This window comes from Cryptosporangium minutisporangium (assembly GCF_039536245.1).
Lineage (GTDB): Bacteria > Actinomycetota > Actinomycetes > Mycobacteriales > Cryptosporangiaceae > Cryptosporangium > Cryptosporangium minutisporangium.
Genome location: NZ_BAAAYN010000031.1, coordinates 1 through 89215 on the forward strand (window position 1 = coordinate 1; position 89215 = coordinate 89215).

The 89215-nt window shown below is 71.0% G+C and carries 83 protein-coding genes, 1 pseudogene and 1 riboswitch; of the genes and pseudogenes, 46 read left to right on the forward strand and 38 right to left on the reverse strand.

Going from position 1 to position 89215, the window contains the following annotated elements:
• The 4 genes from ABEB28_RS23905 to ABEB28_RS23920 form a co-directional block, all read left to right on the forward strand.
• A partial coding sequence (locus ABEB28_RS23905) for a LuxR C-terminal-related transcriptional regulator (RefSeq protein WP_345730564.1) occupies positions 1-123 on the forward strand: 123 nt, incomplete at its 5' end.
• Between the two features lie 196 nt (positions 124-319).
• Positions 320-805, forward strand: coding sequence for a hypothetical protein (locus ABEB28_RS23910; RefSeq protein ID WP_345730425.1), 486 nt, complete (start codon positions 320-322; stop codon positions 803-805).
• 49 nt (positions 806-854) lie between these two features.
• Positions 855-1274, forward strand: a complete 420-nt coding sequence (locus ABEB28_RS23915; RefSeq protein WP_345730426.1) for a BlaI/MecI/CopY family transcriptional regulator — start codon at positions 855-857, stop codon at positions 1272-1274.
• A complete protein-coding gene (locus tag ABEB28_RS23920) occupies positions 1271-2230 on the forward strand; it encodes a M56 family metallopeptidase (protein WP_345730427.1) in 960 nt (319 codons plus the stop codon). Before ABEB28_RS23915 ends, ABEB28_RS23920 begins: the two co-directional genes overlap by 4 nt.
• Before the next feature lie 12 nt (positions 2231-2242).
• Here the strand turns inward: ABEB28_RS23920 and ABEB28_RS23925 are convergent, their stop codons facing one another.
• Positions 2243-2659 carry a pyridoxamine 5'-phosphate oxidase family protein gene (locus ABEB28_RS23925; RefSeq protein ID WP_345730428.1) on the reverse strand — a complete coding sequence of 139 codons (417 nt, stop codon included), beginning with the start codon at positions 2657-2659 and terminating at the stop codon, positions 2243-2245.
• Between the two features lie 140 nt (positions 2660-2799).
• On the opposite strand from ABEB28_RS23925, the gene ABEB28_RS23930 reads away from it, so the two are divergent.
• Positions 2800-3387 carry an HD domain-containing protein gene (locus tag ABEB28_RS23930; RefSeq protein ID WP_345730429.1) on the forward strand — a complete coding sequence of 196 codons (588 nt, stop codon included), beginning with the start codon at positions 2800-2802 and terminating at the stop codon, positions 3385-3387.
• Here ABEB28_RS23930 and ABEB28_RS23935 read toward each other — a convergent pair.
• Positions 3381-4760: a type I glutamate--ammonia ligase gene (locus ABEB28_RS23935; protein WP_345730430.1), complete on the reverse strand. Its 1380-nt coding sequence runs from the start codon at positions 4758-4760 to the stop codon at positions 3381-3383. The genes ABEB28_RS23930 and ABEB28_RS23935 overlap by 7 nt on opposite strands.
• A 155-nt stretch (positions 4761-4915) precedes the next feature.
• On the opposite strand from ABEB28_RS23935, the gene ABEB28_RS23940 reads away from it, so the two are divergent.
• Complete coding sequence (locus ABEB28_RS23940) at positions 4916-5761, forward strand: siderophore-interacting protein (RefSeq protein WP_345730431.1); 846 nt, start codon at positions 4916-4918, stop codon at positions 5759-5761.
• Between the two features lie 124 nt (positions 5762-5885).
• Here ABEB28_RS23940 and ABEB28_RS23945 read toward each other — a convergent pair whose 3' ends face one another.
• Entirely contained in the window at positions 5886-6626 is a 741-nt protein-coding gene (locus tag ABEB28_RS23945; protein WP_345730432.1) for a CAP domain-containing protein, read from the reverse strand.
• A gap of 464 nt (positions 6627-7090) precedes the next feature.
• Positions 7091-8005, reverse strand: a complete 915-nt coding sequence (locus tag ABEB28_RS23950; protein WP_345730433.1) for a LysR family transcriptional regulator — start codon at positions 8003-8005, stop codon at positions 7091-7093.
• Between the two features lie 72 nt (positions 8006-8077).
• Here ABEB28_RS23950 and ABEB28_RS23955 point away from each other — a divergent pair, with 72 nt between their 5' ends.
• From ABEB28_RS23955 to ABEB28_RS23965, 3 genes are all read left to right on the forward strand, one after another.
• The gene (locus ABEB28_RS23955) at positions 8078-9013 is read left to right on the forward strand and encodes an EamA family transporter (RefSeq protein ID WP_345730434.1); all 936 of its coding nucleotides are present in this window, start codon (positions 8078-8080) and stop codon (positions 9011-9013) included.
• Between the two features lie 55 nt (positions 9014-9068).
• Positions 9069-10031 carry a fumarylacetoacetate hydrolase family protein gene (locus ABEB28_RS23960; RefSeq protein ID WP_345730435.1) on the forward strand — a complete coding sequence of 321 codons (963 nt, stop codon included), beginning with the start codon at positions 9069-9071 and terminating at the stop codon, positions 10029-10031.
• 345 nt (positions 10032-10376) lie between these two features.
• A complete protein-coding gene (locus tag ABEB28_RS23965; protein WP_345730436.1) occupies positions 10377-10961 on the forward strand; it encodes an HD domain-containing protein in 585 nt (194 codons plus the stop codon).
• Here ABEB28_RS23965 and ABEB28_RS23970 read toward each other — a convergent pair.
• A complete protein-coding gene (locus tag ABEB28_RS23970; protein WP_345730437.1) occupies positions 10939-11388 on the reverse strand; it encodes a PaaI family thioesterase in 450 nt (149 codons plus the stop codon). The two genes, ABEB28_RS23965 and ABEB28_RS23970, sit on opposite strands and share 23 nt — an antisense overlap.
• A gap of 107 nt (positions 11389-11495) precedes the next feature.
• Here ABEB28_RS23970 and ABEB28_RS23975 point away from each other — a divergent pair, with 107 nt between their 5' ends.
• Positions 11496-12659 (forward strand): molybdopterin molybdotransferase MoeA, encoded by a 1164-nt coding sequence (locus tag ABEB28_RS23975; protein ID WP_345730438.1) that lies wholly within the window; start codon positions 11496-11498, stop codon positions 12657-12659.
• A 166-nt stretch (positions 12660-12825) separates the two neighbouring features.
• On the opposite strand, the gene ABEB28_RS23980 is transcribed toward ABEB28_RS23975, so the two are convergent.
• Positions 12826-13779, reverse strand: coding sequence for a class I SAM-dependent methyltransferase (locus ABEB28_RS23980; protein ID WP_345730439.1), 954 nt, complete (start codon positions 13777-13779; stop codon positions 12826-12828).
• Positions 13780-13787: 8 nt separating this feature from the next.
• Positions 13788-14777, reverse strand: a complete 990-nt coding sequence (locus ABEB28_RS23985; RefSeq protein WP_345730440.1) for a helix-turn-helix domain-containing protein — start codon at positions 14775-14777, stop codon at positions 13788-13790.
• 70 nt (positions 14778-14847) lie between these two features.
• On the opposite strand from ABEB28_RS23985, the gene ABEB28_RS23990 reads away from it, so the two are divergent.
• Positions 14848-16128 (forward strand): APC family permease, encoded by a 1281-nt coding sequence (locus ABEB28_RS23990; protein ID WP_345730441.1) that lies wholly within the window; start codon positions 14848-14850, stop codon positions 16126-16128.
• Between the two features lie 106 nt (positions 16129-16234).
• Positions 16235-16903, forward strand: coding sequence for an SDR family NAD(P)-dependent oxidoreductase (locus ABEB28_RS23995; protein ID WP_345730442.1), 669 nt, complete (start codon positions 16235-16237; stop codon positions 16901-16903).
• Here the strand turns inward: ABEB28_RS23995 and ABEB28_RS24000 are convergent.
• Positions 16900-19194 carry a putative bifunctional diguanylate cyclase/phosphodiesterase gene (locus ABEB28_RS24000; protein ID WP_345730443.1) on the reverse strand — a complete coding sequence of 765 codons (2295 nt, stop codon included), beginning with the start codon at positions 19192-19194 and terminating at the stop codon, positions 16900-16902. The genes ABEB28_RS23995 and ABEB28_RS24000 overlap by 4 nt on opposite strands.
• A 345-nt stretch (positions 19195-19539) precedes the next feature.
• Positions 19540-20019, reverse strand: a complete 480-nt coding sequence (locus ABEB28_RS24005; RefSeq protein WP_345730444.1) for a MarR family winged helix-turn-helix transcriptional regulator — start codon at positions 20017-20019, stop codon at positions 19540-19542.
• Between the two features lie 68 nt (positions 20020-20087).
• On the opposite strand from ABEB28_RS24005, the gene ABEB28_RS24010 reads away from it, so the two are divergent.
• Positions 20088-20738, forward strand: coding sequence for a maleylpyruvate isomerase family mycothiol-dependent enzyme (locus ABEB28_RS24010; RefSeq protein WP_345730445.1), 651 nt, complete (start codon positions 20088-20090; stop codon positions 20736-20738).
• Here ABEB28_RS24010 and ABEB28_RS24015 read toward each other — a convergent pair.
• Genes ABEB28_RS24015 through ABEB28_RS24030 form a run of 4 tightly spaced genes read right to left on the reverse strand, consistent with a single transcriptional unit; the run spans position 20647 to position 24223 of the window.
• The gene (locus ABEB28_RS24015; RefSeq protein ID WP_345730446.1) at positions 20647-21264 is read right to left on the reverse strand and encodes a TetR/AcrR family transcriptional regulator; all 618 of its coding nucleotides are present in this window, start codon (positions 21262-21264) and stop codon (positions 20647-20649) included. The genes ABEB28_RS24010 and ABEB28_RS24015 overlap by 92 nt on opposite strands.
• Positions 21257-22066, reverse strand: a complete 810-nt coding sequence (locus ABEB28_RS24020; protein ID WP_345730447.1) for an alpha/beta fold hydrolase — start codon at positions 22064-22066, stop codon at positions 21257-21259. The genes ABEB28_RS24015 and ABEB28_RS24020 overlap by 8 nt, the downstream gene beginning before the upstream one ends.
• Positions 22067-22112: 46 nt before the next feature.
• Positions 22113-23033, reverse strand: a complete 921-nt coding sequence (locus ABEB28_RS24025; RefSeq protein WP_345730448.1) for an RNA polymerase sigma-70 factor — start codon at positions 23031-23033, stop codon at positions 22113-22115.
• A complete protein-coding gene (locus ABEB28_RS24030) occupies positions 23030-24223 on the reverse strand; it encodes an NAD(P)/FAD-dependent oxidoreductase (RefSeq protein WP_345730449.1) in 1194 nt (397 codons plus the stop codon). The genes ABEB28_RS24025 and ABEB28_RS24030 overlap by 4 nt, the downstream gene beginning before the upstream one ends.
• 242 nt (positions 24224-24465) lie before the next feature.
• Between ABEB28_RS24030 and ABEB28_RS24035 the strand changes: the two genes are divergently transcribed.
• Complete coding sequence (locus tag ABEB28_RS24035) at positions 24466-24807, forward strand: DUF1330 domain-containing protein (RefSeq protein ID WP_345730450.1); 342 nt, start codon at positions 24466-24468, stop codon at positions 24805-24807.
• Positions 24808-24882: 75 nt separating this feature from the next.
• On the opposite strand, the gene ABEB28_RS24040 is transcribed toward ABEB28_RS24035, so the two are convergent.
• Positions 24883-25413, reverse strand: coding sequence for a type II toxin-antitoxin system PemK/MazF family toxin (locus tag ABEB28_RS24040; RefSeq protein WP_376980743.1), 531 nt, complete (start codon positions 25411-25413; stop codon positions 24883-24885).
• 184 nt (positions 25414-25597) lie between these two features.
• Here ABEB28_RS24040 and ABEB28_RS24045 point away from each other — a divergent pair, with 184 nt between their 5' ends.
• From ABEB28_RS24045 to ABEB28_RS24065, 5 genes are all read left to right on the forward strand, one after another.
• Positions 25598-26608 carry a LacI family DNA-binding transcriptional regulator gene (locus ABEB28_RS24045; protein WP_345730452.1) on the forward strand — a complete coding sequence of 337 codons (1011 nt, stop codon included), beginning with the start codon at positions 25598-25600 and terminating at the stop codon, positions 26606-26608.
• A gap of 458 nt (positions 26609-27066) precedes the next feature.
• Positions 27067-28413 (forward strand): extracellular solute-binding protein, encoded by a 1347-nt coding sequence (locus ABEB28_RS24050; RefSeq protein ID WP_345730453.1) that lies wholly within the window; start codon positions 27067-27069, stop codon positions 28411-28413.
• Positions 28413-29384, forward strand: coding sequence for a carbohydrate ABC transporter permease (locus ABEB28_RS24055; RefSeq protein ID WP_345730454.1), 972 nt, complete (start codon positions 28413-28415; stop codon positions 29382-29384). The genes ABEB28_RS24050 and ABEB28_RS24055 overlap by 1 nt, the downstream gene beginning before the upstream one ends.
• Complete coding sequence (locus tag ABEB28_RS24060; RefSeq protein ID WP_345730455.1) at positions 29381-30250, forward strand: carbohydrate ABC transporter permease; 870 nt, start codon at positions 29381-29383, stop codon at positions 30248-30250. Before ABEB28_RS24055 ends, ABEB28_RS24060 begins: the two co-directional genes overlap by 4 nt.
• On the forward strand, positions 30247-31782 hold the full coding sequence (locus ABEB28_RS24065; protein WP_345730456.1) for a glycoside hydrolase family 13 protein: 1536 nt from the start codon (positions 30247-30249) through the stop codon (positions 31780-31782). Before ABEB28_RS24060 ends, ABEB28_RS24065 begins: the two co-directional genes overlap by 4 nt.
• 41 nt (positions 31783-31823) lie before the next feature.
• On the opposite strand, the gene ABEB28_RS24070 is transcribed toward ABEB28_RS24065, so the two are convergent.
• The gene (locus ABEB28_RS24070; protein ID WP_345730457.1) at positions 31824-33209 is read right to left on the reverse strand and encodes an MFS transporter; all 1386 of its coding nucleotides are present in this window, start codon (positions 33207-33209) and stop codon (positions 31824-31826) included.
• 49 nt (positions 33210-33258) lie between these two features.
• A complete protein-coding gene (locus ABEB28_RS24075) occupies positions 33259-34101 on the reverse strand; it encodes a helix-turn-helix transcriptional regulator (protein WP_345730458.1) in 843 nt (280 codons plus the stop codon).
• A 121-nt stretch (positions 34102-34222) separates the two neighbouring features.
• On the opposite strand from ABEB28_RS24075, the gene ABEB28_RS24080 reads away from it, so the two are divergent.
• Together ABEB28_RS24080 and ABEB28_RS24085 are read left to right on the forward strand one after the other, a co-directional pair.
• The gene (locus ABEB28_RS24080) at positions 34223-34792 is read left to right on the forward strand and encodes an MFS transporter (RefSeq protein WP_345730459.1); all 570 of its coding nucleotides are present in this window, start codon (positions 34223-34225) and stop codon (positions 34790-34792) included.
• Positions 34793-35339: 547 nt separating this feature from the next.
• Complete coding sequence (locus tag ABEB28_RS24085) at positions 35340-36107, forward strand: YcnI family copper-binding membrane protein (protein ID WP_345730460.1); 768 nt, start codon at positions 35340-35342, stop codon at positions 36105-36107.
• 55 nt (positions 36108-36162) lie between these two features.
• Here ABEB28_RS24085 and ABEB28_RS24090 read toward each other — a convergent pair whose 3' ends face one another.
• Both ABEB28_RS24090 and ABEB28_RS24095 read right to left on the reverse strand, forming a co-directional pair.
• Positions 36163-36597 carry a cupredoxin domain-containing protein gene (locus tag ABEB28_RS24090; RefSeq protein WP_345730461.1) on the reverse strand — a complete coding sequence of 145 codons (435 nt, stop codon included), beginning with the start codon at positions 36595-36597 and terminating at the stop codon, positions 36163-36165.
• Positions 36594-39038, reverse strand: coding sequence for a Dyp-type peroxidase (locus tag ABEB28_RS24095; RefSeq protein ID WP_345730462.1), 2445 nt, complete (start codon positions 39036-39038; stop codon positions 36594-36596). Before ABEB28_RS24095 ends, ABEB28_RS24090 begins: the two co-directional genes overlap by 4 nt.
• A 123-nt stretch (positions 39039-39161) precedes the next feature.
• Here ABEB28_RS24095 and cbiE point away from each other — a divergent pair, with 123 nt between their 5' ends.
• Both cbiE and cobM read left to right on the forward strand, forming a co-directional pair.
• A complete protein-coding gene (cbiE, locus tag ABEB28_RS24100; protein ID WP_345730463.1) occupies positions 39162-40388 on the forward strand; it encodes a precorrin-6y C5,15-methyltransferase (decarboxylating) subunit CbiE in 1227 nt (408 codons plus the stop codon).
• Complete coding sequence (gene cobM, locus ABEB28_RS24105) at positions 40385-41125, forward strand: precorrin-4 C(11)-methyltransferase (protein ID WP_345730464.1); 741 nt, start codon at positions 40385-40387, stop codon at positions 41123-41125. The genes cbiE and cobM overlap by 4 nt, the downstream gene beginning before the upstream one ends.
• A 175-nt stretch (positions 41126-41300) precedes the next feature.
• Here the strand turns inward: cobM and ABEB28_RS24110 are convergent, their stop codons facing one another.
• Positions 41301-42344 (reverse strand): cobalt-precorrin-5B (C(1))-methyltransferase, encoded by a 1044-nt coding sequence (locus ABEB28_RS24110; RefSeq protein ID WP_345730465.1) that lies wholly within the window; start codon positions 42342-42344, stop codon positions 41301-41303.
• Between the two features lie 32 nt (positions 42345-42376).
• Between ABEB28_RS24110 and ABEB28_RS24115 the strand changes: the two genes are divergently transcribed.
• Entirely contained in the window at positions 42377-43114 is a 738-nt protein-coding gene (locus tag ABEB28_RS24115) for a cobalt-precorrin-6A reductase (protein ID WP_345730466.1), read from the forward strand.
• A gap of 174 nt (positions 43115-43288) precedes the next feature.
• Entirely contained in the window at positions 43289-44101 is an 813-nt protein-coding gene (locus tag ABEB28_RS24120) for an endonuclease domain-containing protein (RefSeq protein ID WP_345730467.1), read from the forward strand.
• 47 nt (positions 44102-44148) lie between these two features.
• Here the strand turns inward: ABEB28_RS24120 and ABEB28_RS24125 are convergent, their stop codons facing one another.
• The 3 genes from ABEB28_RS24125 to ABEB28_RS24135 are packed head-to-tail and all read right to left on the reverse strand — an operon-like array spanning position 44149 to position 47446.
• Positions 44149-45651 carry a precorrin-2 C(20)-methyltransferase gene (locus ABEB28_RS24125; protein ID WP_345730468.1) on the reverse strand — a complete coding sequence of 501 codons (1503 nt, stop codon included), beginning with the start codon at positions 45649-45651 and terminating at the stop codon, positions 44149-44151.
• Positions 45651-46226: a precorrin-8X methylmutase gene (locus tag ABEB28_RS24130; protein WP_376980741.1), complete on the reverse strand. Its 576-nt coding sequence runs from the start codon at positions 46224-46226 to the stop codon at positions 45651-45653. Before ABEB28_RS24130 ends, ABEB28_RS24125 begins: the two co-directional genes overlap by 1 nt.
• A gap of 50 nt (positions 46227-46276) precedes the next feature.
• Positions 46277-47446: a precorrin-3B synthase gene (locus tag ABEB28_RS24135; protein ID WP_345730470.1), complete on the reverse strand. Its 1170-nt coding sequence runs from the start codon at positions 47444-47446 to the stop codon at positions 46277-46279.
• Between the two features lie 100 nt (positions 47447-47546).
• Positions 47547-47670, forward strand: a riboswitch (cobalamin riboswitch).
• A gap of 83 nt (positions 47671-47753) precedes the next feature.
• On the opposite strand from ABEB28_RS24135, the gene cobN reads away from it, so the two are divergent.
• Positions 47754-51431 carry a cobaltochelatase subunit CobN gene (gene cobN / locus ABEB28_RS24140; RefSeq protein ID WP_345730471.1) on the forward strand — a complete coding sequence of 1226 codons (3678 nt, stop codon included), beginning with the start codon at positions 47754-47756 and terminating at the stop codon, positions 51429-51431.
• A gap of 3 nt (positions 51432-51434) precedes the next feature.
• On the opposite strand, the gene ABEB28_RS24145 is transcribed toward cobN, so the two are convergent.
• On the reverse strand, positions 51435-51737 hold the full coding sequence (locus ABEB28_RS24145; protein WP_345730472.1) for a hypothetical protein: 303 nt from the start codon (positions 51735-51737) through the stop codon (positions 51435-51437).
• A 177-nt stretch (positions 51738-51914) separates the two neighbouring features.
• Between ABEB28_RS24145 and mtnK (ABEB28_RS24150) the strand changes: the two genes are divergently transcribed.
• From mtnK (ABEB28_RS24150) to mtnB, 4 genes are read left to right on the forward strand one after another with little or no spacing between them, the layout of a single operon-like run.
• A complete protein-coding gene (gene mtnK, locus ABEB28_RS24150) occupies positions 51915-53120 on the forward strand; it encodes an S-methyl-5-thioribose kinase (protein WP_345730473.1) in 1206 nt (401 codons plus the stop codon).
• On the forward strand, positions 53117-54163 hold the full coding sequence (locus ABEB28_RS24155) for a translation initiation factor eIF-2B alpha/beta/delta subunit family protein (protein ID WP_345730474.1): 1047 nt from the start codon (positions 53117-53119) through the stop codon (positions 54161-54163). The genes mtnK (ABEB28_RS24150) and ABEB28_RS24155 overlap by 4 nt, the downstream gene beginning before the upstream one ends.
• Positions 54160-54927 carry an acireductone synthase gene (gene mtnC / locus ABEB28_RS24160; protein ID WP_345730475.1) on the forward strand — a complete coding sequence of 256 codons (768 nt, stop codon included), beginning with the start codon at positions 54160-54162 and terminating at the stop codon, positions 54925-54927. The genes ABEB28_RS24155 and mtnC overlap by 4 nt, the downstream gene beginning before the upstream one ends.
• Positions 54924-55559 carry a methylthioribulose 1-phosphate dehydratase gene (mtnB, locus tag ABEB28_RS24165; RefSeq protein WP_345730476.1) on the forward strand — a complete coding sequence of 212 codons (636 nt, stop codon included), beginning with the start codon at positions 54924-54926 and terminating at the stop codon, positions 55557-55559. Before mtnC ends, mtnB begins: the two co-directional genes overlap by 4 nt.
• On the opposite strand, the pseudogene ABEB28_RS24170 reads toward mtnB, so the two are convergent.
• Positions 55540-56717, reverse strand: a pseudogene (locus ABEB28_RS24170) (MFS transporter). The gene mtnB and the pseudogene ABEB28_RS24170 sit on opposite strands and share 20 nt — an antisense overlap.
• Before the next feature lie 87 nt (positions 56718-56804).
• Between ABEB28_RS24170 and ABEB28_RS24175 the strand changes: the two are divergent.
• Positions 56805-57710 carry a LysR family transcriptional regulator gene (locus ABEB28_RS24175; protein WP_345730565.1) on the forward strand — a complete coding sequence of 302 codons (906 nt, stop codon included), beginning with the start codon at positions 56805-56807 and terminating at the stop codon, positions 57708-57710.
• Here the strand turns inward: ABEB28_RS24175 and ABEB28_RS24180 are convergent.
• The gene (locus ABEB28_RS24180; protein ID WP_345730477.1) at positions 57640-58527 is read right to left on the reverse strand and encodes a helix-turn-helix transcriptional regulator; all 888 of its coding nucleotides are present in this window, start codon (positions 58525-58527) and stop codon (positions 57640-57642) included. The genes ABEB28_RS24175 and ABEB28_RS24180 overlap by 71 nt on opposite strands.
• A gap of 101 nt (positions 58528-58628) precedes the next feature.
• On the opposite strand from ABEB28_RS24180, the gene ABEB28_RS24185 reads away from it, so the two are divergent.
• The 6 genes from ABEB28_RS24185 (at position 58629) to ABEB28_RS24210 (ending at position 66986) form a co-directional block, all read left to right on the forward strand.
• A complete protein-coding gene (locus tag ABEB28_RS24185; protein WP_345730478.1) occupies positions 58629-59372 on the forward strand; it encodes an SDR family oxidoreductase in 744 nt (247 codons plus the stop codon).
• Between the two features lie 106 nt (positions 59373-59478).
• Positions 59479-61827, forward strand: a complete 2349-nt coding sequence (locus ABEB28_RS24190) for a TIR domain-containing protein (protein WP_345730479.1) — start codon at positions 59479-59481, stop codon at positions 61825-61827.
• Positions 61828-61890: 63 nt separating this feature from the next.
• Positions 61891-63732, forward strand: coding sequence for an SCO2524 family protein (locus ABEB28_RS24195; protein ID WP_345730480.1), 1842 nt, complete (start codon positions 61891-61893; stop codon positions 63730-63732).
• A gap of 2 nt (positions 63733-63734) precedes the next feature.
• Positions 63735-64649, forward strand: coding sequence for an SCO2523 family variant P-loop protein (locus ABEB28_RS24200; protein ID WP_345730481.1), 915 nt, complete (start codon positions 63735-63737; stop codon positions 64647-64649).
• On the forward strand, positions 64646-65623 hold the full coding sequence (locus ABEB28_RS24205) for an SCO2522 family protein (RefSeq protein WP_345730482.1): 978 nt from the start codon (positions 64646-64648) through the stop codon (positions 65621-65623). Before ABEB28_RS24200 ends, ABEB28_RS24205 begins: the two co-directional genes overlap by 4 nt.
• Positions 65610-66986, forward strand: a complete 1377-nt coding sequence (locus ABEB28_RS24210; RefSeq protein ID WP_345730483.1) for an SCO2521 family protein — start codon at positions 65610-65612, stop codon at positions 66984-66986. Before ABEB28_RS24205 ends, ABEB28_RS24210 begins: the two co-directional genes overlap by 14 nt.
• On the opposite strand, the gene ABEB28_RS24215 is transcribed toward ABEB28_RS24210, so the two are convergent.
• From ABEB28_RS24215 to ABEB28_RS24245, 6 genes are all read right to left on the reverse strand, one after another.
• A complete protein-coding gene (locus ABEB28_RS24215; protein ID WP_345730484.1) occupies positions 66957-68819 on the reverse strand; it encodes an SCO2524 family protein in 1863 nt (620 codons plus the stop codon). The two genes, ABEB28_RS24210 and ABEB28_RS24215, sit on opposite strands and share 30 nt — an antisense overlap.
• 42 nt (positions 68820-68861) lie before the next feature.
• The gene (locus tag ABEB28_RS24220) at positions 68862-69239 is read right to left on the reverse strand and encodes a hypothetical protein (RefSeq protein ID WP_345730571.1); all 378 of its coding nucleotides are present in this window, start codon (positions 69237-69239) and stop codon (positions 68862-68864) included.
• A gap of 135 nt (positions 69240-69374) precedes the next feature.
• Complete coding sequence (gene mtnK, locus ABEB28_RS24230) at positions 69375-70583, reverse strand: S-methyl-5-thioribose kinase (protein WP_345730485.1); 1209 nt, start codon at positions 70581-70583, stop codon at positions 69375-69377.
• A 7-nt stretch (positions 70584-70590) separates the two neighbouring features.
• Positions 70591-71631, reverse strand: a complete 1041-nt coding sequence (locus ABEB28_RS24235) for an ABC transporter permease (protein WP_345730486.1) — start codon at positions 71629-71631, stop codon at positions 70591-70593.
• Positions 71628-73241, reverse strand: a complete 1614-nt coding sequence (locus ABEB28_RS24240; protein ID WP_345730487.1) for a sugar ABC transporter ATP-binding protein — start codon at positions 73239-73241, stop codon at positions 71628-71630. The genes ABEB28_RS24235 and ABEB28_RS24240 overlap by 4 nt, the downstream gene beginning before the upstream one ends.
• Positions 73242-73255: 14 nt before the next feature.
• Positions 73256-74374 (reverse strand): substrate-binding domain-containing protein, encoded by a 1119-nt coding sequence (locus tag ABEB28_RS24245; protein ID WP_345730488.1) that lies wholly within the window; start codon positions 74372-74374, stop codon positions 73256-73258.
• A gap of 97 nt (positions 74375-74471) precedes the next feature.
• On the opposite strand from ABEB28_RS24245, the gene ABEB28_RS24250 reads away from it, so the two are divergent.
• The gene (locus tag ABEB28_RS24250; protein ID WP_345730489.1) at positions 74472-75044 is read left to right on the forward strand and encodes a 1,2-dihydroxy-3-keto-5-methylthiopentene dioxygenase; all 573 of its coding nucleotides are present in this window, start codon (positions 74472-74474) and stop codon (positions 75042-75044) included.
• 128 nt (positions 75045-75172) lie between these two features.
• Here the strand turns inward: ABEB28_RS24250 and ABEB28_RS24255 are convergent, their stop codons facing one another.
• Together ABEB28_RS24255 and ABEB28_RS24260 are read right to left on the reverse strand one after the other, a co-directional pair.
• Positions 75173-76414, reverse strand: a complete 1242-nt coding sequence (locus ABEB28_RS24255; protein WP_345730490.1) for an acyl-CoA dehydrogenase family protein — start codon at positions 76412-76414, stop codon at positions 75173-75175.
• A gap of 28 nt (positions 76415-76442) precedes the next feature.
• The gene (locus tag ABEB28_RS24260) at positions 76443-77357 is read right to left on the reverse strand and encodes an NmrA family NAD(P)-binding protein (protein ID WP_345730491.1); all 915 of its coding nucleotides are present in this window, start codon (positions 77355-77357) and stop codon (positions 76443-76445) included.
• A gap of 108 nt (positions 77358-77465) precedes the next feature.
• Between ABEB28_RS24260 and ABEB28_RS24265 the strand changes: the two genes are divergently transcribed.
• On the forward strand, positions 77466-77951 hold the full coding sequence (locus ABEB28_RS24265) for a pyridoxamine 5'-phosphate oxidase family protein (RefSeq protein WP_345730492.1): 486 nt from the start codon (positions 77466-77468) through the stop codon (positions 77949-77951).
• 220 nt (positions 77952-78171) lie between these two features.
• Here ABEB28_RS24265 and ABEB28_RS24270 read toward each other — a convergent pair whose 3' ends face one another.
• The gene (locus ABEB28_RS24270) at positions 78172-78840 is read right to left on the reverse strand and encodes an NADPH-dependent F420 reductase (protein ID WP_345730493.1); all 669 of its coding nucleotides are present in this window, start codon (positions 78838-78840) and stop codon (positions 78172-78174) included.
• A gap of 120 nt (positions 78841-78960) precedes the next feature.
• Between ABEB28_RS24270 and iolC the strand changes: the two genes are divergently transcribed.
• Positions 78961-79953, forward strand: coding sequence for a 5-dehydro-2-deoxygluconokinase (gene iolC / locus ABEB28_RS24275; RefSeq protein ID WP_345730494.1), 993 nt, complete (start codon positions 78961-78963; stop codon positions 79951-79953).
• 10 nt (positions 79954-79963) lie between these two features.
• Here iolC and ABEB28_RS24280 read toward each other — a convergent pair whose 3' ends face one another.
• Positions 79964-80428 carry a hypothetical protein gene (locus tag ABEB28_RS24280; RefSeq protein ID WP_345730495.1) on the reverse strand — a complete coding sequence of 155 codons (465 nt, stop codon included), beginning with the start codon at positions 80426-80428 and terminating at the stop codon, positions 79964-79966.
• 102 nt (positions 80429-80530) lie between these two features.
• Between ABEB28_RS24280 and ABEB28_RS24285 the strand changes: the two genes are divergently transcribed.
• From ABEB28_RS24285 to ABEB28_RS24300, 4 genes are read left to right on the forward strand one after another with little or no spacing between them, the layout of a single operon-like run.
• The gene (locus tag ABEB28_RS24285) at positions 80531-80725 is read left to right on the forward strand and encodes a helix-hairpin-helix domain-containing protein (protein ID WP_345730496.1); all 195 of its coding nucleotides are present in this window, start codon (positions 80531-80533) and stop codon (positions 80723-80725) included.
• The gene (locus ABEB28_RS24290; protein ID WP_345730497.1) at positions 80722-81189 is read left to right on the forward strand and encodes an NUDIX hydrolase; all 468 of its coding nucleotides are present in this window, start codon (positions 80722-80724) and stop codon (positions 81187-81189) included. Before ABEB28_RS24285 ends, ABEB28_RS24290 begins: the two co-directional genes overlap by 4 nt.
• Before the next feature lie 20 nt (positions 81190-81209).
• A complete protein-coding gene (locus ABEB28_RS24295) occupies positions 81210-81980 on the forward strand; it encodes an SAM-dependent methyltransferase (RefSeq protein WP_345730498.1) in 771 nt (256 codons plus the stop codon).
• Positions 81981-82000: 20 nt separating this feature from the next.
• Positions 82001-83134, forward strand: a complete 1134-nt coding sequence (locus tag ABEB28_RS24300; protein WP_345730499.1) for a macro domain-containing protein — start codon at positions 82001-82003, stop codon at positions 83132-83134.
• A 272-nt stretch (positions 83135-83406) separates the two neighbouring features.
• Here ABEB28_RS24300 and ABEB28_RS24305 read toward each other — a convergent pair whose 3' ends face one another.
• From ABEB28_RS24305 to ABEB28_RS24315, 3 genes are all read right to left on the reverse strand, one after another.
• Complete coding sequence (locus ABEB28_RS24305) at positions 83407-84426, reverse strand: ABC transporter substrate-binding protein (protein ID WP_345730500.1); 1020 nt, start codon at positions 84424-84426, stop codon at positions 83407-83409.
• Between the two features lie 75 nt (positions 84427-84501).
• Entirely contained in the window at positions 84502-85707 is a 1206-nt protein-coding gene (locus ABEB28_RS24310) for an ABC transporter permease (RefSeq protein ID WP_345730501.1), read from the reverse strand.
• Positions 85704-86480: an ATP-binding cassette domain-containing protein gene (locus ABEB28_RS24315; protein ID WP_376980737.1), complete on the reverse strand. Its 777-nt coding sequence runs from the start codon at positions 86478-86480 to the stop codon at positions 85704-85706. Before ABEB28_RS24315 ends, ABEB28_RS24310 begins: the two co-directional genes overlap by 4 nt.
• A 78-nt stretch (positions 86481-86558) precedes the next feature.
• On the opposite strand from ABEB28_RS24315, the gene ABEB28_RS24320 reads away from it, so the two are divergent.
• Positions 86559-87614: a LacI family DNA-binding transcriptional regulator gene (locus tag ABEB28_RS24320; RefSeq protein WP_345730503.1), complete on the forward strand. Its 1056-nt coding sequence runs from the start codon at positions 86559-86561 to the stop codon at positions 87612-87614.
• Between the two features lie 57 nt (positions 87615-87671).
• Positions 87672-89054, forward strand: coding sequence for a ferredoxin reductase family protein (locus ABEB28_RS24325; RefSeq protein WP_345730504.1), 1383 nt, complete (start codon positions 87672-87674; stop codon positions 89052-89054).
• Positions 89055-89215 lie beyond the last annotated feature (161 nt).

An 89215-nucleotide genomic window follows, 5' to 3' on the forward strand; every position in this document is an offset into this window, starting at 1 on the left:
ATCGGCGAGGAGATGTTCCTGGCGGAGAAGACCGTGAAGAACTACGTCTCCAGCCTGCTGGCCAAGCTCGGCCTCGAGCGCCGCACCCAAGCCGCGATCCTCGCGACGAAGCTGCTCAGCTGACCCGAACCTCGGGTCGGCGCGCGGCGGGCGTTGACCACCGCGGCGGGCCGGGAGGGGAGTTTTTCGGCCGCCGCGGTGGGACCCGGTTCGGGTACCTCGGACACGTCTGCGCCCCGGCGTCGGTTCATCGTTTCTCTTAGTTACTACACAGCTTTGTAGTAATAATGGGAGGTAGTTGAACGCTAAAGGAGTTGCCATGGGTCCGACCGAGATCAACGGGCTGCCGGCCCACGTCTTGCTCGTCCACGTCGTCGTCATGCTCATCCCGATCACCGCGTTGCTACTGCTCGCCAGCGCGGTCTGGCCGACCGCCAGGCGGCGCATCGGCGTCGTTCTCCCGGTCGTCGCACTGATCTCGCTGATCAGCGTGCCGATGACCGCCAACGCCGGCGAGTGGCTCGCCGGTCAGATGGGTGGGGGCAGCCCGCTGGTGGGCAGGCATGCGAGCCTCGCCGACCAGCTCCTGCCCTGGACGGTCGGGCTGTTCCTGGTGTCGGTCGCGGTCTGGGCCGTGCACAGGTTCCTGCCGGCCGCACGCACCGGGAACAGCAAGACCGCGCTGACGGTGGGGCTCGCCGTGCTGTCGCTGGTCGTCGCGATCGGGTCGGTGATCACGGTTTACCGGGTCGGTGACTCAGGCGCCAAGGCCGCCTGGGACGGCGTGGTCAGCGCCGCACCCTGACCGGTACTTTCGCACCGAGTGCGCACAGCCGGCGGTGGGAGGTAATGCGGTGGAGGAGCAGCGCGGCCAAGGCCGTCGGTCGAGCGGGTCGCTGGAGCGAGCCGTGCTCGACGTCCTGGCCAACGCGTCGGCGCCGCTCACCGTCCCGGAGGTACGGGATGCTCTCCCCGGAGATCTGGCGTACACCACCGTGCAGACCGCGCTGGTACGCCTGCACGCCAAGGGTGTGTTAGCGCGGGAGCGGAACGGCCGGTCGTACGCGTACCGGCCGGTGGAGACTCCGGAGGCGATCCAGGTGGGTGCTGCGGCCCGCCGGATGCGGAAGATCCTCGACTCCGGTGGTGACCGGCGGGGCGTGCTCGCCCGCTTCGTCGCCGATCTCAGCCCACAGGACGAGGCCCTGCTCGCGGACCTGCTGGCCGCGACCGAGCCCGACGGAGTGCAGCCCGAGCGGGAGGGGAAGCGGTGAACTCCTGGCTACTGGCGGCCGTCCTGCCCTGGGGAGTGGGGGCGGTGGTCGGCCGTGTCGGGCCGCGCCTCGCCCGCCGCGTCCATCCGGCGACCGCGACCTGGTGCTTGACGCTCGTCGCGTTCGGCGTGGCGGCGGCCACCGCGATCGGTGCCGCAGCGGCGGCCGTCGCCCTGGTGCGCCCGGCCCTCTGGGACGCGTCGCTCCCGGCCGAGCTGGGGCTGCACACGCCCGGACGGGTGGCCACGGTCCTGCTGATCGGGTTGCCGGTGCTGGCAGCACTCGCAGCGGGGATCCCGGTCGCTTGGTCGGCGGTGAACGATTTGCTGGCAGCGAAGGCCAGCTGGCGGCGAGCGCGTCCGGTCGACGGCGTCCTGATCGTCGACGACCCCGATCCGGAGGCCTACGCGGTACCGGGCAGGCAAGGGCTCGTCGTTCTGCACACCGGTCTGCTGGCGGCGCTGGCGCCGGTGGAGCAGGAAGTCGTGCTCGCTCACGAGCGTTCCCACCTGGACCGGCGCCACTACGCGCACGTCCTGCTGGTCCGGGTGGCGACCTGGCTGAACCCGACGTTGCGGTCGCTGGCCGCGTCGATCGCCGAGCAGGTGGAGCGGTGGGCCGACGAGGACGCCGCGCGGGCGGTCGGTGATCGCACGGTCGCGGCACGCGCGATCGCGAAGGCCGCGCTGGCCAGGTCGGCGGTCCGGTCGGGACGGCGACCGGTCGCGCGTCGAGAGCCGGTGCTCCGGGCCACGGCGGGGGACGCGACGGCGCGCGCCACCGCGCTGATGTCGCCACCCCTGCCGGCCGGGCGTCCGCTGCTGGTGCTGGTCGCCGCGCTCGCGTTGGCGCTGCCGGTCCACTCGGGCTGGGGTGCGCACGCGGTGGAGAGCGCGTACCAGAAGGCGTGCGAACAGTTCTCGCAGACCGTCCACGGTGACGCTGCCCGGCGCTGACCCGGTCCCCGCTCACGCCAGGCGGCGGCCGGTGACCCGTTCGGCATCGATCCGCAGGAAGTGATCGCGGGCGTCGCTCATCCAGGACTCCAACGGCAGCGCCCGGATCCGGGCCCGTTCGTCCTCGTCGGTCACCTCGGTCACCCGTCCGACGACCGTGACGCTCCACCCCGTCCGGGCCGCCTCGTCGATGCGGTCGGCGTGGAACGCCAGCACGGTGCCGTGGGTCACCCGCGCCAGGGCGGAGCCGCTCGCCACCCGCAGCACGACGCTCGCGCCGTCCACGCGGAAGTTGACCGGCAGGATCTCCGGGAGCGCGCGGAAGCTGAACACGACCTGACCGACCGGCACGCTCGCCAGCAGCGCCAGGCATTCCTCGCGGTCGATCGCGGTGAGTGCCCGGTCCGGGCCGGTGCGGAGCGTATCCATGCGTGAATTGTGGTAGGCCACCGGCGCAGGTTCCCAGGGTCAGAAGTCCCGTATCTTCCCGGGCGAACGGAAGGTGAACGACAGGTGAGCACTGTCTTCGCGGTCAGGCATCTCTCGCCACACGGGGTAACAATTGCCGCATGACCCGAACGGCCTGCGCTTTCGGTGTGGACCATGCGGAAGAGCTGGCGCGCACCCTGCTTCCACCGTCCACGGAGCGCTGGCACCACACCGTCGGGGTCGCCGCCGGTGCGCTGCGGCTGGCCGACACCGTGTCGCCGTCCGACCGTGAGCTGCTCGTCGCGGCTGCCTGGCTGCACGACATCGGGTACGCCGAGGAAGTGCGCGACACCGGTTTCCACCCGCTCGACGGCGCCCGCTATCTCGACCGGTTGGGCTGGCCACACCGCCTGAGCAGCCTTGTCGCCCATCATTCGGGTGCGCGGTTCGTCGCCGAGGCCCGCGGCCTGGCGGCGCAGATGGCGGAGTACCCGGTCGAGGTCTCGCCGGTGTCGGACGCCCTGACCTACGCCGATCAGACGGTCGGGCCGTACGGGCGGTCGTTCACGGTGGAGCAGCGGATCGCGGAGGTGCTGCGTCGGCACGGCGCGGGCTCACCGCAGGCCCGCGCGCACCGGGCGCGCGCGCCCTATCTGCTCGGCGTCGCAAGCCGGGTCGAGCGGGCTCGATTCGCTACCGAGAGTGAGCAGCTGCCGCAGGCTCAGTAGAGCCAGCGGTGACCCTCGATCACGTCCTCGATCGAGCGGTCCTGCGCCCACAGCCAGTCGGACTTCCGCACCGCCCGGAATGCCCCGGCCAACTCCGGCCCGAGCACCTCGGCGATCCGGGTGTTCTCCTGCAGGGCGACCAATTGCTCGTCGGTGGTGATCGGGAGGCGCCGGACCTCCAGGCCGGAGCGTCGGTCCTCGGTCCAGCTCCCGACGTCTTCCTGGATCGGGTCGGGCAGCGCGAGCTTCTCGTCCATTCCGGACAGGCCCGCGCCGATCACCACGGCCAGCGCCAGGTACGGGTTGGCCGACGCGTCCGACGGCGACAGCTCGACGTTCGCGTGCGACGGGCCCAGCATCGTGGTGGACGGCAGGTAGCGCAGCGGCGCCTCGCGGTTGCCGACGCCCCAGAACGCGTACGCCCCGGCGAACGCGCTCGGCCGTAGCCGGGTCAGCGACGGGACGCTCGGCGCGGTGATCGCCGCGATGGCCGGCAAGTCCCGCAGCAGGCCGGCGAGGTAGCTCGCCCCCTCGGTGGACAGCCCGTGCGGCCCGTCGCCGCTCATCAGGTTTTCGTTGCGCCGCCAGACCGAGCTGTGCAGCCGCCAGACGTTGCCGATACCGGCGACGTCGACGACCGGCGCGAAGCTCGCACACAGGCCCTGTGACCGCGCGGCCGCGTGAATGGTCTGACGCGCCAGCATCTGCCGATCGGCGGCGCTGACCGGGTCGGTCGCGGTGATCGTCACCTTCAGCCGGGACGCCCCGTGCTCGGCGTGCAGCTGTCCCACCGGGATGCCGTCGGCGGCCAGGTCGCCGAGGAGTTGCGCAGCGAACTCGTCGACGTGGAGGAGGGCGGTCGGGCTGTAGGCAGGGCCGCGGTGAGCGGGTGACAGCTGGGCGTCCTTGCCGAGGTAGAACTCCAGCTCGTAGCCGGCGCGGATGGTCAGCCCGGCCTCCCTGGCCCGCTCCATCTGCCGCTCCAGGACCGATCGCTGATCGTAGGGGGTGGGCGTCCCGTCGGCGCCGAGTTGACGACCGGGCGCCCACGCGAACGCGGGCTGGCCCTTCAGCCGGACCAGTCGGTCGATGACCGGGACCAATCGGACCTCGCCGGACGGTGTGGACAGCCCTTCGTGGGCGAACGTCGTGCCGTCGTGCGAGTCGAGCACGGGGAAGAGTGACGTGATGCCGACGCCGTACGCGGCGGCGCTCGCCAGCTGGTCGATCGGCACGGTCTGCGAGCGCGGAATGCCGTTGTTGTCGGCCCAGACGGTCGTGACGCCGATGACGCCGGCGTTCGCCAGTTCTTCGGCAGCACGCGCCCAGAGCTCCTCCGGGGTCGAAATGGCCGGTGCAGTGCTGAGGGCCATGCTCACTCCTCGCGGGGTGTCGCCGCTAACGCCACAAAAAGGCGGTTACCGGACGAATCATGGCAGTCAAGCTAAGTGTGAGCAATGAGTTGGTGCCAGAGGCAACCTTTTGGGGGTTAGGCTGCCCTTAGTTGAAGCGAGAGAAGAGGATTCGGATGACCCAGCCCGGCCGGAAGCGTGTGGCCCGATCGGCGACGGTGCTGCGCACCGAGCAGCTCACCCCGCATCTGATCCGCGTTGTCCTCGGTGGCGACGGCTTGGCCGACTTCCCGGCGGGTGCGTTCACCGATCACTACGTGAAGCTGTTGTTCCTGCGGGACGACGTCGAGTACCCGGAGCCGTTCGACCTGGAGGTAGTCCGCGAGACGCTGCCGCGGGAGGGCTGGCCGCGGGTCCGCACCTACACCGTGCGCAGCTGGGACGCCGAGACCGGTGAGCTGACGATCGACTTCGTCTACCACGGGGACGAGGGCATCGCCGGGCCGTGGGCGGCAGCGGCGAAGCCGGGAGACATCCTCCGGTTCCAGGGCCCCGGTGGGGCGTACGCGCCGAGCGAGGAGGCCGACTGGCACCTCCTGGTCGGTGACGAGGCGGCGCTGCCGGCGATCGCGGCGTCGCTGGAGCGGGTGCCCGCCGGTAAGACCGCCCACGTGTTCGTGGAGGTGGCGGGGCCCGAGGAGGAACTCAAGCTCCCGACCGAGGCGGACGCGCGGATCACATGGGTCCACCGTGGCGACCGCGTCGTCGGCGAAGCCCTCGTGCAGGCCGTCCGGGACCTCGAGTTCCCGCCGGGGTCGGTGCACGCGTTCGTCCACGGGGAGGCGGCGTTCGTGAAGGAGCTGCGCAAGCTGCTCCGGGTCGAGCGCGAGATCCCACGCGAGCAGCTCTCGATCTCCGGGTACTGGCGCCTCGGCCGCGACGAGGACGGCTGGCAGTCCTCGAAGGGCGAGTGGAATGCCGCCGTCGAAGCCGAAGAGTCCACCTTGTTGGCGGCCCGCTGAGAACGACGCTGACAGACGAGCGCGAGGCCTTGAGTATGACCGAATACGCGGCGGCCTCGCGCTCGACTGCCGGCCCCGCCCTCAGCGGGCTCCACCGCCGTTGTAAGTGCAAAGCTGGCGGCGGTTACTTCTTGGCTAGGACGATCGCGGCGATCGGGACGTTGCGGGAGTCGCGGCGGAAGTCGGCGCCGAGGGACGTGTAGCCGCACTTCAACGGCGTTTTTGCCACGACGCGCACGGTGATCGGCAGGGCGTCGTCGGCGGCTGCGGGCGGCGGCGCCCCGAGCGTCGCGGCGTCCGTCGGCGTCTCCGCGCCGAGCACGATCGCCTGCACGACGGTCGAGCCGGTGAACCCCGCCGCCTTCGCCCGGGACTTCGGGTTGTCGCCGTCGGGACCGGTGACCGTGAGGTAGCCGGTCTCCACCATCGTGTCCATGTGCGCCCGTGCGGCAGCCACCAATCGCGGCTCGATCGCGACCGACTCGCAGCCCAGGTCGTCGAGCGACCGGTTGACCGTCGCGACCACGGCGCGGTTCACCTCGTCGACGGCCGTCGACGAGGACGGCGACGGCGCGCTGGACGTCCTCTCCGGAGCGGCGGTGCCGCCCGGAGCGGCTGGAGCCGGTGATCCTCCCGGCACCGCGCCGTTCGTCGGCAAGCCGGGCGAGCCGGTCGCCTGCGAGTGCAGTGGCGGGCTGTCCTGGCTGCTGTAGCGGTCGAGTTCGCTGGTGAGCAGCGCGCCGAGGACCAGCACCAGCGCGACGAAGCCGGACGCGATCGTGCCGAGGCCGCTGAACCGGCGTCGGGCTCCCGCATACAGGTCGGGCCGCGTGGATCGTGTCCTGGGAAAGGCCGGTTCGGACACCGCGCGCTCCTCTCTCACCGGACGAGGGCCGGCCGGATGGCGGTTTGCCGGAGGCGGGCGCCGACGCCCCGTTGCGCGACGCGGGATTCGAATTCATGCCATTGGTGAATGGGCAATTCTTTTCGTAGTCCGGATGAGTAAAACTGTGGGTGGGTGCGCACTGACGGTCGGCATTCCGTGTTTCGGACGGATCGGTGCACATCTTCGTTCGGCGGGGTATCCGGCCAGTTCAGGGCCGGTGCGGCGGTAAGGCTGGTGGTCACGCGCACTCCGGTGGATCGAGCCGATATGACGCGCCAACGCAAGGGCCCCGACGGCGTGCGTGTCGCGCTTGGAATCACGGGCCGCGACGTGACCGGGTTCACTGTTGAGTGGGATTCCCGGAAAATTGCGCGCTGAGTTCGTCGAACGAATACGCAATTAACGGATCGCGTCCGCACGAATGCGCGCCGCACCCGCGAGCCTCACCCGGGCGCCGGGGTCGTCCCGGCCGCGTGAGCGGCGCGCAGCGCTGCCCGGACCGCGGTGATCGCCGGATGGTGCCCGCTGCCCACCCGGGCCGCGGTGTAGATCTGCCGGTACACCCGCCCGCCGGGGAGGTCGCGAACCGCTACCGGCGGCGAGCTGCCCTGCCACACCAGATCGGGGAGCAGGGCGACCCCGTGACCGGTCTCCACCAGCCGGGCGTTGAGCAGCATGTCCGCCGACTCGTGCAGGATGTCCGGCTCGAACCCCGCCGCGCGGCAGAGCGTCGTCACCCAGCGGCGCGCGGGCTTCGTCGGCGGCTCGACGATCCACGGCTGGTCGGCCAGTTGCGCCAGATCGGTGATGTCCCGGTGCGCCAGCGCGGGCGGTAGCGCGAGCCGCAGCGGGTCCGGCCCGACCTCCTCCCGGTCGAGGCCGGTCAGTAAAGGTTGCGGCTGGCCGGGGAACTCCTCGGCCACGGCCAGGTCGTAGTCACGGGCCTGCAGTGCCGGCATCGACACGTCCGGGTCGACCTGGCTCAGCTCGACGCGGAGACCCGGATAAGCCCTGCGGACGTGATCGAGCATGGTCGGCATCAGGCTGAGTGCGACGGTCTGGAAACAGGCGACCCGGACCGTTCCGGTGACGTCGCTCAACGAGGCGGCGACCTCCGCCTCGGCCAGCTCCAGGCGTTCCAGTACGACCTCGGCGTGGCCGACCAGGATCTGCGCCTGGGCGGTGAGCCGGACGCCCCGCCCCACCTTCTCCAGCAGGGGCGTCCCCACTTCACGCTCCAGGACGGCCAGCTGCTGGGAGACCGCGGACGGGCTGTAGCGGAGTGCGGTGGCCGCTGCGGCGAGGCTGCCCCGGAGGTAGACCTCGCGCAATAGCCGGAGACGGTGCAGGTCAAGCATCAGTTCAGCTTACGATTATCGTCCAGAAAATTGAGCTTTTCTGAATCGGCTGGCCGAGGCAGGCTGGATGCCGTGCGTTTCGTTCCCTTCTTCGCGGTTCTGGGGTCAGTGACCTCCCTCCAACTCGGCGCGTCTCTGGCCAGCGTGCTGTTCCCGGTGATCGGGGCGGCCGGTGCATCGGCGCTGCGGCTGACGCTCTCGGCGCTGGTGCTGGTCGCGCTGACCAGACCTCGGGTCCGATCCTGGACGCGAGGCCAGTGGCGGTCGGTGGTGCTGCTCGGGATCGCGCTGGCCGGCATGAACGGGGCGTTCTACGAGGCGGTGAGCCGCATCCCGCTCGGTGCGGCGGTGACGCTGGAGTTCCTCGGGCCGCTGGCACTGGCGACCGTCCTGTCCCGGCGCCTCCGCGACCTGCTGTGGGTGGCGCTGGCGCTGACCGGGGTCGTCGTGCTCGGTATCGAGGGGTTCGAGCAGCCGCTCACGGTCGCCGGTGTGGCATGGGCACTGGTCGCGGCCGCGTTCTGGGCGGGGTACATCCTCGCGGGTGCCCGCGTGGCCTCCGCCGACGTGGGGATGAGCGGGCTGGCGGTGGCGAGCGTCGTCGCGGGGCTGTTGACGCTGCCCATCGGGATCGTGTCGGCGGGTACCGCGCTGTTGTCGTGGCCGGTGCTGGGCATCGCCGTGGGTATGGCCGTACTGGCCTCGGTGATCCCGTACTCGCTGGAGCTGTTCGCGCTGGGCCGGATGCCGAAGAAGTCGTTCAGCGTCCTGCTGGCGCTCGAACCCGCGGTGGCGGCGATGGCCGGTGCGGCACTGCTGGGGCAGGCCGTGGGAGTGGGAGCGGTCCTGGCGATCACGCTGGTGATCGTCGCCGCGGTGGGCGCGACGCTCACCTCTCCGCCGCGCGCGACGCCCGAGGAACCGGTGCTCCCGGAGTTCGCAGAGGTGACAACGGGTGACCGGCCGAAAGCGGTAACGGCACCGACTACTACGCTCCAACCTTGTTGACGTCCGTCGTCCCGGGCCGATGCCGTCCGGGGTGACTCTCTGCGAGGAGGGGACCGTGTCGTTCCCGACCCATGCCGGCGAGTTCGCACTCGGTACGTTCGCCCAGGTAGGAGGCCGCCCGTTCCCCGGCCTGGTCGCCCACGGGCGGGTGCGGGACGTCTCCGCGCTCGCTCCCACGACCCGCGACCTGCTCGCCGACTGGGACTCCGCGCTCACCGCGCTGCGCCGACTGGCCGCCGATCCCCGCGGGAACTGGCTGGGCGGCGACACGGTGCGCGTGTTGCCGCCGCTCGAGCCCGGCCAGATCCTGCAGAGCGGCGCGAACTATCGACAGCACGTGATCGACCTGGTCGCCGCGGAGCGGGAGTCGGTGCACGGCGCGTCTCCGGAGGAGGCGCGAGCGGACGCGGCCGCGATGATGGACGCCCGGGCGGAGAGCGGAACGCCGTACCTGTTCCTGGGCTCCACCCGCGCGATGTGCGGGGCGTACGACGACATCGTGCTGCCGCGGGAAGGCGAGCAGCACGACTGGGAGCTTGAGCTCGCGGCGGTGATCGGGAGGGCAGGCAAGCGGATCCCGAGGGCGGACGCGATGGATCACGTCGCCGGCTACACGATCTGCAACGACCTGACCACGCGAGACCGGCTCTACCGGCCGGACCTGAAGGCGATCGGCACGGACTGGTTCGTCGCGAAGAACGCGATGACTTTCCTGCCCACGGGTCCGTTCCTGGTACCGGCGGAGTTCGTCGGCGATCCGATGCAGCTGCAGATCATGTTGCGGCACAACGACGTCGTTCGGCAGGACGAGTCGACCAAGGACATGATCTTCGACGTCGCGCGGCTGATCGAGTACGCGTCGACCGTCACCGAGCTGCGGCCGGGCGATCTGCTGCTCACCGGCTCGCCGGCCGGCAACGGCGCGCACTGGGGAGTGTTCCTGCAGCCCGGCGACGTCCTGGAGTGCACGATCACCGGCCTCGGTGCGCAGCGCAACGTCTGCGTCGCCGAGGATTGAGCACGGAGATTTTCGCCGGTTGAGGGACGGAATGCACCCATCTTGGGTTGCATGATCGACCCTCTGCGACGGTGTACGACAGTAGCCATGGGGATGCACGCGTTTCTCGGCTGTCCGGACCCGCGATGCGACTACGCGGTCCGGTTTCATGCGCCCGACCTCCTGTCGCCACCGGAGTCGCTGGTCCGGGCGTGGGCCCGCCTGCTCCAGGACGAACACCCACTCCATCCGCGTGCGCTTCCCCGTCGCCGGAGCCAGACGGTGCCGGTCATACCCGCACCCTGAGCGTCCGCGGACGCGAATTACTCTGCCGAAGAGGTACTCGCGAGCGGGAGGTCCGGAGTGGTGACGACACGGTCAGATCTCGTCGCGGCCGCGCGCGAGCTCGCCGGTGAGCTGCTCGGGTTCGACTCCGAGCGGTGGCGCCACACCGCTGGTGTCGCGGAGCGGGCGGCCGAACTCGCCCCGGCGGTTCCCGCCGATGACCTGGAGTTACTGGTCGCCGGTGCGTGGCTGCACGACATCGGCTACGCGTCGACGCTGCGCGTCACCGGGTTCCACCCCCTGGACGGCGCCGACGGCCTCCGGGACCGAGGGTGGGAGCCCCGACTGTGCGCACTCGTCGCCCACCACTCCGGCGCGCGGTTCGTCGCGGAGGACCGCGGGTTGGGCGAGGAACTCCATCGGTACGCCGAGGAGCGGTCGGCGCTGGCCGACGCTCTCACCTACGCCGACCAGACCGTCGGCCCCGACGGCCGGCGGATGGCGTTCGAGGACCGGATCGTCGACATGCTCCGGCGGCACGGCCCCAACTCGCCGAACGCGCGGGTTCATCCCCGTCGCGGCCCGTACCTCGCCGCGATCGCCGGCCGCGTCCGCACCCGCCTCGCGGTGGACGGCGCACCGCCTACCGGCGAAGTACCCAGCTGAACGTCGCCCTGCTCACGACCGTGCCGTCCGCCGCGCGCGCCTCGGCCGTCGTCTCCAGGGCCAGCTTCCGGCCGTCGCCGTCCACCAGCGCGCGCAGCTTCGCCCGCTGTTCCACAGTCAACGACGACGTTCCGGTCAGGACGCCTCGGGCCGGCGCCAGGAAGTCCAGCGACACCGAGCGAGCGACAGTGGTCACCGTCGCCAGGTGGTCCTCGGTCAGGTGGCCGAGGACGGCGCCGAGCGCCGCGGCGTCGAGGAGGCCCAGCAGGGGGCCGGCCTGCACGGCGCCGTACGGGTTGCGGAGGCGTGCGTCGTCCGGCAGCTCGACCTCCGCGCCGTTCGGGTCGATCGTGCGTACTCGGAGACCGATCAGGGCGTTGGCCGGGACGTCTTCCAGGGCCTTCGCGGCCCACGCAAACGGCGTCACCAGCCCAGCTCAACACGCTCAGCGGGCCGCCGGGTGAACAGGGATGGACACCTCGATGCGCGTCTGGCCGCATGCTGTAGACACTGATCGATCGGGATGAGGTGGACGTGACGCACGCGGAGGCGCGCACGGTGACCGGATGGAGCGCGGCCCGCGCACTCGCGCGCACGCTCGCCGAGCCGGTCGACGTCGAGAGCGTGCCGCTCGCGCTCGCCGCCGGACGGGTACTCGCCGCGGACGTTCGTTCCCGTACCCGCGTGCCCGGCTTCGACACCGCGGCGATGGACGGGTACGCCGTGGCCGGTCCGGGGCCGTGGCGAGTGACCGGCCGGGTTCTCGCCGGAGCCGCGGCGCCGGGTGTCGTCGAGCCGGGAACCGCGGTCGAGATCGCGACCGGCGCGCCGGTGCCGGACGGCTCCGATGCGGTGGTGCCGTACGAGGACGTTCGCTGCGGTGAGGGCCTGGTGGAGGCGCCTCCTCCCCGGCGGATCCACATCCGTCGAGCCGGCGAGGATCTCCGGCCCGGGGACGTGCTCGCGACCGCCGGGCGGGACGTGACCTCGCCGCTGGTCGGGCTGCTCGCGCAGGGCGGTACCGACGTGGTTCCGGTCCGGCGCCGCCCGTCCGTTCGGCTGGTGGTCACCGGCGACGAGGTCGTGCAGGCCGGGCTGCCCGGCGCCGGTCAGGTGCGGGACGCGCTCGGGCCGCTCGTCATCGCGCTGGCGGAGCGGGCCGGAGCGTCCACTCCGGAGCTCGTCCCGGTGCCGGACGACCGGGACCGGCTACGCGCCACCCTGATCGCCGACGGAGCCGACGTCCTCGTCGTGACCGGCTCGTCGTCGGTCGGGCGCGCCGACCACCTGCACGCGGTGCTGGCCGACCTGGACGCGGTCCGGCACGTCGACGGGGTGGCTTGTCGGCCCGGCCATCCGCAGCTGCTGGCCCGGCTGCCGGACGGCCGCTGGGTGGTCGGGCTGCCCGGCAACCCGTTCGCGGGCCTGGTCGGCTGCGTCACGCTGCTGGCTCCGCTGCTGGATGGGCTGCTCGGCCGCGTCGAGCGGCCTCCGGTCCGGGTTCGGCTGGCCGGTGATGCCCAGCCGCCGGGGGCGGTGACCCGCCTGCTTCCGGTGCGGGTCACCGACGGTGCTGCCGTTCCGGTGGCGGACGCCGGACCGGCGCGGTTGCGGGCGGCAGCCGACGCCGACGGCGTGGCAGTGCTGGAGCCGGGCTGGCAGCCCGATTCCCCCGTCGAGGTACTGCACTTCCCGTGAGCCCGGGGGGCCACCTCCCGGCCGCGCCGCCCCACGGAGGCGAGTTTCGGGAAGGCCGCCGTTCCCGCGCCGCCCAGGGGCGGGTTTTCGGGAAGGCCACCGCTGGGCCGCTGCCCGGGGGCGGATTTTCGGGAAAATGACCGCGCCTGGCGCGCGGACGGGCGGCTCAGGTGCGGGTCGCGACGGCTAGGAAGCGCTCGGCGGCGTCCTCGTAGCGGTCGAGTCGCCAGCCGGTGTCCGCGGTGGACGCCCGCAACGGCGCCTCGGCGAGCGGCTCGTCCGGGCGCAGCGACCGGCCGTGGCGCGCGGCGAGCGCTGCCCGCCCGGTCGAGTGGAAGAGTACGAGCCGGCCTCCGGGACGGGTGATCCGTGCGAGTTCGCGGAGCCCGGCGTCCGGATCGGGCAGGTGCATGAGGAGTCCGGCGGCGAAGACGCCGTCGGCGGACGCATCCGCGAACGGGAGGCGGCAGGCGTCGGCCAGCACCAGCGACGCGTGCTCGGTGACGCTGCGGGCCCGGGCCTCGGCGAGCATCTCCGGCGTGAGGTCGAGACCCACGACGACGCCGTCCGGGCCGACCGCGGAGCGCAGAGAGGGCAGCGCACGTCCGGTACCGCACCCGACGTCGACCAGCAGCCCGCCCGGCCGAAACCCGGCTTCGGCGACCGCGACGGCGTACGCGGGCAGGTCGTCGCCGAATCGGCGGTCCCAGGTCGACGCCTTCGCCGCGAAGAACGCGCGCGACTCGGTCAGGTGCCAGCGATCGGACGTGGACAACCGGTCCGCGACCCGCCGGATCACCGGCCACGCCGGGTCACGCAGATCAACGACGATGTCGGCGTCCTCGGCGCGGTCGGCCCCGGGCGGCCCGCCGCGCAGCCGAACCACCACGTCCGCCGCTGCCAGGAGCCCCGCCCCGCCGGCCTCCACATCGGCCGACCCACCGACCAGCACGTCGGCCGCGCTCGTCACCGCCGCCAGCCGCTCGGCGAACACCTCGGCGCCGACGCCGCCGACGACCACGGTGGCCCCGGCGGGCACCACCTCGGACAGGCAGCGCAGCACCGCACTCCAGCGCTGCTGCTGAGTCTCGGTCAGCGCGGCCCACTCGGCATCGACCATGGGCACCATCATGCCGGTGTCCGGCGCACCTCCCGGCCGCCCCGGGCTCGGTAGCGGAACACGTGCCGGTAGGTCTGCGGCGACACCTCGACCAGGCGCTGGAAGTGGTGCCGGAAGTTCGCGGGCGTTCCGAATCCGGCCAGTCGGGCGATCCGCTCGACCGGTTCGTCGGTGGTCTCCAGCAGCTCCTGGGCCCGGCGGACCCGCTGCTCGACCAGCCACTGCAGCGGCGTGGCGCCGAGCGTCGTCCGGAAGCGCCTGGCGAACGTCGTCGGGCTCAGGTGGGCCTGCCGGGCCAGGTCGGCGACGGTGAGTGGCTGGTCGAGTCGCTCCTCGGCCCAGGCCAGCACCGGACCGAGGTCGTCGGGCTTGCGGGCGGCGATCGGCGTCGGGTGCTGGGCCTGGCTGCCCTGCCTGGGCGGCGGGACCACCATCCGTCGGGCCACCTCGGCGGCCACCGCCGATCCGTAATCACGCCGGACGATGTGCAGGCAGAGGTCGATGGCCGCGGCTGTGCCCGCACTGGTCAGCAGGTTGCCGTCGTCGACGTAGAGCACGGTCGGATCCACCTGGACCCGGGGGAACCGGTGCGCGAAGTCCAGCGCGTTCATCCAGTGGGCGGTCGCCCGGCGGCCGTCGAGGAGACCGGCGGCGGCGAGCACGTACGCACCGGCGCAGAACGACACGATCCGCTTCCCGTCCCGGTGCGCGCGGCGCAAGGCGTCCAGCAGCGGCTCCGGCGGAGCGAGCTGGGTCGTCCGGTGGACGCCCGGCACCAGCACGGTGTCGGCCGCCACCAGGTCGTCGAGGTCGTACTTGGTGTCGACGGACAGCCCGGCCGCCGTCCGCAGCGGTCCCGGCTCCGCGGCGCAGAGGCGCAGCTCGTACCAGGGGTCGACGAGATCACTGCGGTCCAGTCCGAAGACCTCGCACGCCACCGCAAGCTCGAAAACGGGCAGGGAGTCGGTCACCGCCACTGCTACGACGTGCGGGCCCATGGCAGAAATTTAGCGCAGTCCGCTGCTAATCGTCCTGGTCGCGATAACGGCATCCCCCGAGGGTTGCGGCATGACCGGAAAAGGCAGGCTCTCCCTCGCCCACGGCACCGCGCTGTACGTCGGCGCGGTCCTCGGCACCGGCGTCATCGCCCTGCCGGCGCTGGCGGCCGAGGTCTCCGGCCCGGCGTCGCTACTGGCCTGGCTGTTGCTCGTAGTTGCGTCGGCGCCGCTGGCCGCTGCGTTCGCCGCGCTCGGCGCGCGGTACCCGGACGCGGGTGGAGTCTCGACCTACGCCCGGCTGGCGTTCGGCGCGCGGGCCGCCACCATCGTCGGCTGGTGCTTCTACTTCGCGGTGCCGCCGGGCGCTTCGGCCGCGGCGCTGTTCGCCGGCGCCTACGTCGAGGCGGCGATCGGGGGCGGTACCACCACGATTGCGATCACCGCGGTGGTGATGATCGTGGGGATCGGCGGAACCAACGCGTTCGGGGTCCAGCTGTCCGGGCGCGTGCAGTTCGGCCTCTCCGTGCTGCTCGTGACGTTCCTGCTGGTCGCCGTCGTGCTGGCGATCCCGCACCTGGAGTCGGCGAACCTACGTCCGTTCGCGCCGCACGGCTGGACCGCGATCGGGCCGACCGCCGCGCTACTGGTCTGGAGCTTCGTCGGCTGGGAGGCGATCACCCACCTCACCGCGGAGTTCCGTCGACCGGCCCGCGACCTGCCCCGGGCCACCGCGGCGGCCGTCGTCATCGTCGGCGTGCTCTACCTCGCGGTCGCGTTCGCGGTGGTCGGCGTGCTCGGGCCGGCCGCCGGAGCGTCCACCGCACCGCTCGGCGAGGTGCTGGCCGCTGCGCTCGGCGGAAACGCCCGGGTGTTGGCGGCGGTCGCGGCGGTGCTCCTGACGTTCGGCGCGATCAACGCCTACTTCGCCGGTGCGGCGAAGCTCGGCGCCGCACTCGGGCGGGACGGGGCGCTGCCGCCCTGGATCGCGCAGGGCAGCCGCGCGGGTGAGGTCCCTCGGCGCAGCCTGGGCGTTTTGGTCGCCGGCGTCCTGGTGGCGCTCGCCGGAACCCTCGCCGCCGGAATCGGTCCCCGACCGCTGGTGCTGGTCACCACCGGACTGTTCGTCACGGTGTACGCGGTCGGCGTCGCGGCTGCCGTGAAGCTCCTGCCGACCGGCGGCCGCGCCTGGCTCACCGCGGTGGCCGCGCTCGGCATCGTCCTGGTGCTCACCGCGTTGACCGGCCGTTACCTGGCCTGGGCCGCCGTGGTCACGGCCGGTGCGCTGCTCTACGTCCGCCTACGCCCGAGTAACGAAGCGGAAGCCGAACCGGAGAAAGCACCGCAAACGTAGACCGGCAGGATTGCCGACGCGAAGGGTGCCCTCACTCGCCGAGACTTCCACCGGGCCGCCAGGGGCGGCCCGGTGGCTTGTTCGCCTGGCCGGAGGAGACGGGGAGATGACGACGGTCGGCGTCCGGGCGGTACTGGTGACCGGAGCCGGATCGCCGACCGGGAGAGCCGTGGTCGCCGCGCTGGCCGATCAGGGTCACCAGGTGTGCGCGGCCGACTCCGATTCGGACGTCGTCCAGGCGCTCGTCGACGGTGTCGGACCCGGTGTAGTGCTCGGTGTGGCCGGTAGCGGACGCGACCCCGATCACCAGGACGATGCCGTGGACTACGCGCTCGAGGCGTTCGAGCGTATCGACGGGCTGGTCAACGTCGTCTCGACCGACCGGCACGGGCCGATGGGGGTGCCGTCCGGCTGGATCTACCGAGTCCAGCTCGCGTGGATGGCCGAGCGGGGCGGCAGCATCACGAACGTCTACCCGGTCGACGGTACGAACCTGGACGCGATCGCCGCTCTGGTGAGCGTCTCGACCCGGGAGATCGCGATGCGCCTCGGTCCGCGGACCCGGGTGACCTCGGTGGTGGCGCCGATCGACGCGGAGGGGCCGGGTGCGCAGGTCCGGGGCTTGCGTGCGTTACCGACCCGGCGATCGTCCGAGCTGGCCGCTCTGGTGCTGCACCTGCTGTCCTCCGCGACGTCCGAGTTCACCGGACGGACGCTGGTCGCGCGGCCCAGCGGGGGGTGGAGTGCGGTGGACGGAGATCCAGTTTCGTTCTAGGCGGGCTGGTTCTGCGGGGCCAGCGTCGCGCTGATCACGTCGGCCGGCGCCGGCCTGCCGTAGTGGAAACCCTGTCCGAGGTCGCAGCCGAGCCGCTTCAGCACCGAGGCCTGCGCCGGGGTCTCGACGCCCTCCACGACCGTGCCCAGCCCCAGGCCACGAGCCAGCTCCACGATCGCCCGGACCAGCGCCACCTGCTGCGGGTCCTCGGTCTGCTCGCACGGCACGAACGCGCGGTCGATCTTGATCGCGTCGATCGGGAGCGTCCGCAGGTAGGCCAGCGACGAGAAGCCGGTACCGAAGTCGTCGATCGCCACCACGACGCCGGCCGCGCGCAGCTCGTTGAGGTGCGCGATCGCCCGGGTCCGCTGGGTACCGGCGCCGACCAGCACGCTCTCGGTGATCTCCAGGGAGAGGGCCGCTGCCGGCAGTCCGCTGTCGGTGAGCGCGCGCCGGACGACGCCGGCGAAGTCGGCCTCGCGCAGCTGGTGCACGGAGACGTTCACCGCCAGGCGCGTGCCGTGGTCACGGTGCCAGGGTGCGGCGTCCCGACAGGCCTGCCGCAGCACCCAGGTACCCAGCGCGACGATCAGCCCGCTGTCCTCGGCGACCGGGATGAACTGGTCCGGGCTGACCGAGCAGTCGTCGGTCTCCCAGCGGGCCAGCGCCTCGACCGTCACCCACCGGTCGTTCTCGAAGTCGACGACCGGCTGGTAATGCACCGAGAGCTGGTCGTGCTCCAGCGCGTCGCGCAGCCGGTCGACCATGCGAGCCTGAGCCAAATGTCTGGTCCGCAGCTGCGAGTCGTAGCAGACCAACTGGTCCCGACCGGCCGCCTTGGCGGCGTACAGCGCGAGGTCGGTGTCGCTGAGCACCCGAGCGGTACCGGTGTCGGTGTCCAGCGCGCGCAACCCGACGCTCGCGGCGGTGTAGAGCTGGTACGGGCCGACCTGGAACGGACGGCGGAGCGCGGCGAGGATCGCTTGCGCGCACCGCACGCTCTCCTGGTGACCGCTCTGCCGTAGCAGGACCGCGAACTCGTCACCGCCGAGCCGGGCCAGCGTGTGCGGCGCGGGCACGAGCCGCTGTACCCGCTCGCTGATCGCCACCAGCAACTCGTCGCCGACCTCGTGCCCGTACCGGTCGTTGACGTCCTTGAACCCGTCCAGGTCGAACAGCAGCAGGGTGCCCGGCTCACCGCTGACGAGCGCCTCGTCGACGCACTCGCCGAACAGCGTGCGGTTCGGGAGGTCGGTGAGCGGGTCATGGGTGGCCTGGTGGCTCAGAACCTTCCGGAGCGTGACCTGCTCGGTCAGCGCGACCTCGAGCGCCTCGGTGCGGGTGTCCAGCGCGGTGGCGCGCTGTTCGGCGACCCGCGCGTAGGCGGTCAGCCGGAAGACCAGGAGGACGGCGGTCACCGTGGTGGCGGCCAGCGGCACGGCGACGTCCAACGCGTTGATCTCGTAGCCGCGGTGCAGCTCGCGCAGCAGCGAGAGCGCGGTCGCGATCGGCCCGACGAGGATCAGCAGCACGTAACCACGGGCCATCACACCGCGGCTGGGCCGCTCGGCGGGTAGCGGGTCGAGGGCTGCCGAGGGGTGGAGTGCGGCGGTCGCGAGCAGGACGGTCGCGACCAGCCAGCCGTACATCGACGGTTTGACGCCCGCCGTCGCACCGTTGTCCATGCGGGCGGCCATCGCGATCGTGTCGCCGGCGAGCAGCGTGACCAGCGCGACGATCGTGAGCAGGCCGGACGGCGTCCGGGTGCCTGCGGTGAGCACTCGACGAGCGGTGGTGGTCACCATCAACAGCCCGAGCAGCGGCAACAGCGACGCGGTGACCGCGACGACGGCGTCGAGCTCGAACGCGTCCAGCACCGGGTCGATGACACCGGACCAGGTCAGGACGACGATCGTGCACGCGAGGATGCCGACCTCGGTCATGCTCGTGAGCTTCGTCCGGTGCCGCCCGTGCAGCGGCAGGATCCCGAGCGCGAGCGCGAGCAGCAGGTAGACCACCAGGTACATCCAGTCGATGACCAGGGTCGGCAGTCCGGGACCCAGATCGAGCAGGTTGTGGGCGCGCTGGACCAGCTTCGCCGCGGTCAGCAGCGACACCGCGCCGAGAACGATCATCCAGTTCAGACGGTGCGGCGGAGGGTTGAGCCGGATACCTGCGGCGAGGGCGACGAGCGTCCCGACTTCGACGAAAGTGCACGCTAGCGGCGCGATGTTCGAGGGGGCAGCGTTCAGCGCGACCACGGCGGCTGCGCCGCCGATCAACGACCACAACCACCAACGGGGCGACGCTCTTCCGCGCCGCCCCTTCGGTCTAGGAAGCGGAACGGAGCGCGAGCCGTGCTCCGGTAACTGGTCGATCGGGACGTCGTTCGGATCGGTTTCCTCCGCGCGCGCATCACCAGCGCGCGGCGCGTGCTTGCCCACGAGTGACGCCAAGACCAATCACACCCCCGGCAACGCCAGTGTCCGGTCGCCCCACCAGGTGACAACCATGGCATCACCGCGCTGTGTCCGCGCGCTGAATGCGAGCAGCGGTCACAATCAGGAGGCCGATATGGACAGACGGGTTGTTGTGGGTCGGCTGTGTGGCCCCTGTTAGGGGTCAGACGTGCCATCTCATCGGGTGGCGCGTGAGTGTCGTAGGCCGGTAAGGCCGTCGGAGGTGGCCGGGTCGCCGAGGATGCGGTCGAGGGCGGTGTGCAGGCCGTCGAGCGTGTCTCGGCCGAGGGTTTCCGCCAGGTACGTCTCGATCTCCGCGACCACCTCGAACGCAGTCTCCAGCGCCGTCCGGCCGGCCTCGGTGAACTGGATCAGCTTCGCGCGCCGGTCGGCCGGGTCGGGGAGGCGCTGGAGGTAGCCGAGCCGCTCCAAGCTGTCGACCAACTCGCCCATCGCCTGCGGCGTCATCTGCGCCTTCTCGGCCAGGCGGGTGAGTCGGATGCCGTCGAGGTCCATGTTGATCAGGACCGCCGCGTACGCCGGGCGAGTGCGGGGATCGAACTCGTGCATCGCGTCGTTGATGACCGCGGCCAGCCGAAGATACGCCTGGTAGAGCAGCGCGGTCGTATTGCGCCCGCTCGGCTCGGGGTTGTTCACGGCCCCACCGTACCCCTATCCTCAGGAAGCCTTATCTTCAGGCTTCCTTAGTGAATTCGAGGTGCGGCATGGAGCCGACCGAGGTGTGGCGGGCGATCGACGTCCAGCGCGACGAGTTGGCCGACCTGCTGGAGGCGCTGTCGCCCGACGAGTGGGAGCACCCGTCGCTCTGCCCGGGGTGGCGGGTGCGGGACGTAGCCGCCCACCTGACGATGGCGGCCAACGCGAGCGGGGCGGAGGTGCTCTGGGAGATCGTGCGAGCCCGTGGCGATTTCAACCGGATGATCCAGGACTCGGCCGTCCGGCGCGCCCGACGTCCGACCGCGGAGATCGTCGCGACCGTGCGCGCCACCGTCGGCTCCCGGCGGCTCGCACCGCGCACCACGGTCTACGAGCCGCTGCTCGACCTGCTCGTCCACCAGCAAGACATCGTCCGACCGCTGGGGCGGCGCCGGGACATGCCGCTCGCCGAGGCGCAGGCTGCGGCCACGCGGGTCTGGGAGATGGGGTTCCCGTTCGGCGCTCGGCACCGGTTGGCCGGTACCCGGCTGATCGCGACCGACGTGGACTGGACGGTCGGTGAGGGAGCGGAGGTCTGCGGTCCGATCGCCGCGCTCCTGCTGACGCTCAGCGGGCGGACGGTGGCGCTGTCGGAGCTGACCGGTCCGGGGCTGGATCGACTGCGGGCCACGAGCGGAACGCCGCGTCCAGCGCCGTGACCAGCTGGGCGAAAGAACGGTCGACGTCCTGCGGCATGCCGAAGCCGCCGCCGGTCTCCAGTGAGACGAAACCGTGCAGTGCGCTGCGGAGCGCGCGGGTCGCGTGGATTGCGTCCTCGCCGGTGAGGCCGTAACCGGCGAGGACGGCGACGATCGTGCCGACCGCGCGATCGCCGGCGCGCACGTGGGCGGGATCGTTCGGGTCGGGCACCCGCTGAGTCGCCGGGTAGCGGCCCGGGTGTTCACGGGCGTAGGCGCGGTAGGCGTCGGCCAGGGCGAGAACGGCGTCGGTACCCGAGCGCCCGACCGCAGCGGCGGCGAGCGCGCCCGCCAGTTCTTCGGTGGCGAGCGCGGACACCTGCTGGTGCAGCGCGTCCAGCCCTTTGACGTGTTTGTAGAGGCTGGGCAGCGCGACACCGAGGCGCTGTGCGACCAGAGCCAGCGTCAGCCGGTCGAGCCCCACCTCGTCGGCGAGCCGCGCGGCCTCGGCGACGACGATCGCCGGGGTCAGACCGGCTCTAGGCACCGGCGTGCGCCCGCTGGGCGAAGGCCTGGACCGCCGGAGCGACCTGGTCGGGGTACTCAGCCATCGGGTAGTGGCCGGCGTTCGGCACGACGATCAGCTCGCCGCCGAGCGCGTCGGCCACGAACCGGCCCTCCGCGGCCGCGTCCGCCCAGTCGCGGTCCTTCTCTCCCATGAGGACCAGCGTGGGGGTGTGCACCTCGGTCAGCCGCGCCTCGACCGGCGCGTGGCTGGTGCGTGTCGTGCGGACGAAGGACCGCCAGTGGCCGCCGCGGCGCATGCTCGCCGCGATCGAGGCCAGGTGCTGGTCGAGGTCGGCCGGCGGGTTCCCCGGGTAGAGCGACTTGTAATACGCCTTCCAGGCCGCCGGACCCCACGGCTTGACCAGCAAAACCTTCATCAGGACGCTCAGCACCGGGTTGATCTTCGGATCGCGGACGAACGCGCCGAGCAGAACCAGTCCGGCGACGGCGTCCGGCTCCTCGGCGGCGGCCCAGGTCGCGGCCGCGGCGCCCATCGAGTTACCGACGAGGAGCGCCGGCCCACCGCCGAGGTGCTCGACCAGCGCTAGGACGTCCGAGCCGGCGGCCACGTCGTCGTAGGCGGGGAAGTTGTCGTCGCTGTCGCCGTGGCCGCGGAGGTCGACAGTGGCCACCCGGAAGCCCGCGGCCGCCAAGCGCGGTGCGAGGAAACGGTAGGTGGAGCGCAGGTCTCCCATGCCGGGGACGCAGACCACCAGCGGGCCTTCCCCCTGCACGTCGTAGGCGATCCGGCCGGGGCCGCGGTCGAGGTAGCTAATCTCCATAGCTAGAAAGCTAAGGTCATTAGCTAACTCCGTCAAGGGCTAGGTTTCAGCGCGTTCCCACGTCGTGAGCGGCACCGTCGGCGATGGCGCGCAACTTGTCGGGGTTGGCGACGTTGTGGATCGTCGTGATGCGGCCGTCGGCGTCGATGCCGAAGGTGACGGTCGCGACCACCCGGCCCGCCCCGCGGAAGACCAGGCCGAGCCCGCCGTTGATCTCGACCAGTTCGACGCTCATGTCGGCCGGCTCGATGCCCTGGTAACTGACGCTCCCGATGGCTGCGAACCAGGTGGCGACCGTGGACGCGCCGACGACCGGCCGCATCGCCTGCCGCACCTTGCCGCCGCCGTCGGTCCACAGCGTGACGTCGGGGGAGAGCAGCTCCATCAGGCCGTTGAGGTCGCCACCGGTCGCGGCGGCGAAGAATCGCTCGGTGACCGCCCGCTGCTGGGCCTTGTCCGCACTGAAGCGCGGCCGTCGCGCCTGCACGTGCTCGCGAGCCCGGTGTGTCGCCTGCCGCACCGCGGCTTCGGAGCGTTCCACCGCCGCGGCGATCTCTGCGTAGCTGAATCCGAAGACCTCCTTCAGCACGAACACCGCACGCTCGAGCGGGCTCAGCGTCTCCAGCACCACCAACATCGCCATCGAGACGGACTCGGCGGCGGTCACGGAGTCGGCGGTGTCGCTGCTCGTCAGGATGGGTTCAGGGAGCCACGGGCCGACGTAGGTCTCGCGCTGGTACCGGGTGGAGCGCAGGCGTTCCAGGGCGACGTTCGAGACGATCCGCGTGAGGTAGGACTTCGGCTCGGCGACCTGCGCGCGATCTGCTGCCGACCATTTGATCCAGGCGTCCTGCACCGCGTCCTCGGCGTCAGCCGCGGTGCCGAGGATGCGGTACGCCACCGAGAACAGCAGATTGCGGTGCTGGTTGAACACCTGCTGGTCGGGTTCGGGCGAGGGCTTCGTCATCGAGCGACCTGGCGTCGGGTGAAGCGGCCACCGCGGGGCCAGAACGCGCCGGAGGTCGGCATCTTCTTCATGCGGCCGTAGGTCGGCCACGGGGAGGCTGTCACCGTTTCCTTGTACCTGGCCGCCAGCCGGCCGGTGAGACAGAGGCGCCGAGGGCTGTCGTCCGGGCGGGTGAACTGCACGACGGCGTCATGGCGGCCGAGGCTCACCGGCGTGTGGTAGTAGCCGAAGCGGAACGGCTTGGGCTGCTTGCCCTGCAGCGAACGGACGATCGACACCGCCGCGTGAACACCGGTCGGCATGCCGCTCTGGCACGTCCCGTGCAGTACGCCGTAGCGCTGCTGGATCGCGGCCGCGTCTCCCACGGCGTACACGTCGGGGTGCGACACCGACCGCAGCGTGGGGTCGGTGACGATGCGGCCCCGCTCGTCGACGGTGAATCCGGCGGCGGTCGCCAGCGGCGACACCCGCGTACCGCTGGTCCACAACACCGCGTCGACAGCGATGCTCTCGCCGCCCACCAGCTCGACCGCATCCGGCAGCACCTTCGTCACCTCGGCACCGCTGCGCACCTCGACGCCGAGCCGCAGCAGCGCGGACCGCACGTACGCCTTCGCCTTCGGATTCATGGCCGCGCCCGGTTCGCTCCGGCCCACCAGCACGACGTTCAGCTGCGGATACTGCTCGGCGAGCTCCGCCGCCGACTCGATGCCGGTCAGCCCGCTACCGGCGACCACGACCGTGCCGCTGCGGAGCTGCGCCAGCCGGCTGGCGAGCGATTCGGCGTCGCGGGCGCTGCTCAGCGTGTAGGCGTAGTCCTCGACCCCTGGCACGGACGCAGTGTCGGCGACGCTGCCCAGCCCGTACACCAGCGTGTCGTAGTGCAGGACCCGGTCGTCGTCGATCCGCACGGACTTCGCGTCGGCGTCCACCGCCGTCACCCAGCCGGGCACGAACCGCGCGCCGGTGCCCTCCAGCAACTGCGGAATGTTCAGGTCGGCGACGTGCTGCCCGGTCGCTGTCATCGGCAGCCGCAGCCGCTCCGTGAATCGCTCCTCGGCGTTCACCACTGTCACCGTGACGTCGGCGCGCTCCTTGACCCGAGCCGCCAGCTGTACCGCGGCGGCCAGGCCCGCGTAGCCCGCCCCCAGGACCAGGAGCCGATGTGCGGTCGTGCGCTGCTCGTTCATTGTTCTGCCTCTCGCTCTCTCCAGGCCGTTCCGACGCCCAGGAGATGGGAGCTGCGCGGCGGTCCGTGACATGGAGCCGGTGTGACCTGCGGCACAGACCTGCGACGGAACGTGCAGGCCATTACCCGGCGGGTAATCGACGCGCGGTGGCGGCGCGGCGAGGCTGGGCTCGTACCGGTCGTTCGGAGCCCACCGAGTGGCTGACAGGCGGACCGGTGCAGCTACGTCACCGAGGAGGACCGATGCCGGCTTACGCGTTAGCGCACCTTTACGAGCTCTCGAACCACCCGGACGTGTTCGAGTACATCGAGCGGATCCAGTCCACGTTGGATCCCCACGGCGGCCGGTTCGTCGTGCACGGCGTCATGCCGGAGGTGGCGGAGGGGGAGTGGCCGGGGACGGTCGTGATCATCGAGTTCCCGGATCTGGAGAAGGCGCGGGCCTGGTACCAGTCGCCCGCCTACCAGGAGATCCTGCCGATGCGGACCGATCACATCCCGGGTGCGGCGATCCTGGTCGACGGCGTCGGCCCGAACTACGACGCGTCCGCCACGGCAGCCCGTCTCCGCGCCGCCACAGCTTGACCCCGCTGATTTACGCCAAAACCGTTTCCACGGCGGCCGTGGAGGCGGATTCGACGAGAATCAGCGGCGCGGCGATCAGGCCCAGTGGTACTCGGCGCGAAGTTCGGCCGCCACGGCCTGGAAGCGGTCGCGGGGGAGCACCGCGCCCTCGCGCCGGATGCCGTCCTCGTCCACCTCGATGACCCGGTCGAGTCGGATCCAGCTCGGTCGGTTCTCCCGATCCCAAGCGCCCGCACCGAGCGGGAACCAGTGCCGCTGCCCGTCCCGGTCACTCTTCGAGGAGAGCATCAGCCCGAGCAGGCGTTTGCCCTGGCGTCCGACGACGAGGACCGGGCGGTCCTTGCCCTGGCTCGGGTCTTCCTCGTACGGCACCCAGGTCCACACGATCTCGCCCGGGTCGGCATCGCCGTCGAGGTTCGGCGCGTAGACGAGGTGCCGACCACTGGGCGCCGGTGATCCGCCGTTGACTCGGGCGGCGACCTCCGCGGGCGACGGTCCGCGTCGGGTGCCGGCGGACCGGCCGCGCCCCTTCGCGGACGGGTCGGACGCGTCGGCAGCGCCGGACGCCGAGCCTGCGCGGCGGCTCGGGCGGAGCTTGCTCAGCATTTTGGGGGTGCCGCGAACGGCCGAGCGCGCCAGGTCCTTGAAGCTTCGAGCCACGGGGGCACCCTAGTCGCCTCCGTGGCTTCCGTCCCGGGCGGTGTTCACTCCGCAGGGCGGACGTAAGTGGCAGTCGGGAATTTGCGTGATCACGCAAACCGATTACGCCAATCGGCTTACCATGACGCCCGTGACTCGACGGCTTGCGGAAGTGGCACAGAAGGTCGGCGTCAGCGAGGCGACGGTCAGCCGGGTCCTCAACGGACGTCCCGGGGTGTCGGACGCTACCCGGGAGGCCGTGCTCACCGCGCTCGACGTACTGGGGTACGAGCGGCCCACCCAGTTACGCGGGGAGCGCGGGCGGCTGGTCGGCCTCGTCCTGCCGGAGCTGCAGAACCCCATCTTTCCGGCGTTCGCCGAGGTGGTGGGAGACGCGCTCGCACAGAAGGGCTTCACCCCGGTGCTCTGTACCCGCACCGCGGGCGGCGTCTCCGAGGAGGAGTACGTCGACCTCCTGCTCGAACAGCACGTCTCCGGCGTGATGTTCGCCAGCGGCCTGTTCGCCCAGGCGGACGCCGAACACGCGCACTACGAGCGCCTCGCCGCCCGACGGCTGCCGGTCGTCCTGGTCAACGCGGGCATCGAGCGGTTGCGCTTTCCCCGCGTCTCCTGCGACGACGGAGTTGCGGTGGAGCAGGCACTCGGGCACCTGCGCTCGCTCGGGCACGAGCGGATCGGTCTGCTGCTCGGACCCGCCGACCACGTGCCGTCCCGGCGCAAGCTTTCCGAATTCCGGACGCTCGCCGAGGAGCTGGGGGTGTCGGCGCCGTCGGAGCACGTCGAGCACGCGATGTTCTCGATCGAGGGCGGGCAGGCTGCGGCGTCGAAGCTGATCGAGCGCGGGGTGACCGGAGTGATCTGCGCGAGCGACCTGTTGGCGCTCGGCGCGGTGCGGGCGGCACGGCGTCGGCGGCTCTCCGTGCCGGCGGATCTGTCCGTGGTCGGTTTCGACGACTCGGCGTTCATGAACTGCACGGATCCGCCGCTCACCACCGTCCGGCAGCCGATCGAGGCGATGGGGCGCGCGGCGGTCGAGCTGCTCGCCAGCCAGATCAAGGGCGTCACCGTCGCCGCCGACGAGCTCCTCTTCGAGCCGGAGCTGGTGGTGCGAGCCTCCACAGCCCGAGCCCCCCACTCCTGACCCCGCGGGTGGCGGTTTTTCGGGAAGACCACCTCACACGCAGGCTGCTGAGGTTGATTTTCGGGAAGACCACCTCACGGCCGCCCGCGAGAGGTTGATTTCGGGAAAGCCCCGCGCGTCGGGCGGTTGGTGAACGGCCTGTGCGGGCGCGCGCCGGGCGGCGGGTGAGCGACGTGGGCGGGCGCTTTCGTCGTGCGTCGCGCTGGGGGGACAGGCGCCGACGCAAGCCACGAAAAGTGTTGCGTGCCGAGCGTCGATAGTGGGCAGTGAACCCACCGCAACCACTGACTTGATTCAGGAATCCCGTGATCCAGTCGAGATTTTGCGAATCTCGATCCAGATATTGCGCAGCAATGTGAGCCGCCCCTATGGTCTGCGGCACGCGCTCTCCGTAACCACCCCGCACGCGGGGAGCGCGGTGGGGTGTCGCCGCACGCCACTACGAAGGGCGCTCAACGATGAGAGAAACCCGTACGCGTCGCGTGGTCGGCGCGGCGCTGGCCACTGGATTACTCCTGGCCGGCGCCGCGTGCACCAGCGCGGACGATGACAAGAGCTCGGACGGAAAAGTTCGCATCACGGTCAACTGCGAGCCTCCGAAGTCCGCCGCGATCGACCGGCGCAGCTTCGAGGAGGACATCGCGATCTTCGAGAAGCAGAACCCCGACATCGACATCGTCGCCAAAGACGCGTTCCCGTGCATGGACCCGAAGACGTTCGACGCCAAGCTGGCCGGCGGTCAGATGGAGGACGTCTTCTACGTCTACTTCACCGACGTCGCGAACGTGATCAAGCGACGCCAGGCCGCGGACATCTCCAAGTACGTCGACGAGGTACAGGGCTACGGCGACATCCAGCAGTCGGTGCTCGACGTGTTCACCGACGGCGGCAAGACGTACGGCCTGCCGCGCACCAACTACTCGATGGGGCTCATCTACAACCGAGCGCTGTTCAGCAAGGCGGGCCTCGACCCGGCCAAACCGCCGACGTCGTGGGAAGAGGTCCGCGCCGCCGCGAAGAAGATCGCCGCGCTCGGCAACGGCACGGTCGGGTACGGCGAGTTCAGCGCGAGCAACCAGGGCGGCTGGCACTTCACCGCCGAGATGTACTCGCAGGGCGGCTCGATGGTGTCCGAGGACGGCAAGAAGGCCGCCGTGAACACCCCCGAGGGCAAGGCCGTGCTGCAGACCCTCAAGGACATGCGCTGGACCGACAACAGCATGGGCAGCAAGCAGCTGCTGCAGATCACCGACCTCCAGCAGATGATGGGCGCGGGCAAGCTCGGCATGTATCTCGCGGCGCCGGACAACCTCCCGGAGATCGTCAAGAAGTACAAGGGCTCGTACACGGACCTGGCGATCGCTCCGATGCCCGGCAGCAAGGGCACGCTGCTCGGCGGTGACGGCTACATGTTCAACCGCGACGCGACCCCGGAGCAGATCCGGGCCGGCGTCAAGTGGGTCGAGTTCCAGAACCTCACGCCGGGCACCGGCGCGAACAACTGGGAGCGGGCGGCCCGCAACAAGGCTCCGGTCGGCCTGCCGCAGCCGAACCTGTGGACCGGCCCGACGGCGGACGCCGACAACAAGCTCAAGGCGCAGTACGCGAACGTCCCGGTCGAGAACTACCAGCTGTTCCAGGAGACCGAGGTGCCGGGCAAGCTGGAGCCGCCGCAGGCACAGCAGATCTACTCGGTGATGGACGGTGTGATGTCCGCGGTGCTCACCAACCGCAACGCCGACATCGACGACCTGCTGGCCGATGCGTCGGACAAGATCGACCGGCTCCTGGCCAACCAGCGCTGATGGGCGCACCGACCAGCGCGGTCGGCGGCCCGGCCCCGCGGCTTCTACGCCGCGGGGCCGCGCCCGCGACCGAACCTGATGCACCGCGGCCCCGCGGCGACCGCGTCCGACGCCGGGTCACCGACAACCTCACCGCGTACGCGTTCCTCGCCGGCGGCCTGCTCTGCTTCGGGCTGTTCTCCTGGTACCCGGCCGTGCGGGCGCTGGTGCTGGCGTTCCAGCAGTCGAACTCGGTGGACGAGGCCACCTGGGTCGGGTTCGACAACTTCCGGCTCCTCTTCGCCGACCCGGAGTTCGGCGCCGCCTGGCGCAACACGTTCGTGTTCACGCTGCTGGCGCTGGTCATCGGGTTCGCAGTGCCGTTCGCGCTGGCCGTGCTGCTCAACGAACTGCGGCACGCGAAGACGTTCTTCCGCCTCGCGGTGTACCTGCCGGTGATGATCCCGCCAGTGGTCACCGCACTCCTCTGGAAGTGGTTCTACGACCCGGGCCCCGGCCTGTTCAACGAGGTGCTCCGCTTCCTGCACCTGCCCACTTCGGACTGGACGAACTCCACCAGCACCGCCCTCGTCTCGCTGGTACTGGTCGCCACCTGGGCCAACCTCGGCGGCACCGTGCTGATCTACCTCGCCGCGCTGCAGGGCATCCCGGGGGAGCTGTACGAGGCCGCCGAGCTGGACGGCGCCTCGCTGTGGCAGCGGATCCGGCACGTGACGATCCCGCAGACCCGGTTCGTCATGCTGATGCTGCTCCTGCTGCAGATCGTCGCGACGATGCAGATCTTCACCGAGCCGTACATCATGACCGGCGGCGGCCCCGAGGACGCGACGATCACCGTCCTCTACCTCATCTACAAGTACGCGTTCGTCTACCTCGACTACGGCAGCGCGTGCGCGCTCAGCGCGATGCTGCTCGTCTTCCTGGGTGCGTTTTCCGCGCTCTACCTGCGACTGACCAGGGAGCGCACATGAGGACGCTCGTCTCGGCCAGTGTCCTGACCAGACCGAAGGGCCGTGCCATCTACTGGACGGTGTTCGGCGGCACGGTGCTGGCGTTCGTCGTCGCGTTCCTGTTCCCGGTGTACTGGATGGTCGTCGGCGCGATGAAGTCGTCGGACGAGTTGGTCCGGACGCCGCCCACGCTGGTGCCGGAGGAGTGGCACCCGGAGAACTACAAGGACGCCTGGGGAACGCTGGACCTCACCACCCACCTGACCAACACCGCTGTTCAGGCGGCCGGGGCGTGGATCCTGCAGCTGGTGTTCTGCACCTTGGCGGCGTACGCGCTGTCCCGGCTGCGGCCGGTGTTCGGGCAGGTGATCCTCGGCGGCATCCTCGCGACGCTGATGGTGCCGGCGTCCGCGCTGCTGGTACCGAAGTACCTGACGATCGTCGACGTGCCGATCATCCACGTGAACCTGCTGAACAGCCCGCTGGCGATCTGGCTGCCTGCGGTTGCCAACGCGTTCAACCTCTACCTGCTCAAGCGATTCTTCGACCAGATCCCGAGCGAACTGCTGGAGGCGGCCGAGATCGATGGTGCGGGTCCGGTGCGGCGGCTCTGGCACGTGGTGCTGCCGCTGTCCCGGCCGGTGCTCGGCGTCGTCTCGATCTTCGCGGTCGTGGCGGTCTGGCAGGACTTCCTCTGGCCGCTGCTGGTCTTCTCCGACACGTCGAAGTCGCCGATCAGCGTCGCGCTGGTGCAGCTGTCCGCCGACGCGCCGGCCAGCCAGTTGATCGCCGCGATGGTGATCGCCAGCCTGCCGATGATCGCGCTGTTCCTAGTTTTCCAACGACACATCATTGCCGGAATCGGCGCGGGGAGTCTCAAGGGATGAGCTGGTGGAAGAACGCGGCGATCTACCAGATCTATCCGCGCAGCTTTGCGGACGGGAACGGCGACGGCGTCGGCGATCTGGCGGGGGTCCGGGCCCGGCTGCCGTATCTCGCGTCGCTCGGCGTCGATGCGTTGTGGTTCAACCCCTGGTACCCGTCGTCGGGTGCGGACGGCGGCTACGACGTCGTCGACTACCGGGAGATCGACCCCGCGTACGGGACGCTGGCCGAGGCGGAGAAGCTCATCGCCGAGGCCCGGGTACTCGGCCTGCGGACGATCGTCGACATCGTGCCGAACCACATCTCGCACCTGCATCCGTGGTTCCGGAAGGCGCTGTCGTCCCCGGACGCGCCGGAGCGTGAGCTCTTCTGGTTCTCCGACCGGCCCAACAACTGGGTGTCGGAGTTCGGGGGTTCGCCGTGGACGCAGCTCCCGGACGGCTCCTGGTATCTGCACCTGTTCACGGCGGAGCAGCCCGACCTGAACTGGCAGCACCCGCTGGTCCGGGCCGAGCACGAAGACGTGCTGCGGTTCTGGTTCGACCGCGGCGCGGCCGGCGTCCGGATCGACTCGGCGGTGCTGCCGGCGAAGGACCCTGCGCTGCCGGACGTGGTGGAAGGGGAGCCGCACCCGTACGTCGACCGGGACGAGCTGCACGACATCTACCGGTCGTGGCGCCGGATCGCCGACTCGTACGACGAGGCCCGGGTGCTGATCGGCGAGCTGTGGCTGCCGGACGCTGCTCGCTTCGCGAAGTACCTCCGCCCGGAGGAGCTGCACACCGCGTTCAACTTCGACTTCCTGGCCTGCCCGTGGGACGCCGCTCGGTTGCGGACGTCGATCGACACCACGCTCGCCGCGCACGCGCCGGTGGACGCACCGGCTACCTGGGTGCTGTCCAACCACGACGTCACCAGGGTCGTCACCCGGTACGGGCGGTCGGACACGTCGTTCGCGTTCGAAGCCAAGCGAGCCGGGGTGCCGTCCGACGTCTCGCTGGGGACCCGCCGGGCGCGGGCCGCCTCGTTGCTGGCCATGGCCCTGCCCGGCGCGGTCTACGTCTACCAGGGTGAAGAGCTGGGGCTCCCGGAGTACGAGGTCCCGGCGGACGCGATCCGCGACCCGATGCATCACCGGTCCGGCGGGGTCGACCCCGGCCGGGACGGATGTCGGATTCCGCTGCCGTGGTGCGGTGGCACCCCGCCGTACGGCTTCGGGGCGACGCCTACCTGGTTGCCGCAGCCGACGGGGTGGGAGGCGCTGACCGTGGAGGCGCAGGACGGCGTCCCGGGGTCGATGCTGACCCTCTACCGGGAAGCGCTGCGGCTCCGGCGGGAGTTCGGCGGGGGGATGCGGTGGCTCGACGCGGGCGAGAACGTGCTGGCGTTCGCCCGGGAGGCCGGGTTCGTCTGTGTGGTGAACCTGTCGGAGGCCCCGGTACCGCTGCCCACTCCCGGGGACGTGGTGCTGGGGAGCGCCCCGCTGGTGGACGGGTTGCTCCCGGTGGACGCGGCGGTGTGGGTCCGTCCGTGACCGAGGTGCCGGGCGCGCCGGTCGCGCGCCCGGCACCGTCGTCAGCCGGCCAGTGCCGGTACCGCCGCCCGCCGACGCGCGGCCACCGCGGCCACCACACCGGCAACCAAGCAGACCGCGGCATTGATGCCGATCGCCGTGGTCACGCCGTCGAGCAGCGACTCGGAGGCCACCTGCGTCGCGACGATCGCGCTCATCACCGGCGTCCCGAGCGTGATGCCGACCTGCTGGCTCATCGTCGCCAAGCCGGTGGCGACGCCTTGCTCCGCGTCGGGTAGCCCGGACGTCGCGGTCACCATGAACCCGACGATCGCGACCAGGTTCGCCACCCCGCCGACGAACGTGGCGACGACCACCAGCAGGACCCAGCCGGCCTCCGGGCCGATCGTCATCAGCGACGCGGTGGCCACGGCCTGCACCAGCAACCCGGCGGCCACCGCGCCCTGGCTCCCCACCGCTCGGATGACCCGCGGCCCGACGATCCCGCCGAGCACCGTGCCGGCCCCGAGCACGGCGAACGTCAGCCCGGTGGCGAGCGGTCCGAACCCGACGACGTCCTGCAGGTACAGGGTGAGCAGGAAGACGAGCGACGTCTCGGTGGCGAACGCGAGCAGACCGGCGGCGTTGCCCCAGGCGACGGTGCGCCGCCGCAACATCCCGAGCGGCACCAGCGGAGCGTCGGAACGGGATTCCGCCACGCCGAACGCGGCCAGCAGGAGGGCCGCCGCGACCAGAGCGACGATCGTCACCGGTGAATCCCACGACCGCTGTCCGGCGCTGGTGAGCCCGTAGACCAGAGCGAGCAGACCCCCGGTGACCGTCACCGACCCGAGGACGTCGAGGCGCGGTCGCTCCGGCGGACGGCTCTCGACCAGAACCCGCGGCCCGACGAGAAGCACCAGGACGGCCACCGGGACGTTGAGGAAGAACGCCCAGCGCCAACTCAACAAGCCGGTGAGCAGTCCACCCAGGACAGCCCCGCTGGTGAATCCCGCCGCCATCAGTGCCCCGTTGAGGCCGAGCGCACGCTGCCGCTGCGGGCCTTCCGGGAACGTCGTCGTGAGCAGCGAGAGCGCCGCCGGGATCACGGCCGCGGTGGCGAGGCCCTGGACCGCCCGCGCCACCAGCAGGACGCTCGGCTCGGTCGCGAGGCCGCCGGCCAACGAAGCCGCCCCGAGCGCCGCCATCCCGCCGAGGAACAACCGCCGTCGCCCGAACAGGTCCGCGAGCCGACCGAACAACAGCGTGAACCCGGCGGCGCAGAGAGCGAACGCCGTCGACACCCACTGCAGGTCGGCGAGGCGCAGATCGACGTCCGCGCCGATCACCGGAAGCGCGACGTTGAGGATCGAGAAGTCGACGGCGAGCGTGAACGCCGCACTGAGCAGCACGACGAGAGCGAGTCGTTGCCGGGAAGTGGTTGACATGCCTCCACGGTCGGCCGGTGCCCGACGACCGGCCAGATCACCGTTCTGCCTAGCCTCCCGAGTGATAGGCAGCCGCGGTGAGCAGGCGCAACGCCGCTTCCGACGAGGAGCCCGGCGCCGCGCTGTACATCAGCAGCCGCTGCCCGCTGTCGTCCGGCGGGGCAGTGACCTCGAAGCCGAGTTCCAGGTCACCCACGGCCGGATGGTTGAACAGCTTCGTGCCGGACGTGCAGTTGGTGACCGGGTGCCGCGACCAGAGACGGGCGAACTCCGGGCTCTTGACACACAGCTCACCGACGAGTTCGGCGAGGCCGCGATCGTCCGGGAAGCGCCCGGCGACCAACCGGAGCGACGCGACCGCTCGCTGCGCCTCGACGTCCCAACGGGCGTAGAGCTGCCGGGTCGGCGGATCGAGGAACAGCATCCGGGTGAGGTTCGGGCGGGTGGATCGGCGGGCCGGGTCGTCCGCCGGGCGGTGCGACGCCAGCAGCACGTGGGCCAGTGGGTTCCAGGCCAGGACGTCGGTGCGCCGATCCATCACCAGCGCGGCGACACCGTCGATCGCCGTGACCAGGTGCCGGAGACCGGGCCGGACGTGGTCCGGCGGGGGCGTCGCCCGGCGCTTGCGGACGGGCCGCGCCAGGTCGCGGAGGTGCGCCCACTCGGTCTCGTCCAGGCGGAGTGCGTGGGCGATCGAATCCAGCACCTCGTCGGAGACGCTCGGCGCGTGCCCCTGCTCCAGCCGGGTGTAGTAGGTGACGCTGACGCCGGCCAGCTGGGCCAGCTCTTCGCGGCGTAGCCCGGCGACACGGCGGGCGCCGTAGGAGACCAAGCCGACGTCGTCCGGCCGGAGGGCCGCGCGTCGGGTGCGCAGGAAGTCACCGAGTTCCATCCCCTCAGCGTGCCTCGCCGCGGCGGAATGAGCCTGGCACTGTCAGGGACAGGCAGGTTTACGAGTTACTTAACCCACGGCGCCGCCCGTCACTGAGGGTAAATGTGGCACCATCACGGCCATGATGAGCCAGGGTCTCGCGCGTGAGGCGCGTGCCGGGGTTTTCACCCTGGTTTGCCTGAGCTCGTCGATCGCCCTGCACTCGTGGGCCGCCGGGTCCTTGCCGTCGGTTCCCGCGATGGTGGCCGGCGCCGGCCTGGTGTTGGTCGCCGCCGCGCTGCTGGCCGCGCGGGAACGTCGGTTCCCGCTCATCGCCGGGGTTCTGCTGGTCGCCCAGACCGGGCTGCACTACCTCTTCGAGGCGCTGCCGCACGCGGGACATCACGCCACCGCGATCGTGCCGGTATCGCCCGCGCCCTCGCCGACCGCGATGGTGCTGGCGCACCTGGTCGCCGGGTTGTCGACCGCAGCCTGGTTGCGTGGCGGCGAGGCCGCCGTGTGGCGTCTCGGCCGTCGGATGGCGCGTGGTGTCGCGCCGTTGCGACTGCTCTGGACCCTCGTGCGGACGCTGATCGTGCCGACGACGCGTCCGGCGCTCGTCGTCGCGTTGAGCCGGGCGATCGTTCGGTCGGCACCGGGTTGGCGGCACAGCGTGATCCGGCGCGGTCCACCGGTGCTCGCGGCGCACTGAGGCCCGTTAGCAAGCCCGCGCTGCTCACCGTACGTGGTCGCTGACCCCGTTTCCCCTGTTCCAGGGTGCGACGACGTCGGCTCGGTAGGCCGCCGCGTCGCGAGTAGCACCCGGCGGAATCCGCCTGCGACCGGTCACGCCGGTTCGCCGTGACAGCCCGCCCGACCCGGACGCGCGCTTCGATGGACCGGCGAGCTGGTAGCTCGGCCAATTCCGGTGCGTCTGCGGCGTCGGACCTGGCGGACAGCGATCCGGCCGTGCCCGGCAGCCAGCCGTCGAGAGCAGCCAGGCGCGGCCGGTCAGTGCGGCGCAGCCAGGCGTGGCGAGCGGCCGGTCGATCGGTCTGCGCGCCGACAGTCGACTCGGGGCCCCACGCCGGAGCCGGTGGACGTACCGGTTCGGCAGAGCGGCGCGGCGCGTCGGGTCGGGTTCGCTCCGGTCGGTCCGGTCAGCCCCGGGACCGGCCGGGGCGGGCTCTGCCCACCGGGGTCGGCACACCCAGCAGTCCTAGATCCTCTTCGAGAAAACCCCTGAGAAAGGACCTGAAATGACGGTAACGACGGACCGGCGGCCCGCACGGCCCCGACGGCTCCTGGCGCGCACGGCAGCGGTCGTGCTCGCTGCCGGCGTCGCGGTGCTGGGCTTCGCCGGCCCGGCGTCCGCGCACGTGACGGTGAACCCGTCCGAGGCGACGCAGGGCGGCTACGCCGCGTTGACGTTCCGGGTGCCGAACGAGCGTGACGACGCCTCGACGACGAAGCTCGAGGTCGCGCTCCCGACCGACACCCCGTTCGCGTCCGTGTCGGTCAAGCCGATCCCCGGTTGGACGGTGGCGACCACGACGTCCAAGCTGGCCAAGCCGATCGAGGCCCACGGCACGCAGGTCACGGAGGCGGTCAGCCGGGTGACGTGGACGGCGACCAGCCCGGCCAACGCCATCGCGCCGCACCAGTTCCAGGAGTTCTCGATCTCGGTCGGCCCGCTGCCGGAGGCCGAGAAGATCTACTTCAAGTCGCTGCAGACGTACTCGAACGGTGAGGTCGTCCGCTGGATCGAGGAGCCGACCGGCAGCGAGGAGCCGGACAAGCCCGCTCCGGTGCTGACGCTGGTCAAGGGCGGCGACGGCCACGGCTCCGCGGACACCGAGACCAGCGAGGCGGCGTCCGCGTCCGAGTCCGACGACGACGACTCGGACGGGAACGGGCTCGCCATCGGGCTGGGCGTCGCCGGTCTGATCGCCGGTGTCGCGGGTCTGATCGCCGGTCTGCTGGCGCTGCGCCGGTCCACCGCCGACTCCTCCACGGCGAAGTCCTGACCCCACCTCCTGAGCGAGTACGCGGGGCGGCCGTCCGTCGGCCGCCCCGCGCCGCTCACTCGGGAGGCGTGACCTCCAGGACGCCGCGCATGCCGCTCTCGGCGTGGTACAGGCAAGGGAACGGGTACTCGCCGGGCTTCTCCACCGTCACCCGGAGCACCGTCGTCTGACCCCCGTTGACGTTGCCCGCGGTCGCGTTCGCCACGGTCATGTCGTGCGGCGTCACACCGACGTTCTGCAGCCGGAACTCGATCACACCGGGTGCGGCGGTCACCCGATCCGGAACGAACTTCAGCTCGTCGGTCAGGCTCACCGTGATCCGTTGGATGCCGTCCGGGCCTCGCGTCGCGGCCACCGCTGGCGACGCCGACGTCGCGGCGGCAGCGGGGGCGCCCGACCGTCCGATCCCGCCGGGGCCGCCCTCCGGTCCCCACGACGCACACCCCCCGACGGCGAGCAGGCCGACAACGAGCGCCGCCCGGAGCCTCACAGCCCCGCCTCCTCGAAGAGCCGCTGGCCGAGGTACTCGCCCCGGGTCACGCCGCCGGGCATCGCGAAGAGCGCGCCGGCCTCGTGTCGGGTGAAGCGGCTCAGCCGATCCTTGCCCGCGATCAGGTTCTGGTGCACCGGAACGAAGCCGGTCCGTGGATCGGCCTGCCAGGCCAGGAAGATCAACCCTGCCTCCACCCCGCCGCCCGGCTGCGGATCGGCGAACGAGTACCCCCGCCGCAGCATCGCCGCGCCCCGGTTGAACGCGGCGGCCGCGAGCCGCACGTGCGAGTCCGCCGGGATCAGCAGTTCGCCGTCCGGGCCCCGGCGTCCGAAGTTCGCGGGCGTCGTCTCGACTCCTCCGGACAGCGGCGCCCCGCTGGCCTTCTTCCGCCCGATGACCTGCTCCTGTGCGGTGACCGGAAGCTCCTCCCACTCGTCGAGCAGCATCCGGATCCGGCGGACGACCAGGTACGAGCCGCCGCGCATCCACCCGTCCGCGGAGACGAACACGGTCTTGCCGAACGTCGCCTCGCTGGGTTTCGGGTTCTTCGTTCCGTCCAGCTGGCCCATCAGGTTGCGGACCGTCGCGCCCTCGTTCGTGGTGACGCCGCGCCCTCGGGTGAAACCGGCGAACTGCCAGCGGGGAGTCGCCACCCCGGCGGCGAGTTGCTCCAGCGTGCGGAGCGCGGAGAACACCACGACCGGATCGTCGGCACAGACCAGCACACCGAGGTCGCCGTCGCTGCGGGCGGCGTCCAGGGATTCGCCTCCGAATGCGGGGAGTGGAGCCAGCGCCGCGGGCCGGGCGCTCGCCGGGAACACCGTCCCGAACAGGCTCGGACCGAAGCCGACGGTGACCGTGAGGGCGGCCGGGCCGCTGTCCGCGGTCATCGTGTCCGTGCGGTTCCCGGCCGGGCGGCCGGTGGTGAGCGCCTCGGCCGCGGTGGTCCAGCGTTGGAGCAGCGTCCGCAGCGCGGCGGCGTCGGCGCCGGGGACCAGGTCGAACGCGGCGATCCGGGCGTGCGCCTGACGCTGGATCGGGGTGGCGATACCGGCTTGGCGAGCGCCGTGGAACGGGACGGTTTGGCTGCCGACCGAGCCGAGCGCCACGGTGTTGGTCGGTGCGGTGGGGGTGGGTTGGTCGGGGCTCGCGGCGAGCTGCAGACCGGCCCCGGCGACGGCCCCGGCGCCCCCCGCCACGGCCAGCCCCACGGCGTGGCGCCGGCTGATTCGCGGGCCTCGGACGTGCCCCCCGGGGGCCCCGAGCGGCTCGGGGTCGTCGGACGTCTCCGAGCCGGCATCGACCGGTAGGGGCTGGTCAGCGTCCGGCTCTGGTGCATTGGTAGCCGCTGCCTCGGGGGTTGCCTCCGCGAGGTCGGTACCCACCGGGGCCAGGCGCTGTACCGAGCCTGCACCTCGTCGTCGTTGAAGTAGCAGTTGAAGGGCGAGGGCGCCGGCCAGGCCGAGCCCGACCCCGAGGCCCACCACGACGGTGAGGCGGTCCACCCCGAGGGGGAGGACCGTCGGCGCGGACGAGCGCCAGAAGACCGGTAGGTCGGGGAAGCCGGACGCGGCCGCGACGCAGACGCCGACCACCGCCGCGGCCCAGGTACCGGCGTCCCGGCCGCGGAACAGCAACCAGCTGGCCAGTCCGCCGATCGCCCAGACCGCGACCTGCGGCAGCAACGACACGAACGCGTCGGTCCTCGACGCTTCGAGCAGCACCACCCCGACGCTGTGCGCGGCGTCCGCGACCACCACCAGGAGCACCGCGACCCCCAGCGCAGTGAACGTCCTTCGCCGCCCGAAGCCCACCACCAGCGCCGGTACCACCAGCAGCACGGCTGCAGCGGCGAACCAGCCCCACGGCGACGGGCCCGGTACCCAGCTCAGCGAACCGGTCGCGGTCAGCGAGGTGCCGCCGCGGTCGAACGTGATCGTCCAGCGGCTGATCCGGTGGACCTCGTCGGGGGATCGGCTCACGACCGGCGGGAGCGTGGTCTGCATCCAGTGCGTGCGGTGGTCGTGCCAGCGGAAGACCGGCTCGTCGGAGATCTTCCGCCAGCTCGGGGCCTTCTTCGGGTCGGCGCTCGCCGGGACGGTGGTCACGCCGTAACGGTCGGTGTTCAGGTAGTACGCGGGTGAGTTCTCGTTCACGTACACGCCGTCCGGCCCCACCCGCGCGTACGGCTCGTTCTGGTACCCGCGGACGACGGTCTCGCTCTCGGCCTCCAGCTCCAGCCTGCTGCCGTTCTCCACCACGCGGAGCTCGACGCCGGGCGCACCGGAGAAGTGCTCCAGCGTGGTGCGGAAGTTCGTCGCGCCGACACCGCCGACACTGTGCGCCGACGCCGGCGTCGCCCCGGTCGCGAGCAGCGCCGCGACCAGCGCCCCGACCGCGCCGACGCGACGCAGCCACCTGCATGAACCTGCTATCACGGGAAGACAGTCGCTCGGGCGTGGTTCTGAGTTCCTTCGGGTTTCCCCGGAAAGCGAGATAGTCGTCACTGCCCGGACGGGCGCCCGCTGGTCTGCTCCCGTGAGCGATTACGGTTTGCCTCCGTGACCTCCGACTTTCCCACCGAAGTGGTGACGGTCGTCGGTATCGGTGCCGACGGCTGGGCCGGGCTCGGAGACCCGGCGCGCGACGCACTCCGCGCCGCCGAAGTGGTCTTCGGCAGCCAGCGCCAACTCGGACTGTTGCCGGCGGACGTCGCCTGCGAACGCGTCACCTGGCCGCGGCCGATGATGCCGGCGATCCCGCAGTTGCTGGCCGCCAACGCCGGCCGCCGGATCGCGGTACTGGCCAGCGGCGACCCGATGTTCTTCGGCATCGGGGGCACGCTGGTGCGCCAGCTCGGCGCGGATCGCGTGCGGGTGATCACGCACCCTTCGTCGATCTCGCTCGCGTGCGCCCGTCTCGGGTGGCCGGAGGAGAAGATCGAGATCGTCAGCCTGGTCGGCCGTCCGGTGGAGCGTCTGCACACCGCGATCCAGCCCGGGCGCCAGGTGCTGGCGCTGAGCGCGGACGGTACGACGCCGGGGCAGGTCGCTGCGCTGCTCGTCGCACGGGGCTACGGCGAGAGCCGGCTCACCGTGCTCGAACATTTGGGCTCGGCAACGGAGGCTCGCCGTACCGCGGTCGCGTCGGAGTGGGCAGGCGAGATCACCAGCGCGCTGAACGTGATCGCGATCGAGTGCGTGGCCGGCCCGGACGCAGCCCTGCTGCCCCTCATCCCCGGCCTGCCGGACGAGTCGTACGACAGCGACGGGCAGCTCACCAAGCGCGAGGTCCGCGCGATCACGCTGGCCCGGCTCGCGCCGCTCCCCGGTCAACTGCTCTGGGACGTCGGGGCGGGCGCGGGCAGCGTCGCGATCGAGTGGCTCCGGACGCATCGGTCGTGCCGCGCGGTGGCGGTCGAGCATCGTCCGGACCGGGCGGCGCGTCTGGCCGGGAACGCGGCGGCGCTCGGCGTCCCCGGGCTGATCGTCTCGGTCGGGTCGGTGCCCGGCGCGCTGGCCGCGCTCGACCCACCGGACGCGGTGTTCATCGGCGGTGCGCTGACCGTTCCCGGCGTCGTCGAAACCTGCTGGGACGCGCTGAAACCGGGTGGACGGCTGGTGGCCAACGCGGTGACGATCCAGTCGGAGGCTGCGGTCGCGAGCTGGCACGAGCAGCTCGGTGGCGACCTCACCCGCATCTCGATCAGCCGGGCGAAGCCGGTCGGCGGGTTCCTCGGGTGGAAGCCGATGATGCCGGTGACGCAGTGGGTGGTGACGAAACGATGACCGTGCACTTCATCGGCGCCGGACCGGGCGCCGCCGACCTGATCACGGTGCGGGGACAGCGGCTGATCGCGTCGTCGCCGGTATGCCTCTACGCGGGTTCGCTGGTGCCGGCCGAATTACTCGCGTCCTGTCCTTCGGGCGCGCGGCTGGTCGACACTGCCTCGCTGAACCTCGACCAGATCATCGCCGAGTGCGTGGCTGCTGATCAGGCTGGGCTGGACGTCGCCCGGCTGCACTCCGGCGACCCGTCGGTGTTCAGCGCGATGGCCGAGCAGATGCGTCGGCTGGACGCTGCCGGGGTGCCCTACGACGTGACGCCGGGGGTGCCGGCGTTCGCGGCGGCTGCCGCGTCACTGAAGCACGAGTTGACCGTGCCCGGCGTCGGGCAGACCGTGATCCTGACCCGGACGTCGGCCCGCGCGACGCCGATGCCGCCGGGGGAGGACCTGGCGACGCTCGGCGCGAGCCGGTCGACTCTCGTCCTGCACTTGGCCGTGCAGCGGATCGTTCCTGTCGTCGACGAGCTGATCCCGTCGTACGGGGCGGATTGCCCGGTCGCGGTGGTGGCACGAGCGAGCCGGGAGGACGAGGTGGTGCTGCGCGGGACGCTCGCCGACATCGCCGCGCAGGTGTCGGCCGCCGGAATCGTGCGTACGGCGGTGATCATCGTCGGTGCGGTGCTGAACGCGTCCTCGTTCTCGGATTCGCACCTGTACTCGGCCTGTCGGGAGCGTTAGGCCGTGTCCTGCGGATCTCGCTCGCAGCGAGGCCCCACCCAGGCGTCGTCCGGCAAGGCGGAGGGATGTCCGGCTGCCGCTAGCTTTTGGCAGCTGTTGTATCCGGACATCCCGGCGACGCGGCCGGACGACGCCTGGGCGGGCCGCAGCCGAGCACGGATTCGCAGGACACGGCCTAAGCCCTTCCGACTATGGTCCCGGCGCGGTCGATGACGACGACGTCCGTGGTGACCGGGGCGCCGCGGAGGACGTCGTCGGCGGTTTCCCGTGCCTTCGCCGCGACCAGGTGACCGATCGGCGGGTAGAGCTGCAGGGCTTGGAGTGCGGTGTTGGCGTGCTGTACTTCCTGGGCTGTTGCTGCGTCCGGAACCAGCGACGCGAGGAACCCGAAGTCGACCTGCGACCGCTTCGAATGCAGATCGAGATGACCGGCCGCGAGTTTGGCGAGTTTCCCGATCCCGCCGGCGATCGTCAGCCGCGGCACCGGGTGCCTCCGCAGGTACTTGAGCACCGCGCCGGCGAAGTCCCCCATGTCGAGCAGCGCGTCCTCGGGCAGGTCGTAGAGCGCCGCCGCGACCTTCTCGGACGTACTTCCGGTACAGCCGGCGACGTGCTGGTACCCGGCCGCTCGGGCGACGTCGATGCCGCGCCGGATGCTGTCGATCCACGCCGAGCAGGAGTACGGCACGACGACGCCGGTCGTACCGAGGATCGACAGGCCGCCGAGGATGCCGAGCCGCGGGTTCCACGTCTTCTTGGCGATCTCCTCGCCGTTCTCGACGCCGACCTCGATCTCGACGTCGCCCGCGCCACCGTGCTGCGCGGCGACCTGTGCGATCGCGTCCCGCATCATCTGCCGGGGGACCGGGTTGATCGCGGGCTCGCCGACCGGCAGCGGCAGGCCGGGTTTGGTGACGGTGCCGACGCCCTCGCCCGCCCGGAACGTGACGCCGGTGCCGGGCAGCCCGTGCCGCACGGTCGCCCGGATCAGGGCGCCGTGGGTCACGTCCGGGTCGTCGCCGGCGTCCTTGATCACCCCGGCCGTGGCGCTTTCCTGGGTGCGGTGTTCGGTGGCGAGTGCGAAGCTCGGCTGTTGCCCCTTCGGGAGCGTGATCTGCACCGGGTCCGGGAACTCGCCGGTGAGCAGCGCGGTGTACGCAGCGGTGGTGGCCGCGGTGGCGCAGGCACCGGTCGTCCAGCCGTACCGCAGTTCGGTCACGGTCCCAGCATGCCAACTACGCTGAGGAACTCGTGACAGGCGTCCTCATTCTCGGCGGTACCGGTGACGCTCGTCGCCTCGCGTCGCTGCTGGCGGGCTCGTACCGGGTGGTGAGTTCCCTGGCCGGGCGGGTGCGCGAGCCGCTGCTGCCGCCGGGTCTCGTCCGGGTAGGGGGCTTCGGCGGGGTTGGCGGGTTGGTGACGTACCTGCGGGAGTCGGAGATCTCCGCGGTGGTCGATGCCACGCACCCGTTCGCGGCGCAGATGACGAGGCACGCGGTCGAGGCTTGCGAACTCTCCGGGGTGCCGTTGGTCGTGCTCCAGCGCCCGGGCTGGGAGTCGGTGCCGGGGGATCGCTGGGTGCGCGTTCCTACTCTTGCGGACGCCGCTGCGGCGCTGCCGTCGCTCGGGCAGCGGGTTTTCCTCACCACCGGGGCACAGGGGTTGGGTGCGTTCGCGGGGTGTCGCTCGTCATGGTTCCTCATCCGTACGGTGGACCCGCCGTCCGGCGAGGTACCACCGCACTCCGAGGTGCTCCTCGCCCGCGGCCCGTTCACCTTCGAGGACGAGTTGGCGCTACTCCGCGAGCACCGCATCGACGTCGTGGTGACCAAGGACAGCGGCGGCAGCGCGACCTACCCCAAACTAGCCGCCGCCCGCGCCCAAGGCCTCCCCGTGGTGCTCGTCACCCGCCCGCCCCTGCCCCCCGTTGCCACGGTGCCCACCCCGGAAGCCGCCCACCGATGGCTCGCGTCCGCACTTCCAGCCTGACGCACCGGCATATCGACGCTACGGCGCGGCGCGTAGCGTCGATATGCCGTCATGCCGAGGGCCTGTGGACAGCTGACGCGGCGCGACGAGCGTTTCGCGCACTCTCGAGTGATGCCGCGTCGCCCGCACAAGCCCGCTGCATTGCGCGGTCAGTGCTTCCTCGGTTCGGAGGCCGTGAGAGCAGGACTACTCACCCGGCGGCAGCTGTGCAGCCAGGGGTGGCGCAAGTTCGGCCACGACGTCTACGCGGACGCCGACCTGGGCGACACACATCTGGTCCGGTGCCGGGCGATCGGGTTGGTCCTGCCGAGCGGAGCGGCGATCACCGGACGGTCCGCAGCGTGTCTCGACGGATTGCCGATCGACCAGAAGGACGCCTTGGTGCATGTCCTCGCGCCGCTGGGGACCCGGTTGGAGCGCCCCCAGTGCCGCGTGGCGCGGACTGGCTGGCTCCCCCACGGGCACATCCGTCCGGGTAGCGACCCGCCGGTCACGGCCTCCACCCGGACGGCCTGGGAGATCGCGTCCGAGTCGGATGTCGTCGAGGCAGTCGTGGCACTTGACGTGCTGTTCCGCGCGAACCGTCCGCGCCAAGAGGCGATGGGGAGCTGGGTCGCCGCCTACCCGGACAGCGCCGCAGCGAGCGCTATCGCCCTGGCGGATGGTCGCTCCGAGTCACCGCAAGAGTCCCGAGCGCGTGTGCGCATCGTGCTGGAAGGCTTCCCGCCACCGACGCCGCAGTACGAGGTGGTGGCGAACGGGAGATTCGTCGCACGGGTCGATCTCGCGTGGCCCGAGGTGAAGGTTGCCGTGGAGTACGACGGCGCGTGGCACGCGGAGCCGGGTCAGATGGCGAAGGATCGTGCTCGCCTCAACCGGCTCATGGACGCGGGATGGACCGTGCTGCACCTGACGAGCGCAACCCTTAAGCATCCGTCGCTCTTTGCTGCGTTCTGCGCGCAACTCAGGTCTGCGCTCGGGGTGTGACGCCATATGGACGCTACGTCGGCCGACGTAGCGTCCATATGGCGTTGTCAGCCTGGATAGCGGCGGGACGTGTAGACGGTGTGGCCGTCGGAGCGGGTTTGGGAGGAACCCACGATCAGCAGCGTGCGCATGTCGATCTCGGACGGCTCGAGGTCGGCGAGGCGCACCACCCGCACGCTCTCGGACGAGCCGCCGACGTCCCGGCCGATCACCACCGGGGTGTCCCCGTCCCGGTGCTTCAGCAGCAACTCCTTCGCCGCCACGATCTGGTGTCGGCGACTCTTCGACGCCGGGTTGTAGATCGCGATCACGAAGTCCGCCGCCGCAGCGGCATCCAGTCGGGCGGCGATGGTCTCCCAGGGCTTGAGCCGGTCGGACAGCGACAGGATGCAGAAGTCGTGGCCGAGCGGGGCGCCCACCCGACTGGCCACCGCCTGAGCGGCAGTGATTCCCGGTACGACCCGTACGGGCACGTGCTTCCAGCGGGGCTCCTCCGCCACTTCGAGCACCGCCGCGGCCATCGCGAACACCCCCGGATCCCCCGACGACACGACCGCGACCCGGGCCCCACGAGACGCGAGGTCCAGCGCGAACGCTGCGCGCTCGGCCTCCACCCGGTTGTCGGACGGGTGACGCCGCTGCCGGGGATTGGCCGGCACCCGGTCGAGGTACGGCTCGTACCCGACGAGGTCGTCGGCGGCGGCCAGTGCGGCCTGGGCCTCCGGCGTCTGCCAGTCCCGCCCGCCCGGCCCCAGACCGACGACGACGACCTCCCCGACCCGCTCCGAAACCACCGCCGGAGCGGGGGCAGCCGCTGCGCCAGAAAGCCCGGGGGAGAGACGACTCGGCAGCACGGCCATCGAGAAGTACGGCACCGAGTCCGGGTCGACGTCGGCCAGTGGCGCGACCCGCTCGGACGACGTCGTCGCCCGCTCGACGTACCAGGCCTCGTCCAGACGGCCGGCCTCGGAAAGCGCCTCCCGCACCGCGCCGAACGTGCGGCCCAGTTTCATCACGACGGCGGGATCCGGACCCGCCAGCCGGGTGGCCAGCTCCGAGGTCGGCAAGGTCCCCGGTAGCACCGTGAGTACTTCGTCCCGCTCCACCAGCGGACGTCCGAGCACCGCGGACGCGCCGCTCACCGACGTCACGCCCGGCACGACGTGTGCCTCGTAGCGGGGCGCGAGGCGCTTGTGCAGGTGCATGTAGGAGCCGTAGAAGAACGGGTCGCCTTCGGCGAGCACGACCACGTCCCGGCCGGCGTCCAGGTGGGCGGCGAGCCTCGCTGCGCAGTCCGCGTAGAAGTCCTCCAGCGCTCCTTCGTACCCGCCCGGGTGAGCAGTTTTCTCGGTCGTCACCGGGTAGACGAGCTGCTCTTCGATCTGCCCCTCGCGCAGGTACGGGGCGGCGACCGAGCGCGCGACGCTACGTCCGTGGCGGGCGCTGTGATACGCGATCACTTCGGCGTCGGAGATCAGGCGGGCCGCCTTGACGGTGACCAGCTCCGGATCGCCCGGTCCGACACCGACGCCGTACAAACGACCGCTCATCACTCTTCCTCGCTGGCCAGCGCGTTGAGCGCCCCGGCCGTCATCGCGCTGCCACCCCGGCGTCCGCGCACGATCAGGTACTCCAGCCCGAGCTCGTTCGCGGCCAGGGCGTCCTTCGACTCGGCGGCGCCCACGAAGCCCACCGGGATACCGAGCACCGCGGCCGGCCGGGGTGCACCCGCGGCGACCATGTCCAGCAGGTGGAACAGCGCCGTCGGCGCGTTGCCGATCGCGACGACCGCCCCTTCGAGCCGATCGCGCCAGAGCTCCAGGGCCGCGGCGCTGCGCGTGGTGCCCAGCGACGCCGCCAGCGCAGGCACCGAGGGATCACCGAGGGTGCAGATCACCTCGTTGGAGGCGGGCAAGCGTCGACGAGTGACGCCGGACGCGACCATCTGCGCGTCGCAGAGGATCGGCGCGCCGTCCTGCAAGGCCTTGACCGCGGCCGGTACCGCGTCGGCGGAGAACGCCAGGTCGTCGACGAGGTCGACCATGCCGCAGGAGTGGATCATCCGGACCGCCACGCGTGCGACGTCGGCCGGAAGACCGTCGAGGTCGGCTTCGGCCCGGATCATCGCGAACGACTGCCGATAGATCTCCGCCCCATCGCGGATGTACTGCCAACTCACTGCTTGCTCCTCCTGGCTGCCGCGACGATCGCGGGTAGCTCGTCGACGTCGTCGACCGGGAAACCGTCGACCTGGTAGCCGTCGGCCGTGGCGAGCACGTCGACGTGTACACCGACGGGATGCCCGCAGCGCCGTTCACAGCCGACGAAGTGCACCGGCGAGAGGCCCGGCGCAGGTTGGGCTACCCCGAGCGCGACCGAAGCGTCCGCGCGCACGTCCGCCAGCGACTTGGCGCAGCCGGGCAGCCCGGTGCACGCGGTCGCGGTCGCCCACGGGGACGCCGGGTCGGTGACCAGGCCGACGTCAGTCAACGCGTCCAGCGCGGAAGCACCGACACCCGGCAGCACGACACCGCGCCACGGAGTGACGATGATCTCGTCCCGGGCCAGCTCACCGATCCGCGCCATCTGCACGGCCGTGAGGCGCCCGAGCGGTGCGACCGCGCCGACTCCGCCGGGTGCCACCCCGATCGGTCCGGAGGCGGGCGGCGGCGGCGCGGTGACGTCCGGACGGGACAACGGCACCCCGAGCGCGTCGGCCACCCGGGCGGCGACGCGGGCCGGTCCGTCGTCCACCTCCGCCAGACGCCAGGCCCGGGACTCCTGTGCCCGGCGCTCGGCGAGGAACCCCCACGCGGCCGCCAGAAGGGCGGGAACGGCCTGGTCGACGCGGACCCGCAGACCGCAGTCGACGCCCGCCAGCAGCACCGGGACGGGGTCGGAGCCGAGCAGCACGGTCACGTCCGCACCCAGGCCCGCCACGTCCCGCGCGGAGTCCACCGCGAACAGGAAACGCCCTGGCAGTGCGGCCAGGTCCGGGGAGGCGCAGAGCTCCCGGTCGAGTCCGGTCACGACCGGACGCACGTCGCCGAGCGGAGAGGCGACGATGTTCCGCACCCGCTCGTGCGTGGCGGACGGCAACAACCCGGCGGACGCCAGGCGCATGGCCAGCGCGGTCGGGTCGGCGACGCCCCTGATCTGGACGTTCGCGCGGGAGGTCAGGTCGAGCGGGGCGTACTCCTGTAGCGCGGCCCACTGGGTGAGGCTCACCACACCACCGGGGACCCGGATCCGCGCCAAACCGCCGTCCGCAGCCTCGTGCACCTGCAGCGCGCCTGGACAGCGGTCGGCGTCCAGGCGGCGCGGAGCGGGCACGGCGGTGGGCATACGCCGGATGCTACGTGCCACCCGGGCTACCGCAATTGGGCCCACTTGACGGGAGCGACCCCGATCACCAGTGTTGAGAGGCCACGAGCGGTGTCAGGTGGAGGAAGCCGGTGAGAATCCGGCGCGGTCCCGCCACTGTCACCGGGGAGCGACCCTGCACTCCAAAGCCACTGCGTCAGCGGGAAGGCGAGCAGGGGAGCACCGATCCGGGAGCCAGGAGACTCCGGACGCCGCGAGAGGCAGCGGGCACTACAGCCGTTGCCGAACCACACGACCCGGGGCGCGGACCCCGAGTGAGGACCCCTGCGTGATTCTGCTGCTCTCGACCTCCGACACGGACCTGCTCTCGGCGCGGGCCAGCGGAGCTCCGTACCGCCTGGCCAACCCCGCTCGGACCAGCGTCGACGACCTGCCGGAGCTGCTCGACGGCGTCGACTTGGTCGTGGTCCGCATCCTCGGCGGACGCCGGGCGTGGGAGGAAGGCTTGGACGCGCTGCTGGCCGGGCCGCGGCCGGTCGTCGTACTCGGGGGCGAGATCGCGCCGGACGCGGACCTGATGCAGCTGTCCAGCGTGCCGGCGGGCGTTGCGGCGGAGGCCCACGGGTACCTCGCCCAGGGCGGCGCGGCGAACTTGGAGCAGCTCCACAACTTCCTGAGCGACACGGTCCTGCTCACCGGCCTCGGCTTCGCGCCTCCCGTCGACACCCCGACCTGGGGTGTCCTCGAGCGCCAACCGCGGACCGCAACCGATCCCACGCCGACCCCGGTGGGAGAAGGTCCTGCCGCAGAGACCACAACGAGGTACGGAACCTCAGCAGACGTTCGGAGACGTACTGGTCCGTGCATCGGTGTCCTGTACTACCGAGCGCACCACGTCGCCGGGAACACCTCGTTCGTCGAGGCGTTGTGTGACGCGATCGAGGACGCAGGCGGCCAGGCGCTCCCGGTGTTCTGCGCCTCGCTCCGAGCGGCGCCGGCCGAGCTGCTGCGCACGCTGGAGCGCGCCGACGCCCTGGTCGTGACCGTGCTCGCGGCCGGCGGCACGAAGCCCGCCACCGTCAGCGCCGGCGGCGACGACGACGCCTGGGACGTGGGCGCGCTCGCCGCGCTCGACGTCCCGATCCTGCAGGGTCTGTGCCTGACCAGCAGCCGCGAGACCTGGGCGGCGAACGACGACGGCCTGAGCCCGCTGGACAACGCGACCCAGGTCGCGATCCCGGAGTTCGACGGCCGGATCATCACGGTCCCGTTCTCGTTCAAAGAGATCGACGCCGACGGGCTGACCGTCTACGTCGCCGACCCCGAGCGGGCCGCCCGGGTGGCCGGCATCGCGGTGAAGCACGGTGCGCTGCGGCACATCCCGGCCGCCGAGAAACGCATCGCGCTGATGCTCTCCGCCTACCCCACGAAGCACGCCCGGGTGGGCAACGCGGTCGGCCTGGACACGCCGAAGTCCGCGGTGAAGCTGCTGCAGGCCTTGGCGGACGCCGGGTACTTCCTCGGAGACGGCCTCCCGGGCGTGGAGGCGCAGGACGGCGACGCGCTGATCCACGCGCTGATCAAGGCCGGCGGGCACGACACCGCCTGGCTCACCGAGGAGCAGCTCGCGTCGAACCCGGTCCGGATCCCGGCCGCGACCTACCGCGCGTACTTCGAGTCCCTCGACGAAGATCTGCAGCGGAAGATGCTCGAGCACTGGGGCGAGCCGCCGGGTGAGCTCTACGTCCACGACGGCGACATCGTGCTGGCCGCCCTGCGCGCCGGGAACGTCGTCGTGATGATCCAGCCGCCGCGTGGTTTCGGCGAGAACCCGGTCGCGATCTACCACGACCCGGACCTCCCGCCGAGCCATCACTACCTGGCCGCCTACCGTTGGCTGGCCGCCGAGTTCGGCGCAGATGCCGTCGTCCACCTGGGCAAACACGGCAACCTGGAGTGGCTGCCCGGCAAGACCGTCGGAATGTCCGCCGCCGACGGTTCCGACGCCGCGCTCGGTGATCTGCCGCTGATCTACCCGTTCCTAGTCAATGACCCGGGCGAGGGCACGCAGGCCAAGCGGCGCACGCACGCCACGCTGGTCGATCACCTGGTGCCCCCGATGGCCCGCGCCGAAAGCTACGGCGACATCGCCCGGCTGGAGCAGCTGCTCGACGAGCACGCGAACATCGCGGCGCTCGACCCGGCCAAGCTGCCCGCGATCCGCGCCCAGATCTGGACGCTGATCCAGGCCGCGCGTCTCGACCACGACCTGGGCCTCGGCGACCGCCCGCACGACGCGGAGTTCGACGATTTCATCCTGCACGTCGACGGGTGGCTGTGCGAGGTCAAGGACGTGCAGATCCGGGACGGGCTGCACGTGCTGGGGCTCGCGCCGGAGGGCGAGGCGCGGGTCAACCTGGTGCTCGCGATGCTCCGCGCCCGGCAGATGTGGGCGGGTCAGGTGGCGGCCCTGCCGGGTCTCCGTGAGGCGCTCGGCCTCTCCGAGGCCGGCGACGAGGCTCGCGTCGACGTCGACGCGATCGACGCGATCGCACGCTCCCTGGTCGCGGAGATGGACGTGCGCGGCTGGGATCCCGCCGTCGCAGCCGAGGTCACTGCGTCAATTCTGGACGCGACGCCGAGCGCCGCCGCAGACGCGGACCGGGCGCTCGTCACGCGGGTGCTGGAGTTCGCGGCGAACGAGGTGGTGCCGCGGCTGAGCAAGACCACCGACGAGCTGGACCACGTGCTGCACGCCCTGGACGGCGGTTACGTCCCGGCGGGCCCGTCCGGCTCACCGCTGCGCGGTCTGATCAACACGCTGCCGACCGGCCGCAACTTCTACTCGGTCGACCCGAAGGCGGTGCCCAGCCGGCTGGCCTGGGAGACCGGCTCCGCGATGGCCGACTCGCTGCTCGCCCGCTACCGGGAAGAGGTCGGCGACTGGCCGCGCTCGGTCGGGCTCTCGATCTGGGGCACCTCGGCGATGCGCACCGCCGGGGACGACATCGCCGAGGTTCTCGCGCTGCTCGGCGTCCGCCCGGTGTGGGACGAGGCCTCGCGGCGGGTGAACGGACTCGAGGTCATTCCGGCGAGCGAACTCCAAAGGCCCCGCGTCGACGTCACGATCCGGATCAGCGGCTTCTTCCGGGACGCGTTCCCGCATGTCGTCGCGATGCTGGACGACGCCGTGCAGCTGGTCGCGGCGCTCGACGAGCCGGACAACTACGTCCGGGAGCACGTCCGCGCGGACCTGGCCGACCACGGCGACGAGCGGCGCGCGACCATGCGCCTGTTCGGCTCGAAGCCGGGCGCCTACGGTGCCGGGCTGCTGCAGGCGATCGACAGCCGCACCTGGCGCGACGACAAGGACCTGGCCGAGGTCTACGCGGTCTGGGGCGGGTTCGCGTACGGGCGCGGCCTGGACGGCGTCCCGGCCCGGCCGGACATGGAGAGCGCGTACAAGCGGATAAACGTCGCCGCGAAGAACGTCGACACGGCTGAGCACGACATCGCCGACTCCGACGACTACTTCCAGTACCACGGCGGCATGATCGCGACGGTCCGCGCGCTGACCGGGCAGGCCCCGAAGGCGTACATCGGCGACAGCACCCGCCCGGACGCCGTCCGCACCCGCAGCCTGCACGAGGAGACCGCGCGGGTGTTCCGGGCCCGGGTGGTCAACCCGCGGTGGATCGAGGCGATGCGGCGGCACGGGTACAAGGGCGCGTTCGAGTTGGCGGCGACCGTCGACTACCTGTTCGGCTACGACGCCACGGCCGGCGTCGTCGCGGACTGGATGTACGAGAACCTGGCCGCGACGTACGCGCTCGACCCCGAGAACCAGAAGTTCTTCACCGAGTCGAACCCGTGGGCGCTGCACGCGATCACCGAGCGGCTGCTCGAGGCCGCGAACCGCGGGATGTGGGAGCACCCGGCGGACGAGACGCTGGCGGCGCTGCAGGAGCTGTACCTCGCCACCGAGGGTGACCTCGAGGACGAGTGAGGCTCAGCGGGCGGCGCGGTCGCTGAACCGCCGGACCGGGTCCACGACGTTCAGCAACGTGGAGCTGCACTCGGCCAGCGCGCCCTGCACTGCCCGCAGCTCCTCGGCGGACGGCCCGGCCACGTCCTCGACCGCTTTCGCCATCTCCGCGGCCGAGGACGAGAGCTGCAAGGTCGTCACGGCGAGCGCCCGCAGGATCGCGGGCGCGTCGACGAGGACGTCCGACTGAAGTACTCGTGCTAGCGCAGTCGCGTCACTACTCAGAGTATTGGCCAACTCCGTGACGGCGTCCCGCGCGACATTCATGCAGCGATAGTGCCTCGTGAGTGCTACACCGCGCGCCCCTCAAACGGTGGGCATAAGCCGCGAATCGTCGTGGTTGTCCGGGAGGTGGGAGGCCTGGTGGGCGGTCGGCGTGCCGCGAGGGAGACTGCATACGGTCGAACGGCTGACCAGCCATGACACGTCCGACGAGGGAGGCCCATGACCGAGCCGGTGGTGCTCGAACCCGCCGAGGTCTGGGCCTATTTGGTCGGCCGGGAACTGCTGCCCGCCGATGCCAGCGGTGTCGTGCGGGAGGTCGGCGACGGCAACATGAACCGGGTCTTCGTGGCGATCCCGGACGACAGCGCGATCGCCGGCCTCGCGGTCAAGCAGGCGCCGCCGTGGATCCAGAAGCTCGGGCCGTCGGCCCCGATGAGCCCCGAGCGCGCCCTGATCGAGGCTCGCGCGCTCCGTAGGTTCGCCGAGTACGCCCCCCGCCAGACGCCGCGCGTGCTGGATGTCGACCCCCCGCGGTTCGCGTTCACGATGGAGGACCTCTCCGACCTCACCGTCCTCCGCACGGCCCTGAACGACGGCGCCGGCCTGGGCCGCACGTCCGCGGAGGTGGGTGAACTCGTCGGCCGGGTCACGTTCGCGACCAGCGTCGCCGGCGCGACACCGCAGGCCCGTGCCGCGCTGCTCGCCGACTCGGTGAACCCGCTGCTCGCCGAGGTCACGCTGCAATATCTCCTCGGCGACCCGTTCACGACGGCCGAACACAATCACCACCATCCGGCGCTGAACACCGCACTCCAGAAGCTCCGCAGCGACCCCGCCGTCCGCACCGAACTCGCCACCCTGCGCGCGGACTTCGGCGGGAACGCCCAAGCCCTCGTCCACGGCGACCTGCACAGCGGCAGCGTCATGGTCGGCGTCCGCAAGGGGGAGCCGGTCGTCCGGGTGATCGACCCGGAGTTCGCGATGGTCGGCCCGATCGGTCTGGACCTCGGGCTCTACCTGGCCAACGTGGTGATCGCCGCGGTCCGCGCCTACGCCCAGGGTGACGCCGAGCGGGGCAACGACCACGTCCTGTCGATCGCCGACTGCTGGGACTCGTTCTGCGCCGCCTGGCGCGAGGGCTGGCCCGGTCGCGTCGATCCGCTGCTCGACGACGGCTGGCTGCTGCGCCACCTCCGGGGCGTCTGGCACGACACGCTCGGTTACGCGGCGGTCGAGCTGGTCCGGCGAGTGGCGGGCTACTCGCACGCGTCCGACCTCGAGACGCTGCCCGACCCCGGGCCGGCGTCGGCGGTCGTGCTCGGTCTGGGCCACAAGCTGCTCGTGGACCGCGAGATCTGCGGTAGTCGGCCGGATCCCCGCGCGCTCGCGCACCTCGTCAGTACCTCGTGGGAGGCCCAGCAGTGAGGCCCGTGCTCGACGACAGCGTCCGCCTGACCGACGAGGGGGTACGGATCCTCGACCGCCGGGTCTTCCCGGCTCGGCAGGAGTGGGTGCTCGCCCGCTCCGCGGCCGAGGTCGCGACCGCGATCCGCGAGATGGTCACGCAGAGCTCCGGTCCGTTCTACGCCGGGCTGGCCGGCCTGCGGTTGAGCGCGCGCCTGCACCGGGGTTCCTCGCTCGAGAAAGCCCTCACTGCTTTGGCGGACGACGGTCAGCTGCTCACCGTCGCCAGGCCGACCAACAACCACGTCCGGGACGCCGTCCGCGAGGTCCTCGCCGCGGTGGACGCCGCCGCCCCGACCTCGGCGGACCAGGTCGCGCAGATCGTCGAGGCCGAGGCTGCCCAGCTCGAGGCCGCCTACCGGGGCGGCAGCGCGGAGCTGGGGCGGCTCACCGCGGGCCTGCTGCCGGACGGCGCCCGGGTGCTCACCCACTGCTGGATGGACGCGTACCTGATCGGGCTGGTGCAGGAGGCTTCGCGCGCCGGGCGGCAGTACGAGTGGGTCGTCACCGAGACCCGCCCGTACCTGCAGGGCGCACGGCTCACCGCGCACACGCTCGCCGAGATGGGGCAGTCGCTGACGCTGGTCACCGACTCGACGGCGGCGTCGGTCCTGGCCGGTCAGTCGCGGCTGGGCCGACTCGACGCGCTGGTCACGGCCGCGGACCGGGTGACGATGGACGGGCACGTGATCAACAAGGTCGGGACGCTCGCCCACGCCGTGGCGGCCACCGCGTTCGACGTCCCGTTCTACGCGCTGGTGCTCGCCCCGGACCCCACCGCCGCCACCGCGTCCGACGTCGTGATCGAGGAGCGGGACGGCGCAGAGGTGCTGTCCACGCTGGGGGAGCGCACCGCGTCGCCGCTGGTCGAGCGCGGGTACTACCCGGCGTTCGACGTCACACCGCCCCGGTTCGTCCGGCGGATCGTCACCGACCGGGGCGTCTTCGAGCCGGCCCGGGTCGGCGAGTACCACGGCACCACCGAGAAGGAGCACCGTTCATGACCGCCCATCCACTCCCCACCTGGACCGCCCGGGTGGTCGTCCTCGACATCGAGGGCACCACCAGCGCCGCCGGCTTCGTGCAGGGCGACCTGTACGACTACGCCAGGCCGCGGCTCCGGCCGTGGATCGAGTCGCACGCGGACGACCCGGCGATCGCTGATGCGGTCGTGGCCATCCGCGCCGAGGGCGGGCTGGCCGAGACCGCCGACCTGGACGCCGTCCTCGCGGTGCTGCACGGCTGGATGGACAGCGACGTCAAGGCGACGCCGCTGAAGACGATCCAGGGCCAGATCTGGGCGGCCGGATTCGCCGCCGGGGAGTTGTCCTCGCACTTCTTCGACGACGTCGTCCCGCGGCTGCGGGAGTGGCACGGACGCGGAGTGCGGCTCGCGGTGTTCTCGTCCGGATCGGTGGCGAGCCAGGTCCCGTGGTTCCGGCACGCGGACGCCGGTGACCTGACGCCGATGATCGACGCGTACTTCGACACGGTCAGCGCCGGGAGCAAGCGGGAGGCCGGCTCGTACGAGAAGATCGCGTCCGCGCTCGGCGTCCCGGCAGGGGAGGCGCTGTTCCTCACCGACCTGCCCGCCGAGCTGGACGCCGCCCGTGCGGCCGGCTGGCAGGTGATCGGCGTCCGCCGGGAGGGCGAGCCGAACTACGCGGCCGACTTCGGCGACCACACGGTCGTCGACTCGTTCGCGGAGATCCACGTGGAGCCCGAGGCGGACGTGCGCGCCGAGGACGTCGCCGAGGACCGGGCATGACGGGCCCCGATTACCGCGTCGAGGCGCGCGGCGTCCTGGAAGCCGCCGGAAAGGCGCTGGCCGCGGAGTCGGCGCGGTTCGCCGGTATCGGGTGGATGCGTGGGACCTCCGGCAACCTCTCGATCGTGCTCAACCGGAACCCTCTGCGGCTCGCGGTCACCGTCAGCGGCCTCGACAAAGGTGAGCTGACCAGTGCGGACGTCGTCGTCGTGGACGAGTACGGCCGGGCGGTGGAGGAGCAACCCCGGCCCGACCTGATCCCGTCCGCCGAGGCCGAACTGCACGCGCGGGTCGCGTCGCTGTCGGGCGCGGGCGCGGTGGTGCACGTCCACGCGCTGCAGGCCGTGCTGGCCGGGCACTGGTGGCCGGACGGCATCGAGCTGCGCGACCTGGAGATGCTCAAGGGCATCGGGCGGCTCGCTCACGACGAGACCGTCGCGATCCCGGTGGTGCCGAACTCGCAGGACATGAAGGTGCTCGGGGACGACGTCGCGAAGGTCTTCGACCCCGGCGTGCCCGCGGTCGTCGTCGCTCGGCACGGCATGTACGCCTGGGGCCGGGACCTGCTCCAGGCCCGTCACCACACCGAGATCGTCGAGTTCCTGCTCCAGTTCAAGGTCGAGACCCGGTAGGCAGCAGCGCCGGGGTGGCCAGCAGGAGCAATCCGGCGACCCCGATCGCGGTGCGGGTGTCGCTGACGGAGGCGAGCAGTCCCCACAGGACGGTCGCCGCCGCGGTCAGCGCGTTCCGGGTGACCGACCAGGCCGAGAGCACCCGGGCGACGTAATCGGCGGCGGTGTGTTCCAGCCGGTACGCGGCGAGCACCGGGTTGAACACGCCGATGCTGGTGATCAGACCGAACTCGACGACCATGACGAAGACGAGCCCCGCCGTTCCCGGCCCGATGAACACCAGCGCGATCGGCCAGCACGCGCGGAGCGTGCCGGCGGTCAGCAGCACGGCCCGCTGCCCGTACCGGGCGACGAGCGGCCGGGCGAGCCGGGAGCCGATCAGCCCACCGAGGCACGGGACGCCGAACGCCAGCCCGTACTGCCAGGGCGCGAAGTCCAGCTCGGCGAGGAGTCGCACCGCCAGCAGCGGCGCGGTCGCCATGATCAGCGTGTTGACCAGCACTGTGTTGAGGAACAGCGGCCTGAGCCGAGGGTGGCCGAGCAGATAGCGCCAGCCCTCGGCGATCCCGGCGGCGCCGGGCGGGCCGGTGGCTGCGGTTCCCGATCGCGGATCGCGGCGATCCCGGTGGCGGAGAGCAGGTAGCTGACGCCGTTCAACACCACGGTGGTGAGCGGTCCGAACGCGCCGACCGACCAGCCTCCGAGCGGCGGGCCGAGCGCGGTCGCGGTCCACAGCGTCGACTCGAACCGGCTGCTGGCGGTGAGCAGGTCGGCGGGGCGGACGAGCGCTTTGAGGTAGGCGCCGCTCGCCGCCATGAACGCGATGTCCGACGCGGCTACCGCGATGGCCACGCCGACGAGGTGGCCGAACGTCAGGGCGTCGGTAGCGAACGCCAGTGGCAGCGACGCCAACGCCCCGAAGCGGACCAGGTCGGTGCCGATCATCACCGGACGCTTGCGCCGGAACTCGACCCACGGGCCGGACGGAAGCGCGATGAGCGCCCCCACGGCGGTTCCGGCGGCCGCGAGGAGCGAGATCTCCAGCGCGCTGCTGTCGAGCACGAGCAGTGCGATCAGCGGGAAGGCGTCCAGCGCGAGGTAGGTGCCTGCGGTGCTGGCCGCGTACGCCGTCCAGAGCAGGGTGAAGTTGCGTCCCATCGCCGGGGATGAGACAGCGGGTGGCGCAGCGGGAGCAAACAACCAGGCGTAGTCCGCGGTACAACCGCAGGTTGTACCGTGAGGTCCGTGCACCTGGACGCGGTACGGACGGTGGTGGCCGTCGCGGAGGCCGGCCAGTTCCGGGACGCCGCTCTCGACCTGGGCGTCACCCAGCAGGCGGTCTCCAAACGGATCGCCGCGGTCGAGACCGAACTCGGGGTACGGCTGTTCGTCCGGACTCCGCGCGGTGCGGAGTTGACGGCCGACGGGCAGGCATTCCTGCCGCACGCCCGGGAGGCGCTGGACGCGATGGCGCGCGCGATCGCGTCCGTGCGCACGGGCGGCCGGGCCCTGCGGATCGACGTCTTCGGTCGTCGGTTGGCCCCGGCGGACCTGCTGCAGGCGTTCCACCGCGCTCACCCGGACGTCGAGCTGGAGGTCGTGACGCTGCCGACCGCGGACAGGGCGGTCGAGGCCGTGCGGGCCGGTCGGGTCGACGCGGCGTTCCGAGCGGTGGCCGGTGCTCCGGACGGGCTGGTCGCCGTGCGGGTGTTGGACGAGCCACTGGAGCTGCTGACCGGACCGGACCACCCGCTCGCCGGCGCGGGCGAGCTGTCACCGACGGACTTGGCCGGCCACCGGATCTGGGTTCCCGGTCTCGTCGACGGAGCCGAGTGGACCGCGTACTACGCCGCGTTCGCCGCCGCGTTCGGGCTGACGATCGACGCGGACGGGCCGAACTTCGGCCGCGAGGACGCGCTCGACCGGGTGGGTGCGTCCGCCTCGCTGGCGACGATCGGCGGAGCGGGGCTGCGAGTGGACTGGAGCGCGCGTCCGACGTTGCGGCGGATCGTGTTGCGCCGCCCGACCCCGATCTACCCGTGGTCGCTGGTGTACCGGGCCGGCACCGTCCACCCCGGCCTCACCGCACTCCGAAAGCACCTCGGCTCTCCTCGGGTGCTCCCGGACTCGTGGACGCCGTGGCCGCCTTGACGTCGGCGAGGCGGCGGAAGACCTGGTGGGTGGGCGAACCCGGCTCGGCACAGTAGAAGATCAGCCGCTGACCGGTCTCCGGGATCTGGAGCACCTGGCACTCGAACTCCAGCTGCCCGAACAGCGGCGACACCACCGACTTGACGATCCGGCGCCGCTCCTCGACGTCGTGCGCCGCCCACATCTCCGCGAACCGGGCCGACGTGCCGAGCAGCTCAGTGACCAGCCCTTCGATACCCGGGTCGCCCGGGTACCGCGCGTAGGCGGCACGCAGGTCCGCGATCGTCGAGCGGGCGAACGCCTCCGCCGACTCCTCGTCCCAGTGCGGGTCGTCGTCCGGTCGGCGGAACATCCAGCGCACCATGTTCCGGTCGGCCTCCGGAACCAGCGAGAGGTCGCTGATGAAGTGGATCGCCAGGTCGTTCCACGCGAGCACGTCGTACTTCGCGTCGACCACGTAGGCGGGCACCTCGGACAGGCTCGCCAGCAGGTACCGAATAGCCGGGGTCAGCTCGCGCGCCGGGCGGATCACGGTCGGCGGGTTCTCGCCCGCGACCCGGAACAGGTAGTCGCGCTCGTCCCGGTTGAGCATCAGCGCGCGGGCGAGCGCGGAGAGCACCTGTCGGGACGGGTTCGGGCCGCGGCCCTGCTCCAGCCGGATGTAGTAGTCGATCGACATGCCGGCCAGCTGGGCGACCTCCTGCCGGCGCAGGCCCGGCGTGCGGCGTCGGATGCCATCGGGCAGGCCGACGCCGGCGGGCTTCAAGCGCGCCCGCCGGGCTCGCAGGAACGCGGCCACCTCGTCGCGCGAGTTCATTGCTCCAGCGTGCCGCAGGGGCCACGGCCGTGGGTGGTACCGCCGATACCAGGTTCTTCGGGTCTCTGTCGGCCGCGTCCGCCGCGGCGCAAGGTCGGGGCATGACACACATCGCTTTGATCACCGGCGCCAACAAGGGCATCGGCTACGAGACGGCCCGTCTGCTCGGTGAGCAGGGGATGACCGTGCTGCTCGGAGCCCGCGACGAAACACTGGGACAAAAGGCGGCCGAGACGCTGGGCGCGACCTTCGTCCAGCTCGACGTCACCGACGACGCGTCGATCCGGCGGGCGGCGGACTTCGTCGAGGCGGAGTACGGACGGCTCGACGTCCTGGTCAACAACGCCGGCATCATCGGCGACCTGGCCGAGGCCCGCGGGTTGCCGAGCGGCGTCACCCGGGAGGCGCTGCGCCAGGTCTTCGAGACGAACGTCTTCGGTGTGGTGGCGGTGACGAACGCGTTCCTCCCGCTGCTGCGCCGCGCGGACGCTGCCCGGATCGTGAACGTGTCCAGCGAAGTGGGGTCGGTCGCAACGGTCAGCGACCCGGAGAACCCGCTCTACCAGCTGGTCGGCATTCCGTACCCGGCGTCGAAGACGGCGCTGAACATGGTGACCGCGATGTACGCCAAGGAGCTGACGGACACCCCGATCAAGGTCAACGCGGCCAACCCCGGCTACTGCGCCACCGACCTCAACGGGCACGCCGGCTTCCGGACGCCCGAGCAGGGCGCGTCGGTGAGCGTCGCGCTGGCCACCCTGCCCGAGGACGGTCCGAGTGGTCAGCTGTGGGGTTCCCTGACGCTCGCCGGCGGGACCGACACGAACGGTGCGCTGCCCTGGTGAACCACGTTCTGCCCGCCCGATCCGCACTGCCCGCCTCGGAAACCGAGCTCCAGGCCGGAGCTCGCTGACTACTGTGGTGGAGGGGCGTCGGGACGGGGGCGCGGTCGTGGTCGAACGCAGCGTGTGGGTCAGCCACGCGGAGCACGATCACCCGTGGGCCGACGGGCTGGTCACCGCGCTGAACGCCACGGGTGTGCCCGTCGCCGGAACCACGTGGTGTGGTGGGCCGCTGCGCGCGTCTTTCACCGGTGTCGTTCTTCCGCTGCTGTCGCCCGACTACCTCAACAGCCCGGTCGCCGCCGCAGAGCTCACTCTCGCCGGGGACCTGGTCAGGAGCGGCTCGACGTGGCTCCAGCCCGTGCTGATACGTCGGGTTGTCGCTCCGCCGCTGCCCGACGGCTGCACGCCGATCGATCTGAGCAGCGTGCAACCGAGCGAGGTCGAGCAACGGCTGCGGAACGTCGTCGACCGGGTGCACGAGTTGCTGACCACGCCGCCGCAACCGCGGGCGACAGCGCGTCGTGGCGGCGTGGTCGGCCAGCTCCGGGCCACCCTGTTGGCGGCGCCCGAAGATCGGCCGCTCGCCGAGCAAGTCGCGCTGACTCTGCGGTCCGCCGGCCCGCTCGGAAGCCTCGCGTTGGTGCTCGTCGGGGACGATCGCGGAACACTGCGTGATCCGGGCCGAGTCCTGCTGATGTTGATCACCAGAGCTCTGATCAACTCCGGTGTGTTGGAGAGCCGACCGCTCCTCGCTGCGCTGCGGCGGCAACGCGGTGGCGCGCTCACCGTCCTGCCCGTCATCGGCGGCCCGGTCTCCTGGCACCAGTCGTCGATCCGTCACTTACCCCCGTTGCCACGTGGCGGGCGTCCGCTGACCAGTTGGGAGAGCCTCGACGAGGCGCTCCAGAGCGTCGCCCATGGAACTGCTCTGGCGTGCGCGGAGATCGAGCGTCGGTCGCGGGAAGCTCCACAGCCCGCCCCTCCCGAGGCCGTGCCTGATCGGCCCGTCCACCTGGTCGGCCAGGTGTTCCGGCGAAGTGGAACGCCGGAGCACACATTCGTCGAACCACCGGAGTTCCACCGGGTGACCTTGTCGCTCACCGAGCCAGGGCGAAGCGTCGTTTTCCAGGGCCCCTCCGGAATCGGCAAGACGACGCTGCTGGAACGGGCTACGGGTGCAGTCGGCTTCCACCTCGTCGACCTCGACGTCATCGCGGGCGAGGCGGTCGACGCAAGGCAGATACGGCGTATTCGCTCCGCCTCGACGCCAGTCGTGATCGACGATGCTCATCGCATCCCGGTGGAGGTGCGCGATCTCGTGGCAGCCGAGATCAAGGCCTGCGCCGACGCCGGGGGCCCTCGGAAATTAGTGCTGGTCGGCTCGTCCGGGGTTGCTACGTACTTGACGGCGAGCCGACCCGATTTGATCACTCGGCTCGACGTCTACTCCCTCGGGCGGGTCGACGACGAACGGATCCTCAGCCTGATCAGGCGAGGTGAGCAAGCACTCAACGTCTCGTTCACCCAGCGGGACGCGATCGTCCGTACCGCAGCCGGCAGCCTGCTGACCGCGCAGATGCTGTGCTGGGAGTTGGCAGCGTCCGCCGGAATCAGTGGCACGACCGCGATCCACACGTCGGTGAACACGGATATCGGGCTGGTCATCGAGCATGTGCTTCGCGTCTGCCAAGAGCGCTACGGGGCAGTCATCCGCGCGTTCGTCGCGCTGGACGGGCCGCGCAAGATCGGTTGCGCTCGACTGCTGGTGGCGTTGTCACAGACCGAGGACGGCGTGCTCCAGCTAACGGACTCGCCGTCGGCAAGGACAGTCCTCGACGCGGGTGACCGGTTCGCTCCCCACCTCTGGGTCGAGCGAGGTGCCGGACTTCTTCTTGCGGAAGACCCGCAACTGGTGTTCTACCTTCGCCGCCTGACGCTGGAGACGCTGGCGGCTATGGCTGGTAAGCGCGTCCCACAACCACGAGACCAAGTCCTGGTCTGGCACAGCGAGGCCGACGCCAGAATCTGGCGGGAACTCGCCGGCGAACTGGACGAAAACCTCGCGGTCGACGTCTGGAACGAGTCACGGATCGTGAGCGGCGATCGCTGGCGAAGTGAGTTCGCCGCCGCGCTCAGCAGGGCGACGGACGCGGTCGTGCTGGTGGGGCCGGGCTTGCTCGCGTGGCCCCAGGTGGAAGGTGGCGCGCTGCCGGGCCTACTGGCCGAGGCCGCTGACGACGGTTGTCACGTACGAGCCCTCGTGACTCGCCCTGGGCTCCCGGCGGACCATCCCTTCGTGCGCTACCTGCCGGTCGGTCCGCCGGTGAAGCCGCTGAGCATGCTCCGGCCGGCGATGCGTGGCGACGTGTGGCGACGGCTCGTCCGCGCGTTCGACTCAACCGGTCGGGCTGCGGCGACCGACGACCTAGCGCGCAGCGACGACCTACCATCGTGACGTGGGGAACGCGGATCTGACCCGCCGACACAGGAGCGCTCCGATCGATCGCGCGAGGTGGCGATGAAAGTCCAGCCACGACAGCAGCTGCTCGACATCTGGCACGGAGTCGCTCGGCACTCCTATGCGGATGGTGAGTGGCGATGGGGCTTTCGAGAGGGGCGGAACTCGGTCAGCGACGCCGAGCAGCTGCTCTGCCTGATGTATCCGGCAGCGGAGATCGCGTCGTTCAGTCTGGAACGGCCTGACCACACCTCCGACGACGTCCTCCATGCGCTGGCACGCCTCGGCAGTAGCGTCGAGATTCCCCGGACGCTGGTCTCGGCCCTGCTGGACTACATGCAGACTTACTCCCACGACGGAACACCGCTGTTTCCCGGGGGCAGCTACTTCGGGGCGGAAGATCCGGGCCGTGAGATCACCGAGGAGCAACGCGGTCTGGACGTGGTGGAGGCGTTTGCGAGCTCGATCCAGCTGTCGCTCGCCACGCTGGCGTTCGCGAAGGTGTTCCGGACCGTGATCACCCGGCGAGACCTTCTGGAGGCTGTGAACGACCTCGAGTCGCTGGCCGGGGCGCGGCTGAGCGCAGCCATGGTCGGTCTCCTGCGAAGCTTCAGCGTTCAGGTGTTCGAGTCCGGATCGCTGGCTGCCCAGTCGCTGGTCGGCATGCTCAACCAGGCGAACGAGCCGGAAGGACGCGTCACCGAGGCGCTGCGGGAATCGCTCGGTGAGGTTCGGGCCGGCCTACGAGATCTCTCGGTGGGGTCCGGTCACAGCGGGGTGGACCTCGACGATCCGACGCTTCTGTTCGAGTGCGGGTGGTCGTGGGGAATCGTCCGGGAGGCTCCTCGGATCGACACATCCGAACCGATCGGTTTTCAGCCGGAAGGGTTGGCGCCGAACACGCCCTACCTCTACTTCACGGTGAGCGCGCTGGAGAGCATCCGTGATCTCAGCTCGGAGCGCACTCGGTTGCTTGGTCTTCTCAACGAAGAGCAACAGCGGTTCGCCAACGCGCTCCAACTGCGGTGGGACCTCACCCAGCGGTACTGGGCGACGATAGCGACGTTCGGGGCGGGGCGATGGCCGATCGAAGACGTGCCGTGGCGCACCTCGGACGGTGAGGAGTCCGAGTACTTCACCCTGCTGGTCACGTCGATGGTCGCGCACAACTTCGAGCGGAGACGGGCGGGGGAGGCGGACCTCGCGCGAGTGACCCAGGTACTCGGCGAACTGGCCAGCCGCGGTCGGATCACCCGCCGAGCGCTCGCGGACGACACCGCGGTCATCCGGCTGCACGCGCCGGGGGTGGCGCTAGCCCTCCCGGGCAGCGAGAAGCTCGGGTCGTCACGGCTCACCTGGGTGGTGACTGACTATGCGGTGGTATTGCTGGGCCACCTGGCCCATCTCGCGCGCCAGTCCCGCAGCACTGAGCTGCGCGGTGAGATGCTGGAGTTGATCGACAGCACCTGGGAGCACCTGCATCAGCGCCGGATGACCAAGGCCGGTGGTGGGTCGCTCTGGGACGATCCGAGCGCGATCTTTCCAGGACTTCCGCCGCCGGTGAGCGAGAAGCCATCCTGGTACTACACCCAACGCGTCGTGAAGGCGCTGGTTCAACTGGCCCGCCTAGCCGCGAGCTCTCCGCTGCGAAGTGAGCGCTTGACCCAGTACGCGATGGACTTGTTGCTCGAGGCCGAGCACGCCTTCGACCAGGAGCTTCTGAACGGGTCGATGGAGGCCGGACCGTCGATGCAGTACAGCATGCGGCAAGTCCGCGCACGACTCCGCCGCGCGCGAAAGATCGTGCCGGAGCGTCCGGGCTCGGCGTCCGCGCTGGCCTTAGCGGTGCTGCGTGACCTGGATCTTCTCGTCGCAGCTCGGCAAGACGCAGGGATTGGGTAGTCGTGTTGGTGTTCGCAGCGTCCGACAAAGGAGGCACCGGCCGATCGGTGACCGGTTGCAACGTCGCTCTGCGGTGCGCGCTGGGCGGCGACGACGTCAGCTACGTCGATTTCGACTTCGGGTCGCCGACGTCGGGCGCGATCTTCGGGATCAACGAGGCGGCGCGCGGCGTGACCGGTGGACTGCACTCTTACCTGGTCGACCAGGTAGCTGAGCCGGCTCGGCTGGATGTCTGGTCGAGGTCCGACCGCGACGAAGTGCGCGACCGGCCGCGCGGGGCCGGTCAGCTCGTGCTGTTCCCGGGTGACGTCGGTGGCGGCGAGTTCCCGCGCACCGACGCCGTCGTCGAGCGGTGCGTGAACCTCTTCTTACGACTGGACGAGGAGTTCGACCTCAGCGTGGTGGACTTGAGCGCCGGACGGTCGTACGCGGTCGAGATCGTGCTGGCCGCGCTTCGCGCCCCGGCGCTGGCATCGGTTCCTTGGCGGTGGCTGATCTTCCACCGGTGGACCCGCCAGCACATCATCGCCGCCGCCGGCTTCCTCTACGGCCATCGGGGCCTTCTGGACAACGCCGAAGCCTGGGGACATGACCACCACCGGCTGCAGAACAACGTCCGGTTCGTGCGGACCGCCGTGGTCGATCCGGACTCGGAACAACTGGCGGGTCTGCGCCCGGCGCAGATCGCTTGGCTTCGAACGACGAACCGGGAACTGGCCGAATTGGCCGTCAGGCACCGGCTCGGGCGCAGCTCAACGCTCGGATCGGTACCGCACGAACCGGTTCTCCAGTGGCGGGAGCAGTTGCTCCTGGATGACGACGTCTGGGCTCGTCAGGTCGCCAACCAGGCCACCGTCGAGGCGTTCGAGGACCTCGCCAAGCGTCTCACCGACGATGCGAGCTGGGAGGGTCTGTGACGGCGTCTCTCACCCCGGCGAGCGCTCCCCGTCCAGTACCGCTCTCCCACCTCTCCGTCGAGTTGGCGCACGTCTCGCTGGAGGACTTCAAGGCCGACCAGACCGTATTGGTGTCGCACTTCCAGGCGGTGCGTCCTTGGGTGGAGGCTGCGATCCAAACCTACGCGCCGGTGCGGATACGGCCGCGGATCAGCACCTGCGTGCTCGTCGACGACTACTTCAACCGGTTCGACTCGCCCGCGGACGTGTTGCCGGCCGTGCTGGACGCCGCGAGAGCGGCCGGCCTGACCGTCGACTACCTGGCGCGCACGTCCGGCTGTGTACGAGCTGATGGCCTCGAGCTGGCGGCGCTGGTCCTGGATCGACTGGTTCCCGATCCGCCACCCGGTACCGACGGGTCACGGCCACCGATGACCGAATCGGGCTGGCTCAGCAACGGCCAGCGTTCGCCCGCCGACGTCGGTCAGGCGATGTCGGCTGCGCCGCAGTGGAGCCCGCCGGTGCAGAACTCGGCGCGGCGCGACTCGGTCTTCGTTGACCACTCGATCTTCGTCGACATCGAATTATGGGAGAGCGAGGGAGAGCGTCGGATCTGGTCGCGTTCGTTCCTCGCGGCAGTCTGGCAGCTTGTCCGTCTCGGGCTGCTGCGCTATGGCGATGAAGCGGTAATGGAGCCCCGCGCCTTCGACGGTGCCTGGCCCGACGACTGGGACGTCCTGCCGCCCCTGCTGCGCCTGGATCCACACGCCGCACCGTTCTGCGCTATTCGCACGTTCTCCGTGCGCGCGAATCGGTGGCTGGAAGTGGATCATGCCGTGCGTACGATCCTCGACCAGGTGTCGATCGATGAACGTGTTCTCGCGCTCGCCCTCGCTGGTAGCGCACGCCTCGCTGGCGAGGCGCTGTGGCTACCCGAGCGAATCGTCGACTGGGTCTCGTATGCCCATATCGGCTACGTCGATGGACCGGCGTGACATCCGGGCGCGCGGGGCGCCGCTCCTGATCGGCGAGGTCCGTACTGGTCTGTTGCAACACTCCACTCCGGTCTCGGCGGCCGACGCGACAACGCTGCTCGGGCTTCGCCGCGGGGAGGTGCCTCGGGTGCGAGCGGACACGGCGCCGAGCCGGATCGTCTCTGCACCGGGACTGATCGGCGTCGATTGTTGGATCACCTCCGGCCCGCAGACCAATCATCGGTTGGTGGGCACCGTGGTGGCGACCGCCACGCTCGTGGGAGGCCAGCTGTTACAGACGTCCTCGTCGGGCGCGATCACCGGAGGCCGCGGCCCACGGCGAGAAGTGTGGGCCCATTACCTGTTCCATCCCGGCCGGTTGGAGATCGTCGGCGGGGACCCGCACGGCTCGCAGCTCGCCGACGCGTTCGTGAACGCCGCCAATGGCGGACCCGACCTCGGTTCGATCGCCGACAACCTGATGAGTTCGGTGCAGCGCGCCTCGTTGCTCGATCGGCGGCCGTTCCTACGGGCGAGCCGAACGCAGCTGCGATGGGTGCTCGACCCGACGATCGACGCGTCGGAGAGCGTGGTCGCCTCCGCGCCCCGGCCGCACGCCGTCGCGCTGCAGGTGCGCTCCGAACGGGTGAGCGCAGCGGAGATCGCCGACCTGATGGAAGACCTCGCGATGCGGAACTGGCTTCTCGCTGCGGCTGAGGACCTGGCCGCTCGAGCGGCGACCGCCGACCGAACGGTCCGCACCCGAGAGCACCTACGTGCACTCTGGGGGCCGAGGGATCACCTCACGGACGCCGCCGGGGTGCTCTGGGCATCGGTTGACGAGCGTCTCGGGCTCACCCGGCGTTGGGTGCGGAGCACGGCGGCCAGCCGGCCGGTGCGCCCGACGAGGAAACTCCCGGTCCGGGAACCGTCGCCGAACGGGGGCGGCATCTTCATCAGTTACCACAGCGCGGACGCGGGCTACCTCGCTCGTCTGCTGGCCGTCCGGCTGCGGGAGACGATGCCGGGTCGCACGATCTTCCTCGACGTCAACGAGATTCCGCATGGTGCCGACGTCGAGCAAGCCATCGACACGGCGCTCGCCCGGACCAGCACCATGGTGGTGCTGGTCGGTCAGGCCTGGTCGGCGGGGCCTCTCGGCGAAGGACTCGGCTGGCTCACGACGAGTCTCGTGAGAGACGAGATCGCGGGTGCGTTCGCGCGAGGCATCAAGGTCGTGCCGGTGACGCTCGACGAGGCCAAGCTGCCGCGCCCCCACGAACTCCCGGAAGAGTTGGCCGCCTTCGGGCGCATCAACCCGATTCCGGTGCATTACCGGTCTCTGGATTCCGACCTATCCACTATCGTCGCCGCGATGGAGTGAAGTCCCGGCGAGGTTTTGCCCGTTCTGGGGTAGCGCATCGAGCTCGAGGAGCAGATCGCTGGCTAGCGCCGCTGCCGCCACTGGGTGCTTGCGGACCAGCGTCCGGGCACGGCGGAGGGTGGCGCGGATGCGCTGGACCCGAGCCCGGCTCGCCGCCGGGTCGGCCCGCGGTCCGACGAGCAATTCCTGGTCGAACAGGTGCTCCGCCTCGGCGAGCAGATCCATCGCGAGGTCGGCGGCCGGTTCGCTGCGCAGCGGCGCGTCTTCGATGACGGAGGCCAGCAGCACGAGTCCTTCGCTGACTCGGTTGGTATGCGACCACGACACGCGGTCGGTCAGCGTGAGATTCGGGAAGACCACGCCGGGCTGATCCCACAGACCGCAGCCCGGTCCGTCGGCGAGCCTACGGTCGGCCAGATGGCGCCAGACCTCCTCCACCAGGGTCAGAGCGTCCCCGCGCAGTTCGAGCGTTCGGGCCTGGGCAGCGACCGTGACGGCGCCTTTCAGGAGCAGCATCGCGAAGTCGGCCGCCTGCCACACCAGCCGAGGCCCGCCACCCTCCTCTGCGCCCTCCAGCGCTATCGAGACCCCTGGTGAGTGCACCACGGTCGCTCGATCGTCGCGGGCCGGTCGACGGGTGACCCGCGCCCGACTGGCGAGTTCGACGAGGATCTGGTGCACGCGACGCAGGTCAGTGTTCGTCCCACTGCGGCGCTGCAGATCTTGAACGACGACGGAGGTCAACAAGAGGGAGTAATAGTCGGATTCGGTTCCGTCGGTGGTTCGCCAGGGGAGGTCTTCAAGCGGCCAGCGCGCAGCATCTGATGGGTCGAAGCCGGCTATCGTCGCCCAGTATTGACGGGTCAGGTCCCACCGGATCTGCAGCGCCGCGGCAAGCCGCTGCTGCTCCTCGTTGAGCAGCCGAAGCGCACGGGTTCGCTCCGAGAACAGATCGGCGGCGCCGGCGAGGGCCTGGATCGTGAAGTAGAGCGACGGGCGGCTCACCGCGGTACCGGCCCGTTGAAGGCCGACGTCCTCGTAGGTCTGGATCTCCGGGGCATCCTCGACGATGCCCCACGACCAGCCGCACTCGAACAGAAGGTTGGGGTTGTCGAGGTCCACCTGACCGGAGCCGATGTACAAGTCTCGGAGCCCGGCCCGAACGTCGGTCAGCGAGGACTGGAGCTGGTCCACCACGCGGCTCTCCGGGGCGCCGGCTCGGCTGAGCGTGCCGAGCAGGGTCCGCCAGGGCTGCGACCCGACCTTGAAAGTGTTGACCGCGAAGCTCCGGAGTAGGCCCACCATCGCGGCGGACAGCCGTTGGCTCGCCAGCTGCTCCAACGCATCGACCTCGGCGTGCAGTGCTGGACGCGTCAGCCGAGCCCGGAACACCCGGACGAACCCCAGCGTGACGAGGCTCAACGTCATCGAGATCGAGAACGACACCACGACATGGAGTTCTCGCTGCTCCGAGGTGACCTTTCCACCTCCGCCGCCTAGGAAGTAACTATCGCCCGAGAAGTCCGGGGTGCCTGAGTCATCGACGTAGGTACGCATGTACTCGGTCAGGATCCGCACGAGCCGCTTGGGGATCTCGATGTGATCGCCCAGGAGGCGCAGCGCGTCGAGCACATCCGGCTCGATGTCGTCCGGGCTGTCCAGTTGGAAGGCCCGGATGGCGGACGCGGGATACAGCAGGCAGAGGATCTGTTCGGCGTCGCTGATCGAGTCGCGACCGTGAGGTCCGCCCCACTGCCACTCGCTGTCGCCAATGGACTGCTCCACCGTCGCGCGCCAAATATCCAGGAGTTGCTGCCGCGGCTGTACGCGCATCTGTGTCGACCGCCTCCAGGCGTGAGCCCCGGAAGGATCGTCTCATGCGTCAGGCAGCGGGGTGAGCATCGTCCGTAGTTCGTCGGACGTCTCGTGGATTGACTGCGCGAGACGCCCGGAGGCCCCCGCAGCGAGCCATCTCTCCACGCCCCCTTTGAAGACGGTGACGCCGACCTCGGCCGCGAGGGTGGCGGCGGGTTCGTCGAGGCCACGGTTCCGTAGGGCTCCGGCGCTCGCGGCGGCGAGTGCGGCGAGCTTCAGCAACTCGCGCTCGTGCAGGCCGGCGTTCGCAGCGATCGCGGCGGCACGCCGGCCCGCGAACTCGCGACGCTCTTCGAGCAGGACTGCAGCCGCCGCGGAGCACTTCGGCTGGATCGGCGGCTTCTTCGGCTTGGACGTGCCGGCCTCCAGTGCGCTCACCCGGGAGCGTCTCGGCTGGACGCCGACCGGCCCCCGACGCTGCTCGACGATCTGGACGCCGGCTACTACACCCGCTGAGCGCGGGAGCGTTGTGCGGAACGGCGACCTATGGCCTGCCGTTTCGCACAACGCTCCTCAGAGGCCGAGCGCGGGGGCGGCCACGTCGGTGAGGACCGCGGGGCCGGGGGCGGTGCCGCCGTGCAGGGTGTGGGTGATCAGCTTCCGGGCGGCGCGCAGGGCACGGCGCGCCGCCTGCACCCGCTCGGCCTCGGGCAGCGTCTCGATGTCGGCGACCTTCGCGAAGCCGATCACCCGGCGGGCCACCTCGGCCCCCGCGTACGTGACCGCATCGGTCCACGCCTGGCGCAGGACGGCCTCCAGTACGGCGTCTTCGTAGACGCGGGGGTCCTGCCGGGACGGCCAGCGGTGCCGGTACGTGGCCTCGAACGCGTCCCAGGTGACGCGGCCGAGGTCGAGCAGCGCCGCGGCCCGCGCGTTCTGGCCCTGTGCGGTGGCCCGGGCAGCCGCGAGCACGTAGTTGCCCCAGAGCATGCCCAGGTCGAAGCCGAGCGGTCCGTAGAAGCCGAACTCCGAGTCGAAGGCGCGCACGGACGGTTCGGCACCGAAGCGCACGAACACCGACCCGGTGTGCAGGTCACCGTGGAGCAGCGACTCCGCCCGCGTCATGAACGCGAGCTTCGCCAGCCCGGCCGCGTGCCGGACGTCCGGATCGCCGGCCAGCTCGGCGACGTCCGCGACGTTGTCCGGGTGGACCACGTTGTGCGCGTGGTCGACGAACGGCTCGGTGAGCACCAGGTCTTCGGTGATCTCGCAGAGCTCCGGGTTGATCGCGGTGGCCACGCCCCGCTTGTGCGCCGCCGATCCGAGCCCGAGCACGGACGTGCCGAAGCCGACGTTCGCGATGTACTCGCCGAGCGCGGTGGCCGCGTGCACGTCGTCCGCGGACGCTTCCGTCCGCTCATTCAGCACCGTGCGCCAGACCCGGTGGTCGGACAGGTCCTCCAGCGCCAGCACGTACCGGCTCTGGTCGTAGAACAGCAGCGCCGGCACGTGCGCCGCGTCGATGGCCTGGTGGGCGGCGAGCACGTTCGCCTCCCGGGACGAGCGCTCCCGCGTCATCGGCCAGCTCGGGTCGGTGCGGACGTACGGCAGCGACTGCTTCAGCACGAGGGCGCGAGCATCGGCGTCCCGGACGACGAACACCAGGTTGAGGTTGCCGTCGCCGACCTCCCGCACCTCGGTGATCGTCCCGAGCCTCGACGCCAGCTCCGGCACCGAGGCGATGTAGGCGGGCACGGACTCGACGTCCAACAGATCCGTCATGAGCACCTCAGGTGGGCTGGCCGGGGAGCGTCGCCCGGCGGGTGGACAGCGTGTAGCTGAACAGGAGCGCGACCAGCAGCACCGCGCCCTTCGCGACGTCCTGCACGTAGTACGGCAGGCCCTTCATGCTGAAGCCGACGACCATCACGGTCACCAGCACCGCGCCGAGCACCGTGCCCCAGGCGTTCGGGACGTTCCGGCCGAGCACCGACGTGCCGACCAGCGCGACCGCGACGGCGTCCAGCAGCAGCGAGTTCCCCGCGGACACGTCGCCCTGGCCGATCCGGGCGGCGAGCAGCAGTCCTGCGACCGAGGCCAGCACACCCGACGCGACGTAGGCGGCGCTGCGGTAGAGCCCGACCCGGACGCCGGCCAGTCGGGAGGCCTCGGGGTTGGCTCCGACCGCGTAGAGCAGGCGGCCCCAGCGCGTCCGCTCCAGCAGGAACCAGACCAGCACCGACATGACGATCAGCAGGATCGCCGGGAACGGCACCGGGCCGATCTTGCCCTGGGCCAGGTAGAGGAAGCCGTCGGTGAACCGTCCCGGGGCGGTCGAACCGTCCTCCAGCGTCATCCGGGACGAGATCGAGCGGCCGTCGACCAGTACGAGCTTGAGGCCCATGACCGCGAACATCGTGGTCAGCGTCGCCAGCAGGTCGGGGATCCGCGCCCAGACGATCAAGCAGGCGTTGAGCAGTCCGATCAGCCCACCGGCGATCAGCACGACGACGATCGCGACGCCGCCGACCTGGTTCCCGATCACCATCGTCCAGGCCGCGAGCGAGACCGCGAACCCGGCGGTGCTGCCGACCGACAGGTCCAGGCCGCCCACCGTCATCGCGATCGTGACGCCGAGCCCGGCGATGCCGACCGGGGCGGCGTAGACCAGCAACCCCCAGAGGTTGGACGACGTCCGGAAGTTCGGCTCGCTGAGCAGGAAGTACGCGATCAGCACGACGGTCACCGCGACGAAGCCGTAGCGGACGATCGCCTCGCGGATCGGGACGGAGACCGGCACCGTCGTGACGGGAAGGGAATCGGTGGTCACCTTGCGACCTCTCCGGAGAAGGCCCGCACGACGTCGTCGCGGCTGACCTGTGACACAGGGGAGTCGAGGGTCAACTGGCCCTCGACCAGGACGAGAACCCGGTCGGCGATCTCGAGCACTTCGTCGACGTCGGCGGAGAGCACGACGACCGCGCCGCCGGTCTCGGCGACCGCGCGGACCTGCTCGCCGATGTCCCGGCGGGCACCGAGGTCGACGCCGCGGAACGGCTCGTCGAGCAGGAGCAGCCGGGCCGGTTCGACCAGCCACCGGCCGACGACGACCTTCTGCTGGTTGCCGCCGGACAGCTCGTTCAGCTCGGTGCCGGGACCACGGGCGACAACGCCGAGCCGCTCGATCACGGTGTGGGCACGGTCGCGCTCCCGGCGGCCGTCGAGCGCGCCCAGCCGGCTGGAGACCTTGGTGATGAACGGCAGGCTCAGCGTCCGCTGGATCGACCAGCCGGGCAGCAGCGCCTGGTCGGCGCGGTCCTCGGGCACCAGGAAGACGCCGCTCCGGATCGCCTCGGCCGGAGAGCGCGGTGCCCGCTCCAGGTCCGTGAACTCGGCCGTCCCGGCGGACCAGTGCGCCGACCCGAACAGGCCGTGCGCGAGTTCGGACTTGCCCGCCCCGATCAGCCCGACGATGCCGGTGACCTCCCCGCCGTTCAGATCGAGGTCGATCGCCGGGGCTTCGGCCAGCAACCGCACGTCCCGCAGCCGTACCACCGCACTACCGGCGGCGGCGCGCGGCTCGACGTCCGCCTCGGCTGTTCGGACCCGGGCCGGGCCGTCGGGCGCCGGAACGTCGGAACCCAGCACCGCCGTGCGGAGGCCCTCGGCGCTCGCGCCGAGCATCGCCGGCAGGATCACCGGCCAGCTCAACGGCTTCGCGACGTCGGCCGTGACCCGCCCGTCCCGCAGCACGACCGCCCGGTCGGCGATCGCGTCGACCTCACCGAGGCGGTGCGAGACCAGCACCACTGCGAGTGAATCCGCGCGTAGTTGCCGGACGACGCCGAACAGCCGCTCGGCCTCCGCGGAGGAGAGCGCCGACGTCGGCTCGTCGAGGATCAGCAGCCGGGGGCGTTGCAGCAGCGTGCGGGCGACGACCAGCAGCTGGGCGTCCGAGATTCCCAGCGTCGCGACGTCGCGGCGGAGGACGGCGTCCGACCAGCCGAGGTCCAGCACCTCGACCGCGCGCCGGGCGGTGGTGAGGATCTCCCGGCGGCGTACCAGCCAGGACGTGGTGGCGCCGGCGAGCTCGTCGAACGCGAGGTTCTCCGCGACGGTCAGGCCCGGCACGATGCCCTCGCGCACGCGCTGGTGCACGGTGGCGATCCCGCGGGCGCGTGCCTCGGTCGGCGAGCCCAGCCGGACCGGTTCGCCGTCGATCAGGACCTCGCCGGTGTAGTCGGGGTGCGCGCCCGACAGGATCTTGATCAGCGTCGACTTGCCGGCGCCGTTGGCGCCGAGCAGTGCGACGACCTCACCGCCGGTGATCTCCAGGTCGACGCCGCGCAGGACGACGTTCGGACCGAACGACTTGCCGACGCCCCGCACCGAGACCGTGGTGGTTTCGGTGCGGGGCGTCGTTGGCAACGGCGAGTTCATCGGTGCTTTCTGGGTTAAGCGGCGTTCGGGAGCCAGTCTGCCACCGAGATCTTGTCGAGCTTCAGCTCCGGCTGCGCCTTCACGACGTCGCCGACCGTGGTGATCTTCTTCTCCGTGAGCAGCTCCTGGGTGATCAGCACACCGGGGAACTGCACCGCCGACTCGTTGAACTGGCCAGCGAGCTTCAATGCGATCGTGCGGACGACCGCGGCGCCGATCTGGCCCGGGTCGGTCGCGGCGGTGGCCACCCACGGGCTGCCACTCGCGGTCATCACTTCGAGGTCGGCGTTCGAGATGTCGATGCCGTAGACCTTGACCTTGTCCTGCAGGTTGTTCTGCCGAACAGCCTGGACGACGCCCTTCGTGATCTCGTCGTACGGCGCGAAGATCGCCTTGACGTCGGGGTGCTGCTTGAGCGCCGCGTCGACCAGCGGGATGTTGTCGGTCGCCGTGGACTCGGTGACCTTGCCGGTGAAGAACGCCTGCTGGAGCTTGTTGTCGGCGACGATCTTCTTCCAGACCGCGCCGCGCCGGTCGAGCGGGGCGAATCCGGTGGCCGAAACCAGGCCGACCTTCTGGCCCTGGCCGATGTCCTTGATCATCTGGTCGAGGACGGCCTGGGCGAGGCTCTCGTCGGACTGGCTGGTGTTGATGTAGCCGGTGACGTCGGCGGGCAGCGCGACGTCGTAGACGATCGTCGGGATGCCCGCGGCGACGGCCTTCTTCACCAGCGGGGCGATCGTGTCGGTCTGGCCGTGGTCGACGATGATCGCCGCCGGCTTCGAGTCGATCGCCTGCTGGAGGTCGGACGCCTGCTTGGCGTTGTCGTTGCGGGCGTCGGTGACGGTCAACTTGATGTTGGCGGCCGCGGCCTGCTTCTGTGCGCCCTGACCCCACGCCTCGAAGTAGTCACCGGCGCCGCTCTGCCGGACGAGAGCTACCGTGACGGGGTCACCGTTGAACGGGCTCGGGAGGGGAGCGCTGGCCGTCGGGCCGTTGGACGGCGAGGACGAGGCGTCACTCTCCGTTGAGTCGCCCTGAGAGCAGGAAGCGACGGCGAGCAGCGCGGCAACCGCACTGGTCGCGAACAGCATGGTCCGGCGGGAATGCCGGACAGGGGTCGTGGTTGGCACGATAAAGAGCATGAACGTTGGGTGGGATCATCTCCTAGTTGGGAGGTAGGAATCCCAGCATGCGGACTGATTCGCGCCGAGTAACCCGGAGGTTGTCATGACATTACTGACTGTTTGGGCAGAGGACGCCCCGGGCGAGCCGGAGCTGCGGACCGAGGAGCCGACGGAGATCGCGGCGGTCCTCAAGGAGCACGGCGTCCGTTACGAACAGTGGCCGATCCGTTACCTGCCGGACGAGTCGACGAACAAGGAGGTCCTGGAGGCCTACCGGGACCGGATCGACGCGGTGCGCGCCTCCGAGGGTTACGTCATGGTCGACGTCGTCCAGATGCGGCCGAGCGACGACCCGTCGTGGCCCGAGCTGGTGCGGGCCTCGCGGGAGAAGTTCCTCGACGAGCACACGCACGACGACGACGAGGACCGGTTCTTCGCGTCCGGCTCGGGCGTGTTCTACCTGCACGTCGGCGGCAAGGTGCACGCCGTGTTCTGCGAGGCGGGTGACCTGCTCTCGGTGCCGGGTGGCACGACGCACTGGTTCGACATGGGGACGTCGCCCGAGTACAAGGCGGTCCGGTTCTTCCACGACGAGGACGGCTGGATCGGCAACTTCACCGGCAGCGGCATCTCTCGTAACTTTCCGACGTTCGACCAGCTCGCCGCGGCCCGTTAGGACCGCCGTGTGAACCCGGAGCCCGCCGAGGGCGAGGCTGGCGTCCGCGCGCGAGGCCGCCTCGACCTTGCTGTGGTCTCAAGGCCTTGCGCGCGGCCGTCAGGCTCGCCCCTCGGCGGGCCGTGCACCTAGCTGTAGCCGCTGGGTTCGGGATGGGCGCCTTTCAGCAGGTGGTCGCCGACCTCGACGGCCTTGTAGGACACCGGGTCGTGCAAGGTCAGCGTCCGGACGTCACGCCAGAACCGGTCGAGCCCCTGCCCGGTCTTCGTCGCGCGGGCCCCGGTCAGCTCGTAGACGCCCTGGGTGGCGTCGAGCGCCGCCTGCGTCGTGACGACCTTCGCGGCAGACAGCTCCACCGACACCTCGCCGCGCTCCTCGTGCGTCAGCTCCCAGCCCCGAGAGGCCGCGGCGACCCACGCCCGGCCCGCCCGGTCGGTCAGCGCTCGGGCGGCGCGCACCTGGGACGCGAGCTCGCCATACCGGGCCCGGACCAGCGGGTCGTCGTCGGCGGCCGAGACTCCGGACGTCGCCCACGGGCGGGACTTCGTCCGCGTGTACTCCGCTCCGGTCGAGAGCGCACCCTCCGCCGTCGCGACCGCGAGCAGCGCCAGCAGCACCTGGAACCCGATCGCCGAGAGGCTCGGGTAGGCAGGCGCGCTCGGGTCGGTCTGCTCGCCGGGACCGAGGATGTCCTCCTCGGCGAGGAACGCCCCGTCGAACGTGATCGAGCCCGAGGCCGACATGCGCTGGCCGAGCGAGTCCCAGTCGCCGCCGTGCACGACGCCGTCGGTGTGCGTGGGTAGCGCGAAACCGTACTTCTGCCCGCTGGTGGTGACCGTCCCGGAGGCGATCACCCGGTCGGACACCTCCGCGCCGGTCGCGAAGAACTTCTTGCCGTGCACCCGGTAGCCGCCCTCGGTGGGCACCAGTTCCAGTCCGGCGTCCCGGGGGTTGCCTGCGCCGCCCCAGAGCCAGTGGTTCGCCGCGGTCCCGGCGTCCAGACGCTCGACGACGTCCGGCCGCCGGTGCAGTCGGGTCCGCCAGCTGTGCAGGTAGTGGTAGCCGAGCACGTGCCCGATCGAGGTGTCGACCCGGGCGATCCGCGAGACGACGTCGAACGCGGTGAGCCAGCTGCCGCCGTGGCCGCCGCTGCTGGTCGGAACGAGTAACGGGAGGAGGCCCGCGCTGCGCAGCAGCTCCACCTCCGCGTGCGGTGCGGCGCCTACCCGGTCACGGTCGACGACATCGGTCGCGAGACGCGCGGCGACCTCGTCCGCGACCGCTGTCCAGCGCTCGTGGTCGGCCTCCCTCGGTGCGTCGGTAGACGAGTCGGGTAGCAAGGCCGGTGGGGCGGTGGTGCGGTCGGTCATGGCCGCAGTATCACTCATCCTCACCTGATCACCGCAGGTGGGAGTAGCTGTCCGGATCGGCGTCCAGGTACTCGGCGAACGAGCGGGCCGGATGTCCGGCGACCCGGCTCACCGTGTCGCTGACCGCGCTGAGCGATCCGTCCGCGATCGCCTGGTAGGACGTCACCCACCCGGCGACCTCGAACTCCGGTGCCCCGTACACCGCCCGGGACGCGTACGCCTCCTCGAGCGTCTCGGGCTGGTACCGGATCGGACGGCCCACCCGCCGGCTCAGCTCGTCGGCGGCCTCCTGGAGCGTGATCGCTGCGGGTCCGGTGACGTCGTACGTCTGCCCGTCGTGGTCCGCCGGATCGCGCAGCACCGCGGCCGCGACATCCGCTACGTCGTCGGGGGCGACCGCGCTCACCCGGCCGTCGCCGCCCGGCCCGCGTAGCGCGCCGTCCGCCCCGACCAGCGCCGGCAGCATCGACGCGTAGAAACTGTCACGGAGGAACGTGAACGCGAGGCCGGTGCCCCGGATGTGCTGCTCGGTGTGCCAGTGATCGCGCCCGAACGTGAACGTGCAGTCCGGCGCGGCGCCCAGGAACGACAGGTAGACGATCCGCCGCACCCCGGCGGCCACTGCGGCGTCCACCACGGCGCGGTGCTCGGAGACCCGGTCCGCGGACTCGCGTCCGGAGACGAGGAACAACGTTCCGACGCCGTCCAGCGCGCCGCGCACCGCGAGCGCGTCGGCGTAGCCGGTGCCGATCGACACCGGGACCGCGCCCGGCAAGGAGGATCCCCTTCCGATTTCGGGTGGCAGGGCGGGGGGTGAAAGGGAAGGTGTCCGGGAGGTGCCGCGGACCAGCAGGCGCGGGGCCGCGCCGGCCTCGACCAGGCGGGTGGCGATCCGTCGTCCGATCTGGCCGGTGGCGCCGGTGACGGCGATCTCTTCGTTCACCGGATCACCTTATGTTGCGGAACAGGGTTGCTCAGGGTGCCGACTCGGCCACGCGGAATCGATTGAGGCACCACAATGGGAAGTTCGCCCCCGAGCTAAGGAGATCCGGTGGAGGACGCCCGCAAGCTCCTGGAGGAGTACGTCAGCTCCGGCAAAGTGATCCAGCTCGCCACCTTGGACCCGACCGGCGCGCCGGTCGTCTGCAATCTCTGGTTCGCCAGCGAATTCGAGCCCGACCGGATCTGGTTCATGTCGCGGCCCAACCGCGAACACTGCGCGAACTTGCGTGCGGATCCGCGGGTCGCCGGGTCGATCCTGGCGATCGAGCTGGAAGGTATCGAGCAGGACGTCCGTGGGGTGACGTTCGCCGGGGAGGCGCGCGAGTTACCGACCGTCGGCATCGACGAGCAGATCGCCGGTTACGCGGGCCGCTGGCCGGAAGCGGCGGACGCGATCGCACCGGAGGCGCTGGCGGCGGGGGCGACACCGCACCGGCTCTACGAGATCGCCGTGGCGCGGTGGGTGCTCTTCGATGAGCTGAACTACCCCACCCACCCCCGCCTGGAGATTGCGGCCCGTCCAGAACGACGCTGACAGGCGAGCGGGCCTCCTTATGACGGGCCCCTAATGTCACGGCGTTATCGGGGAACTGTCCCGCGCGCGGGCCTGACCGCGACCGGTCACGACTGGGGTTGGCGGCCCGCTCGACTGCCAGCGCCGCCCTGGACGGGCTCCAGGTTTCAAGCCCCGTTGCGCGGGCTCCAGGTTTCGAGCCCCGCTGGGCGGGTCTCCAGGTCGTGGGGCCGCTGAGGCGTCAGGCGGGGAAGGCGGCTAGGGCTGCGCGGACCTTTTCGGCATTGCCCTGGACAGGGTCTTCCAGCGACGTGCCGGCGTAGATGCCGCCGTACGCCGGGGTGTCGGGCTGGTAGCGCCGCCCCTCGGCGAGCGGTCCTGCGTCCACCGCGTCGTACCCGATCGCGTCGAGGAACGCCGTGACGGTGGCCTTGGCGTCCGTGTCGTCGCCGGCGATCGCGAGCGCCGACCGGTCCGGCGCACCGGCCGGGCGGGCGAGCGTCTGCAGGGACTTCCAGTAGATGTTGTTGAACACCTTCACCACGTGCGACGTCGGCAGATGGCGCTGGAGCAGCTCGCTGCTGGTGACCGAGGCGTCGTCGAGTTCGGGGATCTGCCCGTCGCGCTGGGGGTAGTAGTTGTTGGTGTCGATCACGGCCTTGCCGGCCAGCGGCTCAACCGGAACCGATCGGTACACGCCCAGCGGGATCGACACCACGACCAGGTCGCCGGCCTCGGCGGCGCCGCTCGGGGTGGCCGCCCGCGCCCGTGGGCCCAGTTCCTCCACCAAGTCTTTCAGCGTTTCCGGCCCGCGCGAGTTGCTGAGCACGACGTCGTGACCGGCCGCGACGGCGAGCCGGGCCACTGATCCGCCGATGAGGCCACTTCCGATAAGTCCCACAGTCGTCATAACCGGGCTAACCAGGGCCCCGATGTCCGCATTCCCGGCTCACTTTGTCCGTATGTCTTGACATGAATTGGCTCGGGGAGGAAGGTCGGAGCCGCTCCCTGGTAGGCGGAGGAGGTGGCCGTGGACGACGAAGCCCCGGCTGGGCCGGACCAACCGGCCGCGCTGGACGTACTGACGATGGGCCGGATCGGCGTCGACGTCTACCCACTCCAGGTGGGCCGCTCGTTACGCGAGGTCGAGACGTTCGGTAAGTACCTCGGCGGCAGCGCGACGAACGTTGCGGTCGCCGCCGCACGGTACGGACGCCGCAGTGCGGTGATCACCCGTACCGGCGCCGACCCGTTCGGAGAGTTCCTGCGCGACGCGCTGCGCCGGTTCGGCGTCGACGACCGGTACGTCACCGCGGTCGAGGGCATGCCGACGCCGGTGACGTTCTGCGAGATCTTTCCCCCGGACGATTTCCCGCTCTACTTCTACCGATTTCCGACCGCACCCGACCTGCAGATCCGGGCCGAGGAACTCGACCTGGACGCCATCCGCCGTGCCGCCGTGTTCTGGGTGACCGGCACCGGCCTGTCGCAGGAGCCCAGTCGGTCGGCCACGCTGGCGGCGTTGCGGGCGCGGGGGCGGGCCGGCATCACGGTCCTCGACCTCGACTACCGGCCGATGTTCTGGGCGTCCCGCGAGCTGGCCGGGCGTCGGATCGCCGAGGCGCTGCAGTACGTCAGCGTCGCGGTCGGCAACCTCGAGGAGTGCGAGACCGCGGTCGGGGTCCGTGAGCCCCGCGCGGCCGCGGCGGCGCTGCACGACCACGGGGTCGATCTCGCGGTCGTGAAGCAGGGTCCGGCCGGGGTGCTGGCCTCCGACCGCAGCCGCGAGGTCGAGGTGCCACCGGTCCCGGTCGACGTCGTCAACGGGCTCGGCGCCGGGGACGCGTTCGGCGGCGCGCTCTGCCACGGTCTGCTCGCCGGCTGGGACCTGCAGCACACGATGCGGTTCTGCAACGCCGCCGGTGCGCTGGTCGCGTCCCGGCTGGCGTGCGCCGACGCGATGCCCGACGCGGCCGAGGTCGAGCAAATCCTGGGGGCGGCGGCGAGTGACCGCCCCGTGTGACGGTCGCCCGCTACCCGACTCGGCGCAGCCAGCACTGTTGGCCGTTGACGTCCTCGACGAGCAGCCGAGCCGTCGTCAGCTCCCGGATCGTCCAGGAGTCGACGCCGAGACCGGCCCGGATCCGCAGCGTCGACCCCTCTCGCGTGTAGGCGAGCGAGAAGGTGTCGGCGGTCTCCGGTGACCGGGGCGATTCGACCTGGCGCACGCTGATCGATCCGTTCGATCCGAACGTGAACTCGCGCTGCAGAATCCCGGTGTTCTCCACCATCACCGCGAGCCCCCACGGGACCGGACAGCCGGTGAAGTCCACCGGCTGCCAGGTGTTGCCGACCAGCGTGGCTTGCGGGCCGCTCTGGTCCGGCAGGACGGCCTGAGCGGCGGCTACTTCCTGCGGTGGTTCGGGGGTCGACTCGCACCCGGCGAGGGCACCGGCCACGGCGGTGGCTAGCGCGGCGACAGCAGTGCTCCGAAGCATGCTCTGATCCCCCCGATGAATCCCGGACATTTCCCCCGTCCCGCATTATTGGTGGCCTCGGTTTCAATGCCGTCCGACGCGCCCGGGAAATAGACTGGCCGGGTGACCGAGGAGAGCGACTTCCCGAAGTCCATCGGGCGTCCGGCGACCAACGCGCTCGTCGCTGCGGGGTACACCGAGCTGAACCAACTGGTCGGCGTCCCCGCGAAGGACCTGAAGAAGCTGCACGGCATGGGCCCGAAGGCGCTCGGCATCCTGCAAGCGGCGCTGACAGAACGGGGACAGCGGCTCGGGTGAAGTGGCGACGGCGGTTTGCGGTGGTGCCGGCCGCCTACGTCGTCCTCCGGCGGGACGACGACCGGGTGCTGCTGCAGCTCCGGGAGGGCACGGGGTACCTCGACGGTCACTGGGCGATCGGTGCCGCCGGTCACGTCGAGGCCGGCGAGTCGGTGCTCGACGCCGCGTGCCGGGAGGCCGCCGAGGAGCTCGACGTCCGGGTACGGCCGGCCGATCTCCTGCCGCTCTGCGTGATGCACCGGACTCGGGGCACCCGAGCCGCGATCGACGAGCGGGTCGACTTCTTCTTCGAGTGCCGGACGTGGGACGGCGAGCCGCGGCGACGCGAGCCGGACCGGGCGGCGGAGCTGCGCTGGGTGACGCTCGACGCGCTGCCCGAGCCGGTCGTCCCGCACGAGCGGCACGTCCTGGAGCGCTGGCGCGACCAGACCCTGACGCCGGTCGTCCCGTTCGGGTTCGGCTGACCGCGCACGTACGGTGAGGCATGCCTGAAACGACGTCACCGCCCCGGCTGCGCAGCCTGGAGTTCCACAGCCCGCTCTCGCCGGAGCGCGCCCAGCGTCTGGTCGACCGGCTCGCGCGGACCGAACCGGCACGCGTGCTCGACGTCGGCAGTGGTTGGGGCGCATTGCTGCTGCGCCTGCTGGATGCCGCGCCGGGCGCGACCGGCGTCGGTATCGACCTCAACGCGGTCGATCTCGCCCGGGGGCGGGAGATCGCCGCCGTCCGTGGCCTCGCCGACCGGGTGGAGTTCGTCGAGGAGTCCGGGATCGGCACCGGCCGCGGTCCGGCGGACGTCGTCCTCTGCGTGGGTTCCGGCCATGCGTTGAGTGACGTCCCGCCGCCGGATCACCTCGCCGCCGCGTTCGCCGCGCTCCGCGGTCTGGTCGCGCCGGGCGGTCGGGTGCTGTTCGGTGAGGGGTTCTGGGAGCGAACCCCCACGTCCGCGGAGCTGGCCCGGATGTGGCCGGACGCCGCCGCGCACGACCACGTCGGCCTCGCGGACCTCGTCGACCTGGCCGTCGCCGCCGGCTTCCGCCCACTGTGGATCGAGACCGCCACCGACGACGAGTGGGAAGAGTTCGAGTCCGGCTACCAGGCCGACGTCGAGGAGTGGCTGGCCGCCAACCCCGACCATCCGGAGGCCGCGGAGCTGCGGGAGAAGGCCGACCGGCACCGCGCGACCTGGCTCCGCGGTTACCGGGGCTTTCTCAACATGGCTTACCTGACCTTGGTGCCGGTCGGCGGGCTCTAAACTGGAGCTCGGGGTGGGGGATGACGTACCCGACGGACCCGAGCCACGACGCGCTGGTCGACGAACTCCGCCGACTGCGCGCGAAGGGCCTGGTGGGGTTACGGACGCTGCGCCTGCGCGAGCTCCTCGACGCCGCCGTCGCCTGTGGACTGGCGGCTCCGGGCAGCGTGGGCCCGGCGGGCGTCGAAGCGCTGGTGCGGAAGGCCGTCGAGGAACTAGGCGGCGGACGGCTCGGTGATGCCGCCGCCTACACGTTCGGACTGCCGCCGGGCACGCGTGACTGGCCCGCCCAGGACCGGCGTCGCCGGAGCGCCGAGATCTACGGGGTGGGCGTCGACCGGTTCCGGAAGCGGTACGAACGCGTCGTCCTCGGGGAGACCGCGGACGCGGTTCTGCGGCTCGCGGCCCGGACCGCGGTGCCGGAGTCGACCGACCGACGCGAGCCGGCCGCGCACGAGCCCGACCCGAGCGAAGCCGGGACCCGCGCGCCGCCCCCGCGGCAGGTCGTCCCGCTCTCGGTCGGCTCGCGCACCGTGCCGATCACCGTGCACACCTGCTCGGTGGAGATGCTCACCGGTATCCACGTGATCGTCTCGTCCGCGAACACTTACCTGGAGTTGGCGCACACGTTCACGACCTCGCTCTCCGCGCGCCTGCGACGCGCGGCGTCGCGGAAGGGTCCGTCCGGCGAGATCCTCGACGACACGTTGGCGCGCGAGCTCGCGACGTGGATGTCCCGGCACGGGCGGAGTGGGCTGACGGTCGCACCGGGCACCGTGGTGCCGACCTCCGCCGGCGACCTGGCGCAGCGGGGCATCGTCCGGATCTACCACGCTGCGGTGGTGGCACCCCGGCCCGGCACCAACCACTACGACATCGATCCGGCGAACATCTCGCTGGCGGTCGCCAACGTGTTCCGGCTGGCGCGGGCCGAGCGCGTGGACTTCCCCGGGCTCCGCTCGGTCTGCCTTCCCCTGTTCGGCACGGGACGCGGTGGGCTGGCCGAAGACGTCAGCATCACCTGGATCCGGGCGGCGCTCACCGCCGAACTCGCCGAGGACGACAGCTGGGAGGTCCACTTCGTGGCGCGGTACCCCCGCACGGCCAGGACCATCGTCGACGGGCTGAGATCCGACGGGCAGGCGCCGTCGTAGCGCGGGCGGCCCCCTCGTCCGTCCGCGCCCGACGCCTGCGCGGTGCCCGCCGAAGCAGGGCTCCGGCGTGAGCTCTTCTCGACCGGCGGCGTGACTTCCGGGATGACCGGAGGTCGAAATGGGCTCACCCGAGAGCCAAGCCGACCGGGTGTCCGCGGCGTCGGGCGTCCTCGGGGTGGATTCCGGGTGCGATCCGGGTGGCCCGCGGAAACGACGACCGCCGCATCCAGGCCCCACGGGGGTGGGCCCGGATGCGGCGGGGCGGACCTGCCTCAGCAGTCCGATTTGTAGACGGCCTTCGCGCCGTCGCCGTCGATGTTGTCCTTGGTCAAGATCGTGAACCCGGTCTGAACCTTCGGCGTGACCTGGCCGCCGTCCAGCGCCGCCACCGCCGCGTCGAGACCGAACTTGCCGATCTCGGCGGGCTGCTGCGCGATCAGCGCCTGGACGGTCCCGGCCCGCAGCGCCGCCACCTGGTTCGGTCCCGCGTCGAAGCCGATGACCTGGACCTTTCCGGTCTTCCCGGACTGCCGGATACCGGTCGCGGTGCCCTCCGCGGAGAACAGGTTCAGCGCGAACACGCCGACGATGTCCGGGTCCTTCTGCAGCGCGGCGCTGATCAGGTTGGATGCAGTGGCCGGGTCGTTGTGCGAGTACTGGACGCCCAGGTACTCGTACTTCGAGTCGGCCTTCACCGCGTCCTCGAAGCCCTTGGCGCGCTGGTCGGTCGTCGAGATGCCGGGGTCGACCGACATGGCCAGCACCTTGCCGCCCTGCGGTGCCAGCTTCTTGATCGCGTCGAACGCGGCCTTGCCACCGCCGACGTTGTCCGACGCGATCGCCGACACCGCGACCGAGGGGTCATCGACGGTGGTGTCGACCAGCACGACCTTGATGCCGGCGGCCTTCGCCTGGTTCAGCGACGTCTGCATCGCGGTGACGTCGGTCGGCGCGACGAGCAGCGCGTCCGGCTTGGCGGAGACGACCGAGTCGACGATCGGCTTCTGCAGCGTCGGGTCGAACTTCGTCGGCCCCTGCGTTTTGACCGTGACGCCGAGCCGCTTCGCCTCCTCCTCGATCCCGCACTGCATCGAGATGTAGAACTCGTCGCCCTGGACGCCCTGGACGAACTGGATGTTGTAGTTCTTGCTGGCCTTGTCCACCGCGGCGGCGGACGACGCGGCGGAGGCGTCGTCGTTGACGGCTGCGGTGTCGTCGTCCGGCTTGGACGACGAGCAGGCGGACAGCGCGAGCGCTACGGCACAGAGGACGGCGAGGGGTGCTCGTTTCATAGCAACCTTCCCATTCCAGTTAAGGGCGGGTGGGCGGGGGGGTGCAGGGCCGGATTGGGGAGAGGGGCGGAACCTTCACCGGTTGCGAAGCAGCACTGTCCGCAGGGAGGAGCGTTTCGACCCAGCGCCGCGCGCAGCGGCCGCCCGACGACTCTGGTCGAAGTAGACGGCGGCGACGAGGACGGTGCCGACCGCGACGCCCTGCCAGAACGGCTCGACACCGATGATGACGAAGCCGGCTTGCAGGACCGCGGGGATGAACAGCCCGACGACGGTGCCGAAGATCGAGCCCTCCCCACCGAAGATCGACGTGCCACCGATGACGACGGCGGCGATCACGTTGAGGTTGGTGAGCGACTGACCGGCGATCGTGGTGGTGCCGAACTGGGCGAGGGCGAGCACCGCCGCGAAGCCGGAGAGCAGCCCGGCCAGCCCGTAGACCATGATCAGGTGGCGGTCGACCCGGACGCCCACCCGCCGGGCGGCGAGCTCGTTCGACCCCACCGCGTACGTGTACCGGCCGAAGCGCGTCCGGTGCAGGACGACCCCGCCGATCACCACCACGATGAGCGCGGTGAACGGCAGCGCGGGGATGCCGAGGATCTTGATGTAGGTGTTGAAGTCGGTCATCACCTCCGGAACCGACCGGATGTCGATGCCGTTGGTGATCACCTGGGCCAGGCCCAGCGCCACCGACAGCGAACCGAGCGTGACGATCAGCGGCGGAATCTTGGCCTTCGCCACCAGGAATCCGTTGATCAGGCCCCAGGCGAGTCCGGACACGAGCGCGGCGAGGATTCCGACCGCGGCTACCCCGTAGCCCTCGCCGCCCATCCCGTCCATCGTCTTCGCGGCGATGACCGAGGAGAACACCAGCACCGACCCGACCGAGAGGTCGATGCCGGAGGTGACGATCACGAACGTCATGCCGACCGCGATCACGGCCCAGACCGCGACGTTCTGCGAGATCAGCGAGAAATTGCTGGTGGAGAGGAAACGATCACCGCCGGCGATCGAGAAGAACACGACGATCAGCAGCAGGACGCCGAGGATCCAGACCGACTGCAGTGCACCGATCCGCTGCAGCAGCGACTGCTGCTCGTCCTCCTCGTTCCAGTCGTCGGCGGTGCCGTTGCCGACGTCCGGCTCGCCCGCTGGGGCGCCGGATCGTGCGGCGCTGCCGTCGGAGGTGGGCGGGGCGGCGACGGTCGACTCCGTCGCGTCCGCGGGCGCGCCGCCCGCGTCGGCGGCCGATGCGGCGGCACCCTCTGGCGCGCTCATCGGGTGGTCTCCAGAGCGCCGGTCATCGCGCCGACGAGCTGGTCGACGCTGGTCTCGGCGGCGTGGTAGGTCGCCACCCGGGTGCCCAGCCGGAGAACCTGGATGCGGTCGGCCACCTCGATCACCTCCGGCATCGAGTGCGAGATCAGAACAACCGCGACGCCCTTGTCCCGCACCCGCTTGATCGTGTCCAGCACGTTCCGGGTCTGGACGACGCCGAGCGCGGCGGTGGGCTCGTCGAGGAACACCAGGCGGGCCGCCCAGGTGATCGCCCGGACGATCGCGATCTGCTGGCGCTGGCCCCCGGACATCGCGCCGACCGGTGCACTCAGCGCGCGAACGGTGCCGCCGAGTTCGGCGAACCCCTTCTCGGCCTGGTCGCGCATGGACTTCTCGTCCAGGAAGCCGAACCAGCCCAGCGGACCTTTCCGCGGGATCTCTCGTCCCAGGAACATGTTCTGTACCGGGTTGAGATGCGGTGCGAGCGCGAGGTCCTGGTACACGACCTCCATGCCCATGGCGGATGCCTGCTGGGGAGTGTCGATCCGTACCGGCTCGCCTTCGAACAACAACTGACCGGAGTCCAGCTCCAAGTTGCCCGATAAGGCTTTGACCAGTGTGGACTTGCCTGCGCCGTTGTCACCGATCAGTGCGGTGACTTCACCGGGGAAAACCTCGAAGTCGACGTCGCGGAGCGCCCGGACGTGACCGAAGCTGCGATTGAGGCCCCGTGCCTCGAGAAGCGGTGGTGTCAAACGGATCACCCCGTTCATGCGGTGGTAACGCACACTAGGCGTGTCCTGGGTCACTGTCACCGGTGTCAGATAACAAAGGCGTAACGGATGTCACCGGTGTCAGAGAGTCGGTACCATCCGCTCACCCCACCCACTCGGCAGGAGAACACGTTGGTCACCATGCGGCAGGTCGCCGAGCACGCGGGCGTGAGCGCGAAGACGGTGTCCCGTGTGGTCAACAAGGACCGGTACGTCTCCGACGACGTCCGGCGCCGGGTCGAAGAGGCCATCGCCGAGCTGCAGTACACGCCGAACATGCTGGCGCGCACGTTCCGATTCGGACGCGACCCGGCGATCGGCGTCGCGGTGCCGGACATCTCCGATCCGTTCTTCGCCGCGGTCACCCACACCGTCGAACAGGTGGCGCGGAGCCGCGGCGTCGCCACGTTCGTCACCAGCCTCGGTACCGACGGGACGCTGGAGCGCGCCGGCGTGGAGGCGCTGCTCGGCCGTCAGATCGCCGGCCTGATCTCCACCCCGGTCAGCGCCGACCAGTCCTACCTGGAGCCCTGGAAGAGCCGGACCGCGCTGGTGTTCATCGACCGTCCGCCCCGCAGGCTCACCGCCGACACCGTGGTCGAGGACGACGTCGGCGGCGCACACGCGGCCACCACCCACCTGGCCGGGCACGGCCACCGCCGGATCGCGTACATCGGCGACGAGGTGCAGATCGCGACGACCCGGCGACGGCTCGAGGGGTACCGTGCCGCGCTGGGTGACGCCGGCATCGAACCCGACGAGGGCCTGATCCGGTTCGCCGGTGCCGGCGGCGTCGCGGCCGGGGAGGACGCCGCCGCGCTGCTGGCCGGGCCGAATCCGCCTACCGCGATCCTCTCGTCGAACGCGAAGTGCTCGATCGCGATCGTTCCGGCACTGCAGCGCCTCGACCGAACCGACGTGGCGCTGGTCAGCTTCGGCGACTTCCCGCTGGCGAGCTCGCTGCGGCCGGCGCTGACCGTCGTCGACCAGAACCCGGAGGCCCTCGGCCGGTTCGCGGCCACCCGCCTGTTCGACCGGATCGACCAGCCCGGCCGGCGGCTTCGGCGGCTCACGGTGCTGCCGGTACGCCTGGTGGAGCGCGAGTCCTGCGGAACTCTTCATCCGGCGATCTGAACTTCTCGGGCGTCCCTCCCGTGCCTTCTCTACAGGACGGCACAGGAGGCCATGGTCATGACCGCCACGTTGAACCAGTACGTGCCGGCGCACGGGGTCAGAGCGCCGGCGGGTCGGGCTCCCGCGTTACGGATCGGGGCGACCCCGGTTCTGGTGGGTATCGGCGCCGGTGCCGTCGCCGTTCTCGGGCTCTGGTGGACGAACACCACGACGATCTCGGGGCTGGGTGACTACCTCACGCACGCCGGCCGGATCACTGGTCTGCTCGCCGGCTACGGGGCGATCATCCTGCTCGGGCTGATGGCCCGGGTGCCGGCCCTGGAACGGGGCATCGGCACCGACCGGCTGACCCGCTGGCACGCGATGGGCGGGCGCTACACCGTCAGCATGCTGGTCGCGCACGGGTTGCTGATCACTTGGGGGTACGCGGTCACGGCCCGCACCTCCGTGGTCGGGCAGGGCATCTCCCTGCTCCGCGACTACCCGGACGTGCTGTACGCGACGATCGGCGCCGCGCTGTTCGTCGCGATCGGCGTCGTCTCGGCGCGGGCGGCGCGCAAGCGGATGAGCTACGAGGCCTGGCACCTGATGCACCTCGGCACGTACCTGGCGATCGCGCTCTCGTTCCTGCACCAGTTCTCGACCGGCGCCGACTTCGCCGGCCACAAGCCCGCGCAGATCGCCTGGTCGACGCTGTACGGCGTGGTCACCGTCCTGCTGATCTGGTACCGCGTGCTCACCCCGATCCGGCAGGCGTTCCGGCACCGGATGCGGGTCGAGGGCGTGCGGATGGAGGGGCCGGACGTCGTCTCGGTCTACCTGACCGGGCGGCACCTGGACGAGCTCAAGGCCGAGCCTGGCCAGTTCTTCCGGTGGCGGTTCCTGACGTCCGAGGGCTGGTGGGCGTCGAATCCGTACTCGCTGTCCGCGCCGGTCTCCGACGGACGCCTGCGGATCACGGTGAAGGAGGCCGGGGGCCACAGCGCCCAGCTGGCCCGGCTGCAGCCCGGCACGAAGGTGATGGCCAGCGGTCCGTACGGCGCGTTCACCGGGGGCGTCCGGCGGCGTCGGAAGGTCCTGCTGATCGGGGCCGGCGTCGGCATCACCCCGCTGCGGACGCTGTTGGAGACGCTGCCCGGCCGACCCGGCGACATCACGCTGATCTACCGAGCCCGGCACATGTCGGACCTCGTGCTGCGGACGGAGATCGAGGAGATCGCGTTCGACCGCGGTGCCCGCGTGCACTACCTGGTCGGTACCCGCGAGCAGCTCGGCGGTGACCCGCTCGGTGCCGAACAGTTGGAGTGGCTGGTGCCGAACCTGCAGCACCACGACGTCTACCTCTGCGGGCCGGAGTCACTGACTGCCGCGACGAGGGAGGCGCTCCGCGAGGCCGGAGTGTCCCGGCGTCGGATCCACCACGAGTCGTTCGAGTTCTGAGTTCGGAGAAGGAGTTCTCTTCGTGCGTCGTTTTTTGTACGCCCTCCTCGGAACCGTGGCCGGCCTCGGGGGACTGATCGGGCTCAAAGCGAACCTGGCGCCGTCCGAGGCGGTCGCGGAGGCAGCGGCACCCCCGCCGGCGGTCGCCGCCGACCCGACGG

Coding starts and splice junctions, on each gene's coding strand:
- ABEB28_RS23910 (WP_345730425.1), top strand. CDS start 320: ATGGGTCCGACCGAGATCAACGGGCTGCCGGCCCACGTCTTGCTCGTC.
- ABEB28_RS23925 (WP_345730428.1), bottom strand. CDS start 2,659: ATGGATACGCTCCGCACCGGCCCGGACCGGGCACTCACCGCGATCGAC.
- ABEB28_RS23930 (WP_345730429.1), top strand. CDS start 2,800: ATGACCCGAACGGCCTGCGCTTTCGGTGTGGACCATGCGGAAGAGCTG.
- ABEB28_RS23935 (WP_345730430.1), bottom strand. CDS start 4,760: ATGGCCCTCAGCACTGCACCGGCCATTTCGACCCCGGAGGAGCTCTGG.
- ABEB28_RS23940 (WP_345730431.1), top strand. CDS start 4,916: ATGACCCAGCCCGGCCGGAAGCGTGTGGCCCGATCGGCGACGGTGCTG.
- ABEB28_RS23950 (WP_345730433.1), bottom strand. CDS start 8,005: ATGCTTGACCTGCACCGTCTCCGGCTATTGCGCGAGGTCTACCTCCGG.
- ABEB28_RS23980 (WP_345730439.1), bottom strand. CDS start 13,779: ATGGTCGATGCCGAGTGGGCCGCGCTGACCGAGACTCAGCAGCAGCGC.
- ABEB28_RS23985 (WP_345730440.1), bottom strand. CDS start 14,777: ATGGGCCCGCACGTCGTAGCAGTGGCGGTGACCGACTCCCTGCCCGTT.
- ABEB28_RS23990 (WP_345730441.1), top strand. CDS start 14,848: ATGACCGGAAAAGGCAGGCTCTCCCTCGCCCACGGCACCGCGCTGTAC.
- ABEB28_RS23995 (WP_345730442.1), top strand. CDS start 16,235: ATGACGACGGTCGGCGTCCGGGCGGTACTGGTGACCGGAGCCGGATCG.
- ABEB28_RS24010 (WP_345730445.1), top strand. CDS start 20,088: ATGGAGCCGACCGAGGTGTGGCGGGCGATCGACGTCCAGCGCGACGAG.
- ABEB28_RS24020 (WP_345730447.1), bottom strand. CDS start 22,066: ATGGAGATTAGCTACCTCGACCGCGGCCCCGGCCGGATCGCCTACGAC.
- ABEB28_RS24025 (WP_345730448.1), bottom strand. CDS start 23,033: ATGACGAAGCCCTCGCCCGAACCCGACCAGCAGGTGTTCAACCAGCAC.
- ABEB28_RS24030 (WP_345730449.1), bottom strand. CDS start 24,223: ATGAACGAGCAGCGCACGACCGCACATCGGCTCCTGGTCCTGGGGGCG.
- ABEB28_RS24035 (WP_345730450.1), top strand. CDS start 24,466: ATGCCGGCTTACGCGTTAGCGCACCTTTACGAGCTCTCGAACCACCCG.
- ABEB28_RS24040 (WP_376980743.1), bottom strand. CDS start 25,413: ATGCTGAGCAAGCTCCGCCCGAGCCGCCGCGCAGGCTCGGCGTCCGGC.
- ABEB28_RS24050 (WP_345730453.1), top strand. CDS start 27,067: ATGAGAGAAACCCGTACGCGTCGCGTGGTCGGCGCGGCGCTGGCCACT.
- ABEB28_RS24055 (WP_345730454.1), top strand. CDS start 28,413: ATGGGCGCACCGACCAGCGCGGTCGGCGGCCCGGCCCCGCGGCTTCTA.
- ABEB28_RS24060 (WP_345730455.1), top strand. CDS start 29,381: ATGAGGACGCTCGTCTCGGCCAGTGTCCTGACCAGACCGAAGGGCCGT.
- ABEB28_RS24065 (WP_345730456.1), top strand. CDS start 30,247: ATGAGCTGGTGGAAGAACGCGGCGATCTACCAGATCTATCCGCGCAGC.
- ABEB28_RS24070 (WP_345730457.1), bottom strand. CDS start 33,209: ATGTCAACCACTTCCCGGCAACGACTCGCTCTCGTCGTGCTGCTCAGT.
- ABEB28_RS24075 (WP_345730458.1), bottom strand. CDS start 34,101: ATGGAACTCGGTGACTTCCTGCGCACCCGACGCGCGGCCCTCCGGCCG.
- ABEB28_RS24080 (WP_345730459.1), top strand. CDS start 34,223: ATGATGAGCCAGGGTCTCGCGCGTGAGGCGCGTGCCGGGGTTTTCACC.
- ABEB28_RS24085 (WP_345730460.1), top strand. CDS start 35,340: ATGACGGTAACGACGGACCGGCGGCCCGCACGGCCCCGACGGCTCCTG.
- cobM (WP_345730464.1), top strand. CDS start 40,385: ATGACCGTGCACTTCATCGGCGCCGGACCGGGCGCCGCCGACCTGATC.
- ABEB28_RS24125 (WP_345730468.1), bottom strand. CDS start 45,651: ATGAGCGGTCGTTTGTACGGCGTCGGTGTCGGACCGGGCGATCCGGAG.
- ABEB28_RS24130 (WP_376980741.1), bottom strand. CDS start 46,226: ATGATCCGGGCCGAAGCCGACCTCGACGGTCTTCCGGCCGACGTCGCA.
- ABEB28_RS24135 (WP_345730470.1), bottom strand. CDS start 47,446: ATGCCCACCGCCGTGCCCGCTCCGCGCCGCCTGGACGCCGACCGCTGT.
- ABEB28_RS24145 (WP_345730472.1), bottom strand. CDS start 51,737: ATGAATGTCGCGCGGGACGCCGTCACGGAGTTGGCCAATACTCTGAGT.
- mtnK (WP_345730473.1), top strand. CDS start 51,915: ATGACCGAGCCGGTGGTGCTCGAACCCGCCGAGGTCTGGGCCTATTTG.
- mtnC (WP_345730475.1), top strand. CDS start 54,160: ATGACCGCCCATCCACTCCCCACCTGGACCGCCCGGGTGGTCGTCCTC.
- mtnB (WP_345730476.1), top strand. CDS start 54,924: ATGACGGGCCCCGATTACCGCGTCGAGGCGCGCGGCGTCCTGGAAGCC.
- ABEB28_RS24180 (WP_345730477.1), bottom strand. CDS start 58,527: ATGAACTCGCGCGACGAGGTGGCCGCGTTCCTGCGAGCCCGGCGGGCG.
- ABEB28_RS24185 (WP_345730478.1), top strand. CDS start 58,629: ATGACACACATCGCTTTGATCACCGGCGCCAACAAGGGCATCGGCTAC.
- ABEB28_RS24195 (WP_345730480.1), top strand. CDS start 61,891: ATGAAAGTCCAGCCACGACAGCAGCTGCTCGACATCTGGCACGGAGTC.
- ABEB28_RS24210 (WP_345730483.1), top strand. CDS start 65,610: ATGGACCGGCGTGACATCCGGGCGCGCGGGGCGCCGCTCCTGATCGGC.
- ABEB28_RS24215 (WP_345730484.1), bottom strand. CDS start 68,819: ATGCGCGTACAGCCGCGGCAGCAACTCCTGGATATTTGGCGCGCGACG.
- mtnK (WP_345730485.1), bottom strand. CDS start 70,583: ATGACGGATCTGTTGGACGTCGAGTCCGTGCCCGCCTACATCGCCTCG.
- ABEB28_RS24240 (WP_345730487.1), bottom strand. CDS start 73,241: ATGAACTCGCCGTTGCCAACGACGCCCCGCACCGAAACCACCACGGTC.
- ABEB28_RS24250 (WP_345730489.1), top strand. CDS start 74,472: ATGACATTACTGACTGTTTGGGCAGAGGACGCCCCGGGCGAGCCGGAG.
- ABEB28_RS24255 (WP_345730490.1), bottom strand. CDS start 76,414: ATGACCGACCGCACCACCGCCCCACCGGCCTTGCTACCCGACTCGTCT.
- ABEB28_RS24270 (WP_345730493.1), bottom strand. CDS start 78,840: ATGACGACTGTGGGACTTATCGGAAGTGGCCTCATCGGCGGATCAGTG.
- ABEB28_RS24280 (WP_345730495.1), bottom strand. CDS start 80,428: ATGCTTCGGAGCACTGCTGTCGCCGCGCTAGCCACCGCCGTGGCCGGT.
- ABEB28_RS24295 (WP_345730498.1), top strand. CDS start 81,210: ATGCCTGAAACGACGTCACCGCCCCGGCTGCGCAGCCTGGAGTTCCAC.
- ABEB28_RS24300 (WP_345730499.1), top strand. CDS start 82,001: ATGACGTACCCGACGGACCCGAGCCACGACGCGCTGGTCGACGAACTC.
- ABEB28_RS24305 (WP_345730500.1), bottom strand. CDS start 84,426: ATGAAACGAGCACCCCTCGCCGTCCTCTGTGCCGTAGCGCTCGCGCTG.
- ABEB28_RS24310 (WP_345730501.1), bottom strand. CDS start 85,707: ATGAGCGCGCCAGAGGGTGCCGCCGCATCGGCCGCCGACGCGGGCGGC.
- ABEB28_RS24315 (WP_376980737.1), bottom strand. CDS start 86,480: ATGAACGGGGTGATCCGTTTGACACCACCGCTTCTCGAGGCACGGGGC.
- ABEB28_RS24325 (WP_345730504.1), top strand. CDS start 87,672: ATGACCGCCACGTTGAACCAGTACGTGCCGGCGCACGGGGTCAGAGCG.